Source organism: Roseateles sp. FW301-B2, from assembly GCF_058788955.1.
Genome location: NZ_JBYTBE010000018.1, coordinates 1 through 102,617 on the forward strand (window position 1 = coordinate 1; position 102,617 = coordinate 102,617).

Annotated in this window: 101 protein-coding genes, 4 tRNA genes and 1 riboswitch; of the genes, 77 read left to right on the plus strand and 28 right to left on the minus strand. The window is 68.1% G+C overall.

Annotated features, from left to right (window positions below):
- The first annotated feature begins 5 nt into the window (after nucleotides 1-5).
- The 3 genes from yaaA to AC3WQY_RS13610 all read left to right on the plus strand — a co-directional run bounded on the left by yaaA (nucleotide 6) and on the right by AC3WQY_RS13610 (nucleotide 2,027).
- Nucleotides 6-788, plus strand: coding sequence for a peroxide stress protein YaaA (gene yaaA / locus AC3WQY_RS13600; protein WP_492709212.1), 783 nt, complete (start codon nucleotides 6-8; stop codon nucleotides 786-788).
- Between the two features lie 27 nt (nucleotides 789-815).
- Entirely contained in the window at nucleotides 816-1,649 is an 834-nt protein-coding gene (locus AC3WQY_RS13605) for a 2OG-Fe(II) oxygenase (RefSeq protein WP_492709092.1), read from the plus strand.
- Between the two features lie 84 nt (nucleotides 1,650-1,733).
- The gene (locus AC3WQY_RS13610) at nucleotides 1,734-2,027 is read left to right on the plus strand and encodes a hypothetical protein (RefSeq protein ID WP_492709094.1); all 294 of its coding nucleotides are present in this window, start codon (nucleotides 1,734-1,736) and stop codon (nucleotides 2,025-2,027) included.
- Between the two features lie 12 nt (nucleotides 2,028-2,039).
- Here AC3WQY_RS13610 and AC3WQY_RS13615 read toward each other — a convergent pair whose 3' ends face one another.
- On the minus strand, nucleotides 2,040-2,501 hold the full coding sequence (locus tag AC3WQY_RS13615) for an Lrp/AsnC family transcriptional regulator (protein WP_285232542.1): 462 nt from the start codon (nucleotides 2,499-2,501) through the stop codon (nucleotides 2,040-2,042).
- Nucleotides 2,502-2,601: 100 nt separating this feature from the next.
- On the opposite strand from AC3WQY_RS13615, the gene ilvB reads away from it, so the two are divergent.
- Complete coding sequence (gene ilvB, locus AC3WQY_RS13620) at nucleotides 2,602-4,329, plus strand: biosynthetic-type acetolactate synthase large subunit (protein WP_492709096.1); 1,728 nt, start codon at nucleotides 2,602-2,604, stop codon at nucleotides 4,327-4,329.
- Nucleotides 4,330-4,375: 46 nt separating this feature from the next.
- Here the strand turns inward: ilvB and efp are convergent, their stop codons facing one another.
- Both efp and earP read right to left on the minus strand, forming a co-directional pair.
- The gene (efp, locus tag AC3WQY_RS13625) at nucleotides 4,376-4,930 is read right to left on the minus strand and encodes an elongation factor P (protein ID WP_285232540.1); all 555 of its coding nucleotides are present in this window, start codon (nucleotides 4,928-4,930) and stop codon (nucleotides 4,376-4,378) included.
- 126 nt (nucleotides 4,931-5,056) lie between these two features.
- Nucleotides 5,057-6,136 (minus strand): elongation factor P maturation arginine rhamnosyltransferase EarP, encoded by a 1,080-nt coding sequence (gene earP / locus AC3WQY_RS13630; protein WP_492709099.1) that lies wholly within the window; start codon nucleotides 6,134-6,136, stop codon nucleotides 5,057-5,059.
- 42 nt (nucleotides 6,137-6,178) lie between these two features.
- On the opposite strand from earP, the gene uvrC reads away from it, so the two are divergent.
- The 11 genes from uvrC (at nucleotide 6,179) to AC3WQY_RS13685 (ending at nucleotide 16,346) form a co-directional block, all read left to right on the plus strand.
- A complete protein-coding gene (gene uvrC, locus AC3WQY_RS13635) occupies nucleotides 6,179-8,245 on the plus strand; it encodes an excinuclease ABC subunit UvrC (RefSeq protein WP_492709101.1) in 2,067 nt (688 codons plus the stop codon).
- Nucleotides 8,232-8,786 carry a hypothetical protein gene (locus AC3WQY_RS13640; protein ID WP_492709103.1) on the plus strand — a complete coding sequence of 185 codons (555 nt, stop codon included), beginning with the start codon at nucleotides 8,232-8,234 and terminating at the stop codon, nucleotides 8,784-8,786. The genes uvrC and AC3WQY_RS13640 overlap by 14 nt, the downstream gene beginning before the upstream one ends.
- A gap of 100 nt (nucleotides 8,787-8,886) precedes the next feature.
- Nucleotides 8,887-9,453: a CDP-diacylglycerol--glycerol-3-phosphate 3-phosphatidyltransferase gene (gene pgsA / locus AC3WQY_RS13645; protein WP_285232536.1), complete on the plus strand. Its 567-nt coding sequence runs from the start codon at nucleotides 8,887-8,889 to the stop codon at nucleotides 9,451-9,453.
- An 18-nt stretch (nucleotides 9,454-9,471) separates the two neighbouring features.
- Nucleotides 9,472-10,347, plus strand: coding sequence for a DMT family transporter (locus AC3WQY_RS13650; RefSeq protein WP_285232535.1), 876 nt, complete (start codon nucleotides 9,472-9,474; stop codon nucleotides 10,345-10,347).
- A 281-nt stretch (nucleotides 10,348-10,628) separates the two neighbouring features.
- Complete coding sequence (locus AC3WQY_RS13655; protein ID WP_282825557.1) at nucleotides 10,629-10,901, plus strand: HU family DNA-binding protein; 273 nt, start codon at nucleotides 10,629-10,631, stop codon at nucleotides 10,899-10,901.
- Nucleotides 10,902-10,932: 31 nt separating this feature from the next.
- Nucleotides 10,933-11,008, plus strand: a tRNA-Val gene (locus AC3WQY_RS13660).
- A gap of 187 nt (nucleotides 11,009-11,195) precedes the next feature.
- Nucleotides 11,196-13,112, plus strand: coding sequence for a SurA N-terminal domain-containing protein (locus AC3WQY_RS13665; RefSeq protein ID WP_492709106.1), 1,917 nt, complete (start codon nucleotides 11,196-11,198; stop codon nucleotides 13,110-13,112).
- A gap of 52 nt (nucleotides 13,113-13,164) precedes the next feature.
- Nucleotides 13,165-13,240, plus strand: a tRNA-His gene (locus AC3WQY_RS13670).
- 115 nt (nucleotides 13,241-13,355) lie between these two features.
- On the plus strand, nucleotides 13,356-14,549 hold the full coding sequence (locus tag AC3WQY_RS13675) for a DUF6538 domain-containing protein (protein WP_492709108.1): 1,194 nt from the start codon (nucleotides 13,356-13,358) through the stop codon (nucleotides 14,547-14,549).
- Nucleotides 14,550-14,726: 177 nt separating this feature from the next.
- Nucleotides 14,727-15,368 carry a hypothetical protein gene (locus AC3WQY_RS13680; protein WP_492709110.1) on the plus strand — a complete coding sequence of 214 codons (642 nt, stop codon included), beginning with the start codon at nucleotides 14,727-14,729 and terminating at the stop codon, nucleotides 15,366-15,368.
- Nucleotides 15,369-16,121: 753 nt separating this feature from the next.
- Nucleotides 16,122-16,346 (plus strand): hypothetical protein, encoded by a 225-nt coding sequence (locus tag AC3WQY_RS13685; RefSeq protein ID WP_492709112.1) that lies wholly within the window; start codon nucleotides 16,122-16,124, stop codon nucleotides 16,344-16,346.
- Here AC3WQY_RS13685 and AC3WQY_RS13690 read toward each other — a convergent pair.
- Nucleotides 16,343-17,086 carry a LuxR C-terminal-related transcriptional regulator gene (locus AC3WQY_RS13690; RefSeq protein ID WP_285232532.1) on the minus strand — a complete coding sequence of 248 codons (744 nt, stop codon included), beginning with the start codon at nucleotides 17,084-17,086 and terminating at the stop codon, nucleotides 16,343-16,345. The genes AC3WQY_RS13685 and AC3WQY_RS13690 overlap by 4 nt on opposite strands.
- Nucleotides 17,087-17,205: 119 nt before the next feature.
- A complete protein-coding gene (locus AC3WQY_RS13695) occupies nucleotides 17,206-18,183 on the minus strand; it encodes an NADPH:quinone oxidoreductase family protein (protein WP_492709115.1) in 978 nt (325 codons plus the stop codon).
- A gap of 95 nt (nucleotides 18,184-18,278) precedes the next feature.
- Here AC3WQY_RS13695 and surE point away from each other — a divergent pair, with 95 nt between their 5' ends.
- From surE to rlmD, 5 genes are all read left to right on the plus strand, one after another.
- The gene (gene surE, locus AC3WQY_RS13700) at nucleotides 18,279-19,040 is read left to right on the plus strand and encodes a 5'/3'-nucleotidase SurE (RefSeq protein ID WP_492709117.1); all 762 of its coding nucleotides are present in this window, start codon (nucleotides 18,279-18,281) and stop codon (nucleotides 19,038-19,040) included.
- On the plus strand, nucleotides 19,037-19,867 hold the full coding sequence (locus tag AC3WQY_RS13705) for a protein-L-isoaspartate(D-aspartate) O-methyltransferase (protein WP_492709119.1): 831 nt from the start codon (nucleotides 19,037-19,039) through the stop codon (nucleotides 19,865-19,867). The genes surE and AC3WQY_RS13705 overlap by 4 nt, the downstream gene beginning before the upstream one ends.
- A 66-nt stretch (nucleotides 19,868-19,933) precedes the next feature.
- Nucleotides 19,934-20,836 (plus strand): peptidoglycan DD-metalloendopeptidase family protein, encoded by a 903-nt coding sequence (locus AC3WQY_RS13710; protein ID WP_285232530.1) that lies wholly within the window; start codon nucleotides 19,934-19,936, stop codon nucleotides 20,834-20,836.
- A 19-nt stretch (nucleotides 20,837-20,855) separates the two neighbouring features.
- Nucleotides 20,856-21,848 (plus strand): RNA polymerase sigma factor RpoS, encoded by a 993-nt coding sequence (rpoS, locus tag AC3WQY_RS13715; protein ID WP_285232529.1) that lies wholly within the window; start codon nucleotides 20,856-20,858, stop codon nucleotides 21,846-21,848.
- Between the two features lie 40 nt (nucleotides 21,849-21,888).
- A complete protein-coding gene (rlmD, locus tag AC3WQY_RS13720; protein WP_492709122.1) occupies nucleotides 21,889-23,256 on the plus strand; it encodes a 23S rRNA (uracil(1939)-C(5))-methyltransferase RlmD in 1,368 nt (455 codons plus the stop codon).
- 66 nt (nucleotides 23,257-23,322) lie between these two features.
- Here rlmD and AC3WQY_RS13725 read toward each other — a convergent pair whose 3' ends face one another.
- Nucleotides 23,323-24,018: a Bax inhibitor-1/YccA family protein gene (locus tag AC3WQY_RS13725; protein ID WP_492709124.1), complete on the minus strand. Its 696-nt coding sequence runs from the start codon at nucleotides 24,016-24,018 to the stop codon at nucleotides 23,323-23,325.
- A 134-nt stretch (nucleotides 24,019-24,152) separates the two neighbouring features.
- Between AC3WQY_RS13725 and AC3WQY_RS13730 the strand changes: the two genes are divergently transcribed.
- The 5 genes from AC3WQY_RS13730 (at nucleotide 24,153) to AC3WQY_RS13750 (ending at nucleotide 30,261) form a co-directional block, all read left to right on the plus strand.
- On the plus strand, nucleotides 24,153-24,557 hold the full coding sequence (locus AC3WQY_RS13730) for a GlcG/HbpS family heme-binding protein (RefSeq protein ID WP_492709126.1): 405 nt from the start codon (nucleotides 24,153-24,155) through the stop codon (nucleotides 24,555-24,557).
- A 251-nt stretch (nucleotides 24,558-24,808) separates the two neighbouring features.
- Nucleotides 24,809-25,957 (plus strand): glutamine-hydrolyzing carbamoyl-phosphate synthase small subunit, encoded by a 1,149-nt coding sequence (carA, locus tag AC3WQY_RS13735; protein WP_492709214.1) that lies wholly within the window; start codon nucleotides 24,809-24,811, stop codon nucleotides 25,955-25,957.
- Between the two features lie 29 nt (nucleotides 25,958-25,986).
- Complete coding sequence (gene carB, locus AC3WQY_RS13740) at nucleotides 25,987-29,253, plus strand: carbamoyl-phosphate synthase large subunit (protein WP_492709128.1); 3,267 nt, start codon at nucleotides 25,987-25,989, stop codon at nucleotides 29,251-29,253.
- An 86-nt stretch (nucleotides 29,254-29,339) separates the two neighbouring features.
- Nucleotides 29,340-29,816, plus strand: a complete 477-nt coding sequence (gene greA, locus AC3WQY_RS13745; RefSeq protein WP_285232524.1) for a transcription elongation factor GreA — start codon at nucleotides 29,340-29,342, stop codon at nucleotides 29,814-29,816.
- Between the two features lie 4 nt (nucleotides 29,817-29,820).
- Entirely contained in the window at nucleotides 29,821-30,261 is a 441-nt protein-coding gene (locus AC3WQY_RS13750; protein WP_492709131.1) for a DUF4149 domain-containing protein, read from the plus strand.
- An 8-nt stretch (nucleotides 30,262-30,269) separates the two neighbouring features.
- On the opposite strand, the gene AC3WQY_RS13755 is transcribed toward AC3WQY_RS13750, so the two are convergent.
- Nucleotides 30,270-30,743, minus strand: a complete 474-nt coding sequence (locus AC3WQY_RS13755; RefSeq protein ID WP_285232522.1) for a YhbY family RNA-binding protein — start codon at nucleotides 30,741-30,743, stop codon at nucleotides 30,270-30,272.
- Nucleotides 30,744-30,774: 31 nt separating this feature from the next.
- On the opposite strand from AC3WQY_RS13755, the gene AC3WQY_RS13760 reads away from it, so the two are divergent.
- From AC3WQY_RS13760 to glmM, 4 genes are all read left to right on the plus strand, one after another.
- A complete protein-coding gene (locus AC3WQY_RS13760; RefSeq protein ID WP_285232521.1) occupies nucleotides 30,775-31,443 on the plus strand; it encodes an RlmE family RNA methyltransferase in 669 nt (222 codons plus the stop codon).
- 139 nt (nucleotides 31,444-31,582) lie between these two features.
- On the plus strand, nucleotides 31,583-33,487 hold the full coding sequence (gene ftsH / locus AC3WQY_RS13765) for an ATP-dependent zinc metalloprotease FtsH (RefSeq protein ID WP_285232520.1): 1,905 nt from the start codon (nucleotides 31,583-31,585) through the stop codon (nucleotides 33,485-33,487).
- A gap of 80 nt (nucleotides 33,488-33,567) precedes the next feature.
- Nucleotides 33,568-34,455 (plus strand): dihydropteroate synthase, encoded by an 888-nt coding sequence (folP, locus tag AC3WQY_RS13770; RefSeq protein ID WP_492709133.1) that lies wholly within the window; start codon nucleotides 33,568-33,570, stop codon nucleotides 34,453-34,455.
- Nucleotides 34,452-35,783 (plus strand): phosphoglucosamine mutase, encoded by a 1,332-nt coding sequence (gene glmM, locus AC3WQY_RS13775; protein ID WP_285232518.1) that lies wholly within the window; start codon nucleotides 34,452-34,454, stop codon nucleotides 35,781-35,783. Before folP ends, glmM begins: the two co-directional genes overlap by 4 nt.
- Before the next feature lie 63 nt (nucleotides 35,784-35,846).
- On the opposite strand, the gene AC3WQY_RS13780 is transcribed toward glmM, so the two are convergent.
- Nucleotides 35,847-36,326 (minus strand): fasciclin domain-containing protein, encoded by a 480-nt coding sequence (locus AC3WQY_RS13780; RefSeq protein WP_492709135.1) that lies wholly within the window; start codon nucleotides 36,324-36,326, stop codon nucleotides 35,847-35,849.
- Nucleotides 36,327-36,542: 216 nt separating this feature from the next.
- Between AC3WQY_RS13780 and pstS the strand changes: the two genes are divergently transcribed.
- From pstS to phoR, 7 genes are all read left to right on the plus strand, one after another.
- Nucleotides 36,543-37,583, plus strand: coding sequence for a phosphate ABC transporter substrate-binding protein PstS (gene pstS, locus AC3WQY_RS13785; protein WP_492709137.1), 1,041 nt, complete (start codon nucleotides 36,543-36,545; stop codon nucleotides 37,581-37,583).
- A 130-nt stretch (nucleotides 37,584-37,713) separates the two neighbouring features.
- Entirely contained in the window at nucleotides 37,714-38,691 is a 978-nt protein-coding gene (gene pstC, locus AC3WQY_RS13790; protein ID WP_285235666.1) for a phosphate ABC transporter permease PstC, read from the plus strand.
- A complete protein-coding gene (gene pstA / locus AC3WQY_RS13795) occupies nucleotides 38,688-39,551 on the plus strand; it encodes a phosphate ABC transporter permease PstA (RefSeq protein WP_285232515.1) in 864 nt (287 codons plus the stop codon). Before pstC ends, pstA begins: the two co-directional genes overlap by 4 nt.
- 14 nt (nucleotides 39,552-39,565) lie before the next feature.
- Nucleotides 39,566-40,351, plus strand: a complete 786-nt coding sequence (pstB, locus tag AC3WQY_RS13800) for a phosphate ABC transporter ATP-binding protein PstB (RefSeq protein WP_285232514.1) — start codon at nucleotides 39,566-39,568, stop codon at nucleotides 40,349-40,351.
- Between the two features lie 20 nt (nucleotides 40,352-40,371).
- Complete coding sequence (gene phoU / locus AC3WQY_RS13805) at nucleotides 40,372-41,079, plus strand: phosphate signaling complex protein PhoU (protein WP_285232513.1); 708 nt, start codon at nucleotides 40,372-40,374, stop codon at nucleotides 41,077-41,079.
- Nucleotides 41,080-41,106: 27 nt separating this feature from the next.
- Nucleotides 41,107-41,808, plus strand: a complete 702-nt coding sequence (gene phoB, locus AC3WQY_RS13810; RefSeq protein ID WP_285232512.1) for a phosphate regulon transcriptional regulator PhoB — start codon at nucleotides 41,107-41,109, stop codon at nucleotides 41,806-41,808.
- Nucleotides 41,809-41,815: 7 nt separating this feature from the next.
- Nucleotides 41,816-43,174 carry a phosphate regulon sensor histidine kinase PhoR gene (phoR, locus tag AC3WQY_RS13815; RefSeq protein WP_285232511.1) on the plus strand — a complete coding sequence of 453 codons (1,359 nt, stop codon included), beginning with the start codon at nucleotides 41,816-41,818 and terminating at the stop codon, nucleotides 43,172-43,174.
- A gap of 4 nt (nucleotides 43,175-43,178) precedes the next feature.
- Here phoR and AC3WQY_RS13820 read toward each other — a convergent pair whose 3' ends face one another.
- From AC3WQY_RS13820 to trxA, 4 genes are all read right to left on the minus strand, one after another.
- Nucleotides 43,179-44,837, minus strand: a complete 1,659-nt coding sequence (locus tag AC3WQY_RS13820; RefSeq protein WP_492709140.1) for a hypothetical protein — start codon at nucleotides 44,835-44,837, stop codon at nucleotides 43,179-43,181.
- Nucleotides 44,838-44,977: 140 nt separating this feature from the next.
- Nucleotides 44,978-45,238 carry a type B 50S ribosomal protein L31 gene (locus tag AC3WQY_RS13825; protein WP_285232509.1) on the minus strand — a complete coding sequence of 87 codons (261 nt, stop codon included), beginning with the start codon at nucleotides 45,236-45,238 and terminating at the stop codon, nucleotides 44,978-44,980.
- Between the two features lie 94 nt (nucleotides 45,239-45,332).
- Complete coding sequence (gene rho, locus AC3WQY_RS13830; RefSeq protein WP_285232508.1) at nucleotides 45,333-46,595, minus strand: transcription termination factor Rho; 1,263 nt, start codon at nucleotides 46,593-46,595, stop codon at nucleotides 45,333-45,335.
- Nucleotides 46,596-46,824: 229 nt separating this feature from the next.
- The gene (gene trxA / locus AC3WQY_RS13835; RefSeq protein ID WP_285232507.1) at nucleotides 46,825-47,154 is read right to left on the minus strand and encodes a thioredoxin TrxA; all 330 of its coding nucleotides are present in this window, start codon (nucleotides 47,152-47,154) and stop codon (nucleotides 46,825-46,827) included.
- Nucleotides 47,155-47,339: 185 nt separating this feature from the next.
- Here trxA and AC3WQY_RS13840 point away from each other — a divergent pair, with 185 nt between their 5' ends.
- From AC3WQY_RS13840 to AC3WQY_RS13870, 7 genes are all read left to right on the plus strand, one after another.
- Nucleotides 47,340-50,021: a PD-(D/E)XK nuclease family protein gene (locus AC3WQY_RS13840; protein ID WP_492709143.1), complete on the plus strand. Its 2,682-nt coding sequence runs from the start codon at nucleotides 47,340-47,342 to the stop codon at nucleotides 50,019-50,021.
- Nucleotides 50,022-50,038: 17 nt separating this feature from the next.
- On the plus strand, nucleotides 50,039-53,446 hold the full coding sequence (locus tag AC3WQY_RS13845) for a UvrD-helicase domain-containing protein (protein WP_492709144.1): 3,408 nt from the start codon (nucleotides 50,039-50,041) through the stop codon (nucleotides 53,444-53,446).
- Nucleotides 53,447-53,496: 50 nt separating this feature from the next.
- Nucleotides 53,497-53,573 (plus strand) — tRNA-Pro (locus tag AC3WQY_RS13850).
- A gap of 219 nt (nucleotides 53,574-53,792) precedes the next feature.
- A complete protein-coding gene (locus tag AC3WQY_RS13855; protein ID WP_492709146.1) occupies nucleotides 53,793-55,781 on the plus strand; it encodes an OPT family oligopeptide transporter in 1,989 nt (662 codons plus the stop codon).
- A 104-nt stretch (nucleotides 55,782-55,885) separates the two neighbouring features.
- Nucleotides 55,886-55,962 (plus strand) — tRNA-Arg (locus AC3WQY_RS13860).
- A gap of 130 nt (nucleotides 55,963-56,092) precedes the next feature.
- Nucleotides 56,093-56,953 (plus strand): flagellin N-terminal helical domain-containing protein, encoded by an 861-nt coding sequence (locus AC3WQY_RS13865; protein ID WP_285232497.1) that lies wholly within the window; start codon nucleotides 56,093-56,095, stop codon nucleotides 56,951-56,953.
- An 86-nt stretch (nucleotides 56,954-57,039) separates the two neighbouring features.
- Nucleotides 57,040-57,735 (plus strand): hypothetical protein, encoded by a 696-nt coding sequence (locus AC3WQY_RS13870; RefSeq protein ID WP_492709148.1) that lies wholly within the window; start codon nucleotides 57,040-57,042, stop codon nucleotides 57,733-57,735.
- On the opposite strand, the gene AC3WQY_RS13875 is transcribed toward AC3WQY_RS13870, so the two are convergent.
- Genes AC3WQY_RS13875 through AC3WQY_RS13905 form a run of 7 tightly spaced genes read right to left on the minus strand, consistent with a single transcriptional unit; the run spans nucleotide 57,710 to nucleotide 63,945 of the window.
- Entirely contained in the window at nucleotides 57,710-59,797 is a 2,088-nt protein-coding gene (locus AC3WQY_RS13875) for a flagellar biosynthesis protein FlhA (protein WP_492709150.1), read from the minus strand. The two genes, AC3WQY_RS13870 and AC3WQY_RS13875, sit on opposite strands and share 26 nt — an antisense overlap.
- A complete protein-coding gene (gene flhB / locus AC3WQY_RS13880; protein WP_492709152.1) occupies nucleotides 59,794-60,933 on the minus strand; it encodes a flagellar type III secretion system protein FlhB in 1,140 nt (379 codons plus the stop codon). Before flhB ends, AC3WQY_RS13875 begins: the two co-directional genes overlap by 4 nt.
- Nucleotides 60,926-61,717 carry a flagellar biosynthetic protein FliR gene (fliR, locus tag AC3WQY_RS13885; RefSeq protein ID WP_492709154.1) on the minus strand — a complete coding sequence of 264 codons (792 nt, stop codon included), beginning with the start codon at nucleotides 61,715-61,717 and terminating at the stop codon, nucleotides 60,926-60,928. The genes flhB and fliR overlap by 8 nt, the downstream gene beginning before the upstream one ends.
- A gap of 8 nt (nucleotides 61,718-61,725) precedes the next feature.
- On the minus strand, nucleotides 61,726-61,995 hold the full coding sequence (gene fliQ, locus AC3WQY_RS13890) for a flagellar biosynthesis protein FliQ (RefSeq protein WP_285232492.1): 270 nt from the start codon (nucleotides 61,993-61,995) through the stop codon (nucleotides 61,726-61,728).
- Between the two features lies 1 nt (nucleotide 61,996).
- Nucleotides 61,997-62,752, minus strand: coding sequence for a flagellar type III secretion system pore protein FliP (gene fliP / locus AC3WQY_RS13895; protein ID WP_492709156.1), 756 nt, complete (start codon nucleotides 62,750-62,752; stop codon nucleotides 61,997-61,999).
- Nucleotides 62,749-63,111: a FliM/FliN family flagellar motor switch protein gene (locus AC3WQY_RS13900; protein ID WP_492709158.1), complete on the minus strand. Its 363-nt coding sequence runs from the start codon at nucleotides 63,109-63,111 to the stop codon at nucleotides 62,749-62,751. The genes fliP and AC3WQY_RS13900 overlap by 4 nt, the downstream gene beginning before the upstream one ends.
- A gap of 3 nt (nucleotides 63,112-63,114) precedes the next feature.
- Nucleotides 63,115-63,945 (minus strand): FliM/FliN family flagellar motor switch protein, encoded by an 831-nt coding sequence (locus AC3WQY_RS13905; RefSeq protein WP_492709160.1) that lies wholly within the window; start codon nucleotides 63,943-63,945, stop codon nucleotides 63,115-63,117.
- A 396-nt stretch (nucleotides 63,946-64,341) separates the two neighbouring features.
- Nucleotides 64,342-64,453: riboswitch (cyclic di-GMP riboswitch) on the plus strand.
- A gap of 625 nt (nucleotides 64,454-65,078) precedes the next feature.
- On the opposite strand from AC3WQY_RS13905, the gene fliE reads away from it, so the two are divergent.
- From fliE to flgJ, 17 genes are all read left to right on the plus strand, one after another.
- Nucleotides 65,079-65,438, plus strand: coding sequence for a flagellar hook-basal body complex protein FliE (gene fliE, locus AC3WQY_RS13910; RefSeq protein ID WP_285232488.1), 360 nt, complete (start codon nucleotides 65,079-65,081; stop codon nucleotides 65,436-65,438).
- A gap of 28 nt (nucleotides 65,439-65,466) precedes the next feature.
- A complete protein-coding gene (fliF, locus tag AC3WQY_RS13915) occupies nucleotides 65,467-67,164 on the plus strand; it encodes a flagellar basal-body MS-ring/collar protein FliF (protein ID WP_492709162.1) in 1,698 nt (565 codons plus the stop codon).
- Nucleotides 67,165-67,168: 4 nt separating this feature from the next.
- A complete protein-coding gene (locus tag AC3WQY_RS13920) occupies nucleotides 67,169-68,176 on the plus strand; it encodes a FliG C-terminal domain-containing protein (protein ID WP_425334632.1) in 1,008 nt (335 codons plus the stop codon).
- Complete coding sequence (gene fliH / locus AC3WQY_RS13925; protein ID WP_285232485.1) at nucleotides 68,176-68,859, plus strand: flagellar assembly protein FliH; 684 nt, start codon at nucleotides 68,176-68,178, stop codon at nucleotides 68,857-68,859. Before AC3WQY_RS13920 ends, fliH begins: the two co-directional genes overlap by 1 nt.
- Nucleotides 68,856-70,166, plus strand: coding sequence for a flagellar protein export ATPase FliI (fliI, locus tag AC3WQY_RS13930; protein ID WP_492709165.1), 1,311 nt, complete (start codon nucleotides 68,856-68,858; stop codon nucleotides 70,164-70,166). Before fliH ends, fliI begins: the two co-directional genes overlap by 4 nt.
- Complete coding sequence (locus AC3WQY_RS13935) at nucleotides 70,163-70,612, plus strand: flagellar FliJ family protein (RefSeq protein ID WP_492709167.1); 450 nt, start codon at nucleotides 70,163-70,165, stop codon at nucleotides 70,610-70,612. Before fliI ends, AC3WQY_RS13935 begins: the two co-directional genes overlap by 4 nt.
- A gap of 87 nt (nucleotides 70,613-70,699) precedes the next feature.
- Nucleotides 70,700-72,061 carry a flagellar filament capping protein FliD gene (fliD, locus tag AC3WQY_RS13940; protein WP_285232482.1) on the plus strand — a complete coding sequence of 454 codons (1,362 nt, stop codon included), beginning with the start codon at nucleotides 70,700-70,702 and terminating at the stop codon, nucleotides 72,059-72,061.
- 29 nt (nucleotides 72,062-72,090) lie between these two features.
- On the plus strand, nucleotides 72,091-72,477 hold the full coding sequence (gene fliS / locus AC3WQY_RS13945; RefSeq protein WP_285232481.1) for a flagellar export chaperone FliS: 387 nt from the start codon (nucleotides 72,091-72,093) through the stop codon (nucleotides 72,475-72,477).
- A complete protein-coding gene (locus AC3WQY_RS13950; protein WP_492709169.1) occupies nucleotides 72,470-72,793 on the plus strand; it encodes a hypothetical protein in 324 nt (107 codons plus the stop codon). The genes fliS and AC3WQY_RS13950 overlap by 8 nt, the downstream gene beginning before the upstream one ends.
- Nucleotides 72,790-74,031, plus strand: a complete 1,242-nt coding sequence (locus AC3WQY_RS13955) for a flagellar hook-length control protein FliK (RefSeq protein ID WP_492709171.1) — start codon at nucleotides 72,790-72,792, stop codon at nucleotides 74,029-74,031. The genes AC3WQY_RS13950 and AC3WQY_RS13955 overlap by 4 nt, the downstream gene beginning before the upstream one ends.
- 2 nt (nucleotides 74,032-74,033) lie before the next feature.
- Nucleotides 74,034-74,495, plus strand: coding sequence for a flagellar basal body-associated FliL family protein (locus AC3WQY_RS13960; protein ID WP_285232478.1), 462 nt, complete (start codon nucleotides 74,034-74,036; stop codon nucleotides 74,493-74,495).
- A 16-nt stretch (nucleotides 74,496-74,511) separates the two neighbouring features.
- Entirely contained in the window at nucleotides 74,512-75,225 is a 714-nt protein-coding gene (locus tag AC3WQY_RS13965; protein WP_285235663.1) for a FliA/WhiG family RNA polymerase sigma factor, read from the plus strand.
- Between the two features lie 15 nt (nucleotides 75,226-75,240).
- The gene (gene motA / locus AC3WQY_RS13970; RefSeq protein WP_285232477.1) at nucleotides 75,241-76,194 is read left to right on the plus strand and encodes a flagellar motor stator protein MotA; all 954 of its coding nucleotides are present in this window, start codon (nucleotides 75,241-75,243) and stop codon (nucleotides 76,192-76,194) included.
- Nucleotides 76,184-77,173, plus strand: coding sequence for a flagellar motor protein MotB (locus tag AC3WQY_RS13975; RefSeq protein WP_492709174.1), 990 nt, complete (start codon nucleotides 76,184-76,186; stop codon nucleotides 77,171-77,173). The genes motA and AC3WQY_RS13975 overlap by 11 nt, the downstream gene beginning before the upstream one ends.
- Nucleotides 77,174-77,199: 26 nt before the next feature.
- On the plus strand, nucleotides 77,200-77,487 hold the full coding sequence (gene flgM, locus AC3WQY_RS13980; RefSeq protein WP_285232475.1) for a flagellar biosynthesis anti-sigma factor FlgM: 288 nt from the start codon (nucleotides 77,200-77,202) through the stop codon (nucleotides 77,485-77,487).
- A complete protein-coding gene (flgN, locus tag AC3WQY_RS13985; RefSeq protein WP_285232474.1) occupies nucleotides 77,484-77,915 on the plus strand; it encodes a flagellar export chaperone FlgN in 432 nt (143 codons plus the stop codon). The genes flgM and flgN overlap by 4 nt, the downstream gene beginning before the upstream one ends.
- On the plus strand, nucleotides 77,902-78,642 hold the full coding sequence (gene flgJ / locus AC3WQY_RS13990) for a flagellar assembly peptidoglycan hydrolase FlgJ (RefSeq protein WP_492709176.1): 741 nt from the start codon (nucleotides 77,902-77,904) through the stop codon (nucleotides 78,640-78,642). Before flgN ends, flgJ begins: the two co-directional genes overlap by 14 nt.
- 14 nt (nucleotides 78,643-78,656) lie before the next feature.
- On the opposite strand, the gene flgA is transcribed toward flgJ, so the two are convergent.
- On the minus strand, nucleotides 78,657-79,370 hold the full coding sequence (gene flgA / locus AC3WQY_RS13995) for a flagellar basal body P-ring formation chaperone FlgA (RefSeq protein WP_492709178.1): 714 nt from the start codon (nucleotides 79,368-79,370) through the stop codon (nucleotides 78,657-78,659).
- Here flgA and flgB point away from each other — a divergent pair.
- The 12 genes from flgB to AC3WQY_RS14055 are packed head-to-tail and all read left to right on the plus strand — an operon-like array spanning nucleotide 79,369 to nucleotide 89,071.
- On the plus strand, nucleotides 79,369-79,734 hold the full coding sequence (gene flgB, locus AC3WQY_RS14000) for a flagellar basal body rod protein FlgB (RefSeq protein ID WP_285232471.1): 366 nt from the start codon (nucleotides 79,369-79,371) through the stop codon (nucleotides 79,732-79,734). The two genes, flgA and flgB, sit on opposite strands and share 2 nt — an antisense overlap.
- Before the next feature lie 5 nt (nucleotides 79,735-79,739).
- Entirely contained in the window at nucleotides 79,740-80,162 is a 423-nt protein-coding gene (gene flgC / locus AC3WQY_RS14005; RefSeq protein WP_285232470.1) for a flagellar basal body rod protein FlgC, read from the plus strand.
- A 1-nt stretch (nucleotide 80,163) separates the two neighbouring features.
- On the plus strand, nucleotides 80,164-80,829 hold the full coding sequence (locus AC3WQY_RS14010; RefSeq protein ID WP_285232469.1) for a flagellar hook capping FlgD N-terminal domain-containing protein: 666 nt from the start codon (nucleotides 80,164-80,166) through the stop codon (nucleotides 80,827-80,829).
- 12 nt (nucleotides 80,830-80,841) lie between these two features.
- On the plus strand, nucleotides 80,842-82,059 hold the full coding sequence (locus AC3WQY_RS14015; RefSeq protein WP_285232468.1) for a flagellar hook protein FlgE: 1,218 nt from the start codon (nucleotides 80,842-80,844) through the stop codon (nucleotides 82,057-82,059).
- 2 nt (nucleotides 82,060-82,061) lie between these two features.
- On the plus strand, nucleotides 82,062-82,787 hold the full coding sequence (locus AC3WQY_RS14020) for a flagellar basal body rod protein FlgF (RefSeq protein WP_285232467.1): 726 nt from the start codon (nucleotides 82,062-82,064) through the stop codon (nucleotides 82,785-82,787).
- Between the two features lie 25 nt (nucleotides 82,788-82,812).
- The gene (flgG, locus tag AC3WQY_RS14025) at nucleotides 82,813-83,601 is read left to right on the plus strand and encodes a flagellar basal-body rod protein FlgG (RefSeq protein ID WP_285232466.1); all 789 of its coding nucleotides are present in this window, start codon (nucleotides 82,813-82,815) and stop codon (nucleotides 83,599-83,601) included.
- Nucleotides 83,601-84,254 (plus strand): flagellar basal body L-ring protein FlgH, encoded by a 654-nt coding sequence (gene flgH / locus AC3WQY_RS14030; RefSeq protein WP_492709182.1) that lies wholly within the window; start codon nucleotides 83,601-83,603, stop codon nucleotides 84,252-84,254. Before flgG ends, flgH begins: the two co-directional genes overlap by 1 nt.
- Nucleotides 84,255-84,266: 12 nt before the next feature.
- A complete protein-coding gene (locus AC3WQY_RS14035) occupies nucleotides 84,267-85,373 on the plus strand; it encodes a flagellar basal body P-ring protein FlgI (protein WP_492709184.1) in 1,107 nt (368 codons plus the stop codon).
- A complete protein-coding gene (locus tag AC3WQY_RS14040) occupies nucleotides 85,373-85,693 on the plus strand; it encodes a rod-binding protein (protein WP_285232463.1) in 321 nt (106 codons plus the stop codon). The genes AC3WQY_RS14035 and AC3WQY_RS14040 overlap by 1 nt, the downstream gene beginning before the upstream one ends.
- Before the next feature lie 33 nt (nucleotides 85,694-85,726).
- Nucleotides 85,727-87,115, plus strand: coding sequence for a flagellar hook-associated protein FlgK (gene flgK, locus AC3WQY_RS14045; RefSeq protein ID WP_492709186.1), 1,389 nt, complete (start codon nucleotides 85,727-85,729; stop codon nucleotides 87,113-87,115).
- A gap of 14 nt (nucleotides 87,116-87,129) precedes the next feature.
- A complete protein-coding gene (locus AC3WQY_RS14050) occupies nucleotides 87,130-88,020 on the plus strand; it encodes a flagellin N-terminal helical domain-containing protein (RefSeq protein WP_285232461.1) in 891 nt (296 codons plus the stop codon).
- A 10-nt stretch (nucleotides 88,021-88,030) separates the two neighbouring features.
- Nucleotides 88,031-89,071, plus strand: a complete 1,041-nt coding sequence (locus AC3WQY_RS14055; protein ID WP_492709188.1) for a hypothetical protein — start codon at nucleotides 88,031-88,033, stop codon at nucleotides 89,069-89,071.
- Between the two features lie 18 nt (nucleotides 89,072-89,089).
- Here AC3WQY_RS14055 and AC3WQY_RS14060 read toward each other — a convergent pair whose 3' ends face one another.
- Nucleotides 89,090-89,782 carry a glutathione binding-like protein gene (locus AC3WQY_RS14060; protein WP_285232459.1) on the minus strand — a complete coding sequence of 231 codons (693 nt, stop codon included), beginning with the start codon at nucleotides 89,780-89,782 and terminating at the stop codon, nucleotides 89,090-89,092.
- 90 nt (nucleotides 89,783-89,872) lie between these two features.
- Here AC3WQY_RS14060 and AC3WQY_RS14065 point away from each other — a divergent pair, with 90 nt between their 5' ends.
- A complete protein-coding gene (locus AC3WQY_RS14065) occupies nucleotides 89,873-90,598 on the plus strand; it encodes a hypothetical protein (RefSeq protein WP_492709191.1) in 726 nt (241 codons plus the stop codon).
- Between the two features lie 10 nt (nucleotides 90,599-90,608).
- Here AC3WQY_RS14065 and AC3WQY_RS14070 read toward each other — a convergent pair whose 3' ends face one another.
- Together AC3WQY_RS14070 and AC3WQY_RS14075 are read right to left on the minus strand one after the other, a co-directional pair.
- Entirely contained in the window at nucleotides 90,609-91,682 is a 1,074-nt protein-coding gene (locus AC3WQY_RS14070) for a phosphotransferase (RefSeq protein WP_492709193.1), read from the minus strand.
- A 57-nt stretch (nucleotides 91,683-91,739) separates the two neighbouring features.
- Nucleotides 91,740-92,444 carry a Crp/Fnr family transcriptional regulator gene (locus tag AC3WQY_RS14075; RefSeq protein WP_285232456.1) on the minus strand — a complete coding sequence of 235 codons (705 nt, stop codon included), beginning with the start codon at nucleotides 92,442-92,444 and terminating at the stop codon, nucleotides 91,740-91,742.
- Between the two features lie 86 nt (nucleotides 92,445-92,530).
- Here AC3WQY_RS14075 and AC3WQY_RS14080 point away from each other — a divergent pair, with 86 nt between their 5' ends.
- Both AC3WQY_RS14080 and AC3WQY_RS14085 read left to right on the plus strand, forming a co-directional pair.
- Complete coding sequence (locus AC3WQY_RS14080; protein WP_285232455.1) at nucleotides 92,531-93,301, plus strand: class II aldolase/adducin family protein; 771 nt, start codon at nucleotides 92,531-92,533, stop codon at nucleotides 93,299-93,301.
- A 118-nt stretch (nucleotides 93,302-93,419) separates the two neighbouring features.
- Nucleotides 93,420-95,471 (plus strand): type IV pilus assembly protein FimV, encoded by a 2,052-nt coding sequence (locus AC3WQY_RS14085; RefSeq protein ID WP_492709196.1) that lies wholly within the window; start codon nucleotides 93,420-93,422, stop codon nucleotides 95,469-95,471.
- A 1-nt stretch (nucleotide 95,472) separates the two neighbouring features.
- Here the strand turns inward: AC3WQY_RS14085 and AC3WQY_RS14090 are convergent, their stop codons facing one another.
- From AC3WQY_RS14090 to lptF, 5 genes are read right to left on the minus strand one after another with little or no spacing between them, the layout of a single operon-like run.
- Nucleotides 95,473-96,627: a pyridoxal phosphate-dependent aminotransferase gene (locus AC3WQY_RS14090; protein ID WP_492709198.1), complete on the minus strand. Its 1,155-nt coding sequence runs from the start codon at nucleotides 96,625-96,627 to the stop codon at nucleotides 95,473-95,475.
- A gap of 25 nt (nucleotides 96,628-96,652) precedes the next feature.
- Nucleotides 96,653-97,597 (minus strand): CysB family HTH-type transcriptional regulator, encoded by a 945-nt coding sequence (locus AC3WQY_RS14095; protein ID WP_492709200.1) that lies wholly within the window; start codon nucleotides 97,595-97,597, stop codon nucleotides 96,653-96,655.
- Nucleotides 97,594-97,992: a sirohydrochlorin chelatase gene (locus AC3WQY_RS14100; RefSeq protein ID WP_492709202.1), complete on the minus strand. Its 399-nt coding sequence runs from the start codon at nucleotides 97,990-97,992 to the stop codon at nucleotides 97,594-97,596. Before AC3WQY_RS14100 ends, AC3WQY_RS14095 begins: the two co-directional genes overlap by 4 nt.
- 5 nt (nucleotides 97,993-97,997) lie before the next feature.
- Nucleotides 97,998-99,167: an LptF/LptG family permease gene (locus AC3WQY_RS14105; RefSeq protein ID WP_492709204.1), complete on the minus strand. Its 1,170-nt coding sequence runs from the start codon at nucleotides 99,165-99,167 to the stop codon at nucleotides 97,998-98,000.
- A complete protein-coding gene (gene lptF / locus AC3WQY_RS14110) occupies nucleotides 99,164-100,270 on the minus strand; it encodes an LPS export ABC transporter permease LptF (protein ID WP_492709206.1) in 1,107 nt (368 codons plus the stop codon). The genes AC3WQY_RS14105 and lptF overlap by 4 nt, the downstream gene beginning before the upstream one ends.
- A 28-nt stretch (nucleotides 100,271-100,298) precedes the next feature.
- Between lptF and AC3WQY_RS14115 the strand changes: the two genes are divergently transcribed.
- Together AC3WQY_RS14115 and AC3WQY_RS14120 are read left to right on the plus strand one after the other, a co-directional pair.
- Entirely contained in the window at nucleotides 100,299-101,759 is a 1,461-nt protein-coding gene (locus AC3WQY_RS14115) for a leucyl aminopeptidase (RefSeq protein ID WP_492709208.1), read from the plus strand.
- 26 nt (nucleotides 101,760-101,785) lie between these two features.
- Nucleotides 101,786-102,214 carry a DNA polymerase III subunit chi gene (locus AC3WQY_RS14120; RefSeq protein WP_492709210.1) on the plus strand — a complete coding sequence of 143 codons (429 nt, stop codon included), beginning with the start codon at nucleotides 101,786-101,788 and terminating at the stop codon, nucleotides 102,212-102,214.
- Nucleotides 102,215-102,617: the final 403 nt, after the last annotated feature.

Sequence of the window (102,617 nt, forward strand, 5' to 3'; positions counted from 1 at the left end):
CGCCCATGCTCTATCTGCTTTCTCCCGCCAAGTCGCTCGATTACGAAACCCCGGTGCCCGCGGCCATCGCCAAGCTGGCGACCCAGCCGCAATTCGTGCCCGAGGCCCAGGCCTTGATCGATCTGCTGCGTCCCAAGAGTGCGGCCGAGGTGGGCGAGTTGATGGAGTTGTCGCAGGCGCTCGCGGAGCTGAACGTGGCGCGTTACGCGGCCTGGACGCCGGCGTTCACGCCCGCCAACAGCAAGCCCTGCGTGCTTGCCTTCAACGGCGATGTCTACGACGGCCTGCAGGCGCGCAGCCTCAGCGCTGCGGATCTGCGCTGGGCCCAGCAGCACCTGGCCATCCTCTCGGGCCTCTACGGCGTGCTGCGTCCGCTCGACCTGATGCAGCCCTACCGGCTGGAGATGGGGACAGGTCTTGCCAACCCGCGGGGCCGCAATCTCTACGCCTACTGGGGCGAGCGCCTGGCCGAGCATCTGAACCAGCGCGCCGCCGCCGAGAAGGTGCCGGTGATCGTCAACCTGGCCTCGCAGGAATACTTCAAGGCGGCCGACCGGCGGAGCCTGAAGCCGCGCGTGATCGAGTGCCAGTTCGAGGACTGGAAGAACGGCAAGTACAAGGTCATCAGCTTTTTTGCCAAGCGTGCGCGCGGGCTGATGGCGCGCTATGCGATCACCGAGCGCATCGATCGGCCCGAGGGCCTGAGCGCCTTTGCGGCCGACGGCTACCGTTTCGATGCCGGGCAGTCCACGCCCGAGCGATTGTTGTTCCGGCGCCGCGTCGAGTAGCGGGCGCTTTGGGCAGAATGTTCGCCCATGAGTACGCAAACCATTACCGGCGAACTGCGTCGCTGGATTCAGGACCATGCCCAGGCGGGCACCTCGCGCGAGACGATTCTGCAGTCGATGTGCGCCAGCGGCTGGTCGCAGAGCGTGGCCCAGCAGGCCCTCGCCGAGACCCTGGACGGCGCCTCCCCCGAACTGCCGCCGCCGTCGCCGGTGCCCGAGCCCGATCTGCACCGCTCGCCGGCCGAGATCCAGCTGAGCGACCGACGCGTGCAGGTGCTGCTGCGCGTCGAGCATCCGCGCGTGGTGGTGTTCGGCGGCCTGCTGTCGCATGAGGAATGCGATGCGATGGTGGCGGCCGCCACCCGGCGGCTGGCGCGTTCCGAGACCGTGGCCAACGACAAGGATGGCAGCGAGATCAACGCGGCCCGCACCAGCGAGGGCATGTTCTTCGAGCGCGCCGAGAACGAGATCTGCGCCCGCGTGGAGGCGCGCATCGCCGAGCTGCTGCACTGGCCGGTGGAGAACGGCGAGGGTTTGCAGGTGCTGCATTACCGCGCCGGAGCCGAGTACCTGCCGCATTACGACTACTTCGATCCCACCCATGCCAGCACGCCGGCGATCCTGGCGCGTGGCGGCCAGCGCGTCGGCACCCTGGTGATGTACCTCAACACGCCGGAGCAGGGCGGCTCGACGGTGTTCCCCGACATCAAGCTGGACGTGGCACCCATCAAGGGTAATGCGGTGTTCTTCAGCTACGAGCGCGCGCACCCCTCGACCCTGACCCTGCACGGCGGTTCGCCCGTGCTGGCGGGCGAGAAGTGGGTGGCGACCAAGTGGATGCGCGAACGCGAGTTCACTTGATCTTGCACCGCTCGGCACGCGCCGGCTGGCGCTAGACTGGCGCTGTTGCTGCAGTTCTGCGGCGCCCCCTTTTGGAGTTCCGACATGAAGAAATCAATGCTGGGCCTGGCCCTGGCCGCCTTGTTCGCCACCGCCAGCTTTGCCCAGACGGCCACCCCGGTGGTGCAGCCGCCCGCGCCCGCAGTGCTGGGCCAGGCGGTGACCGAGACCGCCGCACCAGCTGCGCCAGCTGCTACTGCCAAGGCGGCGGTGAAGCACAAGACCAAGAAGGCCAAGAAGGCTGCCAAGAAGGGCGCCAAGAAGACGCTGGCCGCGCACGCCAAGCACAGCAGCAAGCTGAGCGCCAAGGCCAAGAAGCAGCACAAGCTGCAGGCCTGAGACGCCGGCGCGTCAGCGCCTGAGCGGCAGCTGGCTCTGCTTCAGCTGCCGCAGCACGAAGCTGGACTTGCTGTGCCGGATGCCGGGAATCTTGTAGAGGCGTTCGCGCAGCAGGCGCTCGTAGTCGCGCGTGTCCGCCACCGCGATGCGCACGTAGTAGTCGTAGTCGCCCGAGACCAGGAAGGCTTCCAGCACCTCGGGGATCTGCTCGAGGGCACGGCCGAATTCGAACAAGGCCTCGTCCGAATGGCTCTCCAGCGTCACCTGCACGATCACCGTGTCGCCCAGCCCGATCAGGGCCGGGTTCACGCGCACCGAATAGCCCTCGATCACCCCGGCCGCCTCCATGCGCTTGATGCGCGTCCAGCAGGGTGAGCTGGTCAGGCCCACCAATTCGCTGAGTTGCTGCAGGCTCATGCGCGCGTCCTGCTGCAGGGCGCTCAGGATGGCGATGTCGAATTTGTCCAGGGTCATGCTGTGGTTTGCGCGTTGCGCAGAATGATTTGCTGAATTCAGCGAATTCCAACGGAAGAATAGCAGCCTTTGCTGGGGCGATTGCGGCAAAGTCTCGGGCATGTCTGCTACTCACGCTACGCCCTGCAATGGCGCCCAATCGCTCATCGCCACCCTGCTGGCCCTGGGCGTCGATACCGTTTTTGGCTACCCCGGCGGCGCCGTGCTGCCGCTCTATGACGCCTTGCATGGCGAGCCGCGCCTGCGCCATGTGCTGGTGCGGCACGAACAGGCTGCCGTGCATGCGGCCGAGGGCTATGCGCGCAGCACCGGCCGGCTGGGCGTGGTGTTCGTGACCTCGGGGCCGGGCATGAGCAACACCACCACCGGGCTGCTGGATGCGCTGTGCGATTCGGTGCCGGTGCTGTGCGTCAGCGGGCAGGTGGCGACCAGCGCCATCGGCACCGACGCCTTCCAGGAATGCGATGCCCTGGGCATCTCCAGGCCGGTGACCAAATGGAATGCCCAGGTGCGCGCCGCCGATGATGTGGCGGCCGTCGTTGCCGAGGCCTGCGCGCGCGCCATGGGCGGGCGGCCCGGCCCGGTGCTGGTGGACCTGCCCAAGGACGTGCAGCTGGCGCCGCTGCTGCGGCCGCAGGTAGCCCTGCCCGTGCATGGTGCGATGCCCGAAGAGCCGCCTGCGGGGGACTCGATCGACGCCGCGCTGGCGCTGCTGCGCCAGGCCCGGCGCCCGGTGTTCTACGGCGGCGGCGGGCTCATCAATGCCGGCCCGGCCGCCTGCGAGCTGTTCACGCAGCTGGTGCGCCGCAGCGGCGCGCCCTGCACGCTCACCTTGCTGGGGCTGGGCGCCTTCCCGGCCTCGGACCCGCAATTCCTGGGCATGCTGGGTATGCATGGCACGCTGGAGGCCAACCTGGCCATGCACCATGCCGACCTGGTGGTGTGCGTGGGCGCGCGTTTCGATGATCGGGTGACCGGCCGGCTGGACGGTTTCTGCCCCGGCGCCAAGGTGATCCACCTCGACATCGACCCGCGCTCCATCCACAAGGTGGTGCGCGCCGACGTTGCCTTGCGCGGTGATTGCCTGCCCAGCCTGCGTGCCTTGCTGGCGGGCAGGGTGGCCGCGCCGGACCTCGGCCCATGGTGGGCGCGCATCGAGCGTTGGCGTGCCCAGCACAGCCTGAGCTTCGATGACGAGCGCGATCGCATCCTGCCCCAGGCCCTGATGAGCCGCCTGCAGGCCGCACTGGCCGGGCGCGATGCCATCGTCTCCACCGATGTGGGGCAGCACCAGATGTGGGCCGCCCAGCATCTGCGCTTCGAGCGCCCGCAACGTTGGCTGACCTCGGGCGGCGCCGGCACCATGGGCTATGGCCTGCCGGCGGCCATCGGGGCGCAGATTGCGCATCCCAACAAGCTGGTGGTCTGCGTCAGCGGCGACGCTTCGGTGCTGATGAATATCCAGGAGCTTTCCACTGCCGTGCAGCACCGCACGCCGGTCAAGCTGGTGCTCTCGAACAACGGTTATATGGGCATGGTGCGGCAGTGGCAGGAACTGATCCACGGCGGCCGCTACAGCCACAGCTATACCGAGGCGCTGCCGGACTTCGTGGCACTGGCGCGCGCGTTTGGCTGGCAGGCCCAGCGCGTCAGCGAGCGCGGGCAGCTCGACGCGGCCCTGCGCACCTGCCTGCAAGCCGAGGGGCCGTATTTTCTGGATGTGGCGGTGGCGGCGCAGGAGAACTGCTTCCCGATGATTCCGGCCGGTGCCAGCCATGCCGAGGTATGGCTTGGCAAGGGGAGGGTCTATCGGGAGCTGCAGGCGTAAAAAAAGCACCCCGCGGGGTGCTTTTTTGCTGCGCTGAGCCGCTGGCTCAGACGCGCTTGCGGTACTCGTGGGTACGCGTGTCGATTTCGATCTTGTCGCCCTGGGCCACGAAGATGGGCACCGGGATTTCGAAGCCGGTGGAGATCTTGGCAGGCTTGAGCACCTTGCCCGAGGTGTCGCCCTTGACGGCCGGCTCGGTCCAGGTCACTTCGCGCACCAGCGAGGTGGGCAGTTCGACCGAGATGGCCTTGCCGTCGTAGAACACCACTTCCACGGGCATGTTGTCTTCCAGGTACTGGATGGCATCGCCCATGTTCTCGGCTTCCACTTCGAACTGGTTGTACTCGGAGTCCATGAACACATACATCGGGTCGGCGAAGTAGGTGTAGGTGCAGTCCTTCTTGTCCAGAATGATCTGGTCCATCTTGTCGTCGGCCTTGAAGACGACTTCGGTGCCCGAGTTGTTCAACAGGCTCTTGAGCTTCATACGCACGGTCGCGGCATTGCGGCCGCCGCGGCTGTATTCGGTCTTGAGCACAACCATGGGGTCCTTGCCGTGCATGATCACGTTGCCGGCGCGAATTTCCTGAGCGATCTTCATGTTGATTCCGAGAGATTGGGAGGCCAGATTGGGGCAGGGCTACCGTCGCATCAAGCGCGACAGCACCGTCATTGCTGCCTAGGCGCACCCGCAAGCCTGGTATCGGGCGCGACGAAACCCGGCATTTTAGCCTGATTCGGCGACGAATCGGAGCAACTGGCTGCACAGATCCTCGGCCTTGCTCATTTCGTCACGCCACCGCAGCGCCTGCTGCCGGCCTGGCTTGAGGCGGGTCAACCAGGCCCTGCCGGCCTCGGGCGACCAGGGCGCCAGGCCGTTCCAGGCGCGCCAGACCTGGCGCAGCGCGGCCGCCCCGTCAGCGTCGGCATGGGCCAGATACTGGTCCATGAAGGCCTCCAGCTTGGGGCCATGCGCGCCATCGTCTTGTGGATAGATATGCCACAGCAGCGGTTTGCCGGCCCAGAGGGCGCGCACCAGCGAGTCTTCGCCGCGCACCAGATTCAGGTCGCAGGACCAGAGCAGGCGGTCGTAGTCGGCCTGGCTCAAGTAGGGCAGGGAGATGCAGCGCAGCGCTTGCAAGGCCGCCGCCGCGGCGGGCACCTGCTGCTGTGGGGCGCCGGGGCAGAGCAACAGCAGGGTGGGCGCGTCGGCCAGACTGGCCAGCAGCTGGGGCCAGGCGGCGTTGGTGTAGCAGAACACGCTCAGCACGCGCTCGCCCGCGCGCGGCTGCCAGCCGCGCGCGGCCAGCCAGGCGGGCGCATCGAAGGCCGCCTGGGCGTCCAGCAGGCCGGGCTCGCGCAGCAGGCCGCCGGTGCGTGCGGTGAAGCCGGGGTAGAAGAACCATTTGTCGAGCCCGCGGCCCGGCCCGGCGAGCTGCGGCGAGCGCAGGCGGTGCGAGCGTTCCACATAGGGCTCGGCGCTGAGGTATTCGAGATTGATCCAGCAGGGCGCCTTGGGGCGTGCCGCCATGCGCTGCACAAAGGCCACCGGCAGCTCGCAGCCGAAGGTCTCCAGCACCACGTCGCCGGGCAGCCCTTCGTGCTCGGCTTCGGCCCAGGGTCGCACGTGCAGGCCCGCCGGCAGGCCATCGGCGGCCATCCAGCGCAGGGCCGAGGCATCGTCGACCCACAGTCGCAGCTGCTGGCCGCGCTGGGCAAGATCGCGCGCCAGCCGCAGGCACACGCCGATGTCGCCATAGTTGTCGACCACCCGGCAAAACACATCCCATTGCAGTGCTGACGTCATGGCGCAGGATTATGGGCGGTGCCCGCGGCACAATGCCGGCCCATGAGTGATGTGCCCGTCAAGCCGCCAAGCCCCCCGCAGCCTTCGCCGCCGCTGTCACCGGTGCCGGAGCAGGCCGCCGAACTGGGTGAGCAGGCCCTGGCCGGCTGGGCGCAGGAGCGCGAGCAGGTCGAGGCGGCCGAGGCGCGGCGCGTGGCCGAGGTCGAAAAGGTGGCCCGCGAGGTGCGCGAGCAGGTGCTGGCCGAGGTGCTGGCGCTGCCGCCGCTGCCCGGGGTGTACCGCTACTTCGACGCCCAGGATCAGGTGCTCTATGTGGGCAAGGCCAAGAACCTGAAGAAGCGCGTCTCCAGCTATTTCCAGAAGGATCATGGCGGCACCCGCATCGGCCTGATGGTGGCGCGCATCGCGCGGCTCGAGACCACGGTGGTGCGTACCGAGGCCGAGGCCCTGCTGCTCGAGAACAATCTCATCAAGGCGCTGAACCCGCGCTTCAACATCCTGTTCCGGGACGACAAGAGCTACCCCTATCTGAAGCTCAGCGGCCATGCCTTCCCGCGCGTCAGCTATTACCGCGGCGCGGTGGATCGGCGCCATCGCTATTTCGGGCCCTTCCCGAGCGCCTGGGCGGTGAAGGAATCGATACAGCTGATACAGAAGGTGTTCCGCCTGCGCACCTGCGAGGACACGGTGTTCAATAACCGCAGCCGGCCCTGCCTGCTGTACCAGATCCGGCGCTGCTCGGGGCCCTGCGTGCCGGCGGGGCAGGGGCTCGAGTACGCGCGCAATGTCGCCAATGCCGAGCGCTTCCTGCTGGGCGAGACCGACGAGGTGATGCAGGGCCTGCAGGTACAGATGATGGCCTATGCGGATGCCATGCAGTACGAGTTGGCGGCCGAGGTGCGCAACCAGATCAGCTCGTTGTCCAAGGTTTTGCAGCAGCAGGCGGTGGACGAGAACAGCGCCAGCGGCCGCGACCGCGACGTCGACATCCTGGCGGTCAAGGTGCAGGGGGGGCGCGCCTGCGTCAATCTGGCAATGGTGCGCGGCGGCCGCCACCTGGGCGACCGCGCCTACTTTCCCAAGCATGTGGACGATGCCGCCGCGGTGCTGCTGGAGGACGACGAGGAGACGGGTGGCGCGCGCCCCAGCGTCGAGCGCCAGGTGCTGGAGGCCTTCATCGCCCAGCATTACCTGGAGGCCGCCGTGCCCGCCCTGCTGATTCCCAGCGAGGCGGTGGACGAGACCCTGGCCGCGGCGTTGAGCGAGCAGGCCGGCTACAAGGTCAGCACGCAGGCGCAGCCGCGCGGTCAGCGTCGCATCTGGCAGGAGATGTGTGTGAAGGGCGCCGAGCTGGCGCTGGCGCGGCTGCTGTCGGAGGAGGGCTCGCAGCAGGCTCGCACCCTCGCCCTGGTGGAGGCGCTGGATCTGAGCGTGCCCGAGTTCGACAAGTTCCGCATCGAATGCTTCGACATCAGCCATACCGCGGGAGAGGCCACCATGGCCTCCTGCGTGGTGTTCGAAGATCACCAGATGCAGAGCGGCCAGTACCGCCGCTACAACATCGAGGGCATCACCGGCGGCGACGACTATGCGGCGATGCGCCAGGTGCTGACGCGCCGCTACAGCAAGCTGGCCGAAGGCGCGCAGCTGGGCACAGCGCGGCTGCCGGACCTGGTGCTGGTGGATGGCGGCAAGGGCCAGGTGGCGATGGCGCGCGAGGTCTTCGAGGAGCTGGGCTTGGACCTCGGCCTGATCGTCGGCGTCGAGAAGGGCGAGGGGCGCAAGGTCGGCCTGGAAGAGCTGGTGTTTGCCGATGGCCGCGAGAAGGTCTATCTGGGGCGTGACTCCGCCGCGCTGATGCTGGTGGCGCAGATCCGCGACGAGGCGCACCGCTTTGCCATCACCGGCATGAGGGCCAAACGTGCCGCGGTGCGCACCGGCGGCTCACGCCTGGAAGATGTACCTGGCGTCGGCCCCAAGAAGCGCGCCCAGCTGTTGCAGCGCTTTGGCGGTGTGCGCGGCGTGGCCGCCGCCAGTGTGGATGAGATTGCCAGCGTGAAAGGCATCTCCAAGGAACTTGCCGAGGAAATCTATCGTGTCCTGCATTGATGTACTGAGGAACAAGCGTGGCGGCCGTGGGCTGTGGTCCTGCCTGGGGCTGGGTCTGGTGCTGGCGGGCTGTTCTTCGGGGCCGTCGGCACCGCCCGCCGGGGAGGCGGCGGCACCGGCAGCACCGGCCACCGCGGCCACGGCGGAGCCGCATGGCAAGGCGCCTGCGCCACCCGTGGCGAAGAGCGGGGCCGCGGCACTCGCGCCGCCCAAGCCCGTGCGCACGCACGACGAGTTGCGCAAGCAGGCCGCGCTACGTCTGGTGGAAGCCAATCCGGACCGCACCTATATGGGCGAAGTGCCGGCGGTGCTGCTGGCCATCCCGGTGCTGGAGATCGAGCTGCGCCAGGATGGCAGCGTGAAAAACATCCATGTGCTTCGCAAGCCCGGTCAGGCCCTGGACACGGTGCAACTGGCCATCGATGCGGTGCACCGTGCCGCGCCCTTCGGCAACGTCGCGCGCCTGCCGCAGCCCTGGAAGTTCAACGAGGTGTTCCTGTTCAACGATCAGCGCCGCTTCAAGCCGCGCACGCTGGACTGAAACGGGTTGCATCAGCAATAAAGCGACAAAGCCGAGGCAAAGCGAAGGCAAAGCGTCCGGGCGACCCGGCGTGGTGCATGCTTTTGGGCACAATGCCCGCATGTTCTTCACGCTGCCAACCATCCTGACCTGGGCCCGCATCGTGGCCATCCCGCTGATCGTCGGGGTGTTCCACCTTGAGATCTCGCCGGCCCAGCAGAACCTGCTGGCCACGGTGCTGTTCGTGGCGGTGGCCCTGACCGATTGGCTGGACGGCTACCTGGCGCGCAAGCTCAACCAGACCTCGTCCTTCGGCGCGTTCCTGGATCCGGTGGCCGACAAGTTCCTGGTCTGTGCCGCGCTGCTGGTGCTGCTGGAACTGGGGCGTGTGAACGCCCTGGTGGCATTGGTGATCATCGGCCGCGAGATCGCGATCTCGGCGCTGCGCGAATGGATGGCGCAGATCGGCGCCTCGCGCAGCGTGGCCGTGCACATGGTGGGCAAGCTCAAGACCACGGTGCAGATGGTGGCCATCCCCTTCCTGCTGTTCGATGGCCCCTTGTTCGGCGTGATCAACACCCATGTCTGGGGCACCGCCCTGATTCTGGCGGCGGTGGTGCTGACGATCTGGTCGATGGTCTACTACCTGCAGAAGGCCCTGCCCGAGATTCGCGCCAAGGCCCGATGAGGCGCTGGCGCGATCGCGATGGACGCGCGGCTTGAACGCTGGCAGGCCTATGTGCCTGCCGTCTTCGTGGCGATCTGGAGCACCGGCTTCGTGGCTGCCCGGCTGGGCATGCCCCACGCGCCTGCCGCCAGTTTTCTGGCGCTGCGTTTTGCGCTCTCGGCACTGTGCTTTGGCCTCTGGGCGCTGCTCGGCCGCGCGGCATGGCCGAGCGGGCGGGCGCAATGGGGGCATCTGGCCGTGGTGGGTGGGCTCGTGCACGGGGTTTATCTGCTGTCCTCCTGGAGTGCCGTCAAGCTCGGGCTGGGGGCGGGCACGATGGCGCTGATCGCCGGCATGCAGCCGCTGTTGACGGCGCTCTGGTTCTCGCTGTCGTCGGCCGATGCCGCCGAGCGCCTGGGGCCGCGCCAGTGGCTGGGCCTGCTGCTGGGGGCTGCGGGCGTGCTGGTGGTGGTGTCGAGCAAGCTCGGCGCCGGCGAGGCCTCGGCGGCCAACATCCTGTTGGGCCTGCTGGGCCTGTGCGGCATCACGGCGGGCAGCATCTATCAGCGCCGCTTTCTGGCGCCCTGCGACACGCGCAGCGCCATGGGCATCCAGCTGGCGGCGGCCTGTCTGCTGAGTCTGCCGCTGCTGCCCTTCGAGACGCAGTCGATGCAATGGCATGGCGATCTGGTGGCGGCCATGCTGTGGTCGGTGCTGGTGCTGACTCTGGGCGGTAGCTCGCTGCTCTTCATCATGCTCAAGCATGGTGCGGCCACGCGCGTCAGCAGCCTGATGTTTCTGACCCCGCCCTGTGCTGCCCTGATCGCGCATTTCTGGTTCGGCGAGAGTCTGGCTTGGGCGGTGGTGCTGGGTATGGGCCTGAGCGCCCTGGGAGTGCGGCTGGTGATGCGCTGAGGCGGCGCCTCTGGCCGCGCCCGACTGTGCCAAAAGTCCCGTCTCCCCCATGATTTGTATCGGGGCTTTTCCCTGCTCGGTGGGGCTGTTGATTGCGTCTAGAATCCGCTTCCCGCGGTGGTTTCGGTCGTCGCTTCGCAGGCGCTGCGTGCGTGCAGTTGCCGGGTGCCGGAGCCCGTGGGCAAGACATTTCTCTTCGCTGACTGATGTGCGCCGCGATGGCGCCGTCGTGGTGCAAGCCGGTCGCGTCGTGCAGTGAAACCTACTGAGGGGGTACCTTCGTGAACAAGTCCGAACTGATCGAGCACATTGCCAAGCAGGCCGACATTTCCAAGGCGGCGGCGGGACGTGCGCTGGAGGCGCTGATTGGTGGTGTGAAGACCACGCTGAAGAAGAATGGCTCGGTTTCTCTGGTAGGCTTCGGCACCTTCAGCGTCACGAAGCGTGCCGCACGCAGCGGGCGCAACCCGCGTACCGGCGACACGATCAAGATCAAGTCGGCCAAGGTGCCTAAGTTCCGCCCTGGCAAGGCGCTCAAGGACGCGGTGAACTGATCGACAGGTCAGCTGCAATTCCCGGAATACCGGGCGCTTAGCTCAGTTGGTAGAGCGGCTCCCTTACACGGAGTAGGTCGGCGGTTCGAGCCCGTCAGCGCCCACCAGTCATGCCTACAAGTTGCGGGCATGGGCAGTGGCTAGAATGTCACCCGACGCAAAGGCGAACCATGGTTCGCCTTTGTCGTGTTTGAGGCCGGGCGAGGGCGGTGCTATTGGCTGCCGTTTGTCGATCCTGGGCCATGTTTACTCAGCGTTTGAACGCGTAGGCGCTAAGCCTGTCAGAGGTTCTCGATGTTTGATTTCGTACGCAAGCACAACCGACTGTTTCAGTTCCTGTTGCTGATACTGATACTGCCGTCGTTCGTGCTGCTGGGCGTGGAGGGTTACACCCGCTTCATGGACGGCTCGAATGCGGGGGTGGCCAGCGTCGACGGCCGCAAGATCACGCAGGTGGAGTGGGATGCCGCGCACCGCGACCAGGTCGAGCGCATCCGGCGCCAGTCGCCGAATGTGGATCCCAAGCTGCTGGATGCGCCCGAGGTGCGCAAGGAAGCGCTGGAGGGCCTGGTGCGCGAGCGCGTGCTGCAGGCCGCCGCCCAGGCGCAGCATCTGGTGATCAGCGATGAGCGCCTGCAGAGCCTGTTCCGCAGCGACCCGCAATTCGCTTTTCTGCGCAACCCGGACGGCAGCGTCAACAAGGGCATGCTGGCCGCCCAGGGCATGAACTCCGAGATCTTCGCCTACCGCTTGCGGCAAGACCTGACCCTGCGCCAGGTGCTGCAGCCGATCAGCGCTTCTGGCCTGGGCGGCAACGCCAGCGCCGCAGTGGCCTTCGATGCGCTGCTGCAGCGCCGCGAGGTGCAGGTGCTGCGTTTCGATCCCAAGGATTTCGCGGCCAAGCTCGCGCCCAGCGACGCGGAACTGGAAGCCTTCTACAAGGATCCCAAGAACTCCGCGCAGTTCCAGCTGCCGGAGAGCGCCAACATCGAATACGTGGTGCTGGATGCCGAGGCTCTGAAGGCGGGTGCGAGCTTCAGCGAAGAAGATCTGCGCAAGTACTACGAAGAGAACCAGTCGCGCTACAGCGTGGCGGAAGAGCGCCGCGCCAGTCACATCCTGATCAAGGCCGAGAAGTCGGCCGCTGCGGACGAGCGCGCCAAGGCGAAGGCAAAGGCCGAGGCCTTGCTGGCGCAGGCGCGCAAGAACCCGGCCGGCTTTGCCGAACTGGCCAAGGCGAACTCGCAGGACGAAGGTTCGGCGACGCGCGGCGGCGACGTCGATTTCTTCGGCCGTGGCGCCATGGTCAAGCCGTTTGAGGATGCGGCCTACGCGCTCAAGCAGGGCGAGATCAGCAATGTGATCGAGACCGACTACGGCTATCACATCATCCATCTGACCGGCGTGCGCGGTGGCGACAAGCGCAGCTTCGAGTCGGTACGTGCCGAGATCGAGGCCGAGGTGCGCAAGGCGCTGGCGCAGAAGCGCTATGCCGAGGTGGCCGAGCAGTTCAGCAACACCGCCTACGAGCAATCCGACAGCCTCAAGCCGGTGGCTGAGAAGCTCAAGCTGACGATCCAGACGGCCACGGTGCAGCGCAGCCCGGCGCCCGGCGCGACCGGCCCGCTTGCCTCGGCCAAGCTGCTTGAGGCCGTGTTTGGCGTCGAGGCATTGCGCAACAAGCGCAATACCGAAGCGGTGGAGACGGGCTCCAGCCAACTGGTTTCTGCGCGCGTTGTGCAGCACAACCCGGCGCGCCTGCAGGCCTTGGCGGATGTGCTGCCGCAGGTGCGCGAACAACTGTTGCGCAAGCTGTCGCGCGAACTGGCGGCCAAGGCGGGCCAGGAGCGTCTGGCGGCCCTGCAAAAGGCGGACGATGTGGCCGGCCTGGATGCCGCCATGCTGGTGTCGCGCGCCCAACCGGGCAAGCTGAGTGGCAAGGCCCTTGAGGCGGTACTGCGCGCCGACGTCAGCAAGTTGCCGACCCATGTGGGTGTGGACACGGAAGACGGCAGCTATCTGGTGGTGCGCATCAGCAAGATCGAGGCGCGTGATCCGGCCGTGGTGGATGCCAAGCGCGCCCAGGCGCAGTACACGCAAGCCTGGACCGCCGCCGAGGGCCAGGCCTTCTATGGCGCCTTGAAAGCGCACCACAAGGCGACGCTGAAGGTCCCGGCCGTAGCGGCGGCGGCCTCCGCGGCGAGTAATTGAAAATAGTGCTTCCCAAGAAGATTTAAATCGGCCTATAATCGTAGGCTCTGCGGTGGCTGTAGCTCAGTTGGTAGAGTCCAGGATTGTGATTCCTGTTGTCGTGGGTTCGAGTCCCATCAGCCACCCCAAAGAACACTAAAACGCACGTAAGGCCTTGATTCTTAAGGGAATCAAGGCCTTTTTGCTTCTGCGAATAAACGCGGTTGTTACACGACCTGTCACACAACTCTGTGGTACAGGACCATGAAAGCAATCACCGCATCCATCTATTCGAGAGGCAAGCACGGCAACAAGTACGTGCGTCGCCGCATCCCCGCCGCCCTGCGCGCGGCGTACCCCGAAAACAAGTCTGACATCGTCGTCGCCCTGGGCACGACCGACCTGCGCCAAGCCAAAGAGCGGGCGCATGTCGAGCTGGCTCGCATCGACGCCGAGTTTCAGGCGAAGCGCCAGCAGCTTGACTTGAGTCGCGCGTCCATGGCGGCCAAGCGTATCGCCAAGCTCGATGACGAGCAGCTGCAGGGCGCCGCCAAGTTCTGGGTGCGCCAAGTCTTGCTGGGCGACGAGCAGCGCCGTCAGCAGGGCATGGACGACATCGAGTTCGACGAACTTGACGACCGCCTCAAGACTCAGCGCGCGGAGCTGGGCCGCATGCTCGCGCAGGGCAAGAGCCTGGGCATCTTTCCCGCCTTGCATGGCTTCCTCTATCTGTGCGGGCTCGATTTCGACCCGAGCCAGGACGAAGCCAAGAGAGCCTCGTATGTCTTCCTGCGCTCCGTTGTCGAGACGCTGGACCTGCAGCTGGTCCGCCAGCGCGGCGACGTGGTCGACACGGCCGCGGTCGCGCCTGCGGTGAGCCATCCGCTGCGTGCAGCTGCGCCGGAGCGCGCGCCTGACAACCCGGACTCGCCGACCTGGGACAAGGTGTTCGAGACATGGCGCGACTACGTCGAGAACCGTCCTAAGCCGACCACCATCGCGTCGCAGACGGCCTGGCGTGACTTGCGGCGTTTCGCCGCGAGCCAAGGTGTGCGTGCCCCTGGTGACGTCACGCCCAAGTTGATGACCGCATTCGTCGAGTACATGCGTCCTCGCCTCGAGGTGCCGACCATCAATGAGCGTATCTCGAAGGTTCGAGCCATCTACAAGATTGCCAAGGGCAAGCATGTGCTGGCGGAGAACCCGGCCGAGAGCACCCTTGGCCTGAAAGAGAGCAGTGTGAAGAGGCGCACGAAGCGCCGGCTGCCCTTCGATGCGCAGGACCTGGCCACCTTGTTCGGCTCCGAGGTCTTCACCCGGCACGAGCGTTCCCAGGGCCAGTCTGGCGAAGCTACCTACTGGATTCCGCTGATGATGTTCTACACCGGCGCACGTCCCGAAGAACTCGCGGGGCTTGCCTTGAGTGACCTGCGCCAGGACGCAGAACATGGCTGGTAGCGACCAAGTACTACCGGCCTGCAAACCGCGACGCGTTGCACCCTCGCCACGCCCGACATGCCTCTATAGAGACATGTTTTCCACGTTCGGCTTGACCCGCGACCTCGGCCCTTGCAGGCTCGACAAACGACCAAGAGCGCGCCGGAGCGGCGCGGGCAATGTGAGAGGACGATGCGGTTGTCGGTGATTCCCAGCGAGCGCTTGTACACGAAGTTCCTAGGCAATCTATCGAAGGAACTTATGGATATTGACGACGGCGAAGGCCTCGCCAAGGTGCGCATCGGGCGCGTGCGTGAGGCGGATTTCCTCCGCAGGGAACTCGGACATCAGGGATTCGACGGGCGCTGCATCGTTTCATGGGCGCCAGCGGCGCTCTTGGCTGAGTTGGGCACGTTGAACCCTGCGCCGGAGCAACGCTTCGACGTGCTCGTGATGCCTGGCACCGGAGAGCAGGTTGCGCTCCTCACTTTGCAGGCGAACAAGGCTCAGGCCAGATTCGTGATGCCGCTCGGTGACCCTGGAATCCAACGATATCTGTTGGACTGCATGCGACGCGGACGGATTCATGCACTGCTCATGGACGAGGCAACGCGCACACCCGTCTTTGTGAACCTCCCGGGCGGCTTTCGTGCGCCGGGACTGGTGCTCCGACTGTTGCAGGAGTCACGCAGCCTCCCATGCGATGCTCAGGCGCTCATCTGGCTCGGGCATTTGCTCCGTCCCTTGGATGGCGTTGGCTCGCTGATTAGTGGGCAGGAGGTGACGCATGCGGTCACGGTGCTGGTCTGCAATGAAGACCTTGCGGCGGTGCTGCACTAAGGAGGGCACCAACGCTGACAGTTGCATGGCCGGCAGCGCCATGCCTTGATTCGAAGGGCACGCATCGTCGTGCCCTTCCTCTTTGACTGCAGGCGCTGGTAGTGACGGACCACCACCGTGCCGGTAGCCATTGACCAACTCGCTGGTCGTGACCTCATGCGACCAGTGGGGAGTCCAAGTCACCCGTAAACTTGAATTTGGGAGGCAGTCAGGCCTACACCATCTATATCGCCCTGCGGCGACTACCGCGGAATTCGGCCCGAAAGCCTGCAGCGTCGAGCCGTACCGGATGGGAAGTTGGGGCCTCGTGGGTTCAAGTCCCGCTGCAGCCCAGCTTCTTTCGCAACCATCCCGTCTTGCACAGGCGCTTCTGTCGACCGAGCGGCAACCCTTGTCACCACGCTCCTCGGCATTGCTGCCTTCGCTGCGGTGGAGACGGCGCCGGATTGCTACCAGAGCGGGTTGCAACTGGCTTCGGACTTGATACACAATCTGTACCACAGGCCCGTGTGACAACCACGCTAAGTCGTTGAAAACATTAGGGTTCTTAGGTGGCCAATGGTCTCCCATCAGCCACCCCAAATAATTCAAAGACCCCGCGGCGTAAGCCCCGGGGTCTTTTGCATTGGCGGCCTCAACGGCCCGAACTCGCGGGCTTGCGTTACTGTATTTTTATACAGTACATTCGTATCCATGCTTGCCGCCTGGCAAGTCGAGTGGGCTGTCGGCCCACTCTAGCGTTGGAGCGACATGATGCAAGTGCGAGTGAAACTGGGCAAACTGATCTCCCTGGCGAACTTGGCCAAGGATCCGCAGAACTGGATCAGCTTGATTGCGGTGGTGACGCTGCTGGGGCTGTGCGGCGGCGTCTTCGATCCGCATGAGGGGCGGCAAGAGGCGCACATGGCGCAGACCGAGGGTTCAAACCACCTGGTGGTCCTGCAGGCGCAGGCCGATGGGTCGGGCGAGCGCCTTTAGACCAGGCCTTGCTTGCTGGCCAGAACGGCAGCCTCGGCGCGGCTCGACACGTTCAGTTTCTTGTAGATTGACTTGATGTGGTCGTTCACGGTGAACCACTTGATGCCCATCAGGTTGGAGATTTCCTTGATGGTGAAGCCCTTGCTGAGATAGGTCAGCACTTCGTTTTCACGGGGTGTCAGGCGCTCCCATTCCGGTGCGGGGTCCAACACCACGCCGCGGTTGCTGTGGGTCGCGGCACTGGAAGACAGGCTGCCAAAGCCGGAGTTCAGGCCCATCGGCCCGCTGTCGCCGGTGGATCCGGGGCGGAAATGCGAGAGCAGGCGGCGCGCGATCGCGGGTGACAACGGCGGTTGGCCGCGCACGATGCGCTGCAATTCCTCCACCAGCACCTCGAAGCGGTCTTCCTTGAGCAGATAGCCATCGGCGCCGCATTGCAATGCTGGGAAGAGGTGGTCGTCGTCGGAGTAGAGCGTGGTCACGATCTTCACCGCCGGTGTGCCCACCAACTCGGCGAGGAACTCCATGCCATTGCCATCCGGCAGCTCCAGGTCCACCAGAATCAGCTTGAAGCCGAGCTCGGAATTCTCGTGGTTCAGCTTGGCGACCTGACGGCGAGCGCCCTCGAGGTCGCCGACCTCGATGATTTCCATGGCATCACTGAAGCTCTCGCGCACCACGCGGCACAGAAAACTGCGCGCGACCGGGTTGTCTTCGATGATGAGTACTTTGACTGCCATGGCCTGAGATTGAGCTGGTTGCCGGATCCTAGCGCACATGGCCAGGCTTGCATGCCCCGTGAAGAAGGGAGGGGGTGTTGCTTCGAAGTCATTCTCCCCCGCCCGCCGGCAGCCCACCTTCAGTCGTTGGTAACCACAAGTTTGCCCACCACCTGGCGCGAACTCATGCGCTCGAAGGCTGCGGGCAGCTGTGTCATCGGCAGCACCCGGTCGAGTACCGGTTTCACCAGGCCGCGCGCGTACCACTCGGCCAACTGACCCAGCATGCGCGCATTGCGTTCGGGTTCGCGCCTGGCAAATTCGCCCCAGAAGACGCCCACGATGGAGGCGCCCTTGAGCAGGGCCAGGTTCAAGGGCAGGGCAGGGATCTCACCCTGCGCAAAGCCCACCACCAGGTAGCGACCACGCCAAGCGATGGAGCGGAAGGCTTGCTCGGCCAGGCTGCCGCCCACCGGGTCGTAGATCACATCGGGGCCCTTGCCGCCGGTGAGTGCCTTCAGTTCGTCGCGCAGGCTGACGCTGCTGTAGTTGATGCTGGCGTCTGCTCCCAGTTCGATGCAGCGGGCACATTTCTCGTCGCTTGATGCGGCCGCGATGACGCGGGCACCCGCGGCCTTGGCGATCTGGATGGCGGCCGTGCCGACACCGCCCGCGGCGCCCAGGATCAGCACGGTTTCGCCGGTCTGCAGGGCCGCGCGATCCATCAGCGCGTGATGGCTGGTGGCATAGGTGCAGATGAAGGCGGCGGCATCGGCGAACGCAAAGCCCGGAGGCAGTGGCATCGCCAATGCGGCGGGGATGCAGGCATGGGTGGCGAAGCCGCCGGTGCCGGCAAAGGCCGCCACCGCATCGCCGGGTTTGAAACCCTTCACGCCATCGCCAACGGCCTCGACGATGCCGGCGAATTCGGTGCCCGGCACGAAGGGCAGCGGCGGCTTCATCTGGTACTTGTTCTGGATGATCAGCAGGTCCGGAAAGTTCAGGCTGGCGGCCTTGATAGCGATGCGCAGCTGACCGGCTTGTGGCTCGGGCGCGGGCATATCGGTCCAGCGCAGGGCGTCGACGCCGGTGGGGTTCTCGCACAACCAAGCTTGCATGGCTCACTCCTCGATGATGGGACGGCGGATCATAGGCAGGCGCGGCAACGCCGGTGGTCGCTCAGGTGACGCCGCGCCTGCCTACAATGCGCCGCATGCGCATACTGATCGCCAATGATGACGGCTATTTGGCCCCCGGCCTCCAGGCCCTGGTGAAAGCCTGTGAGGGGCTGGGGCAGATCGAGGTGATTGCCCCCGAGCAGAATGCCAGCGGCACCTCGAATGCGTTGACGCTGACGCGGCCCTTGTCGGTGTTCACCGCGTCGAACGGCTTCCGCTACGTGAACGGCACGCCCTCGGACTGCGTCCACGTGGCCCTGACCGGGCTGCTGGACTACAAGCCGGATCTGGTGCTCTCGGGCATCAACAATGGCGCCAATATGGGCGACGACACGCTGTACTCCGGCACCGTGGCCGCGGCCACCGAAGGCTTTCTGTTCGGCATCCCCTCGATCGCGTTTTCCCAGGTGGAGAAGGGCTGGGGGGAATTGGACGCCGCCGCCGCTCTGGCGCGCGAACTGATCCAGCAGGTGGTGGCGGGAGGCCTGGGCCGCCCCTTCCTCTTGAACGTCAACATCCCCAATCGCGCCGATGCCGTGGACCTCCCCCGCCTGGTGACGCGCCTTGGGCGTCGTCATGCCAGTGAGCCGGTGATCAAGCAATCGAGCCCGCGCGGCGAGCCCATCTACTGGATCGGGCCGGCGGGCGACGCGCGCGAGGCCGGCGAGGGCACCGACTTTCATGCGACCGCGGCGGGCGCCGTTTCCATCACGCCCTTGCAGGTTGATCTCACCGATCATGCGGCGCTGCCTGCCTGGCGCGCCAGCCTGGCGTCGAACGGCGGAGCGCGTACTTGAACTCGCCCGGAGCCCGCGGCAAGCGCTTTCCTCTGGCGCTCGACAAGGTTGGCGCCCGCGCTGGCGGCGGCGTAGCGCGCGAGGTGCTGATGCCGCAGCGGCATTTGCAGCAGGCCGCCGCCGATGCGGCGCGCCTGACCACGCCCAGCGGGCTTGGCCTGGATTCGGCCGGCGTGCGTCAGCGCATGGTGCAGCGCCTGCGCCTCGATGGCCTGCGTGATGAGCGGGTGCTGGCCGCGCTGGCGCAAGTGCCGCGTCACGAATTCGTGGACACCGCACTGGCAACCCAGGCCTATGAGGACACCAGCCTGCCCATCGGGCATGGCCAGACGATCTCCAAGCCATCGGTGGTGGGCCGCATGATCGAGTTGATGCTGGCCGCGCCCGGCGCGCAGCAGCGCGGCCATCTGGGCAAGACGCTGGAGATCGGCACCGGCTGCGGCTATCAAGCGGCTGTGCTGGCACAACTGGCCAGGCAGGTGGTGTCGATCGAGCGGCTGCGGCCCCTGCACGACAAGGCCCGCATCAATCTCGCCGCCATCAAGGCGCTGCACATCCGCCTGCTCTATGGCGACGGCATGCTGGGGCATGCGCCGGCGGCGCCTTACGACAGCATCATCGCCGCCGCCGGTGGCGACGATCTGCCTGCGGCTTGGTTGGCCCAGTTGGCCCCCGGTGGCCGGTTGGTGGCGCCGATGACGGCGCCCAGCGGGCGCGGCCAGGTGCTGGTGGTGGTGGACCATCTGGTGGAAGCCGGCGTTAGCCAATTCATACGAAGCCTGCAGGAGTCGGTGCTTTTCGTGCCCCTAAAATCCGGTGTCTTGTAGGCCGCTGACCGAGCCCACGCGGGCCCTGGTTCAGTCTTGCCCCTCAGCCTTTGCAATCGAGAGCGCATGCAACAGATCTTGAATCGTCGATGGACCTCCCTGGCGGCCGGCGCGCTGGTGCTTTTGCTGGCCGCCTGTGCCTCGCCCAGCCACCGCGCTCCCGTCGAGGAGCGCGCCGTGGGTGCGCCTGCCAAGCCGGCGGCCACGCCTTCGCCGACCACGGCCGCGAGCACGACACCCGAGGGCAAGCTGCCGGCCGGCAGCGAGAACGCCGGCAAGCCCGGTTACTACACGGTCAAGCCGGGCGACACCCTGATTCGCGTCGCCCTGGAGAACGGGCAGAGCTGGCGTGATCTGGTGAAGTGGAACGGCCTGGAGAATCCCAATCTGATCGAGGTGGGTCAGGTCTTGCGTGTGGTGGCGCCAGGGGTGGATGCCGCGGGCGTGAATGCCCGCCCGGTCAGTTCGGCCAAGGTCGAAACCAAGCCGCTGGACGGCAAGCCGGCTGCGGCTGCCGCAAGTGCGGCATCCGCGGCGGCCAGCGCCGCTGCGCCCGCTCAGTCGACAGCGCCGGCCGTGGCGGCGGCCAAGGAGGGGGACGATGAGCCGCAGTTCGGTTGGCCTGCCGCTGGCGGCATTCTGACGGGCTTCGACGAGGTCAAGAACAAAGGTCTTGCCTTTGCGGGCAAGGCCGGCGATGCTGTGCTTGCCGCCGCCGACGGCCGCGTGATGTATGCAGGATCTGGTTTGCGAGGCTATGGCAACATGATCATCATCAAGCACAACGCCACTTACCTGACGGCGTATGCCCACAACCAGACCCTGCTGGTGAAGGAAGACCAGCCGGTGCGCAAGGGCCAGAAGATTGCCGAGATGGGCTCCAGCGATGCGGACCAGGTCAAGCTGCACTTCGAGGTGCGCAAGCAGGGCAAGCCCATAGATCCGGCCAAGCTCTTGCCGGCCCGTTGATGGATGGAGGCGCCGCGTCATGTCACTGCATCGCGTTGCCTCTACCAGCCCGACCCGGCCGCCCATCGACCTGGCCGAGTTTGATGCCGACGCCAAGCCGGCGCCGGATGACGATGACGTGCAGGCGCTGCGCCTGCCGATCACGAATGGTGCCGATGTCGAACTTGGCAATGCGCTGCAGGCCTATCTGCGCGACATTCGCCGCACGCCGCTACTGACGCCGCAACAGGAATACGACACGGCCGTGCGTGCGCGTGCCGGCGAGTTCGCGGCGCGCCAGGCGATGATCCAGCATAACCTGCGGCTGGTCGTCAGCATTGCCAAGAACTACCTTGGCCGCGGCCTGCCGATGAGCGATCTCATCGAGGAGGGTAATCTCGGCCTTATGCACGCGATCGGCAAGTTCGAGCCCGAGCGCGGCTTCCGCTTTTCTACCTACGCGAGTTGGTGGATACGCCAGAGCATCGAGCGTGCGTTGATGCATCAGGCGCGGCTGGTGCGCCTGCCGGTGCACATCGTGCGTGAGCTCAACCAGGTGCTGAAGGCGCGGCGCGCATTGGAGGCCCTGGCCAGCCAGAATGGTGGCGAGGCCCAGGTGCGTGCCGACGAGGTGGCCGCGGCGCTGGGGCGGCCGCTCAGCGAGGTTTCCGAGCTGCTGGCCTATGCCGAGCTGCCGAGTTCGCTGGATTCGCCCGTGGACCGCAACGGCGAGGGCGGCGAGTCGATGATGGATCTGGTGGCCGACGAGCAGGCCGTGGATCCGATGGGCCTGCGGCTCAGCCACGAGTTGGAGGAGTTGCTGGCCCATGGGCTGGCGGCGCTGAACGATCGCGAGCGCGAGGTGCTGGCGGGGCGCTATGGCCTGGCCGACCGCGAGCCCGAGACCCTGGATGTGCTGGCCATCCGCCTCGGACTCACGCGCGAACGCATCCGCCAGATCCAGATCGAGGCGCTCAACAAGCTCAAGCGCAACATGATGCGCCACGGCATCAGCCGCGACGCGATCTTCTGAGGCCGTGAGGCCGGGCGCGGGGCTGGGATAATGCCGCCCCATGACGCAAGTATCTGAATGGCTCAAGGTCGAATCGCTGGACCTGGAAGCCCAAGGTGTGGCCCACAACGAAGAGGGCAAGGTGGTATTCATCGAGGGCGCCCTGCCCGGTGAAGAGGTCCAGGTCCAGGTCGGCCGCAAGAAGAACAACTGGGAGCAGGCCGCGATGGTGGCGATGCGGCGCGAGAGTTCGCAGCGCGTGCGCCCCGGCTGCCCGAACTTCGGTCTGCATGCCGGCGCTTGCGGGGGCTGCAAGATGCAGCATCTGCATGTGGCCTCGCAGGTGGCGGTGAAGCAGCGTGTGCTGGAGGACAACCTCTGGCACCTCGGCAAGGTCAAGTCCGAAATGATGCTGCGCCCGATCGAGGGGCCGGCCTGGGGCTATCGCTATCGCGCGCGCCTGTCGGTGCGCTATGTGGCCAAGAAGGGCCATGTGCTGGTGGGCTTCCACGAGCGCAAGAGCCGCTATGTGGCCGACATGCAGGTCTGCAAGGTGCTGCCGCCGCGCGTCAGCGACATGCTGGTGCCGCTGCGCGAGCTGATCGCCAGCATGGACGAGCGCGACCGGCTGCCGCAAATCGAGCTGGCCATTGGCGAGTCCAGCGGCACGCTGGTGATCGCGCTGGTGCTGCGCCATCTGGAGCCCTTGGGCGATGCGGACAAGGCGCGCCTGCGCGCCTTCACCGCACAGTACGACGTGCAATGGTGGCTGCAACCCAAGGGGCCGGACACGGTGCATCTGCTGGACGAGGGTGGTCCCGAGTTGGCCTACACGCTGCCGGAATTCGGTATCGTGATGCCCTTCAAGCCCACCGATTTCACCCAGGTCAACCACCATATCAACACGGCGCTGGTCGGGCGCGCCCTGCGTCTGCTGCAGGTGCAGCCGGGCGAGCGCGTGATCGACTGGTTCTGCGGCCTGGGCAACTTCACCCTGCCGCTGGCCACGCAGGCGCGCGATGTGCTCGGCATCGAGGGCAGCGAGGCCCTGGTGGCGCGTTCGCGCGAGAACGCCAAGCGCAACGGGCTGGACCACAAGACCCTTTTCGTGGCGCGCAATCTGTTCGAGATGACGCCGGAGATCTTGGTGGCCGATGGACAATCGGACCGCTGGCTGGTGGATCCGCCGCGCGAGGGGGCGTTTGCGCTCTCCAAGGCCCTGGCCGATGTCGTGCAGGATCCCACGCTGGCGCCCGGCTGGACGCCGCCCAGGCGCATCGTCTATGTCAGCTGCAACCCGGCAACGCTGGCGCGAGATGCCGGCTTGCTGGTGAATCTGGCGGGCTACCGCTGCACGTCGGCCGGTGCGGTGAACATGTTCCCGCACACCTCGCATGTTGAGTCGATCGCGGTGTTCGAGCGCGACTGATTGAAATAGCAGCGGAAAAAAAACGGGGCCGCTGGCCCCGTTGATCCTTGGCGCTGGCGCGGCTCGTTATTCGCGCTCGCCGCCGAAGATGCCCAGCAGCGACAGCAGGCTCTGGAACACGTTGTAGAGGTCCAGATAGATCGCCAGCGTGGCACTGATGTAGTTGGTCTCGCCGCCATCGACGACGCGCTTGATGTCATAGAGCATGAAGGCGGAGAACACCGCCATGCACAGCACCAGCAGGGTCAGCATCAGCGCCGAGGATTGCACGAAGGCATTCACGATACCGGCCACCATGATGATGATGGCGCCGATGAAGAGGAACTTGCCCATGCCGGAGAGGTCGCGCTTGATCATGGTGGCCAGGCTGGCCATGGCGAAGAAGATCGCGCCGGTGCCGGCAAAGGCCGTCATGATGAGCGAGCCGCCGTTCTTGAAGCCCAGCACCGCGGCCAGCAGGCGCGAGAGCATCAGGCCCATGAAGAAGGTGAAGGCGAGCAGGGCGGCCACGCCGGTGCTGGAGTCCTTGGTCTTCTCGATCACGAACATCAGGCCATAGGCGCCGGCGAAGAACACGATCATGCTCATCCCCGTGCCCATGCTGGCGAGGATGCCGGTGCTGACGCCAATCCAGGCGCCCAGTACGGTGGGCAGCATGGACAGGGCGAGCAGCCAGTAGGTGTTGCGCAGCACGCGCTGGCGATCGGCTGCCAGGCCGGTACCGAATGTCGTGCCGTAGTGGGTATTCAAGCTGTCGTTCATCGTGGAGTCCTCCGGACCTTGGGTGGCGCAATTCTAGGCGGCTTCGCGCGCGCAACAGTTTTGCGCCGCGGCCACCGAATCGAGCTGCGCCTGTCGGTAAAGTGGCGGCTTCCACTCCAATTTCAAGCCCGATCATGAAGACTAAACCTTATCTCTGCCTGGATGATGTCAAGCGCATCGCCGCCGCTGCCGAAGCCGAGGCGCTGACCAACCAATGGGCGGTGAGCATTGCCATCGTTGACGACGGTGGCCATCTGCTGTGGCAACAGCGCCTGGACGGCGCGGCCGCCATCTCGGCCCAGATCGCACCCGCCAAGGCGCGCACCGCGGCGCTGGGACGCCGCGAGTCCAAGGTCTACGAGGACATGATCAACCAGGGCCGCACCTCCTTCCTGAGCGCACCGGGCCTCGACGGCCTGCTGGAGGGCGGTGTGCCGGTGCTGGTGGATGGGCATTGCGTGGGCGCGGTGGGTGTCAGCGGCGTGAAGTCCATCGAGGACGCGCAGATCGCCAAGGCGGGCATTGCGGCCTTGGCTTGAGGCGGCCGGGCCAGGGCGGCTGATGGCGGGCATGACGAGCCCGCCGAGTTTCTTTGCGCAAAATCTTCTCGGTGATTACCCTGGTCGGGTATACTCAGCAGGTTTACCCGCAACCCACCGCACCTAGCGAAACTCCCCCGTTTCCCCCACCGGATTCAGGCTCTTCCATGGCATCTGCCGTGGGTACAGGAGCAGAGCTGGGCGCGCGCACAATAACGGAGTTACCCGTGCTGCCCGACCTGCCTCAATTCATGAATGCGGCGCCTGCCGCGATCCTCGCCCTGGCAGACGGCACGGTCTTCAAAGGCAGCTCTCTCGGCGCTGCTGGCCACACGGTTGGCGAAGTGGTGTTCAACACCTCGCTCACCGGCTACCAAGAAATCCTCACCGACCCCAGCTATTGCCGGCAGATCGTGACGCTCACGTATCCGCACATCGGCAACTACGGCGTCAACGACGAGGATGTCGAGGCCACGAAGATCTTTGCCGCTGGCCTGATCATCAAGGAAGCCCCCATCCTTGACTCCAACTTCCGCAAGACCCGAACCCTCGCCCAGTACCTGAAGGACGAAGGCACGGTGGCGATCTCGAACATCGACACCCGTCGCCTGACCCGCGTGCTGCGTACCACCGGCGCCCAGAACGGCTGCATCCTGGCGCTGGCTGCCGGCGAAGCCATCACCGAAGCCCATATCGCCGACGCGATTGCCAAGGCCAAGGCCGCGCCCAGTATGGCGGGCCAGGATCTGGCCAAGGTGGTGAGCACCGGTGAGCGCCTGAACTGGACCGAAACCGAATGGACCCTGGGCAAGGGCTATGGCGAGCTCGCCAACCCGCGCTTCCACGTGGTCGCCTACGACTTCGGCGTGAAGCGCAACATCCTGCGCATGCTGGCCTCGCGCGGCTGCAAGATCACCGTGGTGCCGGCGCAGACGCCCGCATCCGAAGTGTTTGATCTGGAGCCGGATGGCGTCTTTCTGTCCAACGGCCCTGGCGATCCGGAGCCTTGCGATTACGCCATCAAGGCGGCGGCACAGCTGATCGAGGCCGGCGTCCCGACCTTCGGTATCTGCCTGGGCCACCAGATCATGGCGCTGGCCTCGGGCGCCAAGACCTTCAAGATGAAGTTCGGCCACCACGGCGCCAACCATCCGGTGAAGGATCTGGACAACGGCCGCGTCTCCATCACCAGCCAGAACCACGGCTTTGCGGTGGACGCCGACTCGCTGCCCGCGAACCTGCGCCCCACGCACGTCAGCCTGTTCGACGGCACCCTGCAGGGCCTGGCGCGCACCGACAAGCCGGCCTTCTGCTTCCAGGGCCACCCCGAGGCCAGCCCCGGCCCTCATGACATTGCTTATCTGTTCGACCGCTTCATCGGTCTGATGGCCAAGGCCTGACCCGGCACGGATGGAGTAGAGATCACAAAATGGCAAAACGCACAGACATCAAGAGCATCCTCATCATCGGCGCCGGCCCCATCATCATCGGCCAGGCCTGTGAGTTCGACTATTCCGGCGCCCAGGCCTGCAAGGCCCTGCGCGAGGAAGGCTACAAGGTCATCCTGGTCAACAGCAATCCGGCGACCATCATGACCGACCCGGACACGGCGGATGTGACCTATATCGAGCCCATCACCTGGCAGGTGGTGGAGAAGATCATCGCCAAGGAGCGCCCGGATGCGGTGCTGCCCACCATGGGCGGCCAGACCGCGCTGAACTGCGCGCTGGATCTGCACAAGCATGGCGTGCTGGAGAAGTACCAGGTCGAGATGATCGGCGCCAACGAAAAGGCGATTGAGAAGGCCGAGGACCGCCTCAAGTTCAAGGACGCGATGACCAAGATCGGCCTGGACTCGGCCAAGTCGGGCATCGCGCACTCGCTGGAAGAGGCCTGGGGCGTGCAAAAGCGCATCCATGCCGAGATCGGCGGCGACGGCTTTCCGATGGTCATCCGCCCCAGCTTCACGCTGGGCGGCACGGGTGGCGGCATCGCCTACAACCCCGAGGAATTCGAAGAGATCTGCAAGCGCGGCCTCGACCTCTCGCCCACCAACGAGCTCCTGATCGAGGAATCGCTGATCGGCTGGAAGGAGTACGAGATGGAAGTGGTGCGCGACAAGGCGGACAACTGCATCATCGTCTGCTCGATCGAGAACCTCGACCCGATGGGCATCCACACCGGCGACTCCATCACCGTGGCGCCCTCGCAGACCCTCAGCGACAAGGAATACCAGCTGCTGCGCAATGCCTCGATCGCGATCCTGCGCGAGATCGGTGTGGACACCGGCGGCTCCAACGTGCAGTTCTCCATCAACCCGCGCGACGGCCGCATGGTGGTGATCGAGATGAATCCGCGCGTCTCGCGCTCCTCGGCGCTGGCCTCCAAGGCGACCGGCTTCCCGATCGCCAAGATCGCCGCCAAGCTGGCGGTGGGCTACACGCTGGATGAGCTGAAGAACGACATCACCGGTGGTGTGACGCCGGCGTCCTTCGAGCCCTCGATCGACTATGTGGTCACCAAGATCCCGCGCTTCGCCTTCGAGAAGTTCCCGATGGCCGACTCGCACCTGACCACGCAGATGAAGTCGGTGGGCGAGGTGATGGCGATGGGGCGGACTTTCCAGGAAAGCTTCCAGAAGGCCTTGCGCGGCCTCGAGACCGGCATCGACGGCCTGACAGAGCGCAGCAGCGATCGCGAAGAGATCGTGCAGGAGATCGGCGAAGCCGGACCCGAGCGCATCCTCTTCCTGGCGGACGCCTTCCGCATCGGCATGAGCTTGCAAGAGGTGTTCGACGAGACTGCCGTGGACCCCTGGTTCCTGGCCCAGATCGAGCAACTGGTGCAGATCGAGAAGAGCATCGCTGGCCGTGCGCTGGACAGCCTCTCGACCGAGGAGCTGCGTTTCCTCAAGACCAAGGGCTTCTCCGACCGGCGCATCGCCAAGCTGCTGGCTACCAACCAGCATCTGGTGCGTGAAAAGCGCTGGGCCGCGGGCGTGCGCCCGGTCTACAAACGCGTGGACACCTGCGCGGCCGAGTTCGCCACCCAGACGGCCTATATGTACTCCACCTATGACGAGGAGTGCGAGGCCGAGCCCACCGACAAGAAGAAGATCATGGTGCTGGGCGGTGGCCCGAACCGCATCGGCCAGGGCATCGAGTTCGACTACTGCTGCGTGCATGCGGCGCTGGCGATGCGCGAAGACGGTTACGAGACCATCATGGTCAACTGCAACCCCGAGACCGTCTCCACCGACTACGACACCAGCGACCGTCTCTACTTCGAGCCGGTGACGCTGGAGGATGTGCTCGAGATCGTGGCCAAGGAACAGCCGGTCGGCGTGATCGTGCAGTACGGCGGCCAGACGCCGCTGAAGCTGGCGCTGGATTTGGAGCGCGCCGGCGTGCCCATCATCGGCACCACCCCCGACAGCATCGACATCGCCGAAGACCGCGAGCGCTTCCAGAAGCTGCTGCACGAGCTGGGCCTGAAGCAGCCGCCCAATCGCACCGCGCGCACCGAAGAGGCCGCGCTGCAACTGGCGCAGGAAATTGGCTATCCCCTGGTGGTGCGCCCCAGCTATGTGCTGGGCGGCCGCGCCATGGAAATCGTGCACGGCGACAAGGACCTGGAGCGTTATATGCGCGAAGCGGTGCGCGTCTCCGACAAGTCGCCGGTGCTGCTGGACCGCTTCCTGGAGGATGCGCTCGAGGTCGACGTCGACTGCATCAGCGATGGCGTGGACGTGATGATCGGCGGCATCATGGAGCACATCGAGGCGGCCGGCATCCACTCCGGCGACTCGGCCTGCTCGCTGCCACCTTACACGCTGTCCCAGACGCTGCAGGACGAGCTGCGCCGCCAGACCGCGGCGATGGCCAAGGCGCTCAAGGTGGTCGGCCTGATGAATGTGCAGTTCGCCATCCAGGGTGACGTGACCAAGGGCCTGGAGGCCGCCACTGTCTATGTGCTGGAAGTGAACCCGCGTGCCTCGCGCACCGTGCCCTTTGTGTCCAAGGCCACCGGCCAGCAGCTCGCCAAGATCGCGGCGCGCTGCATGGCGGGCCAGAAGCTCAAGGACCAGCGCGACCGCCTGGGCCGTGTGCCGGCCGAGGTGATTCCGCCTTACTTCAGCGTCAAGGAAGCCGTCTTCCCCTTCAACAAGTTCCCCGGCGTGGACCCGATCCTGAGCCCGGAAATGCGTTCCACCGGCGAGGTGATGGGGGCCGGCCGCAGCTTTGGCGAGGCGATGCTGAAGAGCCAGCTGGGCGCGGGCTCGCGCCTGCCGCGCCAGGGCAATGTGCTGATCACGGTGAAGAACTCCGACAAGGCCCGTGCCGTGGCCGTGGCCAAGGACCTGGCGGCGCTGGGCTTTGGCGTCGTGGCCACCAAGGGCACGGCAGCGGCGATCGCCGAGGCCGGCGTGCCGGTGCGCGTGGTCAACAAGGTCAAGGACGGCCGCCCGCACATCGTCGACATGATCAAGGGCGGCGACATCCAGCTGGTGTTCACCACCGTGGACGAGACCCGCACCGCGATCGCCGACAGCCGCCACATCCGCCAGGCCGCACTCGCCAACCGCGTGACCTACTACACCACCATGGCCGGCTGCGAGGCCGCCGTGGAGGGCATGAAGCACAAGGATGGCCTGCTGGTGCAATCCCTGCAGGAACTGCACGCGGAACTCGTCTAAACTCCGCTCCGTCAGTAGATTCCGCCGCCGCGGCTCAGGCTTCCTGAGCGGCTGCGGCGGTTTGTTTTGTCTCTCAAGGTTTACACATGGCCACGATCCCTTTGACCGTACGCGGCGCCGAAAAGCTCAAGCAAGAACTGCATCAACTCAAGTCGGTTGAGCGCCACGCCGTGATCAACGCCATTGCCGAAGCCCGCGCCCAGGGTGATCTGTCCGAGAACGCCGAGTACGAAGCGGCCAAGGACAAGCAGGGCTTCATCGAAGGCCGCATCCTCGAAATCGAGGGCAAGCTGGCCGCCGCCCAGGTCATCGATCCGGCCTCGGTGGATGCCGGCGGCCGCATCGTGTTCGGCACCACCGTCGATCTGGAAGAAGAAGCCAGCGGCGCCGAGGTGACCTACCAGATCGTCGGCGACGACGAGGCCGATCTGAAGCTGGGTCTGATCTCGATCAGCTCGCCGATCGCGCGTGCCCTGATCGGCAAGGAGGCCGGCGACGTGGCCGAGGTGCAGGCGCCCGGCGGCGTGAAGCGCTACGAAATCGTTGAAGTCCGCTACGTCTGAGCGGATGAAGATGCTTTACCGCGCTCGCGCGCTGCTGGCCGCCCTCTGGGGCGGCCTTCTGCTTTGCGTGGCCGGCGTGGCCGCGCCCAGTGCGTTTGCGGTGCTGGAACGGGCCCAGGCCGGCAAGCTGGTGGGGCGCGTGTTCGAGTTGGATGCCCAGATCGGCCTGGCCGCGGGGCTCCTGCTGCTGATGATGGAGCGCCGTCTGCAGCGCGACGCTAGCGTGCTCGGCCAGGTGTTCACGCCTGAGCTGTTGCTGCCCCTGGTCGCCCTGTTCTGCGTGGTGGCCGGCTATTACGGCCTGCAACCGCTGCTGGAGGCAGCGCGCGCGGGGCAGGGTGCTTGGTCCTTCGGTGCGCTGCACGCGGTTTCCAGCCTGCTGTTCGGGCTCAAGACCCTGGCGGTGCTGCTGCTGGCCTGGGGCGCGTCCCGCGCGCCGGCCTGAAGAGAAGTTCAGTCGGCGACCGTCTTCTTCACGCTGGTGATGCGGCGCTTGGCGCGCTTGATCTCGCCACCCTGGGCGACGCGCTGATTGCCCAGCACCTGGACCTTCTTGATCTGCGGGCGGTGGTTGCCGCTCTTGGAGAACTTGACGATCTTCACGACCTTGGGGCCGCGCCTGGAGTCGTCGCGCTCGGCCTCTTCCTTCTCGGGCATCGGGCGCCACAGCACCAGCAGCTTGCCGATGTGCTGGATGGGTGCCGCGCTGAGCTGGTCGGCCAGGTCCGCGAAAATGCTCTCGCGGTTCGCTCGGTCGTCAGACAGCACGCGCACCTTGATCAGCCCGTGGGCGTTCAAGGCGGCGTTGGTTTCCTTCACGACGGCGGGCGTGAGTCCGTCCGCGCCTATCATCACCACGGGGTCCAGATGATGGGCGTCGGAACGTTTTTCCTTGCGCTGGGCAGGGGTCAATTGAATCGCAGGCATAGTCGCATTATCGCGTCTCGCGCCAGACATCATGAAAATCGATAGCAAAAGCAAGAAGATCAACAAGGCCTGGCTGCACGACCACATCTCCGATCCCTATGTGAAGCTGGCGCAGCGCGAGGGCTATCGGGCCCGCGCCGCCTACAAGCTCAAGGAGATCGACGAGGAGTTGAAGCTGTTCCGGCCGGGCCAGGTGGTGGTCGATCTGGGCTCGGCACCGGGCGCCTGGAGCCAATACCTGCGGCGCCGCTTTGCCCCCAAGGAGGCCGGCGTGGGCGGCGCGGCGGTCGGCGAGCTGAACGGCACCATCATTTCGCTGGACCTGCTGGAGATGGAACCGATCGAGGGCGTGCACTTCATCCAGGGAGATTTCCGTGAGGACGAGGTGCTGCAGCAGCTGGAGGCGGCGCTGGCGGGGCGCGCGGTGGATGTGGTGGTGTCGGACATGGCGCCCAATCTGTCCGGCATCGCTTCCACCGATGCGGCGCGGATCGAGCATCTGATCGAGCTGGCCATCGATTTCGCGCGCAATCACCTCAAGGCCGAAGGGGCACTGGTGACCAAGGTCTTCCATGGCGCCGGCTACAACGAGCTGGTCGAGCTGTTCAAGCAGAACTTCAAAAAGGTCAAGCCGATCAAGCCCAAGGCCTCGCGCGACCGCTCCTCGGAAACCTTTCTGGTGGGCATAGGCCTCAAATAGTCACGCAGCTTGTGCATGACTATGGTCAAGCTTGAGAAAGCCAATCAGGCTTCGGGGCTTGACTGCAATAGAATCAACCCCATATGCCGGGCATCGATCGCACAGTGACGGTCGGTGTGACATCGAATAAGGAGTCGCGGTGAACAATCAGTGGTTCTCGAAAGTAGCTGTTTGGATGGTGATAGCCCTGGTGCTGTTCACCGTCTTCAAGCAGTTCGATCGGGGCGCGGCCCAGGGGAACCAGATCGGTTACTCCGATTTCCTCGAAGAGGTGAGAGCGCGTCGCATCAAGCAGGTGACCCTGCAAGAGGGCAATGGCGGTACCGAGATCATCGCCACCACCAATGACGACAAGAAGCTGCGCAGTACGGCCACCTATCTGGACCGTGGCCTGGTGGGCGACCTGATCAACAACGGCGTCAAGTTCGATGTGCGTCAGCGTGAAGAGCCTTCGCTGTTGATGAGCCTGCTGGTCAGCTGGGGTCCGATGCTGCTGCTGATCGGCGTGTGGGTCTACTTCATGCGCCAGATGCAGGGCGGTGGCAAGGGCGGGGCGTTCAGCTTCGGCAAATCCAAGGCCCGCATGCTGGACGAGGCCAACAATTCCACCACCTTCGCCGACGTCGCCGGTTGCGACGAGGCCAAGGAAGAGGTCAAGGAACTGGTGGACTTCCTCAAGGATCCGCAGAAATTCCAGAAGCTGGGCGGCCGCATTCCGCGCGGCGTGCTGCTGGTGGGCCCTCCGGGCACCGGCAAGACGCTGCTGGCCAAGGCCATCGCCGGCGAGGCCAAGGTGCCGTTCTTCTCGATCTCGGGCTCCGACTTTGTCGAGATGTTCGTCGGTGTCGGCGCGGCCCGTGTGCGCGACATGTTCGAGCAGGCCAAGAAGAGTGCACCCTGCATCATCTTCGTGGACGAAATCGATGCGGTCGGCCGCCACCGTGGTGCCGGCCTGGGTGGCGGCAACGACGAGCGCGAGCAGACGCTGAACCAGATGCTGGTGGAGATGGATGGCTTCGAGACCAATCTCGGCGTCATCGTGATGGCCGCGACCAACCGTCCGGACATCCTGGATCCGGCCCTGCTGCGTCCCGGCCGTTTCGATCGCCAGGTCTATGTGACCCTGCCGGACGTGCGCGGCCGTGAGCAGATCCTGAACGTGCACATGCGCAAGGTGCCGGTGGGGCAGGACATCCGTGCCGACATCCTGGCCCGTGGCACGCCCGGTTTCTCGGGCGCCGATCTGGCCAACCTGGTCAACGAGGCCGCCCTCTTTGCCGCACGCCGCAATGGCCGCGTGGTGGAGATGGTGGACTTCGAGAAGGCCAAGGACAAGATCATGATGGGCCCCGAGCGCAAGTCCATGGTCATGCCCGAGGAAGAGCGCAAGAACACCGCCTATCACGAGGCCGGCCATGCCCTGGTGGCGCGCCTGATGCCCAAGACCGACCCGGTGCACAAGGTGACGGTGATCCCGCGTGGCCGCGCCCTCGGCGTGACCATGCAGTTGCCGGAAGGTGATCGCTACAGCATGGACAAGGAGCGCATGCTTTCCACCATCTCGGTGCTGTTCGGTGGCCGCATTGCCGAAGAGGTGTTCATGAACCAGATGACCACCGGTGCCAGCAACGACTTCGAGCGCGCCACCCAGATCGCCCGCGATATGGTGACCCGTTACGGCATGACCGATGAGCTGGGCCCGATGGTCTATGCGGAGAACGAGGGCGAGGTCTTCCTGGGCCGCTCGGTCACCAAGACCACCACCATGTCGGAAGAGACCATGCGCAAGGTCGACCAGGTCGTGCGCCGCATCATCGATGAGCAATACGGCATTGCCCGCAAGCACATCGAGGAAAACATGGACAAGATGCACGCGATGGCCAAGGCCCTGCTGGAATGGGAAACCATCGACGCCGACCAGATCGACGACATCATGGACGGCCGCCCGCCTCGGCCGCCCAAGGACTGGACCCCGCCCAGTGGCGGCAAGAGCGATGGCAATGCCGCCGCCCTGAGCGCCGGTAACGCGCACGCCGCGGCCTGACGCAAGAAACATCAACATTCCCGATGGGGCCGTCTGCAAGGACCGGCCCCTTTTTCATGGCTCATCGCACGGCTCACCGCATGGCTCACTGGCAGACCACCCGCTTTCGCATCGCGCTCGACAAGCCCCTGGTGATGGGCATCGTCAACGTCACCCCCGACTCCTTCTCGGATGGGGGCCAGCATGGCGAGGCGCATGCGGCGATCGCGCATTGCGAGCAGCTGCTGGCCGAAGGCGCCGATCTGCTGGACATCGGCGGCGAGTCCAGCCGCCCGGGGGCGCCAACGCTGAGCCCGCAGGAAGAGTGGGCGCGGGTCGAGCCGGTGCTGAAGGCCGCGCTGCGCCTGGGGGTGCCGGTCTCGGTCGATACCTACAAGCCCAGCACCATGCAGCGCGCGCTGGATCTGGGAGTGGACATCGTCAACGACATCCAGGCCCTGCAGCTGCCCGGTGCGGCCGAACTGGTGGCCGCCCATCCGAGCTGCGGCATGTGCCTGATGCATATGCGCGGCGATCCGGCCAGCATGCAGGGCCTGACCGGCTATGGCGACATCACGAGCGAGGTGGCCGAGTTCCTGGCAACGCGCGCCGCCCATCTACGCCGACTCGGCGCCGCCGCCGATCGCATCCTGCTGGACCCAGGTTATGGTTTCGCCAAGACGGCGGATCAGAACTTCCAGCTGCTGCGCGAGCAGGCGCGGTTGCTGAAGCTGGGCTATCCGCTGCTGGTGGGCTGGTCGCGCAAATCGTCGCTGGGTGCCATCACCGGCCGGCCGGTCGAGCAACGCCTGGCCGCCAGCCTCGCCGCCGCCTTGGCCGCGGTGGCGCAGGGCGCGCGCGTGCTGCGCGTGCACGATGTCGCGGCCACGATCGATGCCCTCAAGGTTTGGGGGGTGGCGGGTGGCAGTACCGGTCCGGCGATCGGCGAGAATCCAGCCATAGAGATTTCAGGAGGACGCTCGCAATGAGCCGTACGTATTTCGGAACCGATGGCATCCGTGGCACCGTGGGCCAGTCGCCCATCACGCCGGACTTCATGCTGCGCCTGGGCCATGCCGTGGGCCGCGTACTGCGCAAGGGCGGTGGCCGGCCCACCGTGCTGATCGGCAAGGACACCCGGATTTCGGGCTATATGCTGGAGTCGTCGCTGGAGGCGGGTTTCGCCTCTGCCGGCGTCGACGTGCTGCTCACCGGCCCCCTGCCCACGCCCGGCGTGGCCTACCTGACGCGCGCACTGCGTCTGGATCTGGGGGTGGTGATCTCGGCCTCGCACAACCCCTTCGCCGACAACGGCATCAAGTTCTTTTCCGCCAAGGGCGAGAAGCTGCCCGACGCCTGGGAGCTGGCGGTGGAGCAGGCGCTGGAGGAGGCGCCGAGCTGGGTGGATTCGGCCAACCTCGGCCGGGCCCGCCGCCTGCAGGATGCGCGTGGCCGCTACATCGAGTTCTGCAAGAACAGCTTCGGTTCGGACCTGACCCTCAAGGGCCTGAAGATCGTGGTGGATGCCGCCAACGGCGCGGCCTATCACGTGGCACCCGATGTGTTTCATGAGCTCGGTGCCGAGGTCATCTCGATCGGCTGCAGCCCCGACGGCTTTAATATCAACGACGGTTGCGGCGCCACCGCACCGGCGGCGCTGGTGAAGGCGGTCAAGGAGCATGGCGCGCATTACGGTGTGGCGCTGGACGGCGATGCCGACCGCCTGCAGCTGGTGGACGCGCAGGGCCGGCTCTACAACGGTGACGAGTTGCTGTATGTGATGGTGGCCGACCGCCTCAACCAGGGCCTGCGCGTGCCGGGCGCGGTGGGCACGCTGATGACCAATATGGCGGTGGAGCTGGCGCTGAAGAGCCGCGACGTCGAGTTCGTGCGCGCCAAGGTGGGCGACCGCTATGTGCTGGAAGAGCTCAGCGCACGCGGCTGGCAACTGGGCGGCGAAGGCTCGGGCCATCTGCTGGCGCTGGACAAGCACACCACCGGCGACGGCATCGTCAGCGCGCTGCTGGTGCTGCAAGCCATCAGCCGCACCGGGCGCAGCCTGGCCGAGCAGCTGCAGGGGGTGGACCTGTTCCCGCAGACCCTCATCAATGTGCGCTTGCAGGCCGGCCAGGATTGGAAGAGCAATGGTGCGCTGGCGCAGGCCCAGGCCGAGGTCACGGCCGAGCTGGCCTCGCGCGGCCGGGTGCTGATACGCGCCTCGGGCACCGAGCCGCTACTGCGCGTGATGGTGGAGGCCAGCGACGCCTCGCTGGCCAGGAGCTGCGCCGAGCGTCTGGTGGACGCCGTGCGCGCCTGAGCGAGCGCCTCGCTGCATCGAGAAGGGCCACCTCGCGGTGGCCCTTTCGCATGGGTGTCTTCTTTACTTCTTCGGCGGCGTCAGCACGCGATCGATCACATGGGCGACACCGTTGGTGGCCATGATGTCGGCCTGTTGCACCATCGCGTCCTCGACCGTCACGAACTCGCCGGCGCGCGCCAGCGCCACAGGGGCGCCCTGCACGGTCTTGGCGTTGCCGGTCTGCACATCGGCGGCGGCCAGCTTGGCGTTCAGCAGGTGGTAGCTCAGCACCGCCTTCAGCTCGGCGGGGTTGGCGGCCAGGGCATCCAGGGTCTTGGCCGGCACGGCCTTGAAGGCCTCGTCGGAGGGGGCGAACACGGTCAGCGGGCCGGCGGCGCGCAGCTGCTCCTGCAGGCCGGCCTGCTGCACCAGGCGGTTGAAGGTGCTGAGTTGCGGGTTGCGGGCCAGGGTGTCGGCCAGGGGGGTGGGCGCAGGCGTGCTGGCGCAGGCGGCGAGCAGGCAGGCCAGGGCGGCGGCGGCAAGTCGGTAAAATTGGTTCATGAGGGGTCTCCTTCGGCTAAACGGGTTCTGACAGGGGCCCATTCCCCCGCTTCTTCCCCTTCGCGGCCAGCTTATGCAGGCTTTGTGACAGGCCCGTGAACAGAATGTGACGCTTTGGCGCCGCGATGCGCCGGGTGACAGGCCTGTCACTGGCATGTCATATTGGGGTCATAGCATCCGCTCCATCGCCAACCAACCCCTTGCGATAGGACCTGTATGACCTTGAACCAACTCCGAGTCGGCTTGATCTTTGCGGCTTGCACCGTGGCTCTGCCTGCAGCGCAGGCGCAGGACGTCACCGGTGCTGGCGCCTCCTTCCCGGCACCTATCTATGCCAAGTGGGCCGATGCCTACAACAAGGCCAGCGGTGCGCGCATCAACTACCAGTCGGTCGGTTCGGGCGCAGGCATCCGCCAGATCAAGGCCAAGACGGTGGACTTCGGTGCCTCCGACGCGCCGCTGAAGGACGAAGAGCTGGCCAAGGACGGCCTGGTGCAGTTCCCCACCGTGATCGGCGGCGTGGTGCCGGTGGTCAATGTGAAGGGCATCGCCCCCGGCCAGCTGCGCTTGACCGGCCAGGTGCTGGGCGACATCTATCTGGGCAAGATCACGAAGTGGAACGATGCGGCCATCACGGCGCTCAACCCCGGCGTGGCCCTGCCCGACGCTGCGATCGCCCCGGTGCGTCGCGCCGATGGCTCGGGCACCAGCTTCCTGTTCACCAACTACCTCTCCAAGGTCAATGCCGAGTGGAAGAGCAAGGTGGGCGAGGGCACGGCGGTCAACTGGCCGACCGGCGCGGGCGGCAAGGGCAATGAGGGCGTGTCGGCCTTCGTGATGCGCCTGCCCAACTCGATCGGCTATGTCGAGTACGCCTATGCCAAGCAGAACAAAATGTCCCATGTGCTGCTGAAGAACCAGGCTGGCAACTTTGTCGCGCCTGCCGACAGCGCCTTCAAGGCCGCCGCCGCCGGTGCCGAGTGGACCAAGAGCTTCTACCAGGTGCTGACCGAGCAGCCCGGCAAGGACAGCTGGCCCATCACCGGCGCCACCTTCATCCTGATGCACAAGCAGCAGGACAAGCCGGCCAATGCCTCGAACTCGCTGAAGTTCTTCGACTGGGCCTATGCCAATGGCGACAAGACCGCCGACGACATGGACTATGTGCCGCTGCCGGCCTCGGTGAAGGAGCTGGTGCGCAAGCTCTGGGCCGACAATCTGAAGGATGCCGCCGGCAAGGCCGTCAGCTTCAAGTGATGTCCGGGCGCCGGGTGTCCGCAGACGGGTCGCAAGGCCCCTGCTGCCACCACGGCGCCACTTTGTTTTCCTAAGCGGAGGTCCCGTGGCCGCCATACTCCCAGCCAACCCGATCAGCAGTGACCCCAGCCTGGAGCGCGTACGGCCCCAGGGCAACCCGCCGACCCGCAAGGTGGTGGCGCCCTGGGCCGATGCCTTGTTCGCCACCCTGGCGCAGGGGGCAGCCTGGCTGACCCTGTCGCTGCTGGTGGGCATCCTGGTCTCGCTGCTGTTCGGCGCGGCGCCGGCGATCGAGAAGTACGGCCTGAGCTTTCTCTGGACCAGCGACTGGGATCCGGTGCAGGAAAAGTTCGGCGGCCTGGTGATGATTTACGGCACCCTCACGACCTCGCTGATTGCCCTGGTGATCGCGGTGCCGGTGAGCTTCGGCATCGCCGTGTTCCTGACCGAGCTCTCACCCAGCTGGCTCAAGCGCCCGCTGGGCATCGCCGTCGAGCTGCTGGCCGCCGTGCCCTCCATCGTCTATGGCATGTGGGGCCTGCTGGTGTTCGGCCCCATCCTCGCCACCTATGTGCAGCAGCCGCTGCAAAGCCTCTTGAGCGGCGTGCCCTATCTGGGCGCCCTGGTTTCGGGCCCGCCGGTGGGCATCGGCATTCTGTCGGCCGGCATCATCCTGGCCATCATGATCATTCCCTTCATCGCCTCGGTGATGCGCGACGTGTTCGAGGTCACGCCGCCGATGCTGAAGGAGTCCGCCTACGGCCTGGGCGCCACCACCTGGGAGGTGGTCTCGCGCGTGGTGCTGCCCTATACCAAGACCGGCGTGATGGGCGGCGTGATGCTGGGCCTGGGCCGGGCGCTCGGCGAGACCATGGCCGTGACCTTCGTGATCGGCAATATGAACCAGCTGAATTCACTCTCGGTGTTCGAGGCCGCCAACAGCATCACCTCGGCGCTGGCGAATGAGTTCGCCGAAGCCGGCGAGGGCCTGCACCAGGCCTCGCTGATCTATCTGGGCCTGGTGCTGTTCTTCATCACCTTTGTGGTGCTGGCCTGCTCCAAGGTCTTGCTGGCCCGTCTCAAGAAGAGCGAAGGAGCGCGCGCATGAGTGCCACCATCTCCGCCTCGCGCCTGCGCATGCATGCCAAGCGCAAACGCGTCAACGCGATCGCGCTGACGCTGTCGCTGGCCGCCATGGCCTTCGGCCTGTTCTGGCTGTTCTGGATCCTGTTCGAGACGGTGCGCCTGGGCTTTGACGGCCTGAACCTGGCCACCTTCACCGAGATGACCCCGCCGCCGCAGGCCGAGGGCGGTGGCCTGGCGAATGCCATCTTCGGCTCCATCGTGATGGTGGGCCTGGCCACCGCGCTGGGCACGCCGATCGGCATCCTTTCCGGCGTCTATCTGGCCGAGTACGGCCAGAAGACCTGGCTGGGCAGCACGGTGCGCTTCATCAACGACATCCTGCTCTCCGCGCCCTCCATCGTGGTGGGCCTCTTCATCTATGCGGTGGTGGTGGCGCGGCTGAAGAGCTTCTCGGGCTTTGCCGGCGTGCTGGCGCTGGCCTTGATCGTCATCCCGGTGGTGATACGCACCACCGAGAACATGCTGAGCCTGGTGCCCAATGCCCTGCGCGAGGCCGCCTATGCCCTGGGCACGCCCAAGTGGAAGGTGATTCTCTCCATCACCCTGAAGTCGGCGCGTGCCGGCGTCATCACCGGCATCCTGCTGGCGCTGGCGCGCATCTCGGGCGAGACCGCACCGCTGCTGTTCACCGCCCTGTCCAACCAGTTCTGGACCAGCTCGCTCAGCGAGCCCATGGCCAGCCTGCCGGTGACCATCTTCAAATTCGCGATGAGCCCCTACGAGAACTGGCAGAAGCTGGCCTGGGCGGGGGTGTTCCTCATCACCATGGGCGTGCTGCTGCTGAACATCCTGGCGCGCGTCCTGTTCAAGAACAAGCACTGAAGCGAGACCCGACCATGGACGCCAAAGTTGACCTGCCCGTGAGCGAGAAAGCCAAGCTCTCGGTGCGCGACCTGAATTTCTATTACGGCAATTTCCACGCCCTCAAGAGCATCAACCTCGACATCCCCGAGAAGAAGGTCACCGCCTTCATCGGCCCCTCGGGTTGCGGCAAGTCCACGCTGCTGCGCACGCTCAACCGCATGTTCGAGCTCTACCCCGAGCAGCGCGCCGAGGGTCAGATCTTGCTCGATGGCAATGACATCCTCTCCAGCGGCGAGGATGTCTCGCTGGTGCGCGCCAAGGTGGGCATGGTGTTCCAGAAGCCCACCCCGTTCCCGATGTCGATCTACGACAACATCGCTTTCGGCGTGCGGCTGTTCGAGACCCTGCCGCGGGTGGAGATGGACGAGCGCGTGGAGTGGGCGCTGAAGAAGGCCGCGCTGTGGACCGAGGTGAAGGACAAGCTCAACCAGAGCGGCTCGGGCCTCTCCGGCGGCCAGCAGCAGCGCCTGTGCATTGCGCGCGGCATCGCCATCAAGCCCGAGGTGCTCCTGCTGGACGAGCCCTGCTCGGCGCTGGACCCGATCTCCACCGGCAAGATCGAGGAGCTCATCCACGAGCTCAAGAACGACTACACCGTGGCCATCGTGACCCACAACATGCAGCAGGCGGCGCGCTGCTCGGACTACACGGCCTATATGTACCTGGGCGACCTGATCGAATTCGGCCCTACCGCCGAGCTCTTCATGAAGCCCAAGCGCAAGGACACGGAAGACTACATCACGGGCCGCTTCGGCTGAATCAAGAGGAGGATCACCCCATGGTTGACAAGCATCTCTCGACCCAGTTCGACGCCGAACTCAGCGGCATCTCCACCCGTGTGCTGGAAATGGGCGGCATCGTCGAAGCCCAGGTGGCGCATTCGGTGGAGGCGCTCACCACCTACAGCAACGAGCTGGCCGATGCCGTGCTCAAGCAGGAAGAGCGCGTGAACCAGATGGAAGTGGAGATCGACCGCGATCTCTCCACCATCATCGCGCGCCGCCAGCCCACCGCGCGCGATCTGCGCCTGCTGATCGCCGTCTCCAAGACGATTGCCAATCTCGAGCGCGTGGGCGACGAGGCCGCGCGCATCGCGCGCACCGTGCAGCGCCTGGTGAACTCGGGCATCTCGAGCCGGCTGCGCCTGCCGATGTCGGACCTCTCCTACGAGGCCGAGCTGGCGATCGCGCAGCTGCGCAAGGCGCTGGACGCCTTCGCGCGCCTGGACGTGGAGCGTGCGCTGGAAGTGCTGAAGCAGGACGACCAGATCGACAAGGAATTCGAGGGCCTGATGCGCAAGCTCATCACCTACATGATGGAAGACCCGCGCACGATTTCCTCCAGCATCGATCTGGTGTTCGTGGCCAAGGCGATCGAGCGCGTGGGTGACCACGCCAAGAACCTGGCCGAAGTGATCATCTACGTGGTCAAGGGCACGGACGTGCGGCACAACACGCCCGATGCCGTCGAGAACATGGTGCGCTGAGGCGCGCCGCGAGGAGAGGAGAAACGCATGAGTCGTGTACTGGTGGTCGAAGACGAATCGGCGATTGCCGAGCTGATCTCCATCAACCTGCGCCACGCAGGTTTCGACGTGACCCTGGCCGGCAGCGCCGATCAGGCCCAGCTGGAAGTGGACCGGGTGCTGCCCGATCTGGTGGTGCTGGACTGGATGCTGCCCGGCGCGTCGGGCCTGACCCTGGCGCGTCAATGGCGTGGCCAGGCGCGCACCCGCGAGCTGCCCATCATCATGCTGACGGCGCGTGCCGAGGAGACCGACAAGGTGTCGGGTCTTGATGCCGGCGCCGACGACTACCTGACCAAGCCCTTTTCCACCAACGAGCTGCTGGCGCGCATCCGCGCGGTGCTGCGCCGCAAGGCGCCCGAGGCGCTGGACAGCGTGGTCGAGGTCGGCGGCCTGAGCCTGGACCCGGGCACGCGCCGCGTCGGCCGCGAGGGTGTGGAAGTGAAGCTGGGCCCCACCGAGTTCCGCCTGCTGCATTTCTTCATGACCCACCCGGAGCGCGTGCACAGCCGTTCGCAGCTGCTGGACCGCGTCTGGGGCGACCATGTCTTCATCGAGGAGCGCACGGTGGACGTGCATGTGAAGCGCCTGCGCGAGGCGCTCGAGAAGGTCGAGTGCCAGCGCATGATCGAGACCGTGCGCGGCGCCGGTTACCGGCTCACGCAGCAGGCCGGCGCGCTGTCGGCCTGAGCACGCCGTGACCTGGCTGCTGCCTCGCATCATTGTCTCGGCCATCGTGGCCGCCCTGGGCGGACTGCTGGGCCTGTGGGTCGGGCAGTGGCTGGGGATTCCGCTGCTCTCGCATCTCCTGGGCGCGGCCCTGGCGGTGGGCGCCCTGGTGATGCTGGACGCGGTGCGCGCCCATCGCCTGATCCAATGGCTGCGCGGCGCGCAGGACGGCGAGGCGCCGCGCGACACCGGGCTCTGGGGCGAGCTGGGTTACCGCTTCGAGCGCGCGCTGCGCGACCGCGAGCGCCTGCTGCAGCGCGAGCGCCTGCAGCTCGACCAGTTCCTGTCCGCCATCGAGGCCTCGCCCAACGGCGTGCTCTTGCTGGATGCGCAGGACCATATCCTGTGGTGCAACAGCGTCGCGGCCGATCACTTTTCGCTCGATCCGGTGCGCGACCGGCAGCAGCGCATCACGAACCTGGTGCGCTACCCGTCCTTCGTCGCGCATCTGCAATCGGGCCAGTATGCGCAAGGCCTGACCCTGACGAATGCGCGCGGGCGTGCCACCCTGCAGGTGATCGTGCGCGGCTACGGCGAGGGCATGCGCCTGGTGCTGTCGCTGGACGTCACCGAACGCGAGCGCGCCGAGGCGATGCGGCGCGATTTCGTCGCCAATGTCTCGCACGAGATCCGTACGCCGCTGACGGTGCTGGCCGGCTTCATCGAGACCATGAGTTCACTCAACCTCACCGAGGCCGAACGCCGCCGCGTCCTGCAGCTGATGGGCCAGCAGACCCATCGCATGCAGAGCCTGGTGAGCGATCTGCTGACCCTGGCCCAGCTGGAAGGCAGCCCGCGGCCGGCTGCCGATCAATGGATCAATCTGGACAAGCTGCTGGCGCGCGTGGGGGCCGACGCCTTGGCGCTGTCGGCGGGCCGCCATCAGCTGACCCTGCCCGGCGAACAGCATGCGGAGCTGGCCGGCGTGGAAGCCGAGGTGCTGAGCGCGGTGAGCAATCTGCTCAGCAATGCGGTGCGCTACACGCCGGAGGGCGGTGCCATCACGCTCGGCTGGCGCATCCAGGCGGATGGCTCGGGCGAGCTGTGCGTCAGCGACAACGGCCCGGGCATCGCGCGCGAGCACCTGCCGCGCCTGACCGAGCGTTTCTACCGCGTGGACGGCAGCCGCTCGCGCGACACCGGCGGCACCGGCCTGGGCCTGTCCATCGTCAAGCATGTGCTGCAACGCCATGGCGGCGAACTGGACATCCAGAGCGAGCTGGGCGCCGGTTCGCGCTTCCGGCTGGTGTTCCCGGCCGCCAGGGTGCGGCTGAACGACGATCTGGCGATCGGCGCCGAGGCCGCGATGGCGCCCGCAGGCCGCTGAGGCTTCAGCGCTGGGCCTGGCGTGCCAGCACGACCAGGCTGGCGTTGCGCTCGGTCGGGCGCTTCACCGTGCCGATCGCCTGCCAGTTGGCGTCGGCCCGGGTGGCGGTGTCGACGCTGACGACCGCATAGTCGCAATCGCTTTGCACCAGCGCTTTGCTGGCGTCAACCGCCCAGCCGCCCTGGAACTCCATCGCCGCCAGCACATGCAGGGGCAGGCCGGGCGCCGCCACGCAGCCCGCCTGCCTGGGCAGATGCGCGGCCAGGCGCTGCATCAGGGGCAGGTTGCTGCGCGCATAGTCGATCGGCGGCAGGCCCAGCGTCATCAACAGCAGCCAGCCCAGCGCCACGCCGCCGGCGGGCAGCACCAGGCTCTTCCACAGCGCATGCTGGTGGCGCGCGGTGCGCCAGCGCACCAGGGCCAGCCAGGCCAGGCTGCCGAGCAGGGCCAGCGCGAGGGCGGCGGCGCTCCATTGCGGTTCGAAGCCATCGGCGAGGCGGCGGATATTGGCCAGGGGCGTGGCCGGCCAGCCCGTCTGCATGGACAGGTAGTAGAGCCAGATGAACAGCACCACGGCGCTGAAGAAGAACACCGAGAACCAGTCGATCGCCGCCGAGACGCCGCGGCGCAGCGTCGGCAGGGCAAAGGCCGCCAGCACCGCCATGGGTGGCAGGGCCAGCATCATGGCGCGGTCGGAGGCGTTCATCAGCAGGCTGGTGAGCAGGGGCACGGCCGCGATCACCAGGGGCACGCGGATGTGGCGGCGCGTCAGGTGGCCGCGCCAGCGCCACAGCGTCCAGGCCGCCAAGGGCCAGGCCGGCCAGCAGAACCAGCCCAGCAGGCTGAGGTAGCGCGGCAGCAGCTCCCAGGCCCAATGCGCGCGCAGGCGCCAGGCCCAGCCTTCCATCGGCCAGGCGGCCAGCGCGGCGAGGGCGCTGGACAACAGCAGCCAGGGCAGCAGCTTGCGCACCGCTTCATAGTGGCTGCCACGGCATACCAGCGCGCCCGCCAGGCCCAGGCCCAGGGCCACGGCCGGCGCACCGCTCATCGCCAGCATGGGCAGCGCCACCAGGCTGGTGAGCAGGCTCTTGCGCGGCCGGAACGGCGCGGCTGCCAGTGCATAGGCATACAGGGCCGTGGCCAGCAGCTGCATGATCTCGGGCGTGGTCTCGTGGCCCAGTTGCAGCAGGCCCAGGCTGGCCATCAGGGCCAGCAGGGCGCCATCGGCGAGCGCGCGCGCATAGTCGGTGGCATGCGCCTCGCCGCCAAAGGCAAAGGCCACCGGCTGGGCGGCCTCGGTGCGTGCCAGATGGAAGGTGGCGTACCAGACCAGGGCCAGCACGCCCGCCAGCGCCATGCCGAAGGGAAGGCGGGCCGCCAGATCGGCGGAGAGAAAGGGCAGCAGCTTGATCGCCAGCGCGCCGACCCAGTAGGGCAGCAGGCCGCCTTCGGCCGGGATGCCGGCGATCGCCGGCACATGCCAGGGCGCATGCCCCTGCGCCACGCTGGCCATGAAGCCAAAGGCGCTCAGATCCGCATTGCGCCAGGGGCCGCGCCCGACCAGGCCGGGCAACACATAGGCGGCGCAGAACAACAGCAGGATCCAGCGCGGGATGCGCTGGGCGCCGCGCTCGGGAACGATGGCAGGGGTGGGCAGGGTCACACGCGGATCTGTTCGTTGGGGTTGCGGTCCGCATGATGCCTGAGCCGGACCCTGAATCACCATGAAGGCGCCATGAAAAAAGGCAGCCGAGGCTGCCTTTGTGCAAGTCGATGTTGAATCGACCCGAGTCGACGCTGGTCTTACTTCTTGATGCCGAGGCGTGCGAACTTGGTGCGGAACTTTTCCACGCGGCCGCCCAGGTTGTCGATGCTCTTTTGCTGGCCGGTGTAGAAGGGGTGCGATTCGCTGGTGGTTTCCAGCTTGACCAGCGGCAGCTTACGGCCGTCCGCGAGTTCCACGCTGTCCTTGGTCTGCACGGTCGAACGCGTGACGAACTGGAAGCCGTTGGATTGGTCCACGAAGGCCACTTCGCGGTAGTTGGGGTGAATGCCGTCTTTCATGGAGAACCTCTCGCTGCAGTGCCGGGAGCCAGGCCACACCATGTGGCGCACTTTCCGACAGCGGAAAACCGCGGATTATAGCAATGTTTTTGACTCAGCCACCTCGGCGCATCATGTCGAAGAAGTCGTGGTTGTTCTTGGAGGCCTTCATCTTGTCGAGGATGAACTCCATCGCCTCGATCTCGTCCATGTTGTAGAGCAGCTTGCGCAGGATCCAGCTCTTTTGCAGGATCTCGGGCTTGAGCAGCAGCTCCTCACGGCGCGTGCCGGACTTGTTGATCAGGATCGAAGGATAGACGCGCTTTTCGGCCATGCGGCGATCCAGATGGATTTCGCAGTTGCCGGTGCCCTTGAACTCTTCGTAGATCACTTCGTCCATGCGACTGCCGGTGTCGATCAGGGCCGTGCCGATGATGGTCAGCGAGCCGCCTTCCTCGACGTTGCGCGCCGCACCGAAGAAGCGCTTGGGGCGCTGCAGGGCGTTGGCGTCGACACCGCCGGTCAGCACCTTGCCGGAGCTGGGCAGCACGTTGTTGTAGGCGCGGGCCAGGCGGGTGATCGAATCGAGCAGGATCACCACGTCCTTCTTCAGCTCCACCAGGCGCTTGGCACGCTCGATCACCATCTCGGCCACCTGCACGTGGCGCGCGGCGGGTTCATCGAAGGTCGAGCTGATGACCTCGCCGCGCACGGTGCGCAGCATTTCGGTCACTTCCTCGGGGCGCTCGTCCACCAGCAGCACCATCAGGTGGGCGTCGGGGTGGTTGGCGGTGATGGCATGCGCGAGCTGCTGCATCATCACCGTCTTGCCGGTCTTGGGCTGGGCCACGAGCAGGGCGCGCTGGCCTTTGCCGATGGGTGCGATCAGGTCGATGATGCGGCCGACGATGTTCTCGTCGCCCTTCATCTCGCGTTCCAGCTTGAACTGCTCCTTGGGGAACAAGGGCGTCAAGTTCTCGAACATGATCTTGTGCTTGCTCTCCTCCGGCGTCAGCTCGTTGACGCGGTCCACCTTGACGAGGGCGAAGTAGCGCTCGCCGTCCTTGGGCACGCGCACCTCGCCTTCGATCATGTCGCCGGTGTGCAGATTGAAACGGCGGATCTGGCTGGGCGAGAGGTAGATGTCGTCGGTCGAGGCCATATAGCTGGCATCGGGCGAGCGCAGGAAGCCGAAGCCGTCGGGCAGCACTTCGAGCACACCGTCGCCGAAGACCTGTTCGCCAGCCTTGGCGCGCTTCTTCATGATCGCGAACATCAGTTCCTGCTTGCGCAGGCGTGCGACGTTGTCGATCTCCAGCTCTTCGCCCATCTTGATGAGGGCGGAGACGTGAAGCGCTTTCAGTTCAGAAAGATGCATGGGGGAAACCCGGTTGGGTCGTCCAGGGCCAGCCAAGAACCCAGGACACAAACTGCGGCAACCAGAGCCCTGTGCCCGATGGATTCGCGCATCTGCGCGAGGGGCACGTCAACAAAACACTTGGGAGCTTGGTGCCGAGTCCACGCGCCAAAACCTGGTGAGGCCGGGCGTGGTGGCTAGTCTGCTGCCGGGCGCTCTTCGCATGAGGCGCGCCCGGCAGTTGAGGGGATTATAGGTTAGCGTCGAGGAAGGACGTCAACTGGGCCTTGGAGAGGGCGCCGACCTTGGTGGCGGCGAGCTGGCCGCCCTTGAACAGCATCAGCGTCGGGATGCCGCGGATGCCGAACTTGGCGGGCACTTCGCGGTTCTCGTCGACGTTCATCTTGGTGATCTGCAGGCGGTCGCCATATTCCTTGGACACGTCGTCCAGGATGGGGGCGATCATCTTGCAGGGGCCGCACCACTCGGCCCAGTAATCCACCAGCACGGGCTTGTCGGCTTGGATCACGTCGGCTTCGAAGGACGCGTCGGAAATGTGTTTGATCAGTTCGCTGCTCATGGATGGGTCCTTGGTCGGCAGGCCGGACGGCCGCCTGGGCCTGAAGGGTTGACCTCGTGCCGCCGTCTGCACGGGCTGGCGAGGTCTGAGATCAGTGCACAATGATTCTGACACAAAGCCTGCAGGCCTGCGGGCGGATGGGCGATTCAAGGGCCACACGGGCCATCCGAAGACCGAGGGAATTCATGCAGACGATGCGCTTGCCGCTGGACGCGCGCCATGCGGCAGATCAATTCTGGCTGCGCGTGGCCGAAGCGGGCGAGCAATGGCTCGCCGAACAGGGGCTGGCCAGCCGTGACGCGGTGTTGCTGCTGCCCTTTGCCCAGCATCTCGCGCCTGCCCGCCGGGCCTGGATGCGGCTGGCGAGCTGGCCGCCCCGCATCGAGACCACCACCAGCCTGGCCTCATCGCTGGGCCCCAGCCCGCTCTCGCAAGGCCTGCAGATCAGCTTCGACGCGGCCATCGATGCCCTCAATGCGCGCCAGCTGCTGGCCGGGCAGAGTTGGGCCGAGGCCCTGCGCCAGCGCGATCCGCGCGCCTATCAGCTGGCCTTGCAGCATCTGGTGGAAGCGGCGCAGGCCTTCGCCCGCCATGCCCAGACCTTGGGGCCGGGCGGGCGCGCCGCCTTCTGGCCGCAGGCGCGCCAGGCCCTTCTGAACGGCGGGCTGAACGGTGGGCTGCCGGGCGGCCCGGCCGAGCTGGAGCAGGCGCTGAGCCTGGTGGCGCTGGAATGGGCCGCTAGCGACGGCCGGGTGCCGGCCGCGGACGCCTTGTTCGGGCTGCGCCCCAGCGCCTGGCTGCTGCTGCGTGCCGGTGGTGCCGATGCGCTCAGCGATGCCCTGCTGCGCGAGGCCGAAGCCCAGGGCGTCGCCTGCCTGCTGCTGGATGCCGACGCCAGCCTGGAGGAGTTGCAGGCACCGCCGGCTGCGCTGCGGGAAGCCGTCTGCAGGGATCGCGAGGAATTGGCCCAGTGCACGGCCGCGGCCGTGCTGGCACATCTCGGGCGCCGCGAGGCGCCGGTGGCCCTGATCGCGCAGGACCGCGTGCTGGTGCGTCGGGTGCGCGCCCTGCTGGAGCGACAGGCGGTGCGCCTGGGCGATGAAACCGGCTGGACCCTGGCGACCACGCCCGAGGCCGCCCAGCTGATGGGGGTGCTGCGCGCCGCCCAGCCGCGCGCCGCGGTGGACGAGTTGCTGCAGTGGCTCAAGGGGGCGCTGGGCCGCAGCCTGCGCGAGCGCTGCGGCGCCACCGCCGTCGATCAGCTGGAGGCGCAATGCCGGCGCCTCGGCTGGGTGCAGGCGGGCGCCGTGCAGGCCGACAAGCTCAAGGGCGCCGCCGCTGGGCTGTGGCGTGAGGCCCAGGAGCAGTTGGCCCTGCTGCGCGCCGGCACCGCACAGCGCAGCCTGGCGCAATGGCTGGAGCAGCTGGGCTGGCTGCTGGAGCGCTTGCAGGCCAGCGCCTGGCTGGACGAGCAGCCCGGCGGGCGCCAATTGCTGGCGGCGCTGTGGCTGCAGCGCGCGCCCTGGCCGGACTCCGCGCACGAGCTGGCGCTGCAGGGCACGCAGCTGGGCAGCGCCGAGTTCCTGGCCTGGGTGAACGAGACGCTGGAGGCGCAGCAGTTTGTGCCGCCCCTGCCGCAGGACTTGCAGGTGCTGATCACGCCGCTGTCGCGTGCCATGCTGCGCCCCTTTGCCGCGGTGGTGTTGCCCGGCGCGGATGCGCAGACCCTGGGCGCGGTGGCCGCCGGGCCGGTGCTGCTGCCGGATCGGCTGCTGCGCAGCGTGGGCATGGCCGAGCAGGCGACGCGTCGCGCGCAATTGGCGGCCGGCTTCGTGCAGCTGCTGCGCGCGCCCGCCTTGACCTTGCTGCGCTGCGGTTTTGCCGGGGCCGAGCCGCTGGCGGCCAGCCCCTTGCTGGAGCGCCTGGCGGCCGCGCGCGAGCGCGCCGGCCTCGGGCCGCTGCCGCGCTGGGATGATGCGCGGCCCAGCCGCTCGCTGCAGGCCCAGCCCGCGCACCGGGCCCAGGCCCTGGCCGCGGGCCAGCTGCCGCGTCGCCTCAGCGCCAGCGGCCTGGATGCGCTGAGAAACTGCCCCTACCAGTTCTTCTCGCAGCAGATCCTGGGCCTGCGCGAGGAAGACGAGCTCAGCGAGGAGCTGGACAAGCGCGACTATGGCAACTGGCTGCATGCCGTGCTGTACCGCTTCCACCAGCAGCGGCTGGCGCAGGGCGAGGAAGCCGGCGCTCCGCGCATGGCCGACCTGCTGGCCGCGGCCGAGGCCGAGCGCGCGCGCATGGGACTTTCGGAGGCGGAATTCCTGCCCTATATCGCCAGCTTCCGGCGCCTGCTGCCGCGCTATCTGGCCTGGCTGGACACGCATGAGGCCGAGGGCTGGCGCTACCAGGCCGGCGAAGAGGCGCGCGAGTGCCAGCCCTGGACGCACCAGGCGCTGCGCGCGCTGAGCCTGCAGGGGCGGCTGGACCGCCGCGACGGCCAGCCCGGCCGGCGCCTGCTGCTGGACTACAAGACCGGCTCGGTGGAGGGCCTCAAGGCCAAGCTCAAGCGACCGCTGGAGGACACGCAGCTGGCGGTCTATGCCTTGCTGTGCGCGGACGATGACCTGGACAAGGCCGAGCCCGCACAGCTGGGCGCCGCCTATCTGGCGCTGGACGACAGCAAGGGCCTGCAGATGATCGAGCACCCCGAGGTGGCGCAGACGGCCGAGCTGCTGCGCCAGGGCCTGGAGGCCGACCTGGCCGAGCTGCAGGCCGGTGCGGCGCTGCCGGCGCTGGGGGAGGGCAAGGCCTGCGGCTTCTGCGCGGTGCGCGGCCTGTGCCGCAAGGACGATTGGTGGGAGGGCGCGGTCTGATGCCGGCGGAGATGCTTATGAACGAGGGGCGGCAGGCCGCCTACACCATCGACGGCCAGCTGCGGCCGCGCGAGCGCTTTTACGAGCTCGCCTGCGACCCGCGTCGTAGCGTGGTGGTCGAGGCCTGCGCCGGCGCCGGCAAGACCTGGATGCTGGTCTCGCGCATCCTGCGCGCCTTGCTGGACGGGGTCGAGCCGCAGCAGATCGTGGCCATCACCTTCACGCGCAAGGCCGCCGGCGAGATGCGCCAGCGCCTGGCCGAGTGGTTGGCCGAATTCGCGCGCGGCAGCGAGGCGCAGCGCGTCGAGGCGCTGATGCAGCGAGGCATGGCCGAGGCCGAGGCGCGCGCCGCCGCGCCGGCGCTGCAGGGCCTGCAGCAGCGCCTGCTGGAGGGCGGCCGGCCGGTGGAAATACGCACATTCCACGCCTGGTTCTCGCAGCTGCTGCGCGCCGCGCCGATGGCCCTGCTGCAGCAGCTGGGCATCGCGCCCGAGCTGCAGCTGCTGGAGGACGAGAGCGAGCTGATGCCCGAGATCTGGCGCGGCTTCCATGCGCAGGTACTGGCCGATGCCGACCTGCTGGTGGACTACCAGGCCCTCATCGACGAGTGCGGGCGCAGCACGGTGCTGCGCTGGCTGCTGGCGGGCTTCGACAAGCGCGTGGAGCTGCGCCTGGCGCAGGCGCAGGGCCTGCTGATGGAGAGTGTGGGTGGCGCGGCCGAGGTATCGCCGCGCTTCGCCGCGGCCGCACCCTTGGAGGTGTTTGCCGCGCTGCGTGGGCAGCTGCAGGCCTTGGCGATCGAGCTCGGCCAGGGCCGCAACGAGACCATGCGCAAGGCCGCCACCGCCATCGAGCAGGCGCTCAGCGCGCAGCTGGCGCCGGCCGAGCTGTTCGAGCTGGTGCGCAGCAAGCTGCTGACCAAATCGAACACGCCCGTCAAGGCGCTGGCCAGCAGCCCGCTCGCCGCGGCCCTGGCCGACGAGGTGGAGCTGGTGCTGAGCGGCCTGGAGCAGGAGCGTGCGCGTGCGCTGCATCAGCGCCTGGCGCGCCTGAGCCTGCAGCTGATTGCCAGCTTCGATCGCCTCAAGCATGGCCGCGGCCTGGTGGACATGAACGACCTGGAGCGCGGCGCCCTGGCCGTGCTGGGCGACGCCGAGCTGGCGGGCTGGGTGCAGGAGCGCCTGGACGCGCAGCTGCGCCATCTGCTGATCGATGAGTTCCAGGACACCAGCCCGCTGCAGTGGCAGGCCCTTTATGCCTGGCTGTCCGGCTACAGCGGCGCGGGCGGTGGCGGCAGTGGGCAGCGCCCGCTGTCGGTCTTCATCGTCGGCGATCCCAAGCAGAGCATTTACCGCTTCAGGCGCGCCGAGCCGCGCGTGTTCGCGGCGGCGCGCGACTTCGTGCGCGATGGCCTGGGCGGCGCGGTGCTGGCCTGCGACCACACGCGCCGCAATGCGCCGGTGGTGCTGGCGGCGGTGAATGCCGCCCTGTCCGAGGCGCAACGACTGGGCGAGTACGAGAACTTCCGCGCGCACTCCACCGAGGTCGGCGCGGCCGACGCGTTGGAGGGCTTCCTGCGCCTGGACGCGGAAGAGGGGGGCGCGGAGGATGCAGACGACGCGGACGCCGGCGCCACCCCGGCCGACGCGGCCTGGCGCCCCAGCCTGCGCGAGGCGCGTCACGAGCCCGAGCTGCAGCGCCGTGCCGCCGAGGCCGGGCGCATTGCGGCGGCCCTGGCCGAGCTGATCCATGGCCAGGGCCTCAAGCCCGGCGAGGTCTTCGTGCTGGCGCGCAAACGCGAGCCGCTGCGCGTGCTGGCCCAGGCGCTCAAGGGTCTGGGCATCCCGCATGTGGCACCCGAGGAACAGAACCTGCTGGACGCGCCCGATGTGCGCGACCTGCTGGCCCTGCTGGACGCGCTGGCCTCGCCCGCGCATGACCTCTCGCTCGCCCACGCGCTGCGCAGCCCGCTGTTCGACGTCAGCGAGGCGGGCCTGTTGCAGCTCTCGCGCGCCGCCGGTGCGGTGCGCCGCCTCAGCGATGCCGTGCCGGACGTGGAGGACGTGGAGGACGTGGAGGGCGGGCAGGAGAATCAGGAGCGGATCCGCAGCAGTTTCTGGCAGGCCTTGCTGGCCGCCGACGAGGCGGCGCTGGAGCCGGCGCTGCAGCGCGCGCGCCGGCTGCTGCAGGCCTGGAGCGAGCGCGTGCAGCAATGTACGCCGCAGGAGCTGCTGGACCAGATCCTGCACGAGGGCGATCTGCTGGCCCGGGTGGCGGCGCGCGTGCCGCCCAGCGAGCGGCGCGCGCGCCTGCATGCCTTGCAGGCCCTGCTGGGCCTGGCGCTGGACCTGGACGGCGGGCGTTATGTCACCGTCTATGGCTTTGTGCGGGCCCTGCGCCAGCGCGCGCTGAACCTGCCGGCCTATAGCGAGGCCGATGCCGTGCAGCTGTTGACCGTGCATGGCGCCAAGGGCCTGGAGGCCCGCGTGGTGGTGCTGATGGACAGCGATGCCGCGGCGGCGCGGGCCGATCATGCGACTCTGTTGGTCGACTGGCCGGTGCAGCAACCCTGGCCGCGGCGCGTCGCCTTCCTTGGCTCGGAAAGCCGCCCGCCGCCGGCCCTGGCCGAGCTGATGCGCGTCGAGCAGGGGGAACGCCAGCGCGAGGAGTTGAATGCCCTGTATGTGGCGATGACGCGCGCCAAGGCGCGCCTGGTGCTGAGCCGCAGCCCTTCCGCCAAGGCCGGGCCGGCGGGCAGTTGGTGGGCCCGCCTGCAGGCGCTCGCGCCCGCCTGGGTGCCTGCGGCAGCGGCCGCTGCCGACCTGGGCAGCGCCGAGGTCCGCCTGCTCGAGCTGCCCCAGCTGCCGCCCGCCGCGGCCCGGCCGGCCACGCCCGAGCCTGCCGAGCTGGTGGTGCGGACGGCCGAGCTGGACGAGATGGCCGCCCTGGGCGAGGCCATGCACCGGGTGCTGGAATGGGCCAGCGGCCCAAATGGGCAAGGGCAGGGGCAGGCACGGGGTCAGGTCTTGCCAGCGCTGCTGGGCGCGGCGGCGCAGATGTACGGCCTCGACGCCAAGCGCAGCGAGCGCCTGGCGCGTGCGGTGCAGGCGATCCTGGGCAGCGCGGATTGCGCCCCCTTCTTCGACGCGTCGGCCCTGCTGTGGGCCGGCAACGAGGTGCCGGTGAGCCACGAGGGCGCCGACCTGCGGCTGGACCGTCTGGTGCAGCGCGCCAGCGAGGGCGGCGGGGGCGGCCGGCCGGAATGGTGGGTGCTGGACTACAAGCTCAACGATGCGCCACAGCGCCAGCCCGAGTATCTGGAGCAGCTGCGCGTCTACCGTGCCGCGGTGCAGCGGCTGCAGCCGGGCGAGCCGGTGCGCAGCGCCTTCATCACCGCCCAGGGGCGCCTGATCGAGGTGGGCTGAAACTGTTTTTCGGGCGGGGCTGAAATCCAGGCTACAATGGCCGGCTTAGTCGGGGCGTAGCGCAGCCTGGTAGCGCATCTGCTTTGGGAGCAGAGGGTCGCGAGTTCGAATCCCGCCGCCCCGACCATGTCTTGACACCATGCCAACCCGCTGCGGACGCCGTCCCCAGCGGGTTTTGCTTTTTGAAAAGGGCCGCGCCGAGCTTGCGCCCCCAGGTCAACCCGGACAGCCAGCGTTGACCGCGGCTGGGACAATCCGCGCGCACCGCGACAAGCGCGGTCGCCCGCCTGGCCACAAGCTGGCGCGCGGCCTGCCCCCGAGATTCAACAGATCGATCAAGCACAGCATGGCGATACAACAGCTCAGCGAAGAACAGATCCACACCTGGACGCGCGCCCAGAAAGACGAGTGGTGGTTCAAGAACATCTACCGCGGCGACATGGCGCAGCTGAGCCTGCGCTCGGGCCTGACCGGCTTCCTGTTGGGCGGCGTGCTGGCCGCCACCAGCCTCTATATCGGGGCCAAGACCGGCATCGGCATCGGCGTGGGCCTGACCTCGGTGATCCTGGCCTTCGCGATGTTCCGCATGATGCATGCCGCGGGCTGGGCCTCGGACTACACGGTGCTGGAGAACAACTGCACCCAGTCCATCGCCACTGCCGCCGGCTATGTGGTCTCGCCGCTGTTCTCCAGCATGGCGGCCTATATGCTGGTGAGCGGCAAGATCATCCCCTGGTGGCAGCTGATGATCTGGATCGCGGTGATCTCCACCCTGGGCGTGCTGGTGGCCTTCCCGATGAAGCGCCGCTTCATCAACGAAGACCAGTTGCCCTTCCCCGAGGGGCGTGCCTGCGGCGTGGTGCTGGATTCGCTCTACACCGGCGAGGCCGGCGAGGGCATGTACAAGGCGCGCCTGCTCGCCAAGGTGGCGGTGCTCACCGCCACCTACCAGGCCATCGTCAGCGACGGCTGGATGAAGCTGCTGCAGTTCAAGCTGCTGCGCATGGATCAGTGGGCCGGCATGAAGGAGCCCTGGACCTTCCACGAGCGCCTCGACCAGTACTACTACCAGGCGGCGGTGAAGGCGGACCTGTGGATCCCCAAGATCCTCGGCACCGACTTCCGCGCCCTCGGCCTGCGCTTCACGCTCGACGCCGCGATGCTGGGCGTGGGCGGCCTGATGGGCATTGCCGTGGCCACCAGCTGCCTGCTGGGCGCCTTCATCAACTTCGTGATCCTCGCCCCCATCATGATCCAGGCGGGCGACATCGTGCAGCGCGTTGCGCCCAGCGGTGCCATCGTGCCGATCTCGCGTGCCGAGATCGTCAACCAATGGTCGATGTGGTGGGGTGTGGCGATGATGGTGACGGGCTCGCTGGTGAGCCTGGCCGCCAAGCCCGAGCTGTTCACCGCCGCCTTCAAGTCCGTGACGGGCAAGAAGACCAAGGCCGATGCCGGCACCGATCTGCTGGCACATATCGAGGTGCCGCTGTGGGTCTCGTACGTGGGCGTGCCGGTGTTCGGCCTGCTGGGTGCCTGGATCACGCATGAATTCTTTGGCGTGCCCCTGCTGCTGGCCCTGGTCTCGCTGCCGCTGATCTTCGTGCTGACGGTGATCTGCACCAACTCGATGGCGCTGACCTCGTGGACGCCCACCGGCTCGCTCTCCAAGATCACCCAGTTCACCATGGGCGCGATCGACAGCTCCAACCCGGCCAGCAATCTGCTGCCCGCGGGCATGACCTCGGAGATCGCCTCCAACGCCGCCAACCTGCTGTCCGACATCAAGCCCGGCTACATGCTGGGCGGCAAGCCGCGCCACCAGGTGGTGGGCCATCTGATCGGCATCATCGCCGGCGTGCTGGCTTGCGTGCCGCTGTTCTTCCTGCTGTTCCTGCCGCCGGATGTGAACGGCGTGCGCTCGGTCGCCACCCTGGTGTCCGAGCAGTTCGCGATGCCCGCCGCCATCCAGTGGAAGGGCGTGGCCGAGATCATCGCCAAGGGCCTCAAGGGTCTGCCGAGCTCGGCCCTGATCGCGATGGGCTTCGCGGTCGTCAGCGCCATCATCCTGGAAGTGGCGCGCATCGCCAGCAAGGGGCGGTTCCAGATCTCCGCCGTCTCGGTGGGCCTGGGCGTGGTGCTGCCGCCCGAGTCGACCCTGGCCATGTGGCTGGGCGCGCTGATGTTCTGGCTGCTCTCCAAGCGCTTCAAGGACGCCCGCAGCGCCGGCTACAAGCGCTGGGTGGAAGGCTGCGAGCCGATCTGTGCGGGCCTGATCTCGGGCGCGGCGCTGATGGGCATCGGCAACGCCATCGTGAACGTGCTGATCGGCTGATCGGCCTTCTTGACCGTTGCTGGGCCTGCCCGAGGCCCATGGCACAATTCAAGGGCATCAAGGGCAAGGCCTGCGTGGGAACGCAGGCCTTGTTCACACACACACTGCCCGTAGCTCAACTGGATAGAGCAGCTGCCTTCTAAGCAGCAGGTCGGGGGTTCGAGTCCCTCCGGGCAGGCCAGTCCGCAGCCGCGGCGGTTTCCAAAGTTTTTCTTCGTTCGGCATTTAAGTCCTGCGGGCGGCGCGTCGCCTTGTGTGGCTGAGGGCAAGACAACTTGTCCGATCACGACGACAAACTTCTGGAGCTTCCCATGCTTAGCCTGCACACCAACGCCGCTGCTCTTTCCACGCAAAACTCGCTGGGCGCTTCGCAGCGCGCTCTGTCCACCTCGATGACCCGCCTGGGCACGGGCTTCCGCGTCAACTCCGCCATGGACGACGCCGCCGGCCTGCAGATCGCCACCCGTCTGGACGCCCAGACCCGCGGCCAGGCCGTGGCGATGCGCAACACGCAGAACGGCATCTCGATGCTGCAGACCGCCGAAGGCGCGCTGAACGAAGTCTCGAACATCCTGCTGCGCATGAAGGACCTGGCTACCGAGTCCGCCAGCGGTTCGTCCACCACCAAGGATCGCGACGCCATGCAGGCCGAGTACGACGCCCTGGGCGGTGAGCTGAACAACATCATGAACAACACCAGCTTCGGCGGCAGCAAGCTGCTGGTGGGCGGCACCATGGCCGCAGCGGTGACCTTCCAGATCGGCGCTTCGTCGAGCGAGAAGATGACCGTGGACATCAGCGCCGACTTCACCCAGGCCGGCACCGACCTGACCGCCGTCAGCGCCAAGTACACCGCCCCGGGCGGCGCCGCCGGCACCGAAATCAATGCCGCCAGCGCCAATGGCGCGATCGACAAGGTCAACACCGCGCTGGACACGATCGGCAAGATCCGCGCCGGCATGGGTGCCGCGGCCAACCGCCTGGACCATGTCTACAACAACCTGCAGAACGTCAGCACCAACGCCGCCCAGGCCCGTGGCCGCATCATGGACGTGGACTACGCCACCGAGACCTCGAACATGACGACCAAGCAGATGCTGATGCAAGCCGGCTCGTCGATGCTGAAGCAGAGCAACAGCATGTCCGGCCTGGTCATGTCGCTGCTGCAGTAATACCGCCAAGGCACTGCCTGCAAGCGAGAAACCCGGCGTGCGAGCGCCGGGTTTTTTTGTTTTGAGCCCTTCGATGCCTCGAACTCATGGCCTCCTCCATCACGCCCATCCCTGCGCTGCCGGCCCTGCCCGCACTGTCTCCGGCCGCCGCGCGCGCCGCGCGCCCGGCGGCCCCGCCCGTCGAGGTGATCGCGCCGATCGCTGCGGAGCCGATGGATGTCGCCATGCTGACGGCGATGCGCGTGGAGACGCTGCACGAGCAGCCCGACGCCGCCACCGAGGCGGCGCGCTGGCAGGCGCAGCTGCTGGACGGCAGGCTGGCGCTGAGCATGGCCGCGGCGCTGCCCCAGCAGGGGCTGCGCTTCATGGCCACGCCGCAAGCGCCCTGGCGCTGGCCGCGCGATCGCGACGAGGCCCATGCCGGCGGCGCCGCGCAGGAGGACCCGAGCCTGGCGCTGGGCCTGCTGCTCGATGGCGAGCCGGTGTTGGTGCTCTTGCACTGGCAGCAAGGCCTGTGGCTGCAGCTCGGCGCGCGTTCGCCCGCCACCCTGCAGGCCTTGCGCGCGCTGGTGCCGGCGATCGCCACCGCGCTGGCTGCGGTGCCGCTGCGCCTGCGGCGCTGCTGGCTGGTGCGCCTGACGCGGCCCATGCCCACGCGCGCGCCGGCGTCTCAGCCCTTGGCGCTGGGGCATGGCGCCTGGCTGCTGCGCGCTGCGGCCGAAATCGCCGCGGTGCTGCGTCAGCGCGAGGCCGGGCTCAGCCCAGCGAACCCAGCACGCTGATCTCGCGCTGCTCCGGCACCTCGTTGTAGGAGAGCACGTTCAGGCCCGGCGCGAACAGGCGCGCGTAGCGGGCCAGCAGCGGCCGCACCTGCGGCGTCACCAGCAGCAGCGGGGTGCTGGCCTGGGCCTTCATCGCGTCGCGTGCGGCGGGCATGTGCTGCTGCAGCTGGCCCAGCAGTTGCGGGTCTACGGGATAGCTGTCCAGGCTGACCTTGGCGCCGCCCTGGCGGGCCTGGTTGAGCGCGCCCAGCAGCAGGTTCTCGAGTTCGTTGCCGAGGTTGAAGACCTTCATGCCGCCCACCGGGCCGCAGAGGCCGGAGACGATCTGACGGCGCAGCGCGCAGCGCAGCTCGGCGGCTAGCAGGATCGGGTCCTTGGTGGCCTCGGCGTTCTCCACCAGGGTGCTGGCGATCAGCACGATGTCCTTGATCGAGACGTTCTCGGCCAGCAGCAGGCGCAGTATCTTCAGCAGCTGGCTGTGCGTGTAGGCCTTCTCCAGCGCCGCGGCCAGCTTGGGGCTTTGCGCCGTCAGCCGCTCCATCAGCGCGGTGATGTCCTCGTAGCGCAGCAGCTCGGGCAGATGGTCGCGCACCAGCTTGGACAGGTGGGTGGCAATGGTGCTGGCCAGGTCCACCACCTGGTAGCCCAGGCCCAGCGCATGGGCCTTGTGCTGGGCCTCTATCCAGGTGACGGGCATGCCATAGGCTGGGTCCAGGCCGGGCACGCCGTCCAGCTCGCCATAGACCTGGGCCGAGGCAATGGCCATCAGGCGCTCGGCATAGACCTCGCCCTGGGCGATCACGCTGCCGTTCAGCAGCACGCTGTACTGCGTCGGCTTCAGCGACAGATCGTCGCGCACCGTCAGGCTGGGCAGCAGCAGGCCCAGGTTCTCGCTGAGGCTTTGTCGCATGCCCTTGACGCGCTTTTGCAGCGGCGCGCCGTGCGCCGGATCGATCAGCTGCACCAGCTTGTAGCCCACCGCCACCGACAGCGGCTCGACCACCGGCAGCGCGCGCCAGTCGGGCTCGGGCTGGGCCTCGACCAGCAGCGCCGTCTCCACCGCCGCGGCCGGCTTGGGCGCGGCCTGCTGGCGCTGGCTCATGCGCCAGCCCACGAAACCCAGCACCGCGGCAAAGGCGCTGAAGGTCAGCACCGGCATGCCGGGGATTACCGCTAGGCCCAGCATCACAGCGGCGGCGCTGTAGAGCACCGCGGGCGAGGCCAGCAGCTGCTCGCCGATCTGGTTCTCGATGTCGCCGGCATCGCTGATGCGGGTGACGATGATGGCCGCCGCGGCCGACAGCAAGAGCGCCGGGATCTGGGCCACCAGGCCGTCGCCGATGGTCAGCAGCGCGTACTGGCGGAAGGCGTCGCCAAAGGACAGATCGTGCATGAAGGCGCCGATCGCGACGCCGCCGATCATGTTGATGAGCAGGATCAGGATGGACGCGATCGCGTCGCCGCGCACGAACTTGGAGGCACCGTCCATCGCGCCGTAGAAGTCGGCCTCGGCGCCCACCTCCTTGCGCCGCGCTTGGGCCTTCTCCTGGTTGATCAGGCCGGCGTTGAGGTCGGCGTCGATGGCCATCTGCTTGCCGGGCAGGGCGTCCAGCGTGAAGCGGGCCGAGACCTCGGAGATGCGCTCCGCGCCCTTGGTGACGACGATGAAGTTCACCACCATCAGGATCACGAACACGACGATGCCGACGACGAAGTTGCCGCCTATCACCACATTGCCGAAGGACTCGATCACCTGGCCGGCCGCATGGGTGCCCTCGTGGCCGTGCAGCAGCACCACGCGGGTGGACGCCACGTTGAGCGACAGGCGCAGCAGGGTGGTGGCCAGGATGATGCTGGGGAAGACCGAGAAGTCCAGCGGCCGCTTGCTGTTGACACTGACCAGTATCACCACCAGTGCGAGCACGATGTTGAAGGTGAACAGCATGTCCAGCAGCACCGGCGGCAGCGGCAGTATCACCATGGCCAGGATGGCCATCAGGAACAGCGGCGAGGCGACGCGGTGGCGGGCCATCAGGGCGGTCAGGCGCGAGAGCATGTTCATGAGACTTGGGGCTCGGAAAGATGGGCCGGCACGGCCAGATCGGCCGGCAGCTGGGGAAGGGATGCGCGTGCGCCGCGCTGGAAGGCTTTGAGCTGCATCACATAGCCCAGCACCTGGGCCACGGCGTTGTAGAGCGAGGCGGGTATCTGCTGCTGGACCTGGCTGGTGTTGTAGATGGCGCGCGCCAGCGGCGGCAGCACCAGCACCTGCACGCCGTGCTCGGCGGCGATCTCGCGGATGTAGAAGGCCATCTCGTCGACGCCCTTGGCCAGCACGAAGGGGGCCTCGGCTCGCTGCTCGTCGTACTTCAGCGCCACCGCGTAGTGCTCGGGGTTGACGACCACCACATCGGCGCCCGGCACCGACTGGCGCACGCCGCGCTTGGCGAGCTGGCGCTGCAGCTGGCGGATGCGCTGGCGCACCTCGGGCCGGCCCTCGTTCTGCTTGTGTTCTTCCTTCATGTCCTGCTTGCTCATGCGCTGGCCGCGCATGAAGAAGAACTGCTGCAGCGGCAGGTCGATGACGGCGAACAGCAGGAACACGCTGCACATCACCATCGCGCCGTCCAGCATCAGGCCGCTGCCCTGCAGCAGCGCCTCATGCAGGCTCAGCGCCTGCAGGCCGGCCCAGTCGCGCGCCATGCCGCGCGCCACCTGCCACAAGGCCAGCAGCAGGCACAGCACCTTGGCGATGGAGACACCCAGCTCGCTGAAATGCTTGGCGCTGACGAGGCGACCCAGATTGCTCATCGGGCTCAGCCGGTTGAGCTGCGGCGCCCAGTGCTGGGCGCTGAACACCAGGCCACCGGGGAAGGCCGAGGCCAGCAGCACGGCGGCCGGCACCAGCAGCAGCGGCGCCACCATCTTGGCCACCAGCCAGAGCGCGTCCAGCATCGCCGCGGACAGCAGATTGTCCAGCGCGCCCTCGCTCTCCAGCGTGGCGAAGCCGATGCGGAACAGGCGCCCGAAGTCGTCCAGATAGCCGGGCAGCAGGGCCACCAGCAGCTTCAGGCTCAAGAGCACGGCGACGGCCGTGGCGAGATCGCGCGAGCGTGCCACCTGGCCCTGCTCGCGCGCCTTCTTCAGCTTCTGCGCCGAGGGCTTTTCGGTCTTGTCGCCGCTGGCGGACTCAGACATGGCCGGGCACCCCGGCCTTCAGGCCATGATCGATCAGCTCCAGCACGCGCTCGGTGAGGCGCAGATAGTGGGCCGGCACGGCGCTGAGCAGCTGGCTCAGCATGAAGAGGCCGAACAGCGTCACTACCGAAAAGCCCAGCGAGAACAGGTTCAGGCTGGGCGCCACCCGGTTCAGCCAACCCAGGCCGATCTGCACCAAGAGGGTGGAGAAGATCACCGGCAGGGCCAGCAGCAGGGCGGCCGAGAACACCCAGGCGATGTTGTAGGCGATGGTCTCCAGCGACAGCGCCGCAAGACCCGACCCCACCGGCCAGGCCTTGAAACTGGCGCCGACCACGCCCACCAGCAGCAGATGGCCGTCGATGGCAAAGAACACCAGCATGCACAGCACGCCCAAGAGGCCCGACACGACGTCGGACGAGCTGCCATTCATAGGGTCGTTCATCACCGCCATCGCCAGGCCCAGCTGGGACGAGAGCAGAAAGCCCAGCAGATTGATCACCGCCAGTGTCAGGTGAAAGGCCAGGCCCAGCACAAAGCCCAGCAGGGCCTGCTCGGCCGCCACGGCCACGCCCTGCAGCGACCAGGGGTTGACGGCCAGCGCCGTGCTTTGCGAGATGGGCAGCAGCACCACGGCCAGAGCCAGCGACAAGAGCACGCGCACGGTGGCGGGCACCATCGCCTCGCCCAGCAGCGGCGCGGCGCTGAGCATGGCCATGACGCGGCAGAACGGCCACCACAGCGCGCTGAGGAGGCCGGCCAGCTGCATGAACTCGAGGTCCATGGTCCGTCTCAGCCCACCAAGGTGGCCGCGCGCTCGAAGATCGAGACGCAGAAGTCCATCAGCGAGCCCACCATCCAACGGCCCATCAGGCCCACCACCAGCAGGGTGACCAGCAGCTTGGGCAGAAAACTCATCGTCTGCTCATTGATCTGCGTGGCGGCCTGGAACAGGCTCACCAGCAGACCGACCAGCAGGCCCGGCAGCACCAGCAGGGTCACCAAGAGCATCACCAGATGCAGGCTCTCGCTGATCAGGTCGATGGCGATCTCGGGGCTCATTTCAGTAGGCCCTCACGCTGCTGACCAGGGTGTTGACGGTCAGCGTCCAGCCGTCCACCAGCACGAACAGCAGCAGCTTCAGCGGCAGCGAGATCACCAGCGGCGACAGCATCATCATGCCCATCGCCATCAGCACCGAGGAGACCACCAGGTCGATGACCAGGAAGGGGATGAAGAGCATGCAGCCGATCTGGAAGGCGGTCTTCAGCTCGCTCAGCACAAAGGCGGCCAGCTTGACGGTGAAGCCATGGGCCTCGGGCTTGTCGACCTGCTCCTCGCCGGCCAGCTTGGCGATCTGCGCCAGCGCGCTCTTGCTGGTCTGCGCCAGCATGAAGCGCGACAGCGGTGCCTCGGCCACCTTGAGCGCCTCGGTGAGGGTGATCTTGTCGGCGTCGTAGGGCACGAAGGCCTTTTCCAAGATCTGCTCGCCCACCGGCCGCATCACCAGAATCGTCAGGATCAGCGCCACGCCGGTGATGAGCCGGTTCGGCAGGCCCTGCTGCAGGCCCAGGGCCTGGCGCAGCAGCGACAGCACGATGACGAAGCGGGTGAAGCTGGTCATCATCAGCGCCAGCACGGGCAGCAGCCCGAGCAGGGTCATGATGATGAGGACCTGGGTCTTGACGGTGAAGTCGCCAGCGCCGCCCGCGCCCATGCCGCTGATCTTCAGCGTGTCGGCCAGGACGGGGTGGTGGGCCAGGCTCAGCGCCGCGCCCAGCAGGAGCAGGCCCGCGCGCCGCAGGCGCTTGAGCATCATGGCTGCAGCTGCTCCAGATCGAGGCCGGCGATGTCGATCACCTTGAGCGCGTAGTTGTCGCCCGAGACCACCACCTCGGCGCGGCCGATGGTGGCGCCGTTGACCTTCAGGGTCAGCGGCTCGCCGGCCAGGGTGTCGAGCTCGACCACGCTGTCGGCGCCCAGCTGGGCCAGCTCGTGCAGCGAAATCTTTGCCTCGCCAACCTCCAGTGTGAGCGTCACCGGGATCTTGCGCATCAGTTGCGGCAGCGCGCGCTGGGGCGGCGCGGGCGCCAGCTCGGGCTGGCCCAGCAGCGCCGGCTCGGCGCCGTCGAGATCGTCCAGCAGATGTTCCAGGTCGGGGGTGTCGTTCATGTTCATGGCTTACTCGGCATCTTCAAAAGAGGTCAGGCACAGCTTGCCCTGGTGCTCGGCCACCGCGGCGGTGAACAGGCGCGTGCCGCCCACCAGTACCTCGGCATGGCCCATGTGGATGGGGATCAGGCTGCCGGGCCGCAGCGCCAGCAGCTCGCCCAGCTCCATCGGGCGCTCCAGCAGGCGCGCCTGCAGGGTCAGCGGCAGGCGGCGCGCCAGCGGCGGCTGGGCCGGGGTGGGCGCGCCGGCGCGTGCCGGCGCGAGGCGCTGCAGCACCGCGTCCAGATAGGCCGGCGCCAATGCCAGCACCAGCTTGCTGGCCAGGCCCTGGCCGGGCTCGCGCAGGTTCAGGCGCAGCAGCCAGCTGCCGGCGGGCAACTGCGGCGCCATCTGCGCCTGCAGCTCGCCCAAGGGCGCAGGTTCGACCGGCTCCAGCAGCAGGGCCTGCAGCGGCTCCAGCAGCAGACGGCTCAGCCAGGCCTGCACGCGCTCCTCGCTGGAGGTCTCGGGCGGGTTGGCGCCGGCGTCCGGCAGTGCGCCATAACGCTGTGCCATCACGGCCAGCACCAGCGGGCGATCGATGCGGCAGCCCAGCACGCCGGCCGCACCCTTGCCGAGCAGCCAGCGGCCGGCGGCCGGCACGCCCTCCAGCGGCTGGAAGCCGAGATCGCTGACCTGGTACTGGCTACGGTAGCGCCGGTTCAGCTGCAGGCGCAGGGCCTCGTTGAAGGCCTCGCGCAGGCTTTCGGCCAGGCGTGGCAGCAGGTGCACCGGGCGGCCCAGCGTGCGCGGGTCCAGGGGCAGGGTGGCGTTGGCCTGTGGCAAGGCTTGTTGCGGCATGGGGCGGCGGGGCCGGAGCGGCCGGTGGCTTCGCGAGGCATGGGCGCGGATTGCGTGGATGGCAATCGGCCCGGCGGATGCCCTGCATTTTAGGAACTGGCCGCCGAATATGTAGGGTTGCCTCTAATATTAGGGTTTACGGGCGGCATGATTTCACGATTTTTGGCGTCGGCGCTTAATAAAAATGGTTTTCAGGTCGCCATATCGAGGGGTGAGCATGATTTGGTCGTGGATATACCGGAGCGCGGCGTGTGGGTATTGGCTGAAAGCTGGGTCGGGAGACCCGGTGGGCGCTTTGGGATGGTGCCGCCTGTGAACTAGTTCACGGGCAGTGGAGGCGCCGTCGCTAATATCGATGCGGAGGCTTGCGGCGGTATCGAAGGCTCTGTACAGTTGGATACATCAGGGCACACCCGAGCGAAAGCCGGGGTCGCAAAGCCTCCGGTCTACCATCCGGGCGGCGCTCCCACAGGGGCGCGGTTCGGGTAACGATAGCGGGGTTGCCAGACCTGAGTCTGCCGATCCACGTGCTGCGTGGGTCTGTGGGTGCTCTCGCCTGCCGGGCCACGCCAGTGGCCTGTTGTGACCTTTGCTGGCCTTCGCCAGGGCTTGCCGCCGACCTTCAGGGCCATTTGGGCCCGATTGGACCAGCGCATGAGCAAGCTTTATCGATTCCTTCTTCCTCCTGAACTGGCGCCACCTGGCGCGGGCCTGGCCCTGCGCGTCGGCGCAAGCTGAGCGCCGGGCGGCTCGTTGCCGCGTTCACGCATCCATCCTGAGCTGCAATTGCCGCGACGTTGGGCAAGGGGATGGGTTTGTCTTGAATATGGCAGCGGAATGAATTGCTTGAGTTGTTCATGCCTGCGTCATGAATATCTGCTGCTATTTTTGTAATTGATCTTGATATTGCGCTAATAAAAACAAGAAGGGCGAAACGGGAGTATCAAATGGGCTTGCATCTGCGTATTTAAGGTCGAGTTTTTGTCGGGTTTTCGGTTGTCATCGCCGAAGGCCGCGTCCAGTATTTCTGTTTGCTTGTCATTACTCCATGCTTGGGGGTAAGGCCTGCGTACGTCCTGAGTTTGTGCCGGGCACCGCCGAGGCGGCCCGCACTATATTGAAAAGGGGTATCCATGAGCGCCATCGCGATCACGCCAGCGGCCCTGTCGGCCGGCCACGGCGGCGCCATCGCACAGCCGGTGCAGGCCGAGTTGGCTCGCATCGAGCAGGACGCGCTGCGCCTGGCCTCGCCCATGGCGGGCGAGGCCGGTGCGGCGGGCTTCGGCCACAGCCTGCAGCAGGCGCTGCATCAGGTGGATGGCAAGGAGCAGCAGGCCATCGAGCGCATGGGCGCGGTGGAGCGCGGCGAGAGCGACGACCTGGTGGGCGCGATGCTGGCCAGCCAGGACGCGAGCCTGTCCTTCTCGATGCTGATGCAGGTGCGCAACAAGCTGGTCGGCGCGATGGACGAGCTGATCAAGCTGCAGCTCTGAGCCCCGCAACGACCTCGCCATCCCCACCATGTTCAACACGCTCAAGTCCCGCCTGGGTTCCGCCTGGAACGCGCGCCCCGCCATGCCCGCCGGCCTGGCCAAGGGCCTGCTGCCGGTGCTGTCGCTGGCCGTGGCCGGCACCGCGCTGGCGCTGATGCTGATGTGGCGCGAGCAGGCCGCCTACAAGCCGGTGTTCGGCCAGCGCGAGCGCGTCGCCAACGGCGAGATGCTGGCGGTGCTGGACGCCGAGCACATCGCCTACCGCCTGCATCCCGAGACCGGCCAGGTGCTGGTGCCCGAGAGCGCGCTGGGCCGCGTGCGCATGCTGCTGGCCGCCAAGGGCGTGGTCGCCAAGCTGCCGGCCGGCATGGAGCTGATGGACAAGAACGACCCGCTGGGCGTGAGCCAGTTCGTGCAGGACGTGCGCTTCCGTCGCGGCCTGGAGGGCGAGCTGGCGCAATCGATGATGGCGCTGGACGCGGTGGAGGCGGCGCGCGTGCACCTGTCCATCGCCAAGTCCACCAGCTTTGTGCTCAACGACGGCCAGAAGAGCTCGGCCTCGGTGGTACTGACGCTCAAGCCCGGCCGCAAGCTCAGCAACGAGCAGATCGCCGCCGCCATCAATCTGGTGGCCGGCAGCGTGGCCAGCCTGGAGCCGCAGCGCGTCAGCCTGGTGGACCAGGCCGGCAATCTGCTGTCGGCGCGCGTGGACCTGGCCGAGGGCTTCGAGGCCAACCAGGGCAACGAGGCGGCACAGCGCTACCAGGACGAGGTGCGCCGCAATGTGCACGACCTGCTCGCCCCGGTGCTGGGCGAGGCCAACTACCGGCTCAGCGTCACCGCCGAGGTCGACAACGACCGCGTGCAGGAGACGCGCGAGCAGTACGGCGACGCGCCGCGCCTCACCAACGAGGCGATGCGCGAAGAGAGCGACCGCGAGCGCATCGCCCTGGGCGTGCCGGGCTCGCTGAGCAACCGGCCGGTGAATGGGGCAGTCAACGCGGCGGCCAATGGCGCCTCGGCACCGGAGGGCGACAACGGCGCCAGCGCGCACAAGAACGCCAGCACCCGCCAGTACGCCTACGACCGCAACATCACCCAGATTAAGCGCAGCCGCGGCCGGCTGGCGCGCCTGCATGTCGCAGTGCTGCTCAACAACGCCGCCGCGCCCGGCGCCGAAAAGCTCTGGAACCCGGCCGAGCTGGCCAAGATCGAGAAGCTGCTCAACAGCGGCCTGGGCATCAACAGCGAACGCGGCGACCAGCTCACCGTCTCGCCGATGGCCTTCCCGGCGCCGCCACAGCTCGAGCCCTGGTACCAGCAGCGCGACAACCTGGTGGACATGGGCGGCTGGGCCGTCTATGGCCTGGGCGCGCTGCTGGCTTACCTGCTGCTTGCGCGGCCGCTGCTGCGCCTGGCCCAGCAGCGCCTGGCGCCCTCGAACGCCCTGCAGACGGTCGAGACCACGCCGCTGACCCCGCTGATGCCGGATGGCGCCACGCCGCCCCTGGCCGCCGCGCCAGGGCTGGCCCTGCCGGCTGCGGTGCCGGGCGCGGCCGCCGCACCCGCGCTGGCGGTGGTGCCGCTGCTGGAGAACTACGACTTGCCGCCCCCCGGTTCACCGGTGGATGTGTTGGTGGATCACCTCAAGGTGCTGGCGGCCAAGGAGCCCGAGCGCGTCGCCGAGGTGGTGAAACAGTGGGTGCAATATGGCCGAGGCAAGTGATCTGATGGCAGCGGCCGAGCCGGGTGCGCTGAGCGCCGTCGAGCGCGCCGCCATCGTGCTGCTGAGCATGGGCGAGGAGCCGGCCGCGGCGGTGCTGCGCTGCCTGTCGCGCGAGGAGCTGCTGGACGTGACCCAGGTGATGTCGCGCATGAGCGGCATCAAGGTCGATTCGGTGAAGACCGCGATCCAGCATTTCTTCGACGACTACCGCGAGCAGAGCGGCGTGCACGGCGCCTCGCGCTCCTACCTGAAGCGTTCGCTGGACCTGGCCCTGGGTGGCGACATCGCCAACAGCGTGCTGCACAACATCTATGGCGACGCGATCCGCCCCAAGATGCAGCGCCTGCAATGGGCCTCGCCCAAATGGCTGGCCGAGCACATCGCCTACGAGCATGTGCGCATGCAGGCGGTGTTCCTGGCCTTCCTGCCGCCGCATCTGGCCAGCGAGGTGATCGCCGCGCTGCCCGCCGAGGGCCGCGACCTGGTGCTGCTGAACGTGGCGCGCCTGCAGGAGGTGGACCGCGAGCTGCTGGTCGAGCTGGAGGAGCTGGTCGAGCGCTGCCTGGCCGGCCTGGGCCAGCAGAGCGCCAGCGTCGAGGGCGTGCGCCAGGTGGCCGAGATCCTCAACCGCCTGCCCGCCGACCGCCAGCAGATGGTGGAGCGCCTGCGCGCCCATGACCCCGATGTGATGGGCGAGATCGAACTCAGCATGTACGACTTCCTGGTGCTGTCGCGCCAGAGCGAGGCGGTGCTGACGCGCGTGATCGAGGAAGTGGCGCCCGAGCTCTGGGCGGTGGCCCTGAAGGGCGCCGAGGGTGCGGTGCGCAACGCCATCCTGGCCGCGATGCCGCGGCGCCAGGCGCAGAACTTCGAGGAACTGATACGCCGCAGCGGCCCGGTGCCGCTGTCGCGCGTCGAGCAGGCCCGTGCCGAGGTGATGGCCAGGGTCAAGGCCCTGGTGGATGCCGGCGAGATCGAGGTGCAGCTGTTTGCCGAGGCCACGGTCGAGTGATGAGCAAGCCCATGCGTCCGCACCGCTTCCCGCCCTTGGCCCAGCTGCAGGCCAGCCTGGCCCTGCCGGCCAGCTCGCCGGCGCAGTTGCAGGCCAGCCTGGCCCAGGGTTTCCAGGAAGGCCTGGCCAAGGGCTACGAGGAGGGCCATGCCAGCGGCCTGCAGGCCGGCAGCGAGGCCGCGCAGGCCGAGGGCCGCGCGCAGGGCCTGGCGCTGGGGCGGCGCGAGGCGCTGGCGCGCTTCGAGTCGCTGGCCGCGCCGGTGGATGCGCTGCTGCGCGAGCTGAAGGCGCTGCAGGCCGAGGTGCAGGCGGCGGCACGCAAGGAGGTGGTGGAGCTGGTCGAGAAGGTGGCGCGCCAGGTGATCCGCTGCGAGCTGACCCTGCAACCGGCCCAGTTGCTGGCCCTGGTGGACGAGACCCTGGCCGGCATGCCGGTGGCGCGCGATGGCGTCGAGGTCTTCCTCAACCCGGAGGATTTGCGGCGCCTGCAAGACCTGGCCCCCGAGCGCGCCGAGGCCTGGCGCCTGCTGCCCGATGCGACGCTGGCGAGCGGCGAATGCCGGCTGCTGGCCGGCGGCCGCGAGGCCGATGCCGGCTGCGCCCAGCGCCTGGCGGCCTGCATGGCCCAGGTGCACAGCCAGCTGGTCGAGAGCGAAACCGAGCCGCAGGAGCAGGGCGCATGATCGCCGCCGCACTGCGTCGCGTCGAGCTGGGCGAGGTGCCGGTGGCCACGCCCACCGGCCGCCTGGTGGGCGCCTCCGGCCTGCTGCTGGAAAGCGCCGGTTGCGCGCTGCGCACCGGCCAGCGCTGCATGATCGAGGCCGCCTCGGGCGAGTGGATCGCCGCCCAGGTGGTGGGCTTTCGTGAGCAGATCTCCTACCTCATGCCCTTCAAGAAGCCCGAGGGCCTGAGCACCGGTGCGCGTGTGCTGCCGGCGCCGGAGCGCGCCGGCCTGGCGATCGGGCCGTCCTGGCTGGGCCGCATCGTCAACGGCCTGGGCGAGCCCATCGACGGCCTGGGCCGCCTCGGCGGCGAGCATGCGCTGGCCAGCCAGCCGCCGCGCATCAATCCGCTCAAGAAGGCCCCCGTGCACGAACCGCTGGACGTGGGCGTGCGCGCCATCAACAGCATGCTGACGCTGGGCCGCGGCCAGCGCGTCGGCCTGATGGCCGGCAGCGGCGTGGGCAAGAGCGTGCTCTTGGGGCTGATCACGCGCCAGACCGTCGCCGATGTGGTGGTGGTGGGCCTGATCGGCGAGCGCGGCCGCGAGGTGCGCGAGTTCATCGACCTCTCGCTGGGCCCAGCCGGTCTGGCGCGTGCGGTGGTGGTGGTGGCGCCGGCCGATGAGTCGCCGCTGATGCGCTTGCGCGCCACCGAGCTGTGCCACAGCATCGCCGCGTATTACCGCGACCAGGGCCAGCATGTGCTGCTGCTGGTGGATTCGCTCACCCGCTATGCGATGGCGCGCCGCGAGGTGGCGCTGGCGCTGGGCGAGCCGCCCGCCACGCGCGGTTATCCGCCCTCGGTGTTCAGCCTGCTGCCCGAGCTGGTGGAGAGCGCCGGCAACGGCGAGCGCGCCGAGGGCAGCATGAGCGCCATCTACACCGTGCTGGCCGAGGGCGACGACCAGCAGGACCCGGTGGTGGACACCGCGCGCGCCATCCTAGATGGCCATATCGTGCTGAGCCGCGCGCTGGCCGAGCGCGGCCACTATCCCGCCATCGACATCGCCCAGTCCATCAGCCGCTGCATGGCCCTGGTGGCCGGCCGCGAGCACCAGGCCTGGGCGCGCCAGCTCAAGCAGCTGGCCGGGCGCTATGAGCAGGTGCGCGAGCTGATGCCGCTGGGCGCCTATGTGCCCGGCGCCGATCCGCTCACCGACCGTGCGATGCAGCTGTTCCCGCGCATCGAGGCCTTTCTGCACCAGGGCGTCAACGAGGCCGCGCCGCTGCAGGACTGCCTGCAACAGCTGCAGGAGCTGCTGGCATGAACAAGACCGCGATGCAGCGCAGCCTGGACCTGATGCTGACCGTGCGCGAGCGCGAGCTGGAGCGCCGCAGCGCCGAGCTGGCGCGCAAGCAGGCCCTGGGCGAGCGCCTGCAGGCCAGCGTGCAGCGCCTGGATGCCCTGGCCGCCTCGCGTGGCCAGGTGGGGCTGGCCGCGGGCGCGCGCCTGGACGCCGGCCTGGCGCTGAACCAGGCCGCCTACCAGCAGGGCGTGCGCGACTTCGCCGACAGCCAGCGCCAGGAACTGGCCCTGCACGAGGCCGATACCGCGGCCACACGCAGCGCTGTGCAGGCGCTCGCCTGCCGCCAGGAGGTGCTGGGCCAGGTGCTGAGCCAGAGCCTGGCGCAGAGCCGGCTGGCCGAGCAGCGCCGCGCCCAGAAGGGCCAGGACGAGCTGGCCGGCCAGGTGTGGCTGAGGGGGCGGACATGAGCGCAGCACCGTGCCGGCTTAAGCCCGGGGCCCTCCCGGTCGCCTTCTCCTTGGGTAGTCCCACCACCTATCCGCACGGAGTTCGCCATGGCTGATATCAACCCGACCTCGATGGCCCAGCAACTGGCCACCGCCTACACGCAATCGGCGCAGTCGCTGCTGGACGCCCAGAGCAAGAGCAGCAAGGCGACCGCGGCGGCGCTCAGCAAGCTGCAGGGCGCCCTGCAGGCCTTTGACGGCGCGCTGAAGAGCCTCTCCACCAAGCCCTCGCTGGCGCAGCTGAGCGCCACGCTGAGCAACCCGGCCATTGCCAACGCCAGCGTGTCGGCCAGCGCCAGCGCCGGCAGCTATCCGCTGTTCGTCGAGCAGACCGCCAGCAGCCAGCAGATCGCCTTCCAGGACCTGCCCGCGGTGCCGGTGGCGATGGGCGGCAGCATGGCGGTGCAGCTGGGCAATGGCGCCGCCTTCAATGTGGACCTGAACAGCGCCGACGCCGATGGCGACGGCACGCTCTCGCAGACCGAGATCGCACGCGCCATCAACCAGGCACCCAACAACGCCGGCCTGGTCACCGCGATGGTGATGACCGCCGGCGGCGTGACGCAGCTGATGCTGTCCTCGGGCGTGAGCGGTGCCGCGGGCGGCATCACGCTGGACACCAGCGGCCTGAACGCCGGCGACCTCAAGACCAAGCTCAGCGGCCCCAGCGTGGAACTGGCGCCGGCACGCGATGCGGTGGTCTGGCTGGGCGCGCAGGGCAGCGGCGTGCGCATGCAGCAGAGCAGCAACAGCTTCACCGCTATCAGCGGCGTGACCCTGACCCTGCTGCAGGCCAACAAGCCCGGCGATGTGCCGGTGACGCTGAGCGTGGCCAAGGACGACGGCGCCACCACGGCGAATGTGAAGAGCTTCGTCGATGCCTGGAACGGGCTCGAGAAGACGCTCGACGAGCTGACCTCGGTGGGCAGCGCCAAGGATGGCGTGGCCGCGGCCGCCTTTGCCTCGGACTCCGGCGTGCGCGCGCTGCGCGACCGCCTGGGCAATCTGCTGCGCCAGAGCTATGGCGGCCTGAGCCTGCGCGAGCTGGGCATCAGCGTGGACCGCAACGGCGCGCTGGCGCTCGACAGTGCGCGGCTCAACAAGACCCTGGCGGCCACTCCCGATGCGCTGGACAAGGTGTTCGGCAGCGCCGCCGCCGGCGCGGCCAGCGGCCTGATGGGCGACCTGAGCAAGCAGGTCGACCAGTGGACCAATCTCGGCAGCGGCCAGATCAAGCAGCGCCAGAGCTCGGTGCAGAGCATGCAGAAGGCCATCGGCCAGCGTCAGGCGCGGCTGGACGCGCAGTACCAGCAGTCCTATCAGCGCTACCTCAAGCAATTCACGCAGCTGCAGAACCTGCAGTCCCAGCTGGGCGATACCAGCAGCATGCTGGCCGGCTTGAGCGTCTAGCTCCCGGCCTTCCAACCTCTTCCCAGACCATGAGCCACGACGCCTATCAAAGCTACCAGACCGTCCATCTGCATGCCCAGACCGCCCAGGCCTCGCCGGTGCAGCTGGTGCTGATCCTGATGGACGGCCTGCTGGACGAACTGGCGCGCGCACGCGCCCACATCGAGGCGCGCCGCTACGAGCTGAAGGCGGCCAGCCTGGAGAAATGCGTCAGCATCATCAACGGCCTGTCCAGCGCGCTGGACCTGGACGCCGGCGGCGAGGTGGTGGGCAACCTGGCGCGCCTTTACGACTACTGCGCCGAGCGCCTCTACCGCGCCGGCGTGGCCCTGGACGTGGACGTGATCGACGAGGTGGTGCGCCTGCTGAGCCAGCTGCGCGGCGGCTGGCAAGGGGTGCAGGCGCGTCATGCCTAAGCCCATCGACCGACATCAGCAGTTGCTCGCGCTGAGCGCGCGCCTGGGCCAGGCCGGCGGCGAGCAGGACTGGCTGGCGCTGGCCCGCATCGACCGCGAGTTGGCCGGACAGCTGGCGGCCTGGCAGGGCGGCGCCGCATGGACGACGGCCGAGCGCCAGGCCCTGGACGGCCTGCGCCTCCAGCATGGCCAGGCCAGCGCCCTGGTGCATGCCGAACTCGCCCGCCTGGGCCAGCTCTTGCAGCAACTCACCGAGAACCGGGGCCGCTGGACGGCGTACGCCGAAAGCGCCGACTGGGAGGAAACACAATCATGAAGCCCGTGAGCACGCGCACCGAGCTGCCGGCCGGCCCACTCTTGCCGGCCATGGCTGCCCCGACCCAGGCCGCGCCGCTGGACGAGGCCGGCCAGCTGGCGCAGGACTTTGCCAGCGCGCTGGCTGCCATGGTGCCCGCCTTGCCCGTCGCGCCCGCCGCTCCCGAGCTGCAGGCCGACCCGGCCGGCGACCAGCTGCGCGCCGAGCTGCAGGCCTTGCTGCGCATGCTGCAGCAGGGCCCGGCCGGCGAACCGTCGGCCACGGCCAACGCGGCCGCCAGCAGCGAGCGCGCGGCCGAAGAACCCGCCACGCCGGCGCAGGACATGCCGGCAATGGATGGCCTGATGCTGGCGCTGCTGCCGAGTGCTCAGCCGAGTGTTCAGCCGAGCGCCCCGCCGCCGGTCGAGCCAGCCAGCGCGCCGCCGGCGCAAGCCTCCGCGATGCCGGAGCCCTCGCCGGCCATGGCCGTACCGACCGTGGCCGGCGCCGCGACCCTGCTGCAGCCCGCCATGCGGCCGGCCGCGCCCGCTACCGGCAGCGCGCCGGCGCGCCAGCAGCCCGCCGTCGACGCCGCTCCCCCGAGCGCCGGCCAGGCGCTGGCGGCGCGCTTTGCCGCGGTGCTGCAGGCCGCCGTGCCGGCCGCCAAGCTGGCGCAGGAGCCGGGCGCCAAGGCGGAGGCCAATGCGGCGCCCGCGCTGGACGCGAGCCTGGTCGCCAATGTGCAGGCCCCGGCGGCATGGGCCAAGCCCGCCGCGGCGGTGGCCGCACCGGCGGCCGCGCTGGCGCTGCCGCAGGCCCTGCCCAGCCAGTGGCAGCAGCCGCTGCTGCTGGCCCTGGGCGACCGCCTGCAGCTGCAGATCGCGGCGCGCAGCGAACAGGCGGTGATACGCCTGGAGCCGCCGCTGCTGGGCCGGGTGGAGATCGCCATCCAGCAGCAGGGCGGCGAGCTGCAGGTGCGGCTGAGCGCCAGCCACCCCGAGGTGACGCGGCAGCTGCAACACATCAGCGCCGAGCTGCGCCAGGAGCTGGCGCTGCGTCAGCCCGGTGAGGTGCAGGTGCAGGTCGCGCAGCGCGGCCTGGCCGAGCAGGACGCGCAGTCGGGGCGGCAGCAGCCTCAGGCCGAGGCCGAGGCTGCACAGCGCCCCGGCCGCGCCCTGCATGAGGGCGGCGACGCGCCCGAGACCGGCCCGCGCCCGTTCGCCCAGCGCCTGGGTGCCCAAATCCGCAAGGAGGACTGAGGATGTCCAAGATCAAGTTGATGCTGGCCCTGGCCCTGGCCGTGCTGCTGGCGGCCGGCAGCGCCGGTGGCGCGGTGTGGTGGAGCATGCGCGCGCCCCAGGCCAGCGCCAGCGAGCCGGTCGAGCCGCCGGCCAAGCCCGGCCCCGACTACAAATACGTCACGCTGGACAAGGTGCTGGTGATGCTGCGCGGCCGTGGCGGCGAGGCGATGGCGCATTACATGGCGGTGGACGTGGTGTTCAAGACCCTGCCCGAGCAGGAGAAGCGCACCAAGGAGCACCTGGCCCTGCTGCGCACCATCGCGGTGAAGGCACTGGCCGGCTACAACATCGACAGCGCCAGCGCGCTCACCATCGAGCAGATCGCCGACGAGCTGAACCGCGCCTACCGCGAGGGCTATGGCGCCGAGCATCGCGAGCCGCCCTTTGCCGAAGCCCTGATCGGCAAGCTCATCATCGAGTGAGCGCAGCGCCATGCAGATGCAAGAAGCCTACGCCGAGCTGAACCAGGTGGCCCAAGCGGCCCTGGGTCCGGCCTACGAGCGCGACCAGCTGCGCCTGCATGCGCCCCTGGTCAAGCGCATCGTGCGCCAGCTCGGCAGCCAGGTCAGCGCCGCCATGGACCGCGAGGACATGGAGCAGGTGGGCCTGATGGGCTTGCTGGAGGCGCTGCGCCGCTACGGCCCGCCGGACGCCGGCTTTGCCGGCTTTGCCACGCTGCGCGTGCGCGGCGCCATCCTCGACGAGCTGCGCCGCCTCGACTGGCGGCCGCGCTCGGTGCGCCAGGACAGCCACAAGCTGCGCGATGCGCTGCGCGAGCTGCGCCGCCGCCTCGGCCACGAGCCCAGCGAGGCCGAGATCCTGCTGCATCTGAAGCTCAGCCCGCAGGACTACCAGGCCTATCTGCAGGCCGATGTGGCCGAGGAGATGGCGAGCTTCGACGAACTGGTGGAGGAGCTCAGCCACCTGCCCAGCGAGAGCCGTTCGCCGGAGGCGCTGCTGGTCGCGCGCCGCAGCATCGAGCAGGCGCTGGCGTGCCTGGACGAGCGCGAGCAGCGCGTCATCCAGCTCTATTACGAGTACGAGCTGAGCCTGAAGGAAATCGCCGCCGTGCTGGACCTCACCGAGGCCCGCGTGTCGCAGATCAACAAGGCCGCCCTGCTGAAGATGCGCACGCATCTGCAGCCGGCCTGAACGGAACACCCCACCATGCAGCCCTTCATCGGCATCCTCATCGTCCTGGCCTGCGTCTTCGGCGGCTTCATGCTGCACGGTGGCAACTTCGGCGTCATCTGGCAGCCGGTGGAGCTGCTCATCATCGTCGGCGCCGGCGTCGGCTCGGTGGTGCTGGGCAATCCGCGCCATGTGCTCGGCGAGATGCTGCTGCAGCTGCGCAAGGTGATGACGCGCCGCCGCCCCGGCGAGGAATTCCAGCGCCAGCTGCTGCTGCTGATGTACGAGCTGCTGCAGACCGCCGCCGGCGGTCTGAAGGCGCTGGACGCCCATGTCGAGGCGCCGCACGAGAGCGTGCTGTTCAAGCGTTATCCCCTCATCCTGGCCGAGCCCAAGCTGCTGCACTTCATCGTCGACAACTTCCGTCTCATGGCGATGGGCAAGATCAATGCGCATGAGCTGGAGGGCGTGCTGGAGCAGGAGCTGGAGGCCATCCACGAGGAGATGGCCCAGCCCGCCAAGTCCCTGCACAAGATCGCCGAGGCCATGCCCGGCTTCGGCATCCTGGCCGCGGTGCTGGGCATCGTGATGGCGATGAACACGGTGGCCGAGGGCGCCGGCACCGCCGAGATCGCGGTGATGGTGGCGGCCGCCATGGTGGGCACCTTCATCGGCATCTTCTTCTGCTACGCGGTGCTGGACCCGCTGGCCAACATGATGAAGCAGCTCGTCAACGAGGAGCTGCAGGCGCTGGAGTCGGTCAAGGTGGTGCTGGTCACCCATGTGTCGGGCAAGCCGGCGCTGCTGGCCATCGACGCCGGCCGCCGCCTGGTGCAGCTCAATATCAAGCCCAGCTTCGCCCTGCTGGAGAGCTGGATCAACCAGATGCAGAGCGCCGGCGATCCCGACGCCACGCCGCGCCGCCGCGCCACCGATCGCATGCCGGGGGAGCGCCAGGGTGAGCGTCAAGGAGAGCGCCGTGCCGCCTAAGCTGAGCGCCGTCGACGCGCACCAGACCGTCGTCAAGCGCGTCTCGCGCAAGCAGGACGACGAGACCCATGGCGGTGCCTGGAAGGTCGCCTTCGCCGACTTCTGCCTGGCGCTGATGTGCCTGTTCCTGGTGCTGTGGCTGCTGGCCTCGCGCAATTCCGAGCGCATGCAGCAGCTGCTCAAGACCGCCGGCGCCGACCTGATCGAGGAGGGCCAGGGCCTCAGCAGCTCGCTGGCCTCGGGCTCGCGCGGCAGCATGCTGGACCGCAACCCGGTGCCGGCGCATGGCGAGGTGCAAATGAAGGGCAAGTCCACGCAGAGCAGCAATACCGAGCAGCCCGATGCCGACCCGCGCCTGAGCAAGTCGCGCTACGAGTCGGCCGCCGACATGCGCGAGCTTTCGCGGCTGATCGAGCGCATCGCCGCCGAGGTCGGCCTGGCCAGCAATCTGCACAGCGCGATCACGCCGCAAGGCCTGCGCCTGATGCTGCACGACACCGAGGCGCAGGGCATGTTCGAGCGCGGCAGCGCCAGCCCCAGCGCCCGCATGCGCGAGCTGCTGCGCAAGCTCGGGCCGCTGTTCGCGCGCATGGAGAACCAGCTCATCATCGTCGGCCATACCGACGCCACCGCCTTCGCCGACCGCAGCGCCGGCGCCTTCACCAATGTGGCGCTGTCCAACCAGCGCGCCATGAGCGCGCGCTACCAGTTGCTGGCCGGCGGCATGGCCGAGGAAACGGTGCTGCAGGTCAGCGGCATGGCCGATCGCGCGCTGCTGGATCCGGCCCATCCGCAGGCCGCCATCAACCGCCGCATCGAGCTGATGGTGCTGAGCAGCCAGCAGGCGCGCCAGCTCGGCGCCATGTACGGCATGCCGGCCGGCGGCCTGCAGGAGGCCGCCACGCCGGCCACCCTGCTGCAGCGCCTGCAAGGCCAGCTGGCGCCCTACCAGCCCGCCGCCGCCCGAGTCACGCCATGAGAACCAACAAGTCCCGAGGTGATCGCATGAGAGTCACAGCATCCAACCATCCGCTCGGCGGCCCGGCGGAAAGCCAGCCGGCCGGCGCGCCGGCGCCGCTCGACCCGGTGGCCGCACCCGCTGGCGCCGGCGCGGCCGCGGCGGCGCTGGTGTCCGACCTCATCCAGCCGGCCCAGCAGGCGCTGGCCGAGCTGCCCGAGATCGATCAGGCCAAGGTGGCGGCGCTGCGCGAGGCACTGGCGCGCGGCGAGATCAGCTTCGACGCCGGCCGCCTGGCGGCCCTGATCCAGCGCTACCACGGGGGCCGCGGATGAACGGCACGCCGCACGAGGCCCTGCTGAACCTGCTGCGCGGCCTGCAGGCCGATCGCGCCGGCTATGCGGGCCTGCGCGGCCTGCTGGAGGCGCAGTTCCAGGGCGCGCTGCGCCACGATGCGGCGGCCCTGCTGAGCCTGGCCGAGCAGATCGGCGCCCAGGTGGGCGAGCTGGAGCAGCGCCGCGTCGAGCGCGGCGAGCTGCTGCTGCGCCTGCTGGGGCGTGCGCAGCCGCCCAGCCTGGCGGCCCTGCTGCAGCGCCTGCCGGCCGGCCCGGGCGAGCGCCTGGCCGGCGTCTGGACAGAGCTGGAGCAGCAGATCCGCGACTGCAAGGCGCTCAACCAGCGCAACTGCACGCTCATCATCGAGCAGCATGGGCTGATGCAGCGCCTGCTGGGTCAGGAAGGGGAGCTCTATGCGCAGCCTTGAGCTCGGCGCCCTGGGGGCGCAGATCATTGGCCAGATCGCCGCCGAAGCGGGTGTGCGCCCGAGCGCCTCCGGCGCGCAATTCAGCGCGCTGTTCCGCCAGCTGCAGGGCGAGGTGCAACAGTTCATCGAGCGCGGCGATGGCGCGAGCCCGGCCCAGGCCGGCGCGGCGCTGAGCCCGGAAGGCCGCTGGGGCCAGGCGCGTGCGCAAGCCGCCGCCGCGCGGCTCGAGGTGGAAGGCACCGAGGCCAGCCAGGCCGCGCTGCCGGCGGACGGCGCCGCCTTCGTGCAGCGCATCGCACCGCATGCCCAGGCCGCGGCGGCGCGCCTGGGCGTGGCGCCCGAGGTGCTGGCGGCGCAGGCGGCGCTGGAGTCGGGCTGGGGCCAGCAGGCGATCCGCCGCGCCGATGGCAGCGACAGCCACAACCTCTTCGGCATCAAGGCCGGTGGCGGCTGGCGCGGCGAGGTGGCGCTCAGTGCCACCACCGAATACGAGCAGGGCCAGCCGGTGGCGCGCCAGGAGAAGTTCCGCAGCTATGCGGATGCCGGTGCCGCCTTCCGCGATCTGACCCAGCTGCTGCTGGACAACCCGCGCTACCGCGCTGCCCTGCAGACCGGTGCGGACGCACGCGCCTATGGCCAGGCCCTGCAACGCGGCGGTTATGCCACCGATCCGGCCTATGCCGACAAGCTCACGCGCGTGGCCGCGCGCATCAAGGCGGGCCTATGAACGCGCGGCGGCAATCAGGGCTGGGGCGAGAGTTCGGCCGGCTCCACCAGGCCGGGGCCGAGCACGCGGGCGGCGATGACGCGGCCGGTGCTGGTGTTGCGCACCCGCACGGTTTCGTTGCGGTGGCCCGCCTCCAGCGCCTCGCCGCTGGCATGCACCTCGATGCCGCCGTTGCGCGCGACGATGCGCAGCGCCTCGCCGCGCTTGATCAGCAGGGGCTCGGCCAGCTGGCTGCGCAGCAGCGCCTGGCCGGCGCGCAGGCCGGCGCGCGGGCTCAGGCCCAGGGCCGCGGCCGGATCGGAGAGCGCCTCGCCCAGCTGCGTCAGCGCACGCCGCTCCAGGCGCAGATCGGCCTCGGCCAGCGGCCGGCCGGAGGGCAGGGCGGCGGCGGCCACCAGCACCTCGGCGCTGAGCTCGGCGCGCAGCACCAGCTCCTGCGCGGCCTGCTCGTCGCCGGGGCAGCGTGCCGCCAGACGCAGGCGGCTGAGGAAGCGCGTGTCCAGCAGCTGCAGCTGCCAGCCGGCCGCGCAGCCGGGCACGCTCTTGGCCTTGGGCGGGGTCGCCACGCGCAGCTGCAGCTCGGGGGCCTGCAGGCCCTCGCGCTGCGCCTGCGCCAGCAGGCTCTGGCGCGCAAACGCCAGGGCCTGCGTGTCCAGGCTTTGCTGTGCCTGCGCCGCGCCGGCCAGCAGCGGCATGAAACCAATCACGAAGGAGCAAAGGAAGCGCATGAGCATTGATTTCAGCAAGGCGGTCGGTATCCACCCCGACGCGCTCCGACTGCGAGCCGAGAGAACCAAGATTCTGGCCTCCAACATCGCCAACGAAAGCACGCCCGGCTACCAGGCGCGCGATCTCGATTTTGCCGCCTCGCTGCGCCAGGCCCAGCAGGACGGCGGGGATGGACTGGCGCTGGACAGCGGCGCCGATGCGCTCAAGTATCGCGTGCCCTTCCATCCGGCACAGGACGGCAACAGCGTCGAGCTGGGCGTGGAGCAGGCGGCGTTCGCACAGAACGCCTCCGACTTCCAGACCAGCCTGACTTTCCTGAACCTGCAACTGAAGGGGCTGGCCAAGGCAATCGCCGGCCAGTGACAAGCATGTCATTCAAACAGATCAGCCAGATCGCCGGCTCGGCCATGTCGGCTCAGACCGTGCGCATGAACACCATCGCCAGCAATCTGGCCAACGCGCAATCGGCCAGCGGCAACGAGGCCGACACCTACCGCGCCCGCAAGCCGGTGTTTGCCGCGCTCGCCGCCAGCGGCCAGGGCGAGCAGCAGCTGGCCGGCAGCCGCGTGCAGGTGCTGGACGTGGTGGAAAGCAGCGAGGCGCTGCGCAAGGTCTACGAGCCCGGCCATCCGCTCGCCAACGCGGAGGGCATGGTGTTCTATCCCAACGTCAACTCGGTGGCCGAGATGACCGACATGCTTTCGGCCTCGCGCGCCTTCGAGAGCAATGTCGAGGTGCTGGGCCGCGTCAAGTCCATGCAGCAGTCGCTGCTGCGCCTGGGGGAGGGCTGAGATGAGCAGCGCAGTCAGCAACAACACGAACGTCGCGGCCGGCAGTGCCGCCGGCGGCGAGGTGGCGGGCAATGGCGCCATGTCGAATCTGTTCACCACCTTGCTGGTGGCCCAGATCAAGAACCAGGACCCGCTATCGCCGGCCGACCCCAGCGCCTTCGTCAACCAGCTCACCCAGCTGAGCCAGATGGAGGCCTTGCAGAAGCTCGCCAGCCAGGGCAGCAGCAACAGCGCCAGCCTGCAAAGCCTGCAGATGCTGGGCCTGGGCGCCCAAGTGGGCAGCCTGGTGCAGGCAAAGGTCGAGCAGCTGCACCTGGCGCAGGGCGCGGTGCAGACCAGCTTCAGCCTGCAGAGCCCGGCCGCCGAGGCCAGCCTGCTGCTCACCGGCAGCGATGGCCAGACGCAGCGCATTGCGCTGGGCAGCCGCCCGGCCGGCGAGTCCAGCTATCTGCTGGATCCCGTCAAGCTGGGCCTCAGCCCGGGCGACTACCGCCTGCGCATCGAGACCGACAGCAAGGAAGTCGCCCCGCTCGAGCTGGTGACCGAGCTGAGCCGCGTGAAGCTGGGCGCCGGCGGCAATGTGCTGCTGGCCCTGGGCACGCTGGCCGAGGTCGGCCCCGAGGCCATCACCCAATTCCGCGGCCGCGCCGCGACCCCCAGCCACTGAAAGGCCCACATCATGAGTTTTGAAATCGCACGCTCCGGCATCAATGCGGTGAATGGCAGCCTGGAAGCCATCAGCAACAACATCGCCAACGCCGGCACCTATGGCTTCAAGTCCAGCCGCGCCAACTTCTCCGCCATGGTGGCGGGCACGCAGGCGATCGGCGCCGAGGTCTCGTCCAGCACCCAGAGCATGGCCAAGGGCGGCGGCCTGCTGAGCACCGGCCGCGGCATGGACGCGATGATCCAGGGCCGCGGCTTCTTCGCGGTGCGCGACAGCGCGGGCCAGCAGGTCTACACCCGCGTGGGCATCTTCAGCGCCGACAAGGACGGCTATGTGGTCGACAGCCTGGGCCGCAGGGCGCAGGGTTATGCCGCGGTGCTGGACGCCGCCGGCAAGCCGGTGCCGGGCGCTGGCCTGGGCGCGCTGGGCGACCTCAAGGTGCCCACCGGCCAGATCGGCGCCGAGGCCAGCAAGAAGCTGGCCTTCAGCGGCAATCTCTCGGCCGACTGGAAGGTGCCCGGCGCACCCGGCCCGCTGCCGGCCTTCGACCCCACCGACCCCAAGACCTTCAACAGCTCGATCACCTCGGTGCTGTACGACTCGCTGGGCGCCAAGCACAGCGTGACGCAGTACTTCGTGAAGACCGCCGCCAACGCGGTGGACGTGCACTACAGCTTCGACGGCGCGGCGCCCACCGGCCCGCAGGCGCTCAGCTTCGACGTCAACGGCCAGCTCACCGCACCGCTGGCGCCGGTGCCCTATGGCGCGGCCCCGGCGGGCGCGGCCGCGCTCGCCATCACGATCGACTACAGCGGCACGACGCAGTTCGCCGGCGACACCACCACGCTCGGCAACGCCGCCGACGGCTATGCCGCCGGCACCCTCACCGGCACCTCGCTGGCCGAGGATGGCAGCGTGCTGGCCACCTACAGCAACGGCCTCAAGCAGACCGTGGGCACCGTGGCCCTGGCCACATTTGCCAACGAGGACGCGCTCAAGGCCATCAGCGACACCAGCTGGGAGGCCAATGGCGCGACCGGCACGGCGCTGTTCTCGCGCCCCGGCTCGGCCACCGCCTCCAAGCTCAGCACCGGCGCGGTCGAGCAGTCCAATGTGGACATGACCGGCGAGTTGGTGAACCTGATGTCGGCCCAGCGCAATTACCAGGCCAATACCAAGGTGATCTCGGCCGAGAACGAGATGATGCAAACGCTCATGCAGGCCATCTGAGCATGGACGCGCTGATCTACACCGTCATGAGCGGCGCCGAGCGCGCCCTGCGCGCGCAACAGGTGCATGCCAACAACCTGGCCAATCTGGAGACGCCGGGTTTTCGCGGCAATGTCGAGCTGACCGGCCGCCAGCAGGTGGCCGGCTACGGCTATGCGGCCCGCCACATGAGCGAGCTGCAGGCCGACGCCGTCAGCGCCCGCCAGGGCACGCAGCGCGACACCGGGCGCGAGCTCGATGTGGCGGTGCAGGGCGAGGGGTTGTTCGCCGTGCAGTCGGGCGAGGGCGAGGCCTATACCCGCGCCGGCAACTTCAGCCTCAATGCCGAGGGCGGCCTGATGCTGGGCGAGCGCGCGGTGCTGGGCGATGGCGGGCCCATCGTGCTGCCGCCGCACAGCAAGCTGGCGATCGCCAAGGACGGCGTGATCTCCATCCTGGCCGCCGGCCAGACCGAGATGCAGCCGGTGGACCGGCTCAAGCTGGTCAAGCCCGCCATGGGCGAGCTGACCAAGAACGAGGCCGGCCTGCTGGTGCCGCGCCAGGGCGGCGAACTCGCCGCCGACACCACGGTGCAGCTGAACGCCGGCCACCTGGAATCCAGCAATGTCTCGGCGGTGGAGGAGATGGTCGCGACCATGAGCCTGAGTCGCGATTTCGAGCTGCAGATGAAGCTCTTCAAGGCGGCCGACAGCATGGCCGACGCGGGCAACCGATTGATGCGCGAGTGAGCGCAAGAAAGCCAAGGAGTACCCCATGAATCCAGCGATGTGGATCAGCAAGACCGGTGTGCAGGCGCAGGACGCCAAGCTCCAGGCCATTGCCAACAATCTCGCCAACGTCAACACGGTGGGCTTCAAGCGCGACCGCGTGATGTTCGAGGACCTGTTCTACCAGGTCGAGCGCCAGCCCGGCGCGGCGCGCGACGACAACAACGCCAGCCCGGCCGGCGTGCAGCTCGGCAACGGCACGCGCATGGTGGGCACGCAAAAGGTCTTCACCACCGGCAATCTGCAGACCACCGGCCAGTCGCTCGACGTGGCGGTGGTGGGCCAGGGCTTTCTGCAGGTGGACGGCCCGAACGGCCGGCCCGCCTACACGCGTGCCGGCCAGCTGCAGATCAATGCGGAGGGCAAGCTGGTGAATGCCCAGGGCCTGCGTCTGCAGCCCGAGATCAGCGTGCCGGCGAATGCCAGCGCCATCACGATCGGCGAGAACGGCATGGTCTCGGCCACGCTGGCCAACAACACCACGCCCACCGAGCTGGGCCAGCTCAAGCTGACCCACTTCGTCAACCCCGCCGGCCTGCTGGCGCTGGGCGACAACCTCTACCAGGAGACCAGCGCCAGCGGCGCGCCGGCCGAGGGCGTGCCCGGCGCCGATGGCCTGGGCAAGCTCAAGCAGGGCGCGCTGGAGGGCTCCAACGTGCAGGTGGTGGAGGAGATGGTGGACATGATCGCCGCGCAGCGCACCTATGAGATGAACACCAAGGTGCTGTCGGCGGCCGACAATATGCTGCAGTACCTGGCCCAGGCGGTGCGCTGATGAGCGCGCGCCTGCTAGCCGCCACCGCGGCCGTCCTGCTGAGCGCCTGCGCGGCGGTCCAGCCGCCGCCGCTGCCGCGCGGCGAGCTCGAGCCGCTGCCCCTGCAACCGCTGGCGCGGCCGGCGCGCGGCCAGGCCGGCGGCCTGTTCGTGAGCGAGCGCGCCGCCTCGCTGACCGCGGACAGCCGCCCCTTCCGCCCCGGCGATGTGCTGACCGTGGTGCTGCTGGAGACCACGCAGGCGAGCAAGCGCGCCGACACCCAGCTGGGCAAGACCAGCAGCGCCGGCCTGCAGACGGCGGCCAAGATCGGCAAGCTGGACCTGAGCGCCGGCGCGCAGCGCGATTTCAGCGGCAGCGCCTCGAGCAGCCAGCAAAACACCTTGCAGGGCGCCATCACGGTGGTGGTGCACGAGGTGCTGGCCAATGGCCTGCTGCGCGTGCATGGCGACAAGAACCTCTACCTGAACCAGGGCGAGGAAATCATCCGCGTGAGCGGCTATGTGCGCGCCGCCGACGTCGACAGTGACAACCGCGTGTCCTCGCAGCGCCTGGCCAATGCCCGCATCCTCTACAGCGGCCAGGGCACGCTGGCCGACAGCAACACCCCCGGCTGGCTGACGCGCTTCTTCAACAGCCCGCTGATGCCTCTTTGATCGAGAGCAGCCATGAACAAAACCTGGATCTCCGGCCTCATCCTGGGCAGCCTGCTGGCGCTCGTTCAGCCCGTGCAGGCGGCGCAGCTGCTGCGCCAGCTGGTGAGCGTGGAAGGCATGCGTGACAACCAGCTGATCGGCTACGGCCTGGTGGTCGGCCTGAACGGCAGCGGCGACAGCAGCCAGGTCAAGTACTCGGGCCAGTCGGTGCAGAACCTGCTCAAGCAGTTCGGCGTCAAGCTGCCCGAGAAGACCGACTCCAAGTCGCGCAATGTCGCCACCGTGATGGTCAGCGCGGTGTTCCCCAGCGGCTACCGGCGCGGCCAGTCCATCGACGTGACGGTGTCCTCGCTGGGCGATGCCAAGAGCCTGCGCGGCGGCGTGCTGCTGCTGAGCCAGCTCTACGGCGCCGACGGCGAGGTCTATGCCCTGGCCCAGGGCAATCTGGTGGTGGGGGGGCTGAGCGCCCAGGGCGCCAGCGGCTCCAGCGTCACCGTCAACACGCCCACCGCCGGCCGCATCCCCAACGGCGCCAGCATCGAGCGCGAGATCGAGACCGATTTCGACAGCCGCGAGCAGGTGCATCTGAGCCTCAAGCGCCCCAGCTTCCAGACCTCCACCGCCATCGTGCAGGCCATCAACAAGCGCTTCGGCGCGATTGCCAGCACGCGCGACGCCACCAGTGTGGCGGTGCAGGCGCCCGCCGACCCGACCGAGCGCGTCGCCTTCATGGCGGGCCTCGAGCAGCTGGAGGTGGAGCAGGGCCGCGAGAACCCCAAGGTGATCTTCAACTCGCGCACCGGCACGGTGGTGATCGCCGAGGGCGTGCGGGTGCGGCCGGCGGCGGTCTCGCATGGCTCGCTCAAGGTGGTGATCAGCGAGAGTTCGCAGGTCAGCCAGCCCAATGCCTTCGGCCGCGGCGACACCAAGGTCACGCCGCAATCGCGCGTGGCGGTGGAGCAGGGCTCGGGCCGCATGTTCCGCTGGCCGGTCGGGGTGAGCCTGCAGACCATCGTCGACACCATCAACAGCATCGGCGCGAACCCGGACGACATCATGGCCATCCTGCAGGCCCTGGACCAGGCCGGCGCGATCGAAGGCGAACTGCAGGTGATCTGATGCCCATCCAGCTCCATCCCGATGCCCAGCCCGGCGCCGCCGGCGACGACGCGCTGCTGCGCGCCAAGGCCGGCCAGGCGGCCGAGAAGTTCGAGGCCTTCTTCATCAAGCAGATGCTCAGCCAGATGCGTGCGGCCACGCGCGAGCTGGCCGACGAGGGCAGCGTGTTCAAGAACCGCGTCAACCAGGACATGCAGGACCTGGCCGATGGCCTGGTGGCCGACAGCATGGCGCAGCAGCGCGCCTTCGGCATTGCCGACGTGATCCTCAAGCAGCTGCTGCCGGCCGATTTAAGTGCCGGGCCCAAGGCGTCGCCTTGAGCTCCTGAAGCCCACCTAGCGAGCGAGTCCGCCATGTCCATGATCTACAACGCCCTCTCGGGTGCCCAGGCGGCCCAGGCCGCGCTGAGCGGCGCCAGCCAGAACATCGCCAATGCGATGACGCCGGGCTACTCGCGCCAGGGCGTGCTGCTGAGCTCGGTGCAGCCGCAGCGCGCCGGCACGACCGAGGCCGGCAGCGGCGTGGCGGTGTCGGCGCTGCTGCGCTTCAGCGACGGCTACAAGAACCTGCAGCTCTGGCAGGCCAGTGCCAACCTCGGCCAGGCCAACAGCACGCAGGCCTATTTCAACCAGCTCGAGCAGGTGATGTCGGACGACACCTCCAACATCAACAAGGGCTTGGACGATTTCTTTGCCGCGCTCAACGCCGCCAGCGTGCAACCCGATTCGGGCCCGCTGCGCGAGCAGGTGCTGACCGCCGCCGACGGCCTGGTGAAGCGCTTCGGCAGCCTGCAGCGCCTGCTGGACAACCAGCGCAACGCGGTGATCGAGCAGCGCGGCGCGGCGCTCGACCAGATCAACAGCATCAGCCGCGACATCGCCCTGCTCAACGCGCAGATCGCCGCCAGCCGCGGCAGCAATATCAACGCCGCCGGCCTGCTGGACGCACGCGATCTCAAGACTGACGCGCTGGCCGCCCTGGTGGGCGTGCAGGTGGTGGACCTGCCGGACGGCACGCGCAGCGTCTCGCTGAAGAACGGCCAGCCGCTGGTGGCCGCCAGCGATGCGGCGCAGCTGAGCCAGGACGCCAGCGGCATGCAGCTGCAGTTCGCCAACACCGCCTTCAAGGTGCTGGGCCATGGCCTGGGCGGCCAGCTGGGCGGGCTGGACGATTTCGAGCAGCAGCTGCTCAAGCCCCTGGCCCAGAACATTGCCGAGCTGGCGCAGGGCGTGGCCGGCCAGTTCAACACCCAGCTGCGGGCCGGCTTCCAACCCGACGGCACGCCCGGCGTGGATCTGTTCGTCTATGGCGCGTCCGGTCTGAGCCTGAGCGGCATCGGCGCCGGCCAGCTGGCCTTCTCGAGCACGGCGGCAGCCAGCAGCGCGGCCGGCGACAGCCGCAATCTGGCCGCCCTGATCGGTCTGAAGGGCCAGAGCATCAACCTCACCGCCTTCGACACCGCGGGCCAGGCCCTGGCCGCGCCGGTGGCGGTGGTGCTGGGCGATGTCTATACCCAGCTGGTGGGCCGGCTGGGCGTGAGCAGCCAGCAGAACCAGGCGGCGCAGAAGACCGCGCAGACGGTGCACGACCAGGCGCAGGAGAACTGGAAGTCCACCAGCGGCGTCAACAGCGATGAAGAGGCGATCAACCTGATGCAGTTCAAGCAGATGTACGAGGCGAACATGAAGGTGATCGCGGTGGCCAACCAGCTGTTCGACAGCACGCTGGCGATGGTCGGCTGAAGCGGAGAAGCAAGATGCGCATTGCCAGCAATCAATACCACCAGACCATGAGCAGCGCGCTGCAGGCGGCCAACACCGGCCTCAGCACCGTGATGCAGCAGATGGCCTCCGGCCAGCGCGTCATGAAGCCCTCGGACGACACCATCGCCACCATCCGCCTGGCGCGCATGGCGCGCGAGGGCGCGGCGCTGCACCAGTACCGCGACAACATCAGCGGCCTGCGCACGCGCCTGCAGACCAACGAGGTGACGCTGGACGGCATGAAGCAGGACCTGTTGCTGGCGCGCGACCTGATGGTCTGGGCCGCCGACGGCACCAACACCAGCGCCGACCTGCAGGCCATGTCGGGCTCGCTGGCGGCGCTGCGCGACAGCCTGTTCTTCACCATCAACAGCAAGAACGCCGAGGGCCGCTACCTGTTCTCGGGCACCGCCACGATGGTGCCGACGGTGGAGCTGACCGGGGTGGTGCCGGGGGCGCGCTACAGCAGCGGCGTGGGCATCAACACCGTCACCCAGGACGTGGCGGTGGGCGACGGCGTGAGCCTGGCGGCGAATGTCAGCGTCGCCGGCATCACCGCCTTCCTGAACCAGCTGGACGACACCGTGGCCAAGCTGGGCGCCGGCAATGCCAGCACCGCCAGTGCGCAGCTGAGCGGCATCGACCAGATGCTGTCCACCATCGCCGGCCAGATCGGCGCCCTGGGCGGGCGCCAGACCGTGCTGCAGACGCTGGAAGACAACCATGACGCGGTGACGCTGTCGAACCAGCAGGCCAGCATCAGCCTGGGCCAGCTGGACTATGGCGAGGCGGCCGTGCGCCTGAACAGCTACACCCAGGCGGTGCAGGCGACGCAGAAGGCCTATGCCCGCGTCAGCAGCCTGAGCCTGTTCGACGCGCTCTGAGGCCGGACCCTTGCGCAGCATTCCCGCACTCGCAGCGCCGCGCGCCAGCGGCGAAGGGCCGGGCCGCGCCGCCGCGGCGCCGCTGGCCGGCCCGGCGCTGGCGCGCGAACTCGCCGCGGCGAGCCGCCAGCCCGCCGTCGCCAGCACCAGCGAGGGCAGCGGCGGCCGCACGCTACGCCCGGCCAGCCCCTACCGCGAGCCCGGCCTGCAGCAGCGCGTCGCGGCCTACCAACAGGGGCTGGACCATGTCGACGGCCTGCTGGCGCAGCTGCAGCGCTTCAAGTCCGATCTGCTGGCCCAGGCCGAACCGGCCGCCCTGCAGCGGCGGCTGCAAGACCTGACCCTGGCCTGGCTGCAGCGCCCGCAGGCCGGCGTGCTGGACGCACAGCTGCGCCTGGTGGAGCCCGGCCAGGCGCGCCAGCGCTTTGCGATCCGCGGCCTGGATCTGGCCTCGCTGCGCGACGATGGCCCGGAGACCCTGCGGTTGGCGCTGCCCGGCCGCGCCGCCACCATCAATGTGCCGATCGACCCCGCCGCGGGCCCGCAGGCGCAGCTGCGCCGCATCGACCAGTTGCTCGCGCCCGCCGGCGTGCGCGTGTCGGCCCCGGGCGGCGAGCTGCAGTTCAGCGTCGCCGAGGCCACCTGGCCGGCGCTGCGCGAGGGCCTCAGCCTGAAGGGCGACGGGCGGCGCTTCCCCAGCGGGCAGCTGGTGCGGGCGCGCCTGGAGCCGCTGGGCGAGGCGCTGCAGCCGGCGCAATGGCGGCTGGATGGTGCGGCCGCGCAGCGCGAGACCCTGGCTCGGCTGGCCCAGGCCCAGCTGCAGCTGCAGCAGGCGCGGGCGGGCTTGTCGGAGCGCGTCGCCGGCCTGCAGCCGGTGGCGGGCCAGGCCGAGGAGCGGGCCAGCGCCGCCGCGATGCAGGGCCTGGCCGCCGGCTTTGCCGCCGAGCATGGCGACGCCGCCAAGCCGATGGACTACGAGACCTACGCGGCGCTGGCGCCGGCGCTCAAGGGCCTGCGCCGCGAACGCGTGCAGCAGCTGCTGGGCGACTGAGCCCGGCGCCGCCGCCGCTCAGTGCCGCTTGTACTGGGTGGCGCCGAACAGCATCTCGCGCGCCTTGTCGTCCATCAAGGGCTTGCGCTGCTGGGCCAACACCTCGACGCCGCGCTGCACGGCCGGGCGCGAGGCGATCTCGTCGAACCAGCCCTTCAGGTGCGGATAGTCCTTCAGTTCCACGCCCTGGTTCTTCCAGGAGCGCAGCCAGGGAAAGACGGCGATGTCGGCAATGCTGTAGTCCTTGCCGCCGATGTAGCGGCTGGAGGCCAGGCGCTTGTTGATGACGCCGTACAGGCGCTTGGCCTCGTTGGTGTAGCGCTCGATCGCGTACGCGATCTTCTCGGGCGCATAGATGCGGAAGTGGTGGGCCTGGCCCAGCATGGGGCCGACGCTGCCCATCTGGAACATCAACCATTGCAGCACCTCGTACTTGCCGCGCGTGTCGGCGGGCAGCAGCTTGCCGGTCTTGCCGGCCAGGTAGAGCAGGATGGCGCCGGATTCGAACAGCGAGATCGGTGCGGCATCGGGGCCCTGCGGGTCGATGATGGCCGGGATCTTGTTGTTGGGGCTGATGGTGAGGAACTTGGTGTCGAACTGGGCTCCCGTGCCAATGTCCACGGGGATCACCCGATAGGGCAGCGCGCATTCTTCCAACATGATGTGAACCTTGTGGCCGTTGGGCGTGGCCCATGAATACACTTCGATCATTCGGTCGCTCCATCCTGCACTGGTGATGGTTCTCACGCTGTCATCGCATTGTCACGTCTCATGGTAATTAAGCAAGTCAAGCAATGGTTTGTGGCTCGTGCCAACGCGGCGCGCTGGAAGCCCATCGCCGAATGGGCCGAGGGTCGCGGCGGTGGGCTGCGCCATTCGCGCGACGGCGAGGGCTTCGTGCTCGAGTTCCCGCGCGCCTTGCCCGGGCCCCTGCGCATCGAGTGGGGCCCGTCGCAGCGCGGCTATCTGCCGGGCCATGAGCTGCGCATGCGCTGCGAGCTGCGCCTGAGCGGCGACCTGCAGATGATGGTGCTGTGCCGCCAGCTGATGGAGACGCTGGAGAAGACCGTCTTCGAGGCCTATACCGACACGCTCAAGACCCGCGTCGACACCGACACGCCGGAGGAGATGCGCTGGCTGGTGATGTTCCCCAAGTTCAATGGCTTCACCTCCAAGCTGGTGCGCCAGCGCTTCGGCGCCCTGGGCGTGACGCGCGAACTGCCGGCCGCCTGGCTGGAGGGCGAGTTGAACGAGGCGCTGGCCCAGGCCAGTCAGGATCTGCTGCCCGACGAGCGGCCCTTCGTGATGATGAGCCTGCGCGGCAACCTCTATTTGCGCACCACCATGGCCGAGGCCTCGCTGCCGCAGATCCAGTCGCTGGTGAAGCTGCTGGAGGTGGCCTGCCACGCGGCCCAGCGCGTCAACCTGCGCCTCAGCGAGGGCGGGCCCTGGCCCACCACCACCTCGGTGGCCTGGCAGAGCCAGACGCCCGAGGACGAGCCGCCGCTGGCGCGGCCGGCTCACTGAAGGCCAGCGCTCAGCCGCGCTGCGCGAACTGCCAGCCCAGCTCGGCCAGCGGCCGTGCGCCGGCGCCGGCCTCGCGCGCCTGGGCGCTGGAGGCGGTGCCGTCCTCGGCGCGCTTGGCTATGCCCTGCAGGATGGCGGCGATGCGGAACAGGTTGTAAGCCAGGTAGAAGTTCCAGTCCTTCGTCACCAGCGCCGGGTCGATGCGGCCGGTGCGCTCGCAGTAGCGGCGCACATAGCTCTGCTCGTCGGGGATGCCCAGCGCCGCGATGTCCACGCCGCCCAGGCCGCGTGCCGTGCCCGAGGTGCGGATGTGCCAGGACATGCAGTGGTAGCTGAAGTCGGCCAGCGGGTGGCCCAGCGTGGAGAGCTCCCAGTCCAGCACCGCCAGCACGCGCGGCTCGGTGGGGTGGAACACCAGGTTGTCGAGGCGGAAATCGCCATGCACGATGGACACCTCGCGCGGGTCGCGCGCCGACTCGGGGATATGCGCCGGCAGCCATTCGATCAGGCGGTCCATCGCCTCGATGGGCTGGGTGATGGAGGCTTGGTACTGCTTGCTCCAGCGCCCGATCTGACGCTCGAAGTAGTTGCCCGGCTTGCCATAGCCGGCCAGGCCCACCGCCTGCACGTCGACCTTGTGCAGCGCGGCGATGACGCGGTTCATCTCCTCGTAATGCGCGGCGCGTTCGGCATTCGTCATGCCGGGCAGGGACTGGTCCCACAGCACGCGGCCCTGCACGAACTCCATGATGTAGAAGGCGCGGCCGATCACGCTCTCGTCCTCGCACAAGGCCAGCATGCGCGGCACCGGCACCTCGGTGTCCTGCAGCGCGCGCATCACCATGTATTCGCGCTCGATGGCGTGGGCCGAGGGCAACAGCTTGGCCGCCGGCGCCGGCTTGGCGCGCATCACATAGGTCTGGCCCGGCGTGACGAGCTTGTAGGTGGGATTGGACTGGCCGCCCTTGAACTGCTCGATGCTGAGCGGGCCGGCAAAACCTGGCACCTGGCTGCCGAGCCAGGCGGCCAGGGCCTCGTTGTCGATCGAATGTGAGGGGGCACGGGTGCCGGTGAACGCTTCCATGGGTCTCCTGATTGCAGTGAATTCAGTGCGGCGACCCGGGCGGCGTGGCCGGGCTCACTACTTGGCGGCGATCGCCATCAATTTTTCCTTGCTCAGCACCACCAGGCGCGTGGGCTCGACGCGCACCGCACCGTCGCGCTCGAAGCCCTTGAGCTCCTGGTTGACGCGCTGGCGCGAGGCGCCCAGCATCTGCGCCAGGTCTTCCTGCGCCAGCTGCAGGCCGATGCGGATTTCCTCGCCCTGCGGCACGCCATAGCTGCGCGCCAGCAGCAGGATCTGCTTGGCCAGGCGCGAGGCCAGCGGCCGCGTGTTGAGGTCTTCCACCACGTCGAACATCAGGCGCAGGCGCCGGCAGTTCAGGCGCAGCAGCGCCTCGTAGAGCTCGGAGTGGCGCGCCAGCAGTTCGCGGAAATCGGGTTTGCGCACCACCAGCAGGGTGGTGTCGCCATGCGCGGTGGCATCGTGGGTGCGCGGCAGGCCGTCGAACAGCGAGATGTCGCCGAACCAGGTGCCGGGCTCCACATAGGTGAGGGTGATCTGCTTGCCCGAGAGCGAGACCGAGCTGATGCGCACCGCGCCCTTGGCCACGCCCACCCATTCCTCGGCCGGCTCGCCACGGCAGGAGAGCAGGGCGTCGTCGCTGAGGCGTCGGACCGTGGCACGGGAGAGGATGTCGCTGCGCAAGGGCAGTGAGAGTTTTGAGAACCACGACCCCGACTCGATGTTGCTGCGTTCGGGAATTGTAAGAACCGGGCTATTCATGCTTAGTCGCTGACGTGACAGCTCCACATGGCCGTCCTTCCCTATTGTGTACGACTCACCAAAACCTACTGAAGCAGGAGACCAAGATGCCCGCAGATGCCGAACAACTCGAGGGTCAGCAGCGTTTCGGCGCGGCCGAATGGGGCTTGCGCGTGGACCTGGCGGCGGCCTACCGCCTGGTGGCGCTGTTCGGCTGGGACGATCTCGTCTTCACCCACATCAGCGCGCGCCTGCCCGGCCAGCACGATCAGTTCCTCATCAACCCCTACGGCATGATGTTCGAGGAGATCACTGCCTCCAGCCTGGTGAAGGTCGACATGCAGGGCAACAAGCTGGACGACAGCCCCTATCCGGTGAACCCGGCCGGCTTCACCATCCACAGCGCCGTGCACGCGGCGCGCGCCGATGCCGGCTGCGTGCTGCACACGCACACGCTCAACGGCGTGGCGGTGTCGGCGCAGCGGGGCGGTGTGCTGCCGCTCTCGCAGCAGTCGATCTTCGTGCTCTCCAGCCTGGGCTATCACGACTACGAGGGCGTGGCGCTGCGCGAGGACGAGAAGCCGCGCCTGGTGGCCGACCTGGGCGCCAAGAACTACCTGATGCTGCGCAACCATGGCCTGCTGACGCTGGGAGCCAGCGTCGCCGATGCCTTTCTGGCGATGTATCTGTTCGAGAGCGTGTGCGCGATCCAGCTGCGCGCGCAAAGTGGCGGCGGCGAGCTGGTGCAGGTGAACCCGGCCATCATCGGCGGCGCCCAGCAGCAGGCCGCGCAGGTGACCAAGGGCCTGGGCGGGGCGCTGGCCTGGCCGGGGCTGCTGCGCCGTCTGGATCGCCGCCTGCCCGGCTATGCCAGCTGAGGTTTCAACACCCTGACTGTGGGCGCGACGAAACAGCGTGCGGCCCGCAGAGCATTCCGGCGGCGCCGGCGCGGGGCCTCATGCTAGAGTGCCCCGCAGAACAACACAGATCCCGGGAATGGACCGAGCCAAACCAGCGCCGCAGGCCGGCGCTGCGTCCGCCAGACTGCGCACCCTCCTGCTTGCACTTCTTGCCGGCGGATGGACCAACGCCCATGCGGTGGGGGTGGGGCGTCCGCAGACCCTGTCGGCCCTGGGCCAACCGCTGAGCCTGACCTTCCCCCTGCAACTTGCGCGCGGCGAAACGCTGACGCGCGATTGCGTGCGTGCCGAGGTGCTGGCCGGCGATGCCCGCATGCCGGCCAATCTGGTGCAGATCCAGCTCGAGGGCGAGGACGAAAGCTCGGTGCGCCTGGTGCGCTTGCAGACGGTGGTGCAGATTGACGAGCCGCTGGTGACCGTGAATCTGGCGGTGGGCTGCCCGGCGCGCTTCACGCGCCAGTACACCGCCTTCATCGACCCGCCCGCGAGCGGCGCGCCGTCCTTGCCTGACGCGGGCAGTGCACGCATGCCCAGCGCCGAGTTGCGCGAATACTCACCCGCCCTGCAGGCCGCGCTGGCGACCGCCAATGCCAAGCCGGCCAGCCTGCTGTCGGCGCAGGAGCTGGCCACCTTGGCGGCGCCCGAGCAGGCGGCAAGTGCCGCCGCACCGAAGCCGCGCGCCAAGCGTGCCCCGGCGGCGGGCCCCCGCAGCACGGCCGGCGATGGCGCGGCGGGGTCAAGCGCCGCAAGTGGCCCAAGCGCCGAAACCACCAAACCCAGGCGCAGCACGCGCACGCGCACCAGCGTGGCCGTCGCCGCGCAGGCCGCCAGTGCTCCGAAGGCCGGCGGCGGCAGGCTGAGCCTCGAGGCGCCCGAAGCGCTGCTCGAATCCAGCTCCCTGCAGGCTGCCCAGGCTGCCAGCGCCGCCAGCGGCGCGGCCAGTATGCCGGCCGAGGCGAGCGAGCGCATGGTCAAGCTAGAGCAGAGTTTTGCCAAGCTGCAGGCCGAACAGCGCCAGACGCAGGAACGCCTGCTGGCCCTGCGCGTGCAGCTGGAGCAGGCCCAGCGTGCGCAGTACAGCAACCCCTTCAGCCTCGGCCTGCTGGCCCTCAGCCTGGCCCTGGCCGGCGCCTGCACCTATCTGGGCCTGACCCTGCGGCGCGAGCGGCGCCAGCATGGCGAGGCCTGGTGGTCCGGCTCCAGGCCCGAGGCGAGCGCAGCGGCGCCCGCGGCCGTGGCGCCTGCGCCGGCCGCTCCCGCCGCGCCGCGCATGGCGCCCGCCATGCCTCCCGAGGCGCTGGATACCACCGTGCCGGGCGCTTTGTCCACGCCGCCCGACGAGCGCACCATGTCCTTGCCCGGCCTGCTGGACCTGGGCGAGCCTGCCGCCGCTGCCGAGCAGGAACCGCTCAGCGTGCAACTGATCAACCAGGGCCTGCCCACGCAGCCGGCTGCCCTGCATGCGCCCAGCGCCGCACCGGTGCGGCAGCTGGACGCGCAGCGCATGGTGACGGTGGAGGAATTGATCGACCTGGAACAGCAGGTGGACTTCTTCCTCGTGCTGGGCCAGGAGGACGCCGCCGTCGAACTGCTCACCGAGCGCCTCGAGCAGGCGGATGGCAACGGCCTGCCCTATCTGAAGCTGCTGGAGATTCACCAGCGCCGCGGCGATCGCGCCGCCTTTGCCGCGCTGGCCGAGCGCTTTGCCGAGCGCTTCGATGCGCGCGCGCCGGCCTGGAGCGAGGATCTGAACGAGGGCCACGGCCTGGAGGCCTATCCCGAGGTGCTGCGCCGCCTGCAGGCCTGCTGGCACGATGCCGGCGTGAGCATGGCGGCCGTGCAGGCGCTGCTCTCGCGCGATGCGCTTGGCGAGGCCGGCCTGAATCTGCCGGCCTACCGTGATCTGCTGATGCTGTATGCGGTGGCGCGCGACATCTCCGAGCATGAGGTGCGCGGCGATGACATCGATGTGTTCCTGCCGCTGGACGGATCGGGCAGTGCCGCGGCCGCCGCGGGCGCGGGCATGATGGCCACCATGGTCTGGCAGAGCACGCCGCAGGCCAGCTCGCCCATCGACGTGGACATCTCGCTGGACGAGCCGGCCGCGCCGCCGGCGCAGCAGGCCTGATTCACAGCCTGGCGAGCAGCTCCAGCGCCTTATTGAGCGTCTCGTCGCGCTTGGCGAAGCAGAAGCGCACCACGCGCTCGTGGCGGTCGGCGCCGCCAAATGCCGCCATCGGAATCGCCGCGACGCCGATCTCGCGCGTCAGCCAATCGCAGAAGGCCTCTTCCGGCAGCTCGCTCACGGCGCTGTAGTCCACGCATTGAAAATAAGTGCCTTCGCAGGGCAGCAGGCGCAGCGGCGTGCGCGCCAGGCCGGCGCGGAACAGGTCGCGCTTGCGCTGGTAGAAGGCCGGCAGGTCCAGATAGGGCCTGGGGTCGTCGAGGTAGCGCGCCAGGCCATGCTGCATCGGCGTGTTGACGGTGAACACGTTGTACTGATGCACCTTGCGGAACTCCGCCGTGAGGGCGGCCGGCGCGGCCACATAGCCGACCTTCCAGCCGGTGACATGGTAGGTCTTGCCGAAGCTGGAGACGATCAGGCTGCGCGCCGCCAGCGCCGGGTAGCGCGCCGCGCTCTGGTGCGGCTGGCCGTCGAACACCATGTGCTCGTAGACCTCGTCGCTGATCACCAGCACCTGGGTGCCCTCCAGCAGCGCGGCGAGCGCGCGCATGTCGGCATCGCTCCAGACCGTGCCGCTGGGGTTGTGCGGGCTGTTGATGACGATGGCGCGGGTGCGCTCGCCCAGCGCCGCGCGGATGCGCGCGAAGTCCGGACGGAAGCTGTGCGGGTCCAAGGACACGCGCCGCACGCGGCCGCCGGCCAGCTGGATGTTGGGCGCATAGCTGTCGTAGCAGGGTTCCAGCACGATCACCTCGTCGCCCGGATGCACGATGGCGAGCAGGGCGGTGAAGATGGCCTGGGTGGCACCGGCGGTGATGGTGATCTCGCGGCCGGCGTCATAGGCATGGCCGTAGAGCCGCTGCAGCTTGGCCGCCACCGCCTCGCGCAGCGCCGGCACGCCGCTCATCATCGGGTACTGGTTGTGGCCGGCGCGCATGGCCGCGTCCACCGCATCGATCAGGGCCGGGTCGCAGTCGAAATCCGGAAAACCCTGGCCCAGGTTGACGGCCTGGTGCTGCTGGGCCAGCGCCGACATGCGCGTGAAGATGGTGGTGCCCACATCGGGCAGGCGGGATGCAAGCGTGGGTGGCGTGGTCATCGGCAAGACGGGACGGGCGTAAGACTCAGAGTTCGTAGTCGCTGGCCTGGCCGTTCAGGGCGCGTTGCAGCAGGTGCTTGTTGAGGCGCTCGGACAGCAGTTCGGCAAAGGCATAGACATAGTTGCGCAGATAGGCGCCGCGCTTGAAGGCGATGCGGGCCACGTTCTGGCCGAACAGATGGCCCAGCGGCTTCGCCACCAGGTCGCCGCCCGGCGGATCGTCGCGCACCGCCATCTCGGCCACGATGCCCGCGCCCATGCCTAGGCGCACATAGGTCTTGATGACGTCGGAGTCGATCGCCTCTAGCACGATATTGGGCTGCAGGTGGCGCGCGGCAAAGGCGCGGTCGATGCGGGTGCGGCCGGTGAAGCTGGGGTGGTAGCTCACCAGGGGTTCGGCCGCCAGTTGCTCCAGCGTGGGGCGCTCGACCAGCGCCAAGGGATGGCCGGCGGGCACCACCAGCACATGCTGCCATTCGTAGCAGGGCAGGGAGATCAGTTCCTCGAACTCGCTGAGCGACTCGGTGGCGAGGCCGACATCGGCGGTCTCGTCGACCAGCATGCGCGCGACCTGCTCGGGGTTGCCCTGGTGCAGGCTCACATTGACCTGCGGGTACTGGCGCCGCAGCTGCGCCACCGGCCCGGGCAGCACATAGCGCGCCTGGGTGTGGGTGGTGGCGATGGAGAGCGTGCCGGCATCCTGCTTGGAATACTCCTCGCCGATGCGCTTGAGGTTGCCGACCTCGCGCATGATGACCTCGATGGCCTTGAGCACCTGCTGGCCGGGCTCGGTGATGCTGCGCAGGCGCTTGCCGTGGCGCGAGAAGATGTCGACGCCGAGCTCCTCTTCCAGCTCCAGGATGGCCTTGGAGACGCCGGGCTGCGAGGTGAACAAGGCCTTGGCGGTCTCGGTGAGGTTGAGGTTGCGGCGCGCCGCCTCCTGGACAAAACGGAATTGATGCAGGTTCATGGCGCGTGGCCCTCGTTCGCCGAGCCGGCGTTCAGCAGCCCCAGGCTGAGATCTGCCATCGCCTGCATCAGCGCGTCCTGCTCGCCGATGGCGGGATGCAGCAGCCATTGCACGCGCTCGCCCCAGGCGGCGCGCAATTTGTCCACCAGCGGCGGCACGTCGCGCCGCACATGGCCGCTGGCGCCGAGGAAGAGCGGCACGATGTGCACGCGCGTGCAGCCGGCCTCGGCCAGCTGCAGCGCGGCGCTTTCGATGTCCGGCTGCATCAGCTCCAGAAAGGCCAGCTGCAGCGGCAGCGCTGGGCGCGCCAGGCGGATGCGGCGCGCCACTTCCTGGAAGGGGCGGGCCCAGGCGGGGTCGCGGGCGCCATGGGCAAACAGGAGCAGGCCATCCATCGTCGTCACCGGTACCGCACCAGCCAGCCGAAGGCGGCCAGCGAGATGCCCATATAGAACAGACTGGGCGCTGCGGCCACGGCCCAGGGCGTCCAGTTCTTCAGCAGGCCCAGATGGCCCGCCAGGTTGTTGATCAGCACGAAGCTGATGCCCAGCATGATGCCGCCAAACACCTTCAGGCTGATGCCGCCGGCGCGGCCGTGCAGATAGGCAAAGGGCAGGGCCAGGGCCACCATCACCATGCAGGCGATCGGGTAGAAGGCCTTGCGCCAGAACTGGATGTTGTGGGCCTGGGCCGACTGCTCCTGGGCCGAGAGATGCTCGGTGTAGCGGTACAGCTCCAGCGTCGACATATTGGCCGCCGGCAGCACCGCGGCCGTCACCACCCCGAGGGTGAGGCTGCTGTGCCAGGGCAGTTGCGCCAGCCGATGTTCCAGCAGGCCCGCCGGCGCCGGCCCGGTGCCAGGTCTTGCCGCCGGCGCCGCTTCCTTGCCGGGCGCCAGGCTCAGCAGCGGGCTGCCGGTCTGCCGCCATTGCGTGGCGCTCACGCCCTCGAGCGTCCAGACGCCGATGTTCGAGACCTTGGCGCTCTGGGCCGACAGGCGCGTTACCAGGCCGCCCTGGGCATCGAACTCGAAGATGCGGATCTGCTCCAGCAGGCCGCCAGCGCGCGCGCGCTGCACATGGACCGAGTAGCTCCATTCGCCGGCGGGGGTGCTGAGCTTGTCCTTCAGCCAGGCGCCGCTCTCGCTCACCGCGGCGCCGGCATTGCGTGCGCGCGCCACCATCGCCTCGCGCCCGGTCAGGGGGGCGATGTAGTCGCCGATCACGAAGGTGAGGGCCGCGAACATCAGTGCCAGGCTGGCGAGCAGGCCCAGCGCGCGCCCGGGCCCGAGGCCGGCGGTGCGCAGGATGGTGAACTCGCTCGACTGCGCCAGGCGCGCCAGGCTGTAGATGGTGCCGATCAGGATGGCGAAGGGCGCCAGCTCGTAGACATTGCCGGGCACCTTGAGCAGCGACAGCCAGGCCGCCTGGGCGGCGCCGGCGCCGACCCGGTTCATGCGGTCCAGGTCGTCCACGAAGTCGACGAAGAAGAACAGCGACAGAAAGCCCAGCATCACGAAGGACACGGCGCCGAACACATCGCGGTAGAGCAGGCGGCGTACCGTCCTCATGCGCCGCCCCCGGCCAAGCGGGGCTTGCGCCTGGGCAGGCACAGGCGGTTGCCCTGGTCGCGCCACCACAGCAGGCCCAGGGCCAGCGCGAAGCCGCTGCCATGCACCGCCAGCAGGGCGCCGGCCATACTCATGCGGCCGCTGGCAACCCAGGACTGCGAGAGGTTGATGAGGTTGAAATAGACCACGAAGCCGAGCAGGGCGAACAGCAGGTTCCAGTTGCTGGCGCGGCGCGGGTTGCTGGCCGAGATGCCGATGCCCAGCAGCATCAGGTTGACGCAGCCCAGCGCCATGCCGAAACGCCAGGTCAGCTCGCCCTGGTTGCGCGGGATCGGCTTGTCCAGCAACTCGAGCGTGCCGATCGCCTTGGGCGGGCGTTGGTCGGTGGCGCGCATGGCCTGGTTGTCCACGAGCAATTTGTATTCCTCGAAGCGCGCCAGGGCCTTGGCGCCGGATTGGGGGTCCTGCTCATTGCGTTGGCCATGCTCGAGCACCAGGAAGCGCTGGTCCTTGGCCGTTTCGATATGGCCCTTCAGCGAGGTGGTGACCGATTCGCTGCGCTCGGAGTTCATCAGGATGAAGACATTGCGCGCGGTCTTGTCGTCGGCGCTGTCGCGCTCGATGAAGAACACGCGCGAGCCGTCGGCCGAACTCTGGAACTGGCCGGGCGCGACCCGCGACAGATCGCTGCGCTGCTCGTACAGCTCGCGCAGCTGGCTGCTGTTCTGGTTGCCCCAGGGCCAGATGATCATCATCAGCACCGCCACCGCCAGCACCACCGGCCAGGCGGTGCGCAGCACCGGTTTGACGAAGCGGCCCAGCCCGACGCCGCTGGCAAACCAGATCGTCATCTCGGACTCGCGGTACATGCGGCCCAGCGTGGCGACGATGGCGATGAAGAGCGACAGGCTCAGCATCGTGGGCAGGTGCGCCAGCGACATATAGCCCAGCAGGTAGAGCACATGCTGGGGGGCGACATTGCCGCCCGCCGCCAGGCCCAGGGTCTTGATCAGCATCATCGTCAGCACGATGGTGAGGATGACGACGAGGGTGACGCCGAAGCTTCTGGCCAACTCCTTGCGTACGGTGGAATCGAATAACATCCGGGCACTTTATCTATTTCTCGACATTATGGACTTCCGTACTCAGACTGCGTCCCTGGATGCATTGGCCAATGTGTCAGCGGATGCGCTGGTGGTGATCGTGGCGGGCGAGGCCGTGCCCGCTGGTTTGGATGCAGCCCTGAGCACCCTGCTCAAGGATGCGGTCAAGCTGGGGGATTTTGAATTCAAGGCCGGCAAGGCCCTGACCTTGCTGCGCCCGGCCGGCGTGAAGGCTGCGCGCGTGGTGTTCGCCGCCGCCGGCAAGGCCACGGTGAAGACGGCACGTGCCGCGGTGCAGAACGCGGTGGGCCAGCTGAAGGGCCGTGGCGCCGCGCATGCGGCGATCGCCTTCGCTGGTTTCGACGCTGTGAGCGACGCGCTGGTCGAGCAGACCGTGCTGGCCGTGCGCGATGCCGTCTACGTCTACCGCCATACCAAGCCGAGCGCGCCCAAGGCCGGTGCCTTCAACAAGCTCAGCCTGCTGGCCGGCAAGGACGATGCCAAGGCCGTGAAGACCGGCCTGGCCCGTGGTCTGGCGATTGCCGAGGGCATCGAGCTGGCGCGCGAGGCCGCCAACCGCCCGGGCAACTATTGCACGCCCAGCTATCTGGCCGACGAGGTCAAGGCTCTGGGTCGCACGCATGGGCTGAAGGTCGAGGTGCTGGATCACAAGGCCTGCGAGAAGCTGGGCATGGGCTCCTTCCTGTCGGTGGCCAAGGGCTCGGACGAGCCGCTGCGCTTCATCGTGGCGCGCTACGAGGGTGCGGCCAAGACGCAGGCGCCGGTGGTGCTGGTGGGCAAGGGCATCACCTTCGACTCGGGTGGGATCTCGCTCAAGCCGGGCGCGGAGATGGATGAGATGAAGTTCGACATGGGCGGCGCGGCCAGCGTGCTGGGCACGCTGCGCGCCGTGGCCGAACTCAAGCCCAAGATCAATCTGGTGGCCATCATCGCGGCCTGCGAGAACATGCCCAGCGGGCGCGCGCTCAAGCCGGGCGATGTGGTGACCTCGATGTCGGGCCAGACCATCGAAATCCTCAACACCGACGCCGAGGGCCGCTTGATCCTGTGCGACGCGCTGACCTATGCCGAGCGCTTCAAGCCGGCGGTGGTGGTGGACGTGGCGACGCTGACGGGCGCCTGCGTGATCGCGCTGGGCGGCGTGCGCAGCGGCATGTACGCGAGCGATGACGAGCTGGCAGCCTCGCTGCTGGCGGCGGGCGAAGCCGCGCAGGATCTGTGCTGGCGCATGCCGCTGGACGAAGAGTACGAGGAAGGCCTGAAGAGCAACTTCGCCGATGTGGCCAATGTGGGCTCGCGCGCCGGTGGCTCGATCACCGCGGCCATGTTCCTCAAGCGCTTCGCCAGCAAGTACCGCTGGGGCCATCTCGACATCGCCGGCACGGCCTGGAAGGGTGGCGCCGCCAAGGGCGGCACCGGCCGCCCGGTGGGCCTGTTGACGCACTTCGTGCTGTCGCAGGTTCGTTGAGCGAGCGGGGAGGCAGGAGTCGGCGTATGGCAGAGGTGAGCTTCTACACCAATGTGGCCGACCGCCTGCCCTATGTGTGCCGCCTGCTGCGCAAGGCGCAGCTGAGCGGCGCACGCGTCGGGGTGCTGGGGCCGCCAGCCGTGCTGGAGCGGCTGGACGCCGCGCTCTGGACCTTCGAGCCGACCGAGTTCGTCCCGCATGTGCGCGTGGCGGACGCGCCGCTCAGGCCCGCCTTGCAGCGCACCCCGGTGGTGCTGGCCGAGCGGGTGGAGTCGATCCCGCACCGGCACATGCTGCTCAACCTGGGTTCGGACCTGCCGCCTGCCTTCGACACCTTCGAGCGCGTGCTGGAGGTGGTGTCGCGCGACGAGCAGCAGGTGCAGGCCGGGCGCATGCGCTTCAAGCGCTATCGCGAGCTGGGTTGCCAGGTCTCGCATCACGTCGTCAGCGACTGAATCGCGGACTGGCGGGGCTCGGCGCTAGGCACAGGGGTCAGGTCTTGCCCCTCGCGTGGCGTGCCAACTCGGTGCGGCTGTGCCACATATCGATGCACCCCATATGAAACCGGCAGGGTAAGTACGGGTAAACGACAGCGGGAACGCATCAGACGGCATGCGGTTTTCCAGAGTTTCCCCCTGGAGTAAGGGGTGGAATTGGGGTATGTTTGCGCTCGTTGAGAATTCAACGTTAATAAGCTCTCCTTCTTCCAACTCGGAGGTAATACATGCAAGTCAAGTTGAATGTGATCGTGGGCGCCGTCGCGGCCGTGCTGTGCGGCACGGCGATGGCGCAAGACCTGGTCGTGAAGATCGGCCACGTCGGCCCCACCAGCGGCGCGATTGCCCACCTGGGCAAGGA

Coding starts and splice junctions, on each gene's coding strand:
- yaaA (WP_492709212.1), top strand. CDS start 6: ATGCTCTATCTGCTTTCTCCCGCCAAGTCGCTCGATTACGAAACCCCG.
- AC3WQY_RS13605 (WP_492709092.1), top strand. CDS start 816: ATGAGTACGCAAACCATTACCGGCGAACTGCGTCGCTGGATTCAGGAC.
- AC3WQY_RS13610 (WP_492709094.1), top strand. CDS start 1,734: ATGAAGAAATCAATGCTGGGCCTGGCCCTGGCCGCCTTGTTCGCCACC.
- AC3WQY_RS13615 (WP_285232542.1), bottom strand. CDS start 2,501: ATGACCCTGGACAAATTCGACATCGCCATCCTGAGCGCCCTGCAGCAG.
- ilvB (WP_492709096.1), top strand. CDS start 2,602: ATGTCTGCTACTCACGCTACGCCCTGCAATGGCGCCCAATCGCTCATC.
- efp (WP_285232540.1), bottom strand. CDS start 4,930: ATGAAGATCGCTCAGGAAATTCGCGCCGGCAACGTGATCATGCACGGC.
- earP (WP_492709099.1), bottom strand. CDS start 6,136: ATGACGTCAGCACTGCAATGGGATGTGTTTTGCCGGGTGGTCGACAAC.
- uvrC (WP_492709101.1), top strand. CDS start 6,179: ATGAGTGATGTGCCCGTCAAGCCGCCAAGCCCCCCGCAGCCTTCGCCG.
- pgsA (WP_285232536.1), top strand. CDS start 8,887: ATGTTCTTCACGCTGCCAACCATCCTGACCTGGGCCCGCATCGTGGCC.
- AC3WQY_RS13650 (WP_285232535.1), top strand. CDS start 9,472: ATGGACGCGCGGCTTGAACGCTGGCAGGCCTATGTGCCTGCCGTCTTC.
- AC3WQY_RS13665 (WP_492709106.1), top strand. CDS start 11,196: ATGTTTGATTTCGTACGCAAGCACAACCGACTGTTTCAGTTCCTGTTG.
- AC3WQY_RS13675 (WP_492709108.1), top strand. CDS start 13,356: ATGAAAGCAATCACCGCATCCATCTATTCGAGAGGCAAGCACGGCAAC.
- AC3WQY_RS13685 (WP_492709112.1), top strand. CDS start 16,122: ATGCAAGTGCGAGTGAAACTGGGCAAACTGATCTCCCTGGCGAACTTG.
- AC3WQY_RS13690 (WP_285232532.1), bottom strand. CDS start 17,086: ATGGCAGTCAAAGTACTCATCATCGAAGACAACCCGGTCGCGCGCAGT.
- AC3WQY_RS13695 (WP_492709115.1), bottom strand. CDS start 18,183: ATGCAAGCTTGGTTGTGCGAGAACCCCACCGGCGTCGACGCCCTGCGC.
- surE (WP_492709117.1), top strand. CDS start 18,279: ATGCGCATACTGATCGCCAATGATGACGGCTATTTGGCCCCCGGCCTC.
- AC3WQY_RS13710 (WP_285232530.1), top strand. CDS start 19,934: ATGCAACAGATCTTGAATCGTCGATGGACCTCCCTGGCGGCCGGCGCG.
- rpoS (WP_285232529.1), top strand. CDS start 20,856: ATGTCACTGCATCGCGTTGCCTCTACCAGCCCGACCCGGCCGCCCATC.
- rlmD (WP_492709122.1), top strand. CDS start 21,889: ATGACGCAAGTATCTGAATGGCTCAAGGTCGAATCGCTGGACCTGGAA.
- AC3WQY_RS13725 (WP_492709124.1), bottom strand. CDS start 24,018: ATGAACGACAGCTTGAATACCCACTACGGCACGACATTCGGTACCGGC.
- AC3WQY_RS13730 (WP_492709126.1), top strand. CDS start 24,153: ATGAAGACTAAACCTTATCTCTGCCTGGATGATGTCAAGCGCATCGCC.
- carA (WP_492709214.1), top strand. CDS start 24,809: ATGAATGCGGCGCCTGCCGCGATCCTCGCCCTGGCAGACGGCACGGTC.
- carB (WP_492709128.1), top strand. CDS start 25,987: ATGGCAAAACGCACAGACATCAAGAGCATCCTCATCATCGGCGCCGGC.
- greA (WP_285232524.1), top strand. CDS start 29,340: ATGGCCACGATCCCTTTGACCGTACGCGGCGCCGAAAAGCTCAAGCAA.
- AC3WQY_RS13750 (WP_492709131.1), top strand. CDS start 29,821: ATGAAGATGCTTTACCGCGCTCGCGCGCTGCTGGCCGCCCTCTGGGGC.
- AC3WQY_RS13755 (WP_285232522.1), bottom strand. CDS start 30,743: ATGCCTGCGATTCAATTGACCCCTGCCCAGCGCAAGGAAAAACGTTCC.
- AC3WQY_RS13760 (WP_285232521.1), top strand. CDS start 30,775: ATGAAAATCGATAGCAAAAGCAAGAAGATCAACAAGGCCTGGCTGCAC.
- folP (WP_492709133.1), top strand. CDS start 33,568: ATGGCTCACTGGCAGACCACCCGCTTTCGCATCGCGCTCGACAAGCCC.
- glmM (WP_285232518.1), top strand. CDS start 34,452: ATGAGCCGTACGTATTTCGGAACCGATGGCATCCGTGGCACCGTGGGC.
- AC3WQY_RS13780 (WP_492709135.1), bottom strand. CDS start 36,326: ATGAACCAATTTTACCGACTTGCCGCCGCCGCCCTGGCCTGCCTGCTC.
- pstS (WP_492709137.1), top strand. CDS start 36,543: ATGACCTTGAACCAACTCCGAGTCGGCTTGATCTTTGCGGCTTGCACC.
- pstA (WP_285232515.1), top strand. CDS start 38,688: ATGAGTGCCACCATCTCCGCCTCGCGCCTGCGCATGCATGCCAAGCGC.
- pstB (WP_285232514.1), top strand. CDS start 39,566: ATGGACGCCAAAGTTGACCTGCCCGTGAGCGAGAAAGCCAAGCTCTCG.
- phoU (WP_285232513.1), top strand. CDS start 40,372: ATGGTTGACAAGCATCTCTCGACCCAGTTCGACGCCGAACTCAGCGGC.
- phoB (WP_285232512.1), top strand. CDS start 41,107: ATGAGTCGTGTACTGGTGGTCGAAGACGAATCGGCGATTGCCGAGCTG.
- AC3WQY_RS13825 (WP_285232509.1), bottom strand. CDS start 45,238: ATGAAAGACGGCATTCACCCCAACTACCGCGAAGTGGCCTTCGTGGAC.
- rho (WP_285232508.1), bottom strand. CDS start 46,595: ATGCATCTTTCTGAACTGAAAGCGCTTCACGTCTCCGCCCTCATCAAG.
- trxA (WP_285232507.1), bottom strand. CDS start 47,154: ATGAGCAGCGAACTGATCAAACACATTTCCGACGCGTCCTTCGAAGCC.
- AC3WQY_RS13840 (WP_492709143.1), top strand. CDS start 47,340: ATGCAGACGATGCGCTTGCCGCTGGACGCGCGCCATGCGGCAGATCAA.
- AC3WQY_RS13845 (WP_492709144.1), top strand. CDS start 50,039: ATGAACGAGGGGCGGCAGGCCGCCTACACCATCGACGGCCAGCTGCGG.
- AC3WQY_RS13855 (WP_492709146.1), top strand. CDS start 53,793: ATGGCGATACAACAGCTCAGCGAAGAACAGATCCACACCTGGACGCGC.
- AC3WQY_RS13865 (WP_285232497.1), top strand. CDS start 56,093: ATGCTTAGCCTGCACACCAACGCCGCTGCTCTTTCCACGCAAAACTCG.
- AC3WQY_RS13870 (WP_492709148.1), top strand. CDS start 57,040: ATGGCCTCCTCCATCACGCCCATCCCTGCGCTGCCGGCCCTGCCCGCA.
- AC3WQY_RS13875 (WP_492709150.1), bottom strand. CDS start 59,797: ATGAACATGCTCTCGCGCCTGACCGCCCTGATGGCCCGCCACCGCGTC.
- flhB (WP_492709152.1), bottom strand. CDS start 60,933: ATGTCTGAGTCCGCCAGCGGCGACAAGACCGAAAAGCCCTCGGCGCAG.
- fliR (WP_492709154.1), bottom strand. CDS start 61,717: ATGGACCTCGAGTTCATGCAGCTGGCCGGCCTCCTCAGCGCGCTGTGG.
- fliQ (WP_285232492.1), bottom strand. CDS start 61,995: ATGAGCCCCGAGATCGCCATCGACCTGATCAGCGAGAGCCTGCATCTG.
- fliP (WP_492709156.1), bottom strand. CDS start 62,752: ATGATGCTCAAGCGCCTGCGGCGCGCGGGCCTGCTCCTGCTGGGCGCG.
- AC3WQY_RS13900 (WP_492709158.1), bottom strand. CDS start 63,111: ATGAACATGAACGACACCCCCGACCTGGAACATCTGCTGGACGATCTC.
- AC3WQY_RS13905 (WP_492709160.1), bottom strand. CDS start 63,945: ATGCCGCAACAAGCCTTGCCACAGGCCAACGCCACCCTGCCCCTGGAC.
- fliE (WP_285232488.1), top strand. CDS start 65,079: ATGAGCGCCATCGCGATCACGCCAGCGGCCCTGTCGGCCGGCCACGGC.
- fliF (WP_492709162.1), top strand. CDS start 65,467: ATGTTCAACACGCTCAAGTCCCGCCTGGGTTCCGCCTGGAACGCGCGC.
- AC3WQY_RS13920 (WP_425334632.1), top strand. CDS start 67,169: ATGGCAGCGGCCGAGCCGGGTGCGCTGAGCGCCGTCGAGCGCGCCGCC.
- fliH (WP_285232485.1), top strand. CDS start 68,176: ATGAGCAAGCCCATGCGTCCGCACCGCTTCCCGCCCTTGGCCCAGCTG.
- fliI (WP_492709165.1), top strand. CDS start 68,856: ATGATCGCCGCCGCACTGCGTCGCGTCGAGCTGGGCGAGGTGCCGGTG.
- AC3WQY_RS13935 (WP_492709167.1), top strand. CDS start 70,163: ATGAACAAGACCGCGATGCAGCGCAGCCTGGACCTGATGCTGACCGTG.
- fliD (WP_285232482.1), top strand. CDS start 70,700: ATGGCTGATATCAACCCGACCTCGATGGCCCAGCAACTGGCCACCGCC.
- fliS (WP_285232481.1), top strand. CDS start 72,091: ATGAGCCACGACGCCTATCAAAGCTACCAGACCGTCCATCTGCATGCC.
- AC3WQY_RS13950 (WP_492709169.1), top strand. CDS start 72,470: ATGCCTAAGCCCATCGACCGACATCAGCAGTTGCTCGCGCTGAGCGCG.
- AC3WQY_RS13955 (WP_492709171.1), top strand. CDS start 72,790: ATGAAGCCCGTGAGCACGCGCACCGAGCTGCCGGCCGGCCCACTCTTG.
- AC3WQY_RS13960 (WP_285232478.1), top strand. CDS start 74,034: ATGTCCAAGATCAAGTTGATGCTGGCCCTGGCCCTGGCCGTGCTGCTG.
- AC3WQY_RS13965 (WP_285235663.1), top strand. CDS start 74,512: ATGCAAGAAGCCTACGCCGAGCTGAACCAGGTGGCCCAAGCGGCCCTG.
- motA (WP_285232477.1), top strand. CDS start 75,241: ATGCAGCCCTTCATCGGCATCCTCATCGTCCTGGCCTGCGTCTTCGGC.
- flgM (WP_285232475.1), top strand. CDS start 77,200: ATGAGAGTCACAGCATCCAACCATCCGCTCGGCGGCCCGGCGGAAAGC.
- flgN (WP_285232474.1), top strand. CDS start 77,484: ATGAACGGCACGCCGCACGAGGCCCTGCTGAACCTGCTGCGCGGCCTG.
- flgJ (WP_492709176.1), top strand. CDS start 77,902: ATGCGCAGCCTTGAGCTCGGCGCCCTGGGGGCGCAGATCATTGGCCAG.
- flgB (WP_285232471.1), top strand. CDS start 79,369: ATGAGCATTGATTTCAGCAAGGCGGTCGGTATCCACCCCGACGCGCTC.
- flgA (WP_492709178.1), bottom strand. CDS start 79,370: ATGCGCTTCCTTTGCTCCTTCGTGATTGGTTTCATGCCGCTGCTGGCC.
- flgC (WP_285232470.1), top strand. CDS start 79,740: ATGTCATTCAAACAGATCAGCCAGATCGCCGGCTCGGCCATGTCGGCT.
- AC3WQY_RS14010 (WP_285232469.1), top strand. CDS start 80,164: ATGAGCAGCGCAGTCAGCAACAACACGAACGTCGCGGCCGGCAGTGCC.
- AC3WQY_RS14015 (WP_285232468.1), top strand. CDS start 80,842: ATGAGTTTTGAAATCGCACGCTCCGGCATCAATGCGGTGAATGGCAGC.
- AC3WQY_RS14020 (WP_285232467.1), top strand. CDS start 82,062: ATGGACGCGCTGATCTACACCGTCATGAGCGGCGCCGAGCGCGCCCTG.
- flgG (WP_285232466.1), top strand. CDS start 82,813: ATGAATCCAGCGATGTGGATCAGCAAGACCGGTGTGCAGGCGCAGGAC.
- flgH (WP_492709182.1), top strand. CDS start 83,601: ATGAGCGCGCGCCTGCTAGCCGCCACCGCGGCCGTCCTGCTGAGCGCC.
- AC3WQY_RS14035 (WP_492709184.1), top strand. CDS start 84,267: ATGAACAAAACCTGGATCTCCGGCCTCATCCTGGGCAGCCTGCTGGCG.
- AC3WQY_RS14040 (WP_285232463.1), top strand. CDS start 85,373: ATGCCCATCCAGCTCCATCCCGATGCCCAGCCCGGCGCCGCCGGCGAC.
- flgK (WP_492709186.1), top strand. CDS start 85,727: ATGTCCATGATCTACAACGCCCTCTCGGGTGCCCAGGCGGCCCAGGCC.
- AC3WQY_RS14050 (WP_285232461.1), top strand. CDS start 87,130: ATGCGCATTGCCAGCAATCAATACCACCAGACCATGAGCAGCGCGCTG.
- AC3WQY_RS14060 (WP_285232459.1), bottom strand. CDS start 89,782: ATGATCGAAGTGTATTCATGGGCCACGCCCAACGGCCACAAGGTTCAC.
- AC3WQY_RS14070 (WP_492709193.1), bottom strand. CDS start 91,682: ATGGAAGCGTTCACCGGCACCCGTGCCCCCTCACATTCGATCGACAAC.
- AC3WQY_RS14075 (WP_285232456.1), bottom strand. CDS start 92,444: ATGAATAGCCCGGTTCTTACAATTCCCGAACGCAGCAACATCGAGTCG.
- AC3WQY_RS14080 (WP_285232455.1), top strand. CDS start 92,531: ATGCCCGCAGATGCCGAACAACTCGAGGGTCAGCAGCGTTTCGGCGCG.
- AC3WQY_RS14085 (WP_492709196.1), top strand. CDS start 93,420: ATGGACCGAGCCAAACCAGCGCCGCAGGCCGGCGCTGCGTCCGCCAGA.
- AC3WQY_RS14090 (WP_492709198.1), bottom strand. CDS start 96,627: ATGACCACGCCACCCACGCTTGCATCCCGCCTGCCCGATGTGGGCACC.
- AC3WQY_RS14095 (WP_492709200.1), bottom strand. CDS start 97,597: ATGAACCTGCATCAATTCCGTTTTGTCCAGGAGGCGGCGCGCCGCAAC.
- AC3WQY_RS14100 (WP_492709202.1), bottom strand. CDS start 97,992: ATGGATGGCCTGCTCCTGTTTGCCCATGGCGCCCGCGACCCCGCCTGG.
- AC3WQY_RS14105 (WP_492709204.1), bottom strand. CDS start 99,167: ATGAGGACGGTACGCCGCCTGCTCTACCGCGATGTGTTCGGCGCCGTG.
- lptF (WP_492709206.1), bottom strand. CDS start 100,270: ATGTTATTCGATTCCACCGTACGCAAGGAGTTGGCCAGAAGCTTCGGC.
- AC3WQY_RS14115 (WP_492709208.1), top strand. CDS start 100,299: ATGGACTTCCGTACTCAGACTGCGTCCCTGGATGCATTGGCCAATGTG.
- AC3WQY_RS14120 (WP_492709210.1), top strand. CDS start 101,786: ATGGCAGAGGTGAGCTTCTACACCAATGTGGCCGACCGCCTGCCCTAT.